The following is a 115,343-nucleotide window of genomic DNA, read 5'->3' on the forward strand; positions in this document are numbered from 1 at the left end:
ATCGGGCCATTAGGATCAACCCTGCTAGTAAAATTGGTTTGGGCGCCACCCTGCTTGAGGAATGTGCCTTCACTGACACCTACCAATTGGAGTGCTTTGGTGTCATAGCTTAAGTTGAGCGGTAAGCTATTGATTGACTGATCCGATTGCATCTGTAGTTGTAGTGTAAATATTTCACCTACTTTGGTTTGGGTTGGGCCTTGCCACGTTAATTTAGATCCACTTATTGGGTTGTTTTGTGTGCTGACAGGAATCGGATTATTGAGTACGTTGCCTATTCCCTGGTTTTGTCCATAATTACTCTGCCCTAGGCCAGCGTTAGGATTCGAACCCGAGCCATTATTGTTGTTGGTATTATGATTGTTAAGGCTGGTATTCTCGGTACTGGTCGAGCCATTTCCGGTTTGGGTCGTGACGATGGCTGAGCCGGAACCAGAATCAGGACGAGTTCGGAAACTACTATCGGTACCAGATCTAAATTCTGCTACTGCAGCGATTGGACGTTGGATATTGCGGATGATGTGTGGTGTGATGGATAAAACAATTTCATTTTTGGTGTTGTTGTCTGCATTGGTGGAGAACAAACGTCCTAAAATTGGTACTTCGCCTAGAAACGGAATTTTCGTGGCACTGCGTCTGTCTTCATCGTTAATCAATCCAGCTAATACTTGGTTTTCACCATCACGCAGACGTAAAACGGTGTTGGCTGAACGAGTCCCTATCGTATAGGCGCTTGAGCCATTTTTTGTTTGAAATTGGCTGACGATGCTGCTCACTTCCATCGATACTTTAATGGCGACATCGTTGTCTAAATACACGGTTGGCTCGACGTTTAAGGTAAGACCTACATCTAAATAAGCGATTGAATCCGATACGAAGGTACCTGAGGTTGTGGTGGTGACGTTGGGGACACGTTCACCGATCATGATTTTCGCTTTTTCATGATTGCGTGCACGAATTCTGGGGTTGGCGAGAAGATTGACATCCGAGTCTTGCTTTTTCGCGTTGACGGTGAGATTGCCAATGCCTGCGCTCACTGTGCCACTATTCACATTGTTTTTGAGATCTCGTAAAGTTAAGCTACCGCCTGCGATGCTCGGTAGTGGTATTAAATTGAGGCTGTCTGGCCACTTAATACCGAGTTCTTGCAAACGAGATCGTTTAATTTCTAAAATTTCGACTTCTAACATGACTTCAGGCTCTGGTACATCCTGCATAGCGATGATTTTTTCCGCTAATCGGATCGCATCGGGACTATCGCGTACGATCATCAAGTTCAGCTTCTCATCTACTACGATGTCACGTATTTTCAAAATCGTTTTGAGTGTGGTTGCCACCGATTTAGCTTCGGCGTTAGCGAGAAAAAATGTTTTGACCATCATCTCTTGATAGTCTTTAAGCTTGGCTGGCGTGTTTGGATAAATCAGTATCGTACTGGCATCGAGAATCTGTTGTTCTAATTGGTTAGTTAACAATGTGAAGTGCACAGCAGATTCAATCGTACTATTTTTAAGAAAAATCGATGTTTTTTGATCAGTTTTTACATCTTTATCAAATAAGAAATTAAGCCCTGAAGTGCGAGAAATTACTTCAAATACTTGCTTGAGTGCGACGTCTTTGAATTCGATCGTTATGGGTTTTTTGAACGAGGTAGCAAGTGCAGTTTCTAATGCCGGTCTAGCGATTTTTTCTTGCAAACTTTGTTGCATAGTACGTGCTTCGGCATTGTTGGGATTTTCTATCAGAAGTTCACGCAATTTGTTCGCCGCGAATGCAGTATCATTTTGATTCAATGCAGCTTTAACGTCTTGAATAGTGAGTGCGTGACGGTTTTGCATTGCGATTTTATCGAGTCCTGCCTTGGCTCTGTCGTTGGTCGGGTCAAATGTGAGAATGCGTTGATAGTTGTTACTAGCTGTTTCCAATTTATTTTGAGCAAAATCTGAGTCAGCTTGTGTCAGCAGCTTTAAGCTCACTCTTTCGCGAGTTTGCAAATAGGCTGATCGATATTCAGCATTGCGTTCGTCGTAAACGAGTGCCTCTTGCAATTTATTGAGGCCTTGCTCAACTTGCCCTGCCTCAACTAGGCTCTTTCCTTCCCGAAATGCCATTTGCGCCGCGCATCCCGCGAGTAAGATTGCGCAAAGTGGAAAGAGCGCAATTTTCAAGACGCTATTTTTTAGAAAATGTTTAGAGTACATATTTTGTATTGATCGAAAAAGGCTGATATGAGACATTAATCGCTGCTGCCGATGGTGAGAACCTGTATTTGATTGAGTGGTAGATAAGTTAGTGTCATTGTCGGTGGTTGAATACTTTCAATGCGATAGAGATCATCTAAAATTGTTTTTTCTCGAACGACATACGTTTGTTCATTACGACTTAAAAAGACCTCCCAGATACCGTCTTCCCATTTTTTCCCAAGAACGCTGTAAGGAATCGGTGGTGCAACCGGAGTTTGTGGGATTTGAGGCGCCATCTTTACCGGTGCCGCTGGTGTAGTCCAAGTTTGACTATTAAAAAAGCTATTAGCCTGTTTTTCTGAATGATCGTACTCGCCTAAAAGTGCTGCACGGTTAATTAGACTTGCGATTACGGGCTGAGCCTTATTCATTGATGCCAAGCCAGCACTCATATTGCGCTCGTGGGTCTCGTTCGTCAGGCTTGCCGTGCTCGATTTGTTGCCGACTTGGTTGGCAACTGTTTTTGGCTCCTTGCCTGGCATGGGGGCTGCAATGGTGGATGTGGGCGTTTTGTCGCCAAACAGCGCGAGCCATGCTGCAATCAGAAATAATCCACCTAACAGAAGATGCTTTGTTTTCATTCGAATACCCCTTCCGACGAAGAAACTACCTTGCTTCGGGAGTTTGGGGTCAGGTACAAGGTAAAGCGCAAGCGCGCTTCGAGCAAAGAGTTGCCAATCACTTCGCGTTTGAAGCTGATTTCATCAAGAGATGTGAAGGGGAGAGCGATCAAGGTGTCACGGCAAAATTGGCGTATTTGTAAGTAGGAGCCCTTTAGCGGCAGAGTGACTTGATAGCGTCGAAACTGGTCGTTAGTTTCTGTCGCAGGACGATATTCAGCGCTGCTAAGGGTGATGCCCGCTTTGTTAGCGGTATCGAAGATCACCTGAAGATATTGTTCGTTAGATTGATACTGACCTAAGTTGTTAGCGAAGCTGGCGATTCTTTGTTCATTCGTCGACATCGATACGATATTTTTTGAATCTGGCGCAGTCCTTATCGTGGGCTTCAACTGGGTTAATTCGTTGCTTTGTTTGATTAGTTGATGTTGCAGATTGGGTATGAAATGAAAATATCCGTAAATGTTCACCAGCATTAAGGTAAGTAGAGCCGAGCCCAAAATTTGATGGGCTGACATTTGAAGTTGAATGCGCAGGAAAAATTTCTTAAAATTAATTGTCTTCATTTTTCTACTTGCTCCCATTGAGCCAAAAACTGAAATCGCAAGGGCTTGTTAATATCCTGCTCCATGATTTCGTGCTTAAGTAAGATGACGTCAAGGAAAAATTTCTGTTGCTTCAATAATCTGATATACGCGATCATGTCTTCGCTATTTTTAGCCTCGGCTGTTCCCTTCATCAGATTTTTTTTTGCTTCTGGTTCGATCGCGAGCAAAGCAATATGCGAAGGCGTCGCGGATTCCAGCGTACCGAATAAGTCATTCCACGGTAGATTAAGTTGAAATGTCGCTTCATTGATAGCTTGTGCTTGCACATTCGTAATACTGATGCCTTCTTTTGCCATCTTATTTCTGGCGGCTTCGTTCATAAGACCTTGAGCGTGGCGTACATCAATCTGGCTTCTTTTAAGCAGCATATTGAGTCCTATCAGCTGCGTGCATGTCATTGTCGAAATGACGATGAGAATAATGAGGCAGAGCCACGTCAGGGCTTTAATTTCATGTACAAAGCGGACCAATGTTAGTGGAGCAAAATTAATTTTGACCGGATTCATTTTTTGCTCCAACTGTTTGCCAACCGCATTGCTTCGGATTGCGTGGTAATCGTTAATTGTGCGAAGCGTTTGTCTAGCTTGTCTAATGAATCGTAAGAAATGTTAGATGCCGCATTTGATTCTGTATCTAGCCAGAGCTTGGGCGGCTGCCCAGCGTAGAAAAATATCGTAGGAATCTCTGAATTGTGACGGAAAGCTTCACGTTGTATCGTGTCGTGCAACCAGTTTTTATCTTGTGTCTCTTTGTCTGAGTAAGTGCATTTATGTAGTCGAGAAATCCTGTTACCGCTGAACATGACAAGATCTAGATTGCCGTCGTTAAAAATTCCTAACCATGGATTACCTGACATTTTCCCGCGTAGACAATTGATATACGTAATGAGTTGTGGTTCTATTTTGAGCAATGACAAGTGGCGTTCATCGGCGACTCTCTTTAGTCCCGTCAGTAATGCGCGGGGAATTGCACACGCCAAAAATGGATGTTTAACTTGCCAGTCAGCCGAGATCTCCCAAGTGCTAATGGCTTCACCGAAAAGTGTGGAAAAACGAACTTCAGCCGCAGCTTGACAGTCTTGGAATCTGCTTGCATTGGACGGCGGTGTGACCATAAAAAAGCGTACCCAACTATTTGATAAGAAAATATTGGTTTTGAGCCTTTGGCATTGATTTTCAACTAGAAATAGACTCAAGTCAGATAGGCAATTTTCGACGGTGTCTTGTTTGAAAGTGTGTTCTTTAACGACGTGATTTTGCTTTTTTAGTAGGCCGCTTGAGTGAACTAAGGCGATATCAGATTGACTCAATCCTATATGTAGAGTGTCTGTGAAAATAGTGAATGGATTACGCATGTAAAGTCACTCGTTTGATTTCATCGAGAGTAGTCTCTCCACGTTTGACTAAGCCTAGAGCTGCTTCGCGCAGAGATCTCGTGCCATTTAAGCGCGCTGCTTCTTTAATTTGCCGGATTGGACGTTTTTCAATAATGAGCTCCCGAATTTCATCATTGAGTATCAAGATTTCTGCGATAGACCGACGACCTTTGTAGCCAGTGCCACGACAGTCGCCACAGCCTTCACCTTTTCTAAATTGGAATTCACTGATATGTTCCGGACTAAGATTGACTCTGTCTAATTCGCGTGTACTGGGGCTGTATGCTTGGGCGCAGTGCGGACAATTGATTCTGACTAATCGCTGCGCCCAAATGCCATTGAGCGCGGAAACAAATGCATAGGGATCGATTCCCATATGTGAAAAACGTCCGAACACATCGAACACATTATTGGCATGTACGGTGGTTAAGACGAGATGCCCCGTGAGCGCAGATTGAACTGCAATTTCTGCAGTCTCTCTGTCACGAATTTCGCCGACCATAATTTTGTCGGGATCATGTCGCAGAATAGAGCGTAATCCCTTGGCAAAACTTAGCCCCTTTTTCTCATTGACGGGTATTTGCAAAATACCTGCTAGTTGATATTCAACGGGGTCTTCAATGGTGATGATTTTGTCGCGTCCGTTATGTATTTCTGTTAATGCTGCGTACAGCGTTGTTGTTTTTCCAGAGCCGGTTGGACCGGTCACTAGTAGCATGCCATACGCTTCTTCCGCTAATTGACGCAAACTGCTTAAGGACGCAGCATCAAAACCTAAAGACTCTAAACTCAGTGAGCCATAGGCTTCTATCATGGCTCTTTTGTCGAGAATACGAATCACTGCATCTTCACCGTGTATGCTGGGCATAATTGAGACGCGTAAATCGATCTCACGTCCGGCGGCTTCTACTCGAAAGCTGCCATCTTGGGGAATGCGACGTTCGGCGATATCTAATTCGGCGAGCACTTTAAGGCGAGAAATGACATGTTCAGCGGTTTCTATTCCCGTTACTGAAGTGGCATGATCGAGTACGCCGTCAACCCGATATTTGACCGCCAATCCATTCGTTGTACTTTCTAAGTGGATATCGGAAGCACCAGCTTTGAGTGCATCATATAGCGTGGAGTTGACTAGCTTAATGGCGGGGCTGGCGGCGGCACTGACCGATGTGAAAGACAATATTTCAGTTGTTTTTCCATCTCGCCTTTCATCTACCTTTTCATCACTAGCTGACGCTAGACTATCTGTTGCCCGTACCGATTCTTCTTGTTTTGACAGGTAAGCTTGAATATCTGCTTGTAAAGCGAGGCAATATTGTATGGGGGATTTTGCCTGCGTTTCTAACCAGATTTGCAGGTCCGCATTAAATGGATCACTAATGACACCTATAAGTTGATCTTCTTGGTTACGCAATAGTACACAATGTTTTTGCATAGCTTTGCTTAATGGCAGCAATTCAAAAACAGCGGAATGCGATAACATTTCTGCTGTTTCGAGTACATTCAGACCAAATGGTTTTGCTAATTTCTTTACCAGTTCTCTCGGGCACAAGTTAGTGATTAATTCAAGTTCAGTCACTAGGTTACAATCATTGAGCAAGGCGTTTTGACGCGCTCTTTGCAATAGCTCATTACTGACCTCAATGGTTGACTCTTCGTTGATAGGCGGCGTCACGACAAACTCCCTGCAAGATCAAAAATAGGCATGTACAGGAGCACTACGATAGTTCCTACTATGAGTCCAATGGCAGCCATCAATAAGGGTTCAAACATGCGTGTAAATCTATCTATCCAACGGCTAATTTCTCCATCATAAAATTCGGCTGATTGCGTCAGCATTTGCCCCATCTCACCAGAGCGCTCACCGACCCTTAACATGCGCAAAGAAATCGAGGTTGTTAAATGATTGCGCTCAAACGCGGTTGATAACGGCGTACCGGATTGGATCTCTGATGTCGCTATGAGTAAGGCACGCTGGATATTGTTTGACACTATGCCTTGTACTGTATGCATAGCAGGAACAATGGCGATGCCGCCTTCTAACAACATTCCCAATGTTAGATAAAGTCGAGATAACTCATAGGTACGAATCCGCTCTCCAATGCCGGGCAAATTTTGAATACCGCGTGTGATCGCTCCCGTGTTAAGTAAGTGACGGATGACAATCGTCCCGATCAGTAAGCTGATGGCAATTGTTGAGATCATCGTGGAAGTATGGGAGGCGGCGAATTGTCCCCAATCGAGTAAGAGTTGTGACATCCAAGGCAAATTACGTCCCGCACCTTTATAGACTTGTGCGAAACGCGGGACGACATAAGCAATCAAGAACAAGGATACCGTGCCGCCGACAATAAACAAAATGATGGGGTAAATCGAAGCACTGATGATTTTGCTACGTACCGCATCAATGCGTTGTTGGTAGTTAATATAGCGTTCTAACGAACGTGGGAGATCGCTGGTTCCCTCTGCTGCTCTAATAATTCCCACATAGAGTGGGGGAAATAGATCTGCTTGTTCTCCAAGTACACTGGAAAAGCGTTTCCCTTCACGCAGACCGTCTAGCAGCCTGGAAATCACGGAGCGATTATTCGCATTCGATTCTTTCTCTATCAGTGCTTCCAGACATTCAACAATAGATAAACCAGCTCTTAATAGGGCGAGTAATTCTTGGCTAAACAAGACAACAGACAGTTGTTTTCCTTGCCCTTGTCTAGAATTAAAAGTATTCAGGAGTGCTGGTTTGGCTGGACTAATTGCGGTCGTATGTAATCCACATGCAGCCATTTTTCTACGTACGTCATCTTCATCAACGGCATCGACTCTATGCTCACTAATAAGGTTATCGGATGATAGTGTACGGACTTCGTAGAGCATGGAATAGATTCCAATTTTTGTACTACTGATTTAAATTTTTGTTCAAACTGGTGCGTCGCAAGTATATGTTAATTGGTGATATCTACATCTTCACCGGTACCACCTGGTTGCCCATCCTTGCCATAAGAAGTGATATCGAAATCTTTGTTGGTTCCTGGCGTACGATAAATATAGGGATTGCCCCAAGGATCCATCGGGATTTCTTTGTCCAGATAGGGCCCATTCCATTTGGTCGACTCGCCAGCCTTATTGAGTAAGGCAGCCAGACCTTCTTCTGAAGTCGGATATCGACCCACGTCTATCCTGTAGGTGTCCAGCGCTTTCTTAAAAGCACCAATTTGCGCTTTTGCGACTGTGATTTCAGACTTCCCTAATTGGGCAAAATATTTAGGGCCAACATAGGCAGCTAAGAGACCAATAATGACAATGACAACCAAAAGTTCCAATAATGTAAAGCCATTATTCTTGAAAGCGAGGTGCTTTGTTGTTTTGGAGGAGTTGAGCGACTTAGATGGATTTCTATCCATTTACTGTCCTTTTTGGTTGTATTAATTAGCTTCTCAATGAGTAAATTTTTTTTGAGTTGCAAATATTAACACTATATTGATTTTTTAAAAATATATTTGTATGAAGTACATCCAACTCAAATTATGCAAAACGGATTAGAAATAACAAGACACTAAGTGTGTGCGTTGGTGCACATCAAACTCGAAAGCGGTTGATGGCACCATGCGGCCTCAATGTTATTGATCGATCCGATGCCCAACAATGACAACGACGGTCGCCGTCATCGTATTCTGAAGATGTCGTTCAAGGTCCAGAATTGGTCGGACTATGACGCAGGATTACGGCGGCGTGGGAGTTTGACATTGTGGATGGAAGGTGCCACAGTCAATCGCTGGCCAAGTGTCGGGCGACAAGATCAGGCTCGTTATCGTGAAATCGCCATTGAGACGTGTTTGATGCTGCATTCAACATTCAAAATGACCCTGTGACAAATCGAAGGATTGACGGCTTCTGTGCTGATACTGATGAACCTGCAGGTCACGGCACCGGATCACACATAGTCAGTAGGCGGACGGTGGGGCTGACGGTAGCGAAGTCAATATACGCACCAAAGGGGCCGCTGCATGTGTCATTGGCAACACAGGTTTGCAAGTCTTTGGCGCGGGACAAAGGCTGGAGGATAAACATGGCGCGAAGTCGCGCCGCAGCCGACTCAAACTACATCTGACCGTCGATGCCGATACAGGCGTGATTGTCGCGCAGATCCTCAATGAACAGCATACGGATGAACCATCTCAAGTGGGGCCACTACTCGATCAGGTCGACGAAGAAATCGATAAAGTGATAGCCAATGGTGCCTATGATGGCGCGCCCACTTTTCAGACGATCGCGCAACATGGCGATAATATCAAGGTGCTTATCCCACCTCGAAAGACCGCCGTTTCTGTTGCAAAATAGAGTTCGCCAAATCAGCGTGATCACCATCTTAGCAAGATCACGACAGAGGGGGGCGTGGCAAAAAGCCACTGGTTATGGTCAACGCGCTCTGGTCGAAACCACGGTGGGTCGTTATAAATCGATCATCGGTCTTTGACTGCGTGTGCGCCGATTCGAAGCGCAACAAACCGCGGCCACCATAGGAGCTGTTGTGTAAATCGCATGCTCGCTGCCGGACGCCCGAGCTCCGTTCGTAGCCAGAAAGTTCCTGTGTAAATGATCCGAGCTTGGGGTGCTTTCGCCTTCAACTATTAAGTGCACCAACGCCTCAATGCATGGTAGTATTGTGATATGTCTCAATTGCAATATTAAATGTTATGAGGCGTCGCAAGAGACGTCAAATTCAAGGGGTCTGGGTTGTGAATAAACTATTGAACACTATCGTACATGGTATCTCTGCGTGTGCATTTTTATTGTGCGCTTCTGCTTCATCGCAAGCCCAAGTTGCGACACGTCCTGAAGTCACACTTGGTGCTCAATGGCTGGCATCACAAGTTAAAGTTGATGGCAGCCTAGCCAGCGAACCTCAATCTGTTGCCACCTCACTACAAGTTCGCACCGAAGTGGCTCAAACGCTAAAATTGTTTGGAGCAATACCAAGCCATTTGACCGACGCTATTAGTCTTGAGACAGAGGATAATACTGAATACCTATCCCGACAAATAATTGCGCTTGTCGCTGCAGGGCAGGGGGGCAGTACGCTCAACAATACTGTAAGCGCGCTGGTAGCGAAGCAGAACCTCAATGGAGGTTTTGGTGGCGCACTCGGTTATGCCAGCAATCCTTTGGATACTGCGTGGGCCTTGTTGGCATTTCATGCCAGCGGACAAACAACATCCGTTCCTACCGCACTAGATTTTCTGAAATCGACACAACTGGCGAATGGATCATTTTCGATAGCCAAAAATGCGGATCCCTATACTAGTGCCTATGTACTTGCGGCACTACAGCTTTATGCCAGTTCGTATCCACTGAATACGACAATTGAGTCGGTGACCAATTATCTGGTCTCGCAGCAAACAGCACCTGGCGTTTGGAATAACTCCCCATGGCTAACGGCTATAGTGTATTCCGCACTACATAATTTCATTGCTTTGGAGCCGACGGCATCGGCGGTCAAGAACTATCTGGTAGGGAGTCAGCAGATCAATGGCAGCTGGTCGGGCGATCCGTATGGAACAGCTCTGATCTTGCGGGCTTTGTCGCTGTCAGATATTGCACCGAACAACCCAACGCAAGCGACAATTCAAGGTAAGGCAGTCGATGCTCAGACCGGTCAACCTCTCGCTGGAGTGACCATCGCGTTGAGTGGCGCCATGACCGGTAGTACCAATACGGGAACGGATGGCGTCTTCATTTTCAGTAGCCTAACGCCGGGCACATATGGTTTCACAATTAGCATGCCCAGTTATGGCACGCTTACCACCAGCACTATTGTAAAAGCAGGTCAGACTCTGGATCTGGGGACGACCCAATTAAGCAAGATTCAGAATGCTACTACCGGCACAGTCCGGGGTAGCATTAAGGATGCAACGACGGGGCAACCTCTAGCAGGCGTTACGGTTACCGTGACTGGGCTGGGCGCTTCGAGTTTGACAGACGTAACAGGTATCTATCAAATCGCCAACGTGCCAGCCGGCCCTGTCGCTTTACAAGCGACTAAAACGGGTTTTGCGACAGCTTCTGCAAGTAACACTTTGAGTGCTGGCGGTATTTTAATATTTTCCCCTGCGCTTTCAGTGGTAAGTACTCCACTTACGTCCTCGACGGTACAAGGCACTATTATCGATGCCGTGACAGGCATGCCATTGGCTGGCGTTGCTGTAACGATAAGTGGGGCAAACAGTGGCAACACGGTGAGTAACGTTCAGGGTGTTTACAGCTTGGCCGGGCTTATGCCAGGCATGCAGACAATCGTGATGCAACTTGCTGGATATGACATGGTAACGGGATCCGGCATACTTGAAAAAAATAGCATTCTTACTTTTTCACCTAAGTTATATGCCACAGCTACTTCACCGCCTGACGCCAATAAATCTGGTGTAACCGGTATTGTCATTGATGCTGGTACCAATGCTCCTATAGCAAACGCGAGCATTACGCTTACTGTTGATGGGCAGGTTCAAAACTTCGCGAGCGGTACGGATGGTCGTTTCATTGTGAAGGGAATCACAGGCGCGAAAGCTACTATTGGTTACGTAATGCCGAGCTACCAAGGCGCGACTATTGAGGTTGTATTGCAACCGATGCAAATGCTCGATCTGGGTCAAGTTCGTCTACGTCTCGATAAAGTAGAGCAGCTCTCGCCTGATCTGACGGTTCGATCAGTTAGTAGAGCAAGCGCGGTTACTGATACACAGAACTTGCAGGTGTCAGGTAGTGTTAAAGCGAAGATTGCCAACATCGGCACAGCAGCAGGGAGTGCTGGCGTTGAGGTAATTGCATTTCTCGATGTGAACCGTAACGGGATATTTAATTCCGATGTCGACCAAATATTGGGGCGTTCTACTATGCCTATCCTTGACGTTAAGGCTGAGGTCGACGTGACGATTCCGGTGCGCGGCACACTGCCATTTCGCGATGCGCCAATTCATGTTTGGGTAGACAGTACTCAAAGTGTTATTGAGACGAACGAAAATAATAACACTAGTTCAACAGCTGTCGCTGCAGAGATTAAGCCGGATATTGGAACTTTTGAACCGGTTTTGAAATGGCATTGGAAGGGGAGTACTCTTTTCCCTACACACAACTCAGTCGAAATGGCGCCAGTCGTTATGCATACGCATGATAACAATGGCGATGGCAAAATCAATGCGAAGGACACCCCCAATATCGCCTTCATGACATTCAATTGGAATAATTGGAATGCTCCGGGTGTTTTTCGTATTATTGATGGGCGGAATGGCTCCGATCTGGTGGCAGTTCAAAATCCGAATGATATTGCATTGAGTGGATGGCCGAGCATTGCCGCAGCAGATTTGAACGGTGACGGTTTGGTGGATTTTCTAATACCTACGCAAGATGGTCGTCTCGTTTCACTCAACAACAACGGTCAATTTAATTGGGTTGCGAATTTACCGACCAACAACTCTATGTACTACACATTCGGTGGGCCGAATATAGTCGATCTTGATGGAGAGGGGCATCCTTCGATTTTGTTCGGCCCCTATGTACTAAACTCTGACGGCACACTCCGTTGGAAAGCACAAGGATCAAATGTAGGCGGGCAAAACAGCATCGATTACGGGACGATTGCTGCAGATTTAGATCTGGATGGATATCCAGAGGTAATTATCGGTGCACAAGCTTACGACCGAAATGGCACGCTGCTTTGGAATAACTCTATTGGTGACGGCCTTACTGCGGTAGGCAACTTCAATAGTGACCCCAATCCCGAAGTTGTGCTTGTAAGCAAAGGGCGCGTATATCTATTAGATCACCTTGGTAAAATTATTTGGGGGCCGGTGTATCTTCCGGGTGGCGGCAATGGTGGGCCGCCAACCATTGCCGACTTCAATGGTGATGGCAAGCCCGGGATTGGAGTTGCCGGTGCCGGCATGTACACGGTATTTCGAGCTGATGGCTCAATCCTTTGGTCGACACCTGTTCAAGATTATAGTAGTTCGCGTACAGGCTCTACGGTTTTTGATTTTGACGGTAACGGCACCGCAGAAGTGGTCTACAGCGATGAAACAAAACTCCATATCTTTAACGGCTCGACTGGTGCGACGGTATTCGAGCAACCCACAAAATCTTCTACTGCTGCTGAATATCCGGTCGTTGTAGACCTAGATAACGATCATCATGCTGATTTGATTGTTCCCGCAAGTTCGGGCACACACTCCGGAATAAGAGTATTCCGTGATGCGCATAATTCCTGGGTCAACACTAGATCTATTTGGAATCAATACGCCTATCACATTACAAACATCAACGATGACGGTACAGTGCCGCGTAAAGAGCTAAATAGCTGGAAAGCCAACAACACATATCGTTTGAATGCGCGACTTGGTGAGTCAGCGACAGCAGTACCGGATGTTACGACCTCCTTTATTCGTATAAGCGATCACGGTGGACAAACGCCCTCGTCCATTACCGTTCGCGTCGGCAATGCCAGTAGTCTCGTGCTCAATGCGGGTGTAAAAGTTGCTTTCTACAATGGACCACCCGCTTCTGCTGGCGCATTGATTGATACCATCGCCACAAGCCGCGACTTAGAGAGTGGAGAATTTGAGGATGTGACGCTCAGCTATGCAGGTTCACTCTCTGGTGTCAGCACGCTAACCATCGTCGCCGATGACGATGGTACCGGAAAGAACAGCCTCACCGACTTCGACCGTAGCAATAACACGGTCTCAAAACAATTGTCGGCATTGCCCGGTTCCTTTACTTTGGCCGTGAGCACGGACAAAACGAGTTATAGTGCCGGCACAGATGTTCAAATTATGGCGCCGGTGTCTAATCACGGCAGTTTTGATGGATCAGTGCGAGCACGCTTTGTGATCCAGTCCATAGATGGTGTGCAAGTGATGACTCTTCCTGTGCAAACCGTACAGGTTGCGCGTGGCGGACAACAGAGTGTGGTGCAAACGTGGAATACGGGTGCGATCTTTGCTGGACCCTATCAAGTCAAAGCACAACTGATCGATGATAACGATATACCTTATGCTGAAACGTCGAGCGCATTCTCGATTACTTCTGCCATTATCGCTTTGAACGCGAACCTGAGCAGTGACAAGCAGATATATCAGCCTTACGATACCGTTAAATTGACCGATCGTTTGATCAACATGACAAGCAATGTTTTACTTAACGACCTCCAAGTCACCACTTCGGTTAGAAATCCGGACGGCACGCAACGTTTCATCAAGACCGAATCGTTAATTCAGCTTGCGCAAGGTCACATAAAGGATTACGTCTACACTCTGCCATTGGTTATGGGCGCGTCTGGTGTTTACAGTGCGGAACTCACAGTTCATTCCATAAATGGTTCATTAATGGCACAAACGAGCACCTCGTTTAAAGTTGCATCGAGCGCAGATGCAGGCAGTGGCTTGAGCGGCGTCATAACTGTCGCGCAAAAGCAAGTATCGCAAGGCGATGCAGTCGTTTTCGACTTCAGTGCCACCAACAAAGGTAATAGTGCGCTTGTCGATTTGCCGCTTAAAGTCAGCATTGTTGATCCTGCAGCACAAAAGATTCTGGCTGAGTTCCCTTATACGCAGACATTAAGCGTAGGCGGGAATTACACAGCAGCATCGAATTGGGTGAGTACCGGCGCCAGTGGCGCAAAATATGTCGCCGTTCTTTCCGCAATGGTAGGCGGCAAGACGCTCACCTTGGCTCAAGATGGATTTGAACTTACTTCTGCGCGGGTCAAGCTAGACATCACGCAGCAAGCAAGTGCCTGGCAAAACTTGTTGGTGTACAGCGCATGTAAACGTGCTGCCGACGATGTACTTGGTCAATGCGGTGCCAAGACAATTCCGATCGAAAGTGCAGCTAGTCTTGCAAGCTGTGACAATACGCGGGCGACCGCCTTGAATACCTATTTAAATCGACTGAGTGTCGCCCATAAAGTGACAAGTTCTCCCGTTGAATTCTTGCAGAACCTACGTTCGGGTCTCTACAACAGTTACTGGATCAGTAATGGTGCGACTGCGATGCTTGAGCCAACGGTTTCCGAAGTAAGTGCGGCAGTGTATCGCGGACATGGGTTATTGATTGATGGATTAAGTGACAGCCGTAACCTACAGCTGACGCAATGTGCAGGCATTAATTACCAAGGGAAATATACCGTGGCAGATCAAATGTTGAACATCACAGGTGATTTATTGAATCCGAGTACGGGAAACTTCAGAATCACTGCACTTCCAGTGAAATTGAGTGCGATTAATGGCGCCACGGCACAAGCAAAATTAGGCACATCGCCCATGACCGATGGCATCATTAGTGGACTCTATGGTAGCGGCAAGACACTCACCTACAGTTTTGATCTCGCAGAGACTTTGCGCGCGCAAACGCAAGAAAGTCGCTGGTTAGCGCTTACACAAAAGAGCTTCGGCTATCTCGAACCTGCTATCACCAATAGCAATCAATATAGTGCAGGGCAAATTTTTACGGTCGTCAGCAAGATCAAAAACGAAGGGCAGGCGGCAGAACTACAATTGAGCCAAACCCTGCCAGTAGGCGCGCAAATCATTGCCACAGAACCAGCCGCCAACCAAGCTGGAACGACCGCCACTTGGCGTCTGAATTTGCTAGCCAATGTTGAGCAGGAATTTAAGCTAAGACTGCGAGCGCCAGACACGCCAGGTAATGCAAGCATTGTGACAACGACCAGTGTCATCAAAGACACCGTCGCCACGGTATTCAAAACTCAAAATTTTGACATCGTGGTCGAGAGTGCTGATCAATTACTCACCCAATTGATCAGTCGCGTCACTGATCTGAGTTTGACTACGCCAGAACAATTGGCAGCGCAGCGCACGATCTTAGCGGAACTGAATCGCACAAAACTCGCACTTGCAGCGACTCGTTTTGACGAAGCTTTGCGTCTCTTGCTAACAGTACAAAGCAGAATCAAATTGATTGATAGTGGTGGGATACAACCGAGCGCATTGGCGCACTTGATAGGTGCCGTTGAATGGCAGCGCGTGAAGTAAATAGATGCTCGCTTTTTTTGCGCCAGCCTTTCGTGCCAATGGCCGGAAGGCTAGCAACAGAAATAGATATTCAAAGAAATCGAACAAAGTCCGTCAACGTCGACAGCACACCAAGAAGGAAAGTCAGTCATGCAGCGCAAACAAGATAGACAGTCAAAAATGCACGCTCACAAAACACCAAATAAAGGCAAGCAAATGTTCAAGCAAGTCTGGCTTACGCTATGTGTCTGGGGTTCGCTCTCGGCTGCAGCTTACGCACAACAAATCGATCTGGGAGTGGCGGCACAATATTCTGGATTCTTCTTTGGCAACGTCAGTAAAATTCCCGACATTGAAGGACGCATGGCACTAGGCGGCGACCTCGATGTCGGGGGTGCCAGCATTGGTGGTCGAGTCCCCGCTGGATCGACCCAGGCGTCATTAGTAGTTGGTGGAAATTTGGTGTCCTTTACTGGTGGTACGATCTGGTCAAATGGCCACACCAATAGCTGGGGCGAGTATGTCGGCACGAAGAGTAACAACGTCGCCAAGTATCACGATCTCCGTAAAGTCAATGTCAGTCCAATTGACTTTGCTGCAGAGCGCACCTACCTGACAATCTTATCGCAGCAATTACGCGATACCCCACCCACTGGTACGGTGAGTCAACTCTATGCCGAAGTGACGTTAACGGGCAGTAATCGTGACATCGAATTCTTTAATCTCAAAGCCGAGCAAGTCAAAAGCACCCTCAATTTTGCCTTGAAAAATATCAAGCCGACGGCGTATGTCATTCTCAATGTGGCGGCGGACGAACAACGTAAATTAAGGCTGAGTATTAACATGAAAGCCTTTGCTGGGCGTAATCAACGCACCCTATTTAATCTGCACGATACCGATGTACTCAATATGCTTAACGTCAGGGTAGAAGGTAGTGTTCTGGCTCCCTATGCCTGCGTCAAAGATTCCAGTGGCCACTTAGAAGGCACTATCGTTGCCGCCAGTTGGGACAACAGCATGGAAATTGGCTATGGGCCGTTTTTGCCGACCAAATAAGCCGTTGTGGTAAGTCAATAAGAAATAGATTAGACCGAATTTAATAAGGGAACTCACCCATGCTCCGCCATCAAAAATTTCAAAAAATCGTCTCCAGTGTCGTCATCATGAGCTTTAGCTGCATGCTCAGCTATCCAATGACAGCTGCCGCGCGCGCCCACGATATTGCCGAAAAAGCGGGCTTACTCAATCAAGAAAAAGACGAAGGTGTGCTAGGCAATGCTCAACGCTACTTAGCTAAAATCGGTGGCGAAAAACAAACTAGCAGAACAATAGCGCTCACGTCAGAAGAACGCATGAGTCAACTCCTAAGTGAAATTCACGAAACGCTCAAAGCTACCAATCCGGAGGCGGCGCGACCGCTATCAGCATCAACACCAAGCCTAAATAAAGCGCAACTAGCCCGTAGCACCATGCCCGCTCTCAGTGACAATGCCATCAACCAGCACGTCAATGGATTGCGCAGTAAGCGTACGCAGATCAACGCCTTGGCTGGCGACATTGCGCAAAGCTTCAAAGACACAGAACAACATCTCAAAAACGCCAAGTTACCCAAAGAAATCCTCGCCCGTCACACAGCTGCTGTCGCCTTGTATCAAAGTCGTCAAGCCCAATTTAACCAACTCATGGACAAGCTCGAACAGGCCGATAATCCAGCGCAAAACAAAAACAAAAGCAGCGAACGTCAAACGGCTTTGACGAACCTCAGTAACTTCATGGCCCAGCACCAAAACGCCAAACCGCACCAATACACCGATCCGAATAAGCTTCCATTTGGCAGCCCCAGCAACAAGGTCAGAAAACCACACGACACCAAAGAACAATTCCAAGCCGGCTTGTTCCAAGCTAAAAAAGACAAAGGAATGCCAACCAGCGCCATTCCCAATAGCCTTACACTAGCACAAGCCGCCCCGCCAGCATTACCAGCAGCACAAGACACCGCAGAAACCGAAGACATTCAACTCACGCCCGCGGTCAAAGCACAAGCACTAGCCCTAAACAACAACCCCGTACAAATCTACAACTGGGTGCGCAACAACATCGCATTCATCCCCAGCTACGGCAGCATCCAAGGCAGTGAACTGACTTTACAAAATAAACGCGGCAACGCCTTTGATACGGCTAGCTTACTGATTGCCCTTTACCGCGCAGCAGGCATCCCCGCCAGATACGTTTACGGCACCATTGAAGTCCCCGCCGATAAGCTCATGAACTGGGTCGGTGGCGTCACCAAAATCGATGCGGCACAAAGTCTATTAGGCCAAGGCGGCATTCCTAATGTGGGAGTCATCACAGGCGGTAAAATTAACACGATCCGTATGGAACACGTCTGGGTAGAAGCTTATGTTGACTACACCCCAAGTCGTGGCGCGATGAATAGGACACCGAATACCTGGATACCCATGGATGCCAGCTATAAGCAATACACCTTCACGCAAGGCATGGACATCAAAGGCAAGGTCCCGCTCAACAGCCAAGACCTGCTCACCCAAATCCAGCAAGGTGCCACCGTCAATGAAGCAGGCGGCTACGTACAAAACCTCAATCAAAGCAATCTGCAAACACAGCTAGCAGCTTACCAAACGCAAGTCAAAACCTACATCGACAGCCAAAAAGCCAATGCCACAGTAGGCGATGTCTTAGGCACGCAAACGATTAAAACAGAAAACCACCGCACCCTCATGGGTAGCCTGCCCTACCGCATCGTCACCACCGCCAACAGCTTCCAGATCCTGCCAGAGAATCTACGCTGGAAATTCAAAACCAATCTCTACGCAGCAGACGGCATTAGCACCGGTGACGAAGCGATGATAGAACTCAAGCAAAGCACGGCCAAACTCGCAGGTAAAAAGATCACCTTGAGCTTCATCCCAGCGACCAAAGCAGACCAAGATCTGATTAACAGCTATCTACCGAAGGCGCATGCAGACGGCTCACCAATACAACCAAGTGAATTACCAACGTCCTTACCAGGCTACTTGCTGAACATGAAAGCCGAATTCAGGGTTGATGGACAAGTCATCGCCACAACCGCAGGCAGCTTCACCATGGGCAGCACGCTCAAACAACAAAACCAATACTTCAACCCCGGCACAGGCACATGGGAAGGTGGCGATGACAATGACATCACGGTGGGGGAATACAATGCGATTGGTTTGGATTTGCAGGGGATGGGTACTCAACAGCTTAAGGATCTGCAAGATAGGATGGCGGCGACCAAGGCTAAGTTAGAGCAGTTTCAGTTGAATCCTAGTGACCCAACGCGGATCAATGGTCTAACAAAAGAAGATTTGACTGGCGACATTGTGCAGAGTGGTATTTTGAGTTACTTTACTCAGGTTGATACAAGTGATGTTTTAATTGCACGCCAATCTGGAAATATTGTTTCATATCGACTGCCAAGCTATGGGCGATTCCTTTTATCCGCAGATACTCAATATTGGTTCGGAGTTGCGAGAAACGTCAGTTTCAGTAGTGTGGAAATGGATGTGGACTATTTAATGATGCACAATGAAGTCAAAAATGCAGATCAAAGTGTGCGTGTAAGCTATATTCGCCAAGCAGGTACGGCCGCCTCTGCTGCTGAACATCAGGTACCAGAACTAATATTTAAAGACCCCAATTTACCAGCGAGTAATCCAGCTCAACCACAAGCGGTTTCTGCTGTAAAAGCATTAGCGCAAGCCGCCTCTCAAGGGCAAAAAATCTATACATTAAATCTAAAAAATCAGACTTTGCATGATGGTATTGTGCAGAGTTTGCAGATTGATTCGCAGGTCAAATCAGAAATTGCTAATGCCTTAGCAACTGGCAAAGAAGTGGTCGTTCATGAAAAGGATGTCACTGTAGGAGGGTGGGTCGGTAGTGGTTACACAATTTTAGATCCTGACAGTGGTGCTGGCGCGTATAAGATTGCTGGCGGTGGAAATGGCGGGAAATTAACGGCGACAATCCTGGGAATTTTGCAGGGTGTATTAACCGGATTGGCACTAACGGCACTGATTGCAAGCATTACTGGTGGATTAGCGTTGGGTGCAATGGGATTCATCTTAATTGCGGTGCATTTGATGATATTAAATCTTATTTCGGCATTGATAATAAGTTACTTGGTGGATAAAGATGCGTATGGATGCTACGTTGGGTCATTTTCTTTAGGCCTTGGAATCGGCTTGTCGGGTGCCGCAATAACCACATTGATGTCAGCCATCATAGCTTTTTTTGGTTGGCTGGTGATTGATGCACCTCCAGGTCTAAGTTGCTTGAAAGACTAATCATGGAAATTCATATTTTTATTTGGTATTTGGGTTTCGCAACAGGGCTATTACATTTGCTGATTTGCCACCGTTTTAATGTTAGACCAAATATTGCGCTTATTTATATTCCTGGTATATCTTGGTTGCTCAATCAATTTATTCCAGATCATCAAGCATCAATTTTGGAAATTTGTGCCTGGATTTTAGCGAGTATTACAATGGTGTTTTTTGTGTGTTATTTACTTAGGAAAAAAGACAGCTAATAAGACGTCCACATAAAAACTGGGTCGGGAGCTTACTTGATTACGGTGGGCAATGGTGTGATAACTGGGGTCGGATTAAATTATGGGAGAACTACGGCACCATTGAAGTCCCCGCTGACAAGCTCATGAACTGGGTCGGCGGTGTCACCAAAATCGATGCAGCACAGAGTCTATTAGGCCAAGGCGGCATTCCCAATGTGGGAGTTATCACAGGCGGTAAAATGAACACCATCCGTATGGAACACGTCTGGGTAGAAGCCTATGTTGACTACACCCCAAGTCGTGGCGCGATCAATAAGACACCGAATACCTGGATACCCATGGATGCCAGCTATAAGCAATACACCTTCACGCAAGGCATGGACATCAAAGGCAAGGTCCCGCTCAACAGCCAAGACCTGCTCACCCAAATCCAGCAAGGTGCCACCGTCAATGAAGCAGGCGGCTACGTACAAAACCTCAATCAAAGCAATCTGCAAACACAGCTAGCAGCTTACCAAACGCAAGTCAAAACCTACATCGACAGCCAAAAAGCCAATGCCACAGTAGGCGATGTCTTAGGCACGCAAACGATTAAAACAGAAAACCACCGCACCCTCATGGGTAGCCTGCCCTACCGCATCGTCACCACCGCCAACAGCTTCCAGATCCTGCCAGAGAATCTACGCTGGAAATTCAAAACCAATCTCTACGCAGCGGACGGCATTAGCACCGGTGACGAAGCGATGATAGAACTCAAGCAAAGCACGGCCAAACTCGCAGGTAAAAAAATCACCTTGAGCTTCATCCCAGCGACCAAAGCAGACCAAGATCTGATTAACAGCTATCTACCGAAGGCGCATGCAGATGGCTCGCCAATTCAGCCTAGCGAATTACCAACGTCCTTACCCGGCTACCTGCTGAACATGAAGGCCGAATTCAGAGTCGATGGCCAAGTCGTCGCCACCACCGCGAGCAGTTTTACGATGGGCAGTACGGTCAAACAACAAAACCAATACTTCAACCCCGGTACAGCCACATGGGAAGGTGGCGATGACAATGACATCACGGTGGGGGAATACAATGCGATTGGTTTGGATTTGCAGGGGATGTCAGCATCACAACTGCAAGCGCTCAAAGATAGAATGGAATCGACCAAGACCAAGCTCGCCCAGTTTCAACAAAACCCAAGTGACACCAGCCCCATCCAGAATCTCACTAAAGAGAACCTCATAGGTGATTTCGTGCAAATCGGCATACTGGGCTATTTCGCCAAGGTCGATAGCAACGACGTTTTTATTGCCAGAACTGCAGGCAACATCACCACCTACCGGCTTCCTAGCTATGGCCGCTTTTTCACAGCAGCCCAGCCGCGTTATTTCTTTGGTGTTGTGAGAAGTGTTTCTTTTCCCGGTGTGGCGATGGATGTGGATTACTTGATGCAACACAGCGAAGCGAAAGATGCCAATCGCAATGCCCGCACAGGTTTCATGCGACAAGTTGGCGCAGCGGGGTCACTTGCAGAAAACCAGATACCCGAAGCGATGTTCAAGAGCCCCAACGTTGCCGATAATGACCCTAGCCAACCGCAAGGTGTCTCAGCAGTCAAGGCACTGGCTATAGCTGCAATGCAAGGACAGAAGATTTATACGTTTAATCAAACCAATCAAACACAGCACGCTAGCATCCTACAAAGCTTGCTGATAGATGCCGACACCAAAACCGAGATTGCCAATGCCTTGGCAGCGGGGAAGGAAGTGACGGTGCATGAGAAAGAGATCAGCGTGAATGGCTGGGCGGGATGTGGCTATACCTTGATTGATCCTGAGACGGGGGCGGGGGCTTATAAGATTGCGGGGGGAACGAATGGGGGATACTTTATGTTCATGGGTATAATAAACGGTGCTGGACTTCCGCTTGGATTTGCTTTGTTGGTCTTGTCAGTATTGACAGGATCGGGCGCTGCAGTTTTTTTCGGAATCATCATTGCGGTATTCGCGCTAACACAGATTCTGTTGAATATTTTACTAGCGGAAACGCAGTTATCAGACGATGACCGGGGATGTTTTAATTCGGGACTAATGTATGGCTTTGGTGCTGTTGCAGGCGCTATGGGATTAAGTGGAATTCTTGCCCAACTTATTCAAGCGCTTGGACTTGTGATCGCAACAAATACCGCTCAGTCTTGTAATTGAGTGTTTGGTTGGATTTGAGATTCTCTTTATTCATAAGAAACGAAATTAACGCAGACTGAGGGAGACTGTAATGATCGTGATTTGGTTATATTCGTCCATTGTAGTTCTTTGTTTGGGTTTGGTTCCTTCTTTGCTGCCAAAAATTTTTGGTGGGATATCGAAGAAATATAGAGACTATTACTCGAGGCTATTTTTATTTGTTTCTACGATTGGTTTGCTAAAAATGGCATTCGGTTTGTCTCTGGATGTATTTGGTTATTTGCTGTGGGGGACGGTTGTATTTTGTATCGGATTGACTTGGCGAGAGTCGAGAGGTTGTAGTCCTTTAAAGTGGATAGCTTGGCTGCAGATAACATTCGGTGTGATTGCGAATATTTCTTATTTCTCTAAGAGTACGTTTGCATTTTTGGCGCATTAAAAAGCTAGAGGGGGCGCGCGATTCAGACCACCCCTTGCGCGCAACGCTCTAAGGAAAAAATGTCAGGCTACGCCCGATTCCAAGCTCTACAACGCCTTTGATACGGCTAGCTTACTGATTGCCCTTTACCGCGCAGCAGGCATCCCCGCCAGATACGTTTACGGCACCATTGAAGTCCCCGCCGATAAGCTCATGAACTGGGTCGGTGGCGTCACCAAAATCGATGCAGCACAAAGTTTGTTAGGCCAAGGTGGCATTCCCAATGTGGGAGTCATCACAGGCGGTAAAATTAACACGATCCGTATGGAACACGTCTGGGTAGAAGCTTATGTTGACTACACCACAAGTCGTGGCGAGATCAATAAGATACCGAATACCTGGATACCCATGGATGCCAGCTATAAGCAATACATCTTCACGCAAGGTATGGTGTTGGCGCGCACCCAAATGTGCTGAGTACCACGCAAATACAAACTTGTCTCAATGGAGTGCCTTAAATGATTGAAATGAATCAGTATTTAGCCGTTATGGTGATTGGACTTGGATTCTCTAATTTTTTTAGAGTAACGCAGTTTGGTGAAAGTACCGCTATTGTTCCACGCCATTGGCATTTTTCAACTAATTTTTCTGGATGTAATTTTTCAATCTCAACCCTCACTATTCTGATTTTTGGGATGTTTTTTAGCGGTGCTTTTGATTTAATATTTTGTGCAATCTCACTTGTCGTTGAAGGACTCAATTTTAAGTGGCGGGATTTTCGTTCTTCGGCCTATGCAGTATTCGTTGGTGTAACTACATTGCTATTTAGGTTCTGGCATCCAAGTACAATAATTTTGATTCTGGTTTCAGCTTGTCTTGGATTGGGAATTGTTTTGTTTGTTCGGTGGATGTTTGGGAGAAAAATTACTGCCTAATAGTAGCCTTTCGCTCTAGATGATCCAGGACCATTGACTTGTTTTGGAGTAAGGGTGAAATCGAAAATCTAGCTTAGGGTGCATTTGAGATTGTAGTCGCTGCGCTAACGAAATCAATTTGGATGGTGCTTTATGCATGGATTTTAGGCTCCATCTGAAACATGTATATTTCATCTTTAGACGGAGTGAATCGGGATTATGAATATGCGTGATTATTTATTGATGATGTTATTCGTGCTGCCAGCTATTGTGATAGCGGTAAAATCTAAATCTGGCTGTAATGCTGGCTTTTATGTTTTTTATCTTTGGATGGCTGGAGCGTGTATTTATAGTTTATTGGGGTTGCTACATTTTGTCTTTGGGATAGCCATTTTTGCTTTGATTGCCTTTGTCTTCCGAGAGAAACTTGAGATAAATAAATGGTTGTCGAAAAAAATAGGTGGAAATTGAAAAGTAGTAATGGAATAACTTGATTTTCAGTAATATTTATTAAAACCAATGCTTGTAGACGAAAATTTAGACTTAATCCTGATCTCGATTTGGAATGTTTTGAATCATACAGGTTCGACCCAGATGAGCTGGATGAGTTTAAGTTGCGATGAAATTTGTTGTTAAATCATAAAATAAAATGAAATTGACAGCCGCGCTGCAAGTAGCCGTAAGTAGTCATCGCCTTTTGTATTTACACAGCTGGCGGCGGATATATGGAAGCTAGGGAAATACTATTCGTCATTTCAGCAATCTTGGCGATACTCTGTCATGGAATAGTTTTTCTTAAACATAAGAAATTTTCTGTAAGATCGATAGCAATATTAATTTCGATCGGATTTTTCTTCGCATTTATGTCGGGCATTTTTGGTCTTTTTTTTCGAAGCAATTAATGCGAAGACATACAATCCTTGGGTCATCTTGGGCAATGTGGATTTGAGATCGGCGAGGCGATTGGCTCTATTCTATGGATCGTATGAAGGAGGGGCAAATGAATTTAAATTTGTATTTCATACTCCTTCTTAGCCATGGTTTTGGAGCCGAATTATTGCGATTTTTATTTAAACTATCAAATAATGACACCGTCCAAACATGGCGATGGCGATATATTATTTTTGGATTACTTTTTCTGTTGCCTTATTTAATTCGGGGAGAGTTTGGTTACGTTATATCCCCGCAAATTTTAATTGTTGTAGCAGCTCTTTGTATTCTTTTGATTGGTTTGTTGATAGAACGCCATAGATATTGGTTATTCACAGCATGTGCCTTGATTATAGACACGGTCGCAAGTGTTTTCTTACTCAGTTATTTAGGTTTGATTGGAGTTCTCCTATTTGGATTGTCTATCCAATGTGTCGTCTGCTTTATTGCCAGACGCACTAACCCTTAGTCGGTGCAGAAGCCGTTTGAGGGGATATGGACAAAATATTCAAATGGTACTTGTATGTACTCATAGTGTGGATGCTGATTTGGTTAAACTCTGCTATGTTTAGATCAAAAAATACAGAGAGTGTTCGTAAGGGATTTTGGTTAGCTTTAACAATCTTTTTTGCAGTTTTTTTGATTAATGCTGCTTGGCAGATGTGGAAAAATTGAAGATAGGATCCTTTGTTCGTTCGACGTCCTTCGACTTTATGATCTCATTAAGTATGTGGTCGATGTTCGCTTAATTTGCAAGCCAATAAGAGGATTCTGAAAATGCATGAATTTTCAATTTGGGGAATATTTGTATCCTCGATCTTATTTGCGGTTCTGACTGCCACCATCGTTTGGGTATGTACTGATCGCCCTTGCAATTGCTATAGGGTAGTTGCGTTAGGTATGATGGGTGGAACGGTTGGAACGATCCAAGGACTGATATTGTTATCGTTATTGGCCGGCAATCAAGTTACTGAGACAGAATCGATCATTCCGGTGTTTTTATTGTCGGCGCTATTCGCAGCAATACTGCAGTTTCGTTATGCGACAGATGTCTAGTTATTAAAACTGAGCTATATATTTTTAAGCGATTTATCGTACTCTGTTACTACTGTTTTACTGATTACAGTCACAAGCTGACTTTTAAGCAAGATTAAAAACGAAGGTCAGGCGGCAGAACTACAATTGAGCCAAACCCTGCCATTGGGTGCGCAAATCATTGCCACAGAACCAGCCGCAGAAACTGTCGCCAATCAAGCTGGAACGACCGCCACTTGGCGTCTGAATTTGCTCGCCAATGTTGAGCAGGAATTTAAGCTAAGACTGCGAGCGCCAGACGCGCCGCGTAATGCCAGCATTGTGACAACGACCAGTGTCGTCAAAGACAAAGTCGCCTCGGTATTTAAAACCCAAAATTTTGACATCGTGGTCGAGAGCGCGGTTCAATTACTCACCCAATTGACTAGTCGCGTCACTGATCTGAGTTTGACTGCGCCAGAACAATTGGCAGCGCACGATCTTAGCGGAACTTAATCGCACAAAACTCACACAGGCGGCGACTCGTTTTGATGAAGCGTTGTGTCTCTTGCTAACAGTACAAAGCAGAAAATAGGTTGGAAAAACTAAAAAAAGAACATAACAAAAAGTGTACACCTTGAACAAGATTCGTGCTTTTAGATAAAAGGACATGATATGAAAAAAGATGGAAATATCCCTAGTAAAGAAGCATGGGGAGAAATACTGAAGGACGATCTGGATATGCAGGCCGCATACAATGACTTCTTTGGAAAGTCAAACCGCGATATGCGGGAGGCCTACGCAAACTATTCGATTGAAATGGTGGATAGCTTACGTTGGATGCCGCCAGTTCCCTTTCGCTATTACATAAAAGGATTCGCAGAGTTTCTACTCAGTGATGGTCTGCATAAAATTGATGCGTCTGATGCGGCAAGTTCTTTTTTGAGACTGATTGAAGAAAAACTTCGAAAGCAATCGAATTTATTAGCGCCCATAATCGATGATGTTCTCCCAGTTGTGCGGCATCTCGCCGAAAATCAGGAGGCGTTCGAGGTAGACGTCGAAATCTATGGTGATTTCAAAGAGAAGAGGGAAACCATAGAAAGCTTATGTGCAGCCTACGACGCGCAACGTTGATGAGAAACACGAAGCTGGATATTGCCTTTTGTGGAAATGTTTTCTGGAGTGAATCACTCATATTCAAGGTATAAGCACGCGGAGGATAGGTAGCAACGTTGATAAAATCTATCGCCAGCACAATAAGCCACACAAGATAGTGTATACAAACACTAAAAGTTCATCAGTATTTTGAGTACCCATTCGACCACACAAAAGCAGGTTTAGACCATCCCTATTGAACATTCAGCAAGTCACCCTGTAATCGCGGCCATCATGGCAGCGACGCTGTTTTACGAGCACGCTTTTGCATCGATCAGTCACGTCAGCCTCAACATCGCAATCGATGTGCCACCAACAAATCCATTACAACAGATCACCTTCGGTGATAAAGCAAAATCAAACGCCTTTACCTATACTCGCTTTTTGTTTGACTGTCTTTGAAATGAAGTGAAACATCCGGAAACGAAAAAACCGCGGAGAGCTGCGGTTTTAAAGGGGTCTTGACGACTATTTGATGTTTCGTGAAGTTTCGTGAAACATCACTTTTGGTTTAAACATTAAACAAGAAGTTCAACACGTCACCATCTTTCACTACATATTCTTTACCTTCAGCGCGCATTTTGCCCGCTTCTTTTGCACCAGCTTCGCCTTTGTGCGCAATGTAATCATCAAATGCGATGGTTTGTGCGCGGATGAAGCCGCGTTCGAAATCGGTATGAATGACGCCCGCAGCTTGTGGTGCGGTATCGCCGATATGGATCGTCCAAGCGCGTACTTCTTTGACACCAGCGGTGAAGTAAGTTTGCAAGCCTAAGAGTTTAAATGCGGCACGGATCAAGCGATCCAAGCCCGGTTCTTCCATACCCATGTCGGCTAAGAATTCGGTTTTGTCAGCGTCATCTAAGTCGGCAATTTCAGATTCGATAGAAGCGCAAATCGCCACGATAGGCGCGTTTTGCTTGGCTGCGAATTCTGTCAATTGATCAAGCAATGGGTTGTTGGTGAAGCCGTGGTCAGAGACGTTGGCGACATACATCGCAGGTTTGGCAGTAATCAGGCACATAGGCTTGATCAATGCCATTTCTTCCTTGTCTAAACCCATCGCACGAATTGGTTTTGCTTCGTTCAAGCCCGGCATGATTTTTTCGAGCAAGGTGACCAATTTCATCGCGTCTTTGTCGCCAGAGCGCGCTTTTTTGTTTTCGCGGTGTATGGCTTTCTCAACTGAACCCATATCAGCCAAGCACAATTCAGTTTGAATGACTTCGATGTCATCCAGTGGACTGACTTTGCCAGCAACGTGAATTACGTTGTCATCTTCGAAGCAACGCACTACGTTCACAATCGCATCTGTTTCACGAATGTGGGCTAAGAATTGATTGCCCAAACCCTCGCCTTTCGACGCACCTGCAACCAAGCCTGCGATATCGACGAATTCGACGATGGCGTTTTGTACGCGCTCAGGTTTGACGATGTCGGATAATTGTTTCAAGCGTGGATCTGGTACTTCGACCACGCCGACGTTTGGTTCAATCGTGCAGAATGGATAGTTTTCTGCTGGAATGCCTGCTTTAGTCAGGGCATTGAAGAGAGTGGATTTGCCGACATTAGGAAGGCCGACGATGCCGCATTGAAGACTCATGATGAACTTTGCTCAGAAATGGATGCGCAAGAAATTAATTGCGCAAATAGAAAGATTAGGGAATTTAATCCGCTATTTTACACCATGTGCTTTTAGGCTCAGCTTATTCCATCTTGGACAGGTGCGGATTGTAGTGTTTATTGTGGTGATTATTGTAGCGTTTATTCTGTGGAATTGAGGTGGTAGGCAATCCGCGTGCTTGATAGTCGGTGTAAAAAAGCGCCTAGCAAAATCGCAGCAACAGTTAAGCCTAATACTAAGCCTATCCAAAAGCCACTAGCTTCCATAGGCTTGGCTGGTGCCCATGGCATCCATGCTGGTGCTAAGCCTAATGTCAGACCAATAGGCAGAGCGAATCCATAAAATGCCATGATGTGAATAAACATCGGGATACGCGTTACCTTGTAGCCGCGTAGGGCACAGGAGAAAGTGACTTGCGCTGCATCTGATAATTGAAAAATCGCTGCAAGCAAAAGTAAATTGGCGGCGACTTCTTGCACTGCTGGGTCAGAAGTGTAGGCGGCTGCCACTTGATATCTCAGCAAAGTCATAAAGCTGGCTGAAATAACCGCGAATACCAAAGCAATGCCGACGCCGGTCCAAGACACAAAACGGGCACGTATGACATTCCCTTCGCCCAAAGTCTGACTAACGCGCGTAGTTAGCGCAATGCCCAGACTCATAGGCACCATAAAGATCAGGGAGGAGAAATTGAGGGCAATCTGATTGGCAGAAATAGCGACGACGCCGAATCTGGCTACCAGTAAGCCCACCGCGCAAAATGCGGAGACTTCGGCGAAATAAGTGACCCCGATCGGCAAGCCTATTTTTAGCATAGAGCGGATTTCACTCCATTTTGGTGCTTCTCGATGAGTAAATGGAAAGGTTTGTTGATAGACAGGGGCGCGGTGGGTCCACCATAGCATAGCTCCCAACATCAACCACATGGCGATGCCGGTCGCCAGTGCGCAGCCTGTAGAGCCTAATTGCGGCAGACCAAATTTGCCATAGATGAACAGATAATTGACGACGACATTAAACGCCAATCCTAAGATTGCGATCATCATCACGGGCTTGGTTTCATTCAGGCTGGTGGTGTAACTGTAAAGTGCGCGATACATCGCAAATGCAGGCATGCCTATGCTGATAACGCGTACAAACTGGGTCGCTTTTTGCTGAACTAAGGGTTCCAGTTGCAAATAATTGAAGATGCCCGTGGAAAAATTCAATAGGGCACAAGCGATCACGCCAATTCCGAAAGCCATCCACATCGATTGGCGCATGATGTGTGGAATTTTATCGAAAGCACCCGCGCCGACTTCATGCGCCACTACCGCATTAATGGCGATCATAATTCCCATGACCGTGACCAAAATGATGGACCACAAAGAAGCGCCAAGCGCCACGGCAGCTAGATCTTGCGCGCTGAGGTGACCTGTCATGGCAACGTCGGCAACCGACATTCCAACGGTGGCAAGCTGCCCTATGAGCACTGGCCATGCGATCTGCCAAAGCTTGCCTAGCTCAGTAAGTATTGTGGTTTTCATGGAGGGCGGATGGAATTCTTCTATAGCAGATCATCTTACCTGAACTGCTAATTGTGGTGGTTGTCATCGCTTGAAATTATTTTACTAATTCTCTTGACATTCGTTTCAAGTGATCCTAAAGTGATATCACTTTGATTTCAATTGTAAAACGATAAAGTGGCAAAACAAGTGCTCGTTATGGCTTTTTCACGGAGAATAAGATGGATGCAGAAAAACAGGTAGTCAGTAAAAAACTGATCAACAGAAAAGAAATTCAAGAGCGCCAACTGCAGTCTATGGACGGCTATGTCATGTTAATCGTCGGCATTATCTTGCATGCTGGGGGCGTCTATTTATTAATCAATAATGTGGATGCTAACTTGGTGGTCGTCTTGGCGAAGCTGGCGCTAAACGTCGTGGGTACGATGATCTTTGCTGGTTTGTATATGTTGCAGCCAAATGAGGCAGCAATGTTGTCCTTGTTCGGTGAATACAAAGGGACAGATCGTAGCGAAGGTTTGCGCTGGGCGAATTTTCTTCTCACTAAGCGCAAAATCAGTTTACGTGCCCGTACTTTGAACACGCCGCCTCTGAAGGTGAACGATAAGCGAGGCAATCCAGTCGAGATTGGTGCTGCGATTGTATGGCGCGTAGAAGAGACAGCCCTGGCAATCTATAACGTCGATGATTTCGAACGTTTTGTGCATGTGCAGGCAGAGGCTGCGATTCGACATCTGGCGGCGCAGTATGCCTATGACGATGGTGAAGACTTAGCCGAAGGCGAAACCACCTTGCGTGCTGGCATGGACGTGGTGGCAAATGCGATGCGCCAAGAGTTGCACAATCGTTTCGTCGCTGCAGGTATCGATGTCGAAGACGCCAAATTGACGCATTTGGCTTACGCTCAAGAGATCGCGCAAGTCATGCTGCGTCGCCAGCAAGCCGAAGCGATTATCAGTGCACGTAAGAAAATTGTACATGGCGCTGTCAGCATGGTGGAAGAAGCTTTGCTAGGTTTGTCCGAACGCAAAATCGTTGAGTTGGATGACGAAAGAAAAGCGGCGATGGTCAGTAATTTATTGGTTGTGCTGTGTTCTGATAAAGAAACGCAACCTGTCATTAATACCGGGACTCTGTATAACTAAGTCATCGTGCACTTAAGTCAGTGTCAGCAAATTTAATTGATATATAAGGAGCGAAAACATATGCAAGCAGTCTTAGTTATTATGATCATCGTGGTGTGCGGTGTGATTTCAGCGAAACAAAAATCCGCACGCAAACTCCTAGACCATACTCGTCAAGCTCAGCAAGCGCATAGCGTGAATGAACACTAAACAATCTCAAACTGTCGTCTTGTATCGTTCACGTCAATGGCTAGTCGTGTTGTGGATACTGTTGCCATTAAGTACTCTTGGCGTCGCGTTGTTTGGTGTCGATGCGCCGCCAGATCAAAAAGCAGCGATGATGTTCAAGGTTTTGATCTTGATGTCCTTAATTAATCTGATTGCTTTGTCGATGTTTGCGCATCTGACGATAGAACTCGATGCGCGTGCATTGCGCTGGAATTTCGGTTTGTTAGCTTGGCCGAAATGGGAATTGGATATTGCAAAAATCCACCACGTCGAAGTTTGCCAAACCAGATGGTACGAGGGCAAGGGGATACGTCTTACGAGAGAAGGAATGTTGTATAACGCAGCAGGTTCTGGTGCTGTGCGTATCTATAAACTAGATGGAAGTAAAATCCGCCTGGGCTCCGCTGAGCCTGAAATTCTGTGCGAAAAATTAAACGCACTACTTAATAAATGACCGTAAATCGCAATGGCTAGCCCCGGTAAAAAATCATTTCCGCTACGCATAGATCCCGTGCTGTGGGCCGAGATCGAGCGTATGGCTGCGCAGGAATTGCGTAGTGCGAATGCGCAAGTCGAGTACCTGCTGCGCCAAGCTTTGCAGGCGCGTGGTCGTAAGCTTTCAGCAAATGATGACAGCAAAACGCTTGAGTAAGTATCAGGTCATTTCACAAGCTAAACGCATCTGAATTTTGACCCTCCGACCTTTGTTGTACCTTTTGACTCAATCTCGCGGCGCACCTAACGCACACGCAGAGGTCTTATATAGGCCACAAATTTTCGAAGCTTGTAGTTTACTCACAGCCCTTACAGTAAATCTGATAGAGCCCAGTAGCTAAATTGTTGACTTTGATAAGTGGTATTAGTTTAAGGTCGTTGCCGGTACGATGCGCAAGCTAAATCTTGTGTTTATATACTTTTTTTGAAATTAAATTTTCAAAATTATCAATAATTTCTTGTTATTGATTTCGACGTAAGTTGTTAATTTTGCGTCAAAAACTCAAATAGTTCTAGATCTTGTGAGAAAACTTCTTGTATTATTGCAAGCTGCTTTACCTTAATAATGAAAATAATATTTCACAATTTATCTTTTTTGTATCAAAGTGTCGCGTACAAAAGGGTCGAATTAGTGCAAATTTTCAACAAACTCAAGAGAAAAACTATGAAACTCAAACAGATGACTAAAGCCTTGATGGCGGTTGGTGTGGTTCACACACTGGTTGCTGTCGCACCTGCTCTTGCACAAGAAGCAGAACCAAAAGTACAGAAGATTGAAATTACTGGTTCCAGTATCAAGCGTACTTCTGTGGAAACATCAGCATCCGTGCAGATCATGACGCGCGAAGACATCGAGCGTACTGGTGCTACTACTGTCTTGGGCATCCTCACGGATTCCGTCGCTGTTGGTACTAGCTTGAATGCAGCGTCTAACTCTTCAGGCAGCTTTGCGACCGGCGCTTCTGCTGTTGGTATGCGCGGCTTAGGTAAAGTTGCTACTTTGGTCTTGGTGAATGGCCGTCGTATCGCACCTTACGGTTTGTCTGACGGCGCTCAAGACAATTTCACCGATTTGAATGCAATTGCTGCAGATTCTATCGAACGTATCGAGATCTTGAAAGATGGCGCATCCGCTATCTATGGTTCCGACGCGATTGCAGGTGTTATCAATATCATTTTGCGTAAAAATTTCCAAGGCGCACAAATTAAAGCGGGTTACACGACCACAGAAAACTTATCTGACCGTCGTACCCGTAACGTTTCTGCGATTTATGGCTTCGGTGATGTGGCTAAGAATGGTTTCAATACCTACTTAACTATCGAAGGCAATAAACGTGATGGCTACACAACAGACAACATGCGTAATCTGTACCCAGATTGGCACCGTTTGACACCAGGTCGTTCTACTTGGGATGCGAAGAGTGATTACTCAGCAACGGGTAACTACTTCATCAGTAGCACCAATTTTGTGGCAGCACCTGGCTGCCCAGCAAGCGATATCGACCCAACTGACAAGCGATGCAAGTTTGATCCGCTGCCTTACGCTGGTCAGACAACCAATAGTGAACGCTATGCGTTGGCAAGTAACACACGTTTCAAAATCGGTTCAGACATCGATGCAAATTTTGAAGTAACTTACTCTAGTTCTTTCGACTCTTACATCTTGGCGCCACTCACTACCTTGGTATCAACTGGCAACGTTTGGTACAACGTGTACGGTAATAAAATGGTAGGTCCATTTTCCTATCCAAAATTGCCAGTAGGTCATCCAAGCAATCCATATAAGACACCAACAGAATATCGTGCGCGTTTGATGGATACAGGTAATGGCTTTAACTTCAATAAGACGAACTCAGATCAATATCGTGCGATGCTGGCTTTGGAAGGTTCTTTAGGTAATTACGATTGGAAGTCGGCTTTCGGTCATATGGAAGCCAGCGCTGATAAAGTAACTCGTGCAACTAGTGCAAAAGGCTATACCGACGCGATCGTCAACAAGACTTACGTTTTTGGTAAGGAAAATGACCGCGCTTTGTTAGAGTCTATGTTCCCAATTCGTACCACTAAAGGTAAATCTGCGGTGACTTTCCTGGATGCTACTTTGACTGGCGAATTGATGCAATTGCCAGCAGGTCCATTGTCATTCGCGTTGGGTGCTGATTTCCGTCACGAAGCTTATGAAATGAAGAGCTCTGACAATGTCTTGAACGGCGAATTGGTTGGCATTTTTGGTTTGCAAGTAAAAGATACACGCAATCAATACGCGATCTTCTCTGAAGCAACTATTCCAGTGGTTAAAAATGTAGAAGCAAGTGTGGCTCTGCGTGCTGATAAACAAGGTGATTTCGATGCTCACCTTTCACCAAAACTTGGCTTGCGTTACACAGTAACAGACAGTATATTGGTACGTGCTACGGCATCTGGTGGTTTCCGTGCACCAAATATCGTTGAATCAGGTAATGGTTTGGGTCGTAGTTCAGTATCCAACGGTAACAACGATTTGCGTCGTTGCCCTATCGCGAATGATCTGAACAATTTGATCCAAAATAACCCGGCAGCGACAACTGGCGACAAGGCATTGGGTAATGGCTATCGTGCGACGGATTGTTCCGCAAGCTTGCCAAGTTTTGTGTCTTCCAATCCAAATCTGAAGCCAGAAACTTCACGTTCATATACGATGGGCTTGGTGTTTGCACCATCTAAAACCTGGAATTTTGGTATCGACTACTACAATATCGAACGTAAAGACGAAATCGGTACGCGTTCTGTCGTTGATATTCTGAAAGGCGAAGCTAGTTTGCCAGCAGGCCAATTGTTGCGCGTTGATAATTCAGTGGCTGACAATGAGTTCTTGGCATTGGTGAAAAAATATGCCCCTGCAAATACCATCACTTTCCAAAACATCGGAAAATTGGGTTTGGTGTATAACCCGTACGTGAATAGTGGTAAAACACGCGCATCTGGTTTTGATTTCGACGTTAAAACAAGTTTCAAATTGGATGGCGTAGGCACTCTGCGTTTGAATCTCGATGGTAATTACGAGATGAATTACCAAACTTACAGTGTTGCTGATGGCAAATGGAATAAGAACGTTGTTGGTACTTATGATCGCGGTGGACAGTTAGGTGCGAAAGTAACAGCCGCTTTGAAAACAGGCAATTGGGATAATTCGGTAGTTGTTAGTTATGTTAGCGGCTACAGTGCTAACAGCTTGTCATCGCCAACTTATTGCGCAACACAAAAAGTAGCAGCTGAGTACTTGTCAACCTGCGAACGTATTGATGCAGGTATCACGACGAACTACAGCTTGACATACTCTGGTTTTAAAAATACTAAGCTTAATTTCTTCGTGGGCAATGTGTTCGGTGCAGAGAATCCAACTGATTGGCGTGGTGGCTGGGCGCCAAACTTCCGTACTTTCTATCTGAACGGTACTTACAAGTTCTAATTAAGTCGGTGTTTGAAATCTGAATAGAGTGCTAGCTCTGTTCAACATAAAAAACCCATCGCACATTTTGTGCGATGGGTTTTTTTACATCCAACTTTGCAGAAAATCCGGTAAAGATTCAGCGAAAAATTATTTCGTGATCGTATGCAATTTCGTCATTGCATCAGCAAACTCGCCCTTGATTAGCATAGGAATAATCTCCAAACCACGCGCAATTGATTCATCGATCAAAGGTTGTTCTTCCTTGCGTGGTCGATGTAAAACAAAATCTGCGACGCCTTGTTGTAAATTCAAAGTGCGGGGATGGCCGATGCCTATGCGCATGCGCCAATAGTCTTGGGTGCCGAGTGCTGCCGTGATGTCTTTGAGCCCGTTATGTCCGCCTGAAGATCCACCTTTTTTGAGTTTAGCGAGACCAGGGGCGATATCGAGTTCATCGTGTACGACCAAGACTTGTTCTGGCAAGATTTTGTAAAAACGGCAGAGCGCACCGACCGATTGCCCAGAACGATTCATAAAAGTCTGCGGTTGTAATAGCCAGACTTCTTCACCCGCGATGCGCGTCTTCGCAACCAAGGCATTGAAATTTTTATCGCGCTGCAAGCCGCTGCCAGCTAGTTGATCGACCAGCCAAAAACCCGCGTTGTGACGGGTTTGTTCATATTCAGGGCCGGGGTTGCCCAGGCCTACGATTAGTTTGATGCTCATAACAATTTGAATAAATTTTGATTTTGAAGCTCCCTTCTCCCGCGAGCTATAGGTATTTACATAAGTTGCAGCACTACTGATAGTTCCCTCCCCTTCAAGGGGAGGCTAGGGTGGGGATGGGTTTTGATTGTTTAGTATGCTTTCCCAACTAAAACCCATCCCCATCCCAACCTTCCCCTTGAAGGGGAAGGAGTATTCATCGTGCGCACAACTTGTGCAGATACTTATGCCCGCGAGCGGGAGAAGGAGCATTGGTTAGGTACTTTATGGTTTTACTTTTTCTTTAACAGTGGCAACAAATAATGTCCAGTCACACTGTGCTCATTCGCTGCCACATCTTCCGGCGTACCACTAGCAATAATGCGGCCACCGCCAGCACCGCCTTCTGGTCCCATATCGACGATCCAATCCGCCGTTTTGATTACGTCCAGATTGTGTTCAATAATCACCACGGTATTACCTTGATCGCGCAGACGGTGAATAACTTTCAAAAGCAAAGCGATATCATGGAAATGCAAACCTGTGGTTGGCTCATCCAAAATATACAAAGTACGACCGGTATCGCGCTTAGATAATTCCAAGGATAATTTCACGCGTTGTGCTTCACCACCAGATAGCGTAGTCGCGCTTTGACCTAGGCGGATATAGCCAAGACCCACATCCAACAGGGTTTGCAATTTACGAGCAATCAAAGGTACAGGTTTGAAGAATTCATGCGCATCTTCCACCGTCATCGCCAAGATCTCGTTGATGTTCTTACCCTTGTATTGCACTTCCAAAGTTTCGCGATTGTAGCGTTTGCCGTGACAGACATCGCAAGGTACATAAACGTCCGGCAAGAAATGCATTTCAACTTTAATCACGCCATCGCCTTGGCAAGCTTCGCAGCGTCCGCCTTTGACGTTGAAGGAGAAACGACCTGCGCTATAGCCACGTTCTTTGGCGACAGGAACAGTCGCAAATAAATCACGAATCGGTGTGAACAAGCCAGTGTAAGTCGCCGGATTGGAGCGTGGTGTACGACCAATGGGCGCTTGATCAACTGCGATGACTTTATCGAAATGCTCAAGACCGCTGATGCTTTCAAATGCGGCTGGTTCGGTTTGTGAGCCGTACAGATGACGTGAGGCAGCCAGATATAAAGTATCGTTGACCAAAGTTGATTTGCCGGAGCCAGAAACACCTGTCACGCAAGTCAGTAAACCGACGGGTAACTTCATCGTGACTTTTTTCAAGTTGTTGCCAGTCGCGCCAGCGATCACAAATTGTTTTTCTGGATTAAAGGCTGCACGTTTTTTCGGCACTTCAATTTCCAACGCGCCGGATAAATATTGTGCGGTCAAAGAGCGCTTGCTTTGCATGATGTCTTCGAGAGAACCTTGCGCGATGATTTCACCGCCATGCACGCCCGCACCCAAGCCCATGTCGACGATAAAGTCGGCACAACGGATCGCGTCTTCATCATGCTCAACGACTAAAACGCTATTGCCAATATCGCGCAAATGTTTGAGTGTGCCGATTAGGCGGTCATTATCGCGTTGATGCAAACCGATAGAGGGTTCATCCAAAACGTACATCACACCCGTCAAGCCTGAGCCGATTTGCGAAGCGAGACGAATCCGCTGCGCTTCGCCACCGGACAAGGTATCCGCACTACGATCTAGCGACAAATAATCGAGGCCGACATTGTTCAAAAACGTCAGGCGTGAGCTGATTTCTTTAATGATGCGATCCGCGATATCGCGCTTCGATCCCGTGAGTTTTAATTTACCAAAAAAATCCATGCCTTCACGTAAAGGCATCGCACTGATTTCATAAATCGCACGCTCTTGTTTGCCGGTGCCAACTTTCACGTAACGGGCTTCGACGCGCAAACGCGCACCGTGGCAAGACGGACATTCTTTCTCGTTGATGAACTTCGCTAGTTCTTCTTTGACTGCCATCGAATCGGTTTCGCGATAACGTCTTTGCAGATTGGTGACGACACCTTCGAACGTATGTTCTTTAACGACAGTACGTCCTTTTTCATTGATGTAGGTGAACGGGATGCTTTGTTTACCTGAGCCATACAAGACCACTTGTTGCGCGGCTTCAGGTAACTGTTCAAATGGGACATCCAAATCGAAATCATAAAAGGCCGCCAGGTTAGACAGCATTTGGAAATAGAACTGATTGCGTCTATCCCAGCCTTTGACCGCGCCGCTAGCTAAAGATAAATTCGGGAAAGCGACGATGCGTTTAGGATCAAAGAATTCGATATGACCGAGGCCGTCGCATTCAGGGCAAGCGCCCATAGGATTATTGAATGAGAACAGACGTGGTTCTAGTTCTTGCAAGCTATAGCCGCAAGTCGGACAGGCAAATTTATTTGAAAATAATTGTTCGTGTCCACTATCCATATCAACGACCAGCGCACGACCTTCTGCAATACGCAAACAGGTTTCAAATGATTCTGCCAGACGTTGCTTAATTTCGGCTTTGACTTTGACGCGATCGACGACCACATCAATGGTGTGTTTCTCAGTTTTCTTGAGTTTAGGCAAATCATCAACATCATAAATCTTCGCGGCATGCGTGCCGCTTTGCACGCGGAAGCGCACAAAGCCTTGTGCCTGCATTTGCTCGAATAAATCGACATGCTCACCTTTGCGATTCGATACCACAGGTGCCAAAATCATTAGCTTGCTGTCTTCCGGCATCGCTAATACGGCATCGACCATTTGTGAAACCGATTGTGCAGCTAAAGGGTTTTCTGGATGATCGGGGCAGTACGGTGTGCCGACACGGGCGTAGAGCAAACGCAGGTAATCGTGAATTTCTGTTACTGTGCCAACCGTTGAGCGCGGGTTGTGTGAGGTGGCTTTTTGCTCGATAGAAATCGCTGGCGACAAGCCTTCGATCAAATCGACATCGGGCTTTTCCATTAATTGCAAAAACTGGCGTGCATACGCAGACAGTGATTCCACATAGCGTCGCTGGCCTTCCGCATACAAGGTATCAAATGCCAGCGAGGATTTACCCGAGCCAGACAGCCCAGTAATCACGACCAGCTTATTGCGCGGCAGGTCTATGCTGATATTTTTCAGATTATGCGTACGTGCACCACGAACCCGGATCGCATCCTTTTTGGGGAGCGGCATGTCCACGAGATCGAATTCGATTTCTGCGGGCGCGGACTTCAGGGATTTCTTAGTTTTGCTAGTGGTCATGAAACAATTCCTGCTGGATTTCTGCTGATTAAAAAGATTCTAAATGCCATAAAGAAAAGAGTATTTATTCAATTCACGATATTTCCCATTTTTTGGAACAGGATTTAATCTCAGTCAACCGAACAAATGCAATTCTGGGTCGCATTTCGAAATGAAAGGCGAGCAACCTGATACTATAACGGGTTTTCAAAAATAAGCGCGGGTGTCATCATAAATTGTCCCGAGAATCATGGTCAGGGATGCAGACACTCAGCTTTTGCCTGAATTTTGCTATATTTTTTGCAGTATTAGTCTTATGAATAGCGCAACACCTATGAGCTCACAACCGCTCGCTTCCACATCAGCTTCAAATAAGATGTCGTCCTCCGAAATTCGTGCAGGCGCGTCCTTGGCGTCCATTTTTGCATTGCGCATGTTTGGCTTGTTTTTGCTTTTACCTATTTTTGCGATCCATGCCAAGACTTTACCGGACGGTGATAACACCGCCTTGGTTGGGATGGCGATGGGAATTTATGGTTTAACGCAAGCTTGTTTGCAAATTTTGTTCGGTATGGCTTCGGATAAATATGGCCGTAAGCCCGTGATTATTGTCGGCCTGATTCTATTTGCTGTGGGTGCTGTGATCGCGGCAATGTCGCATACCGTGATGGGCATTTTGATCGGGCGCGCAGTGCAGGGTGCTGGCGCAATTTCAGCTGCGATTACGGCCTTGTTGGCAGATACCACGCGGGAAGAACATCGCACCAAGGCGATGGCGATGGTTGGCGGGTCGATTGGCATCAGCTTTGCGTTGTCGCTAGTGTTAGCACCCGTTTTGTATCAACGCATAGGCATGGATGGGATTTTTATTCTGACTGCAATCATGGCGATTGCTGCGATAGGCGTGGTAACTTGGATTACGCCAGACGCACCATCAATGCCGACGGTTAAAGTGCCATTCATACAGGTGTTAAAAAATCCTGAATTGATGCGTTTGAATTTAGGCGTGTTCGTGCTGCACTTAAGTCAGGTTGCGATGTTTGTCGTTGTTCCGTCTGCCTTAGTGCAATATGCGCATTTGCCGCTGGATAAGCATTGGGAAGTGTATCTGCCAGTCGTATTTGGCTCCTTCTTCGTGATGTTATTAGCCATTATGCGTGGCGAACGTAGTGGGAAAATGAAGCAGGTTTTTGTGTGGTCGATTGCCTTATTGATGTTGGTGCAATTAGGTTTTTGGGGCTTCCTGGAAAACGCTACGATGCTGATAGCGATGCTGTTTGCCTTCTTCTTAGCATTTAATATTTTGGAGGCGAGTCAGCCGTCTTTGGTTTCGCGTCTCGCGCCACCTTCGGCCAAAGGCGCAGCGCTCGGCGTTTACAACACTTTGCAAGCATTAGGTTTAGCCTGTGGTGGCTTCGTTGGTGGCTGGATGAAGCAAAATATTAGTGCAAGTTCAGTTTTTATTTTTACAGCTGTGTTGTCCTTAATTTGGCTTATAATCGCAAGCCGGATGCCGGAACTGCCCAAGCGCGCCAGCAAACCGGATTCTGAAAATACGAGTGACATCGCCAACGCGGTCTAGCCAAGATTTTTAGAAACGCAGTAAGCAAATTTGTCCTCCTGTAAGGAAAGCATTTTTGATCTATTGAAACACGCGAGTTACGTTGATAAATTAAAGGTGGGCATTAAAGATTCAGAATTGAATTGATAATCTTGCCGATTTGAGAGTAGGAGACATATAAGATGGCATCACTCAATAAAGTGTTGATTATTGGTAATCTGGGACGTGATCCCGAAACCCGCTACATGCCTAGTGGCGATGCAATGACCACCATTGCAGTAGCAACCACAGAATCGTGGAAAGACAAACAAACTGGTGAAAAGAAAGAAGCGACCGAATGGCATCGCGTGACTTTCTTCGGCAAACTGGCAGAAATCGCTGGTCAATACCTGAAAAAAGGTTCACAGGTTTACATCGAAGGCAGCTTGCGCACGCGTAAGTACACCGATAAAGATGGCGTAGAAAAATACGCAACTGACATCCGTGCCGATGAAATGAAAATGCTAGGCAGTCGCCAAGGCATGGGCGGCGGTGGCGGTGCTCCTATGGATGATGATGGCTACGGCGGCGGTGCTTCAGCGCCACGTCAGCAACAGCAGGCTTACAGTGCGCCAGTGCAGCAACCACGTCAGGCACCACAACAACGTCCAGCACCGAATTTCTCGGATATGGATGATGATATTCCGTTCTAAGACCCACTGAGGCACCGAGGCTCAGTTCGCTTTCTGTAGTTCGCTAAGAATGTCGGTGTAGTGTGATTAAAACTGATGGATAAAAATCGCAGCCCCTAAAAAGGCTGCGATTTTTATTGCCCCGATGTATTTCATTTTGTATGTCATTTCGCATGTAATTTTGTATGTCATTGGTTCGTTAAGCTTCAACAAAGTGTGCAAACAGATTTTTGTGCGGTCGGTGTTACAGCATGCTGCCCTATGCAACAGTCCTTTTGACACTTAAATTGTTTCTTTATTTTAATAAAAGTTGTACGACATCGTATATCAAGGTATAGTTTGTTCCAATTTCTACGGCTTTTTATCTAGCTCAGTTCGCTCAGCTTGGCCAACTTGCTCTGGTGTCTTGCAATAGAGGCAATAGAGAATTCAGGTGCTTAGTAAAAGTAGCGTGCGCCATGCGCACCAGCGCTATTTGCTTGCATCCTTTGTTAAGGCGCCGGTGCGCACGGCGCACCCTGCTTGATCTGCTTACCTAGTACTCAACTCGTCACAAACTTTATGAACAGCAAATTGTCTTTCAATCAAAGTACATCGATGAATACCAAGATCGCTCCCACTCGTGTGCGCTGGAGCATTTTGCTAATCCTCTTCTTGGTGACCACGATTAACTATGCCGATCGGGCATCGATTTCGATTGCTGGTCCTGAATTGAGTAAAGCATTGGGATTGTCGACGATAGAGATGGGATACATTTTTTCTGCCTTCGCGTGGTCGTATGTATTGGCGCAGATTCCAGGTGGATGGTTGCTGGATCGTTTTGGTTCCAAAATCGTCTATTTTTTCAGTATTTTTTTGTGGTCGCTATTTACCTTGTTGATGGGATTTGTTGGATTCTTTTCTGGTGCATTAGCGATAGGATTGTTGTTTGCATTGCGTCTTTTGGTCGGTGCTGCGGAAGCACCTTCATTCCCTGGCAATAGCCGCATCACCTCGTCCTGGTTTCCTGTGCATGAGCGTGGTTTGGCTGCCGCTATTTTCAATTCTGCCCAATATTTTGCTACGGTATTATTTGCCCCACTGATGGGATGGCTGGTCCATAGTTGGGGATGGCAATCCGTGTTTTTTGTGATGGGCGCATTGGGTATTGTGATGGCGGTGGTTTGGCTATTGACGATCTATGGGCCGAACAAACATCCGCGCATCAATCAAGCTGAGCTTGATTATTTACAGGCTGGTGGAGCCTTGGTCGATTTAGAAAGTCGGTCGTCCTCAGGCACCGCTAAGGCAACAGAACAATCATTCGATACCTTGCTCATCGTCAAGCAATTGCTATCGAATCGCATGCTGTTGGGCGTTTATCTTGGGCAGTATTGCATTAACACCTTGACCTACTTTTTTCTGACGTGGTTTCCGGTTTATCTCGTCACAGAACGTCACATGAGCATACTTAAAGCGGGCTTTGTCGCCGCGATTCCTGCGATTGCTGGTTTTAGTGGCGGCATTCTCGGTGGTTTCATTTCTGATCGCATGATCAAGTCCGGTTATACCCTATCCATTGCCAGAAAGACGCCTATCGTCATAGGCTTGTGCATGGCCATGAGTATGATTTTCTGCAACTACATTTCTAGCGATACCTTGGTGGTTGCCCTGATGTCGCTGGCATTTTTTGGTAAAGGAATCGGCGCTTTGGGTTGGGCAGTGGTCGCAGATACTTCACCGAAAGAAGCGGGCGGCTTGAGTGGTGCCTTGTTTAATACGTTCGGCAATTTGGCGGGTATCACAACCCCGATCGTCATCGGTTACATTTTGCATGCAACCGGATCCTTTGCTGGCGCTCTCTTGTTTGTGGCGGGTAATGCCTGTGCCGCGATTGCATGTTATGTCTTGCTGGTCGGTGAGATCAGGCGGGTGCAGTTAAGGACTTAATCGGTGTATCAATCTGTCAAATTACTGATCAAATTTATTAGTTTTAACATTGAACACCGTATCGGGAATGCGCATTTGCGGTGCGATGGTATCTGGTGGTTCTTGCGGTGCAATCGTATTTAGCCATAAATCCATTTTGCTATTTGCCATCATGCCGCTGTCTGCTTGCAGTCTATCTTGATGCGCTTGCTCCGCTCTTTTTTCTAGACGGCGTAATTCCTCCGCAGCGGATACGGGGTTTGCTACGACTTGACGCGCGGTTGGGCTGTGATTTTTGAGTAGTCGTTCACGACGTTGCTTCTCGGCACTTTCTTTAAGCTCTCTTTGCTTACGTGCTTCGATTCGATCCATCGCAGCCTGAATTTCAGGTGTGCGTTTGATCGATGAACTGTCATCGTTAGATTTGCTATTGCCGAATAATTTTTTTAAGAAATTCACGTCGTGTCCTGATTCTAATTAGAGTCAAATGCATTGCTGAATTCGTTGTAGAGTTTGTCGAAAGCTGCGCAGCTTTGAAAATCGCGTAAATAACAACTACAGCAATAAATGTGCCTGTATTTTAGAAGTGAATAAACTGTTTATATTAAGCATATCGACGCAAATGCTGTCCAACTTTAGCTGCAATTGCGCTTCCTTACTTTGCCTTTACTATCTCTGTTTTGGATGGAGCGCAAAAAGAAGCACGCGGTGACACCTCTCTAAAGAGTCTTTATGTGACGCAATACTGATCGGCTTGAAGTGTCAGCGTGGACTTTACATTGGCATGTAAATAATTTCCTTGATGCTTACTTGATCTGAAATACGCTGTTCGCCAGCATTGCAAAAATATTTTGACACGACGATTTGTCATGCAAATTGTCTCCTCATAGTCAATAATTTCCACGTGGAAATTAAATGTGTACCTGAGGTTTTTTATATTTATTGAACTGTTGTAAATAGCGTCAATTTCATTTCTCTTTCCTCGCCAAATACGATTTAATGTCCGTTGGGCAATTTTTTTGAAGTGCGGGCGAGACACATAAGATTTCATCATTTCATTTGATTATGGATGCACCTGGCAATCTACTTATCGTTGACGACAATCCCAATAATCTGCAAATCTTGCATCGTATCTTGACGCAAGCTGGTTATAAGGTGCGGCCAGCGCTATCGGGTGAGATTGCACTGCGTGCGATTGAATTGTCGCGCCCAGATTTAATTTTGTTAGACGTCCGAATGGCAGGTTTAGATGGTTATGAAACTTGCGAGATCTTAAAGGCGAATCCCAAGACCGCTGCAATTCCCATTATTTTTATCAGCGCCTTGCAAGATGTACAGGACAAACTGCGAGGCTTTCAAGTGGGCGGTGTGGATTTTGTTTCTAAACCTTTTCAAGAAGAGGAAGTTTTAGCGCGTGTCCATACGCATTTTCAAATCCACCAATTGCAAAAAGAATTGGCGTATCAAAACGAACATCTGAATGAGTTAGTTGAGGCTAAAGCGCAAGCATTGGCTGCCGCTGAGCGCGAGTCGACCGAGCGTCTGAATCAAATCGCCCATTTAAATCGCAGTATTACCTCATCGATTTTCTCCTCTGCTATCGCGCATGATTTGCGTCAGCCCCTAGCTGCAATTTTGAGCAATGCGGAAGCAGCTGAATTATTCTTGGAGCAAGAACCATTACCTCTGCAAGAAATTAAGGAAATTTTAGCCGACATCCGGCGTGATGATCAACGAGCTTCACAGATCGTAAATGCCATGCGCCGCATGCTGAATAAAGGTGACAGTGAAATCGTTCAATATGATCTCAATCGCGCGGTGCGAGAGGTTTTTCAGTATTTGAACCATGAAGCAAAACAGCGCGAGATCCATTTGGAAATGTGCTTATGTGAAGCGCACTTGTGGGTGAATATCGACCTTATACAAATTCAGCAAGTGCTCGCGAATCTGGTGATCAATAGTATGGATGCCTTGCACACGAAATCATCAGAGCAGCGGCGTATTACTATCAGTACGATCAATCACGACGCCTATGCGGAAGCCAGGGTTGAAGACAATGGCCCGGGATTTGGTGAACACTTGAATCAGGCATTTGAATCTTTTTTTACTACGAAGGCGCATGGCATGGGTATGGGTTTGCCGATTTGTGCCAGCCTCGTGCATGTTCATCAGGGGACGATTTCTGTACAGGATAATCCGGATGGCGGCGCAGTTGTTTTCTTCAAGCTTCCCTTACAAGAAATCTTATCGCAATGAATGAAAACGCCTTAGTACATATTATTGAAGACGATCTATCCTTGAGCAAAGCATTAGCGCGTTTATTGGGCGCCGCTGGCTACAGGACTTGCGTGTATGGAGCGGCCGATGATTTCTTGAAGAATCTGACGACACTGGAATCTGGTTGCATTTTGCTCGATATGAATTTGCCGGGAATTAATGGGATGGAGTTACACGCCCAATTGCGCGCGCAAGCGAATCGTATGCCACTCATCTATTTGACTGGCGAAGGAAGTATTGCAATGAGCGTTCAGGCCATCAAGAATGGCGCTGAAGATTTCCTCACTAAACCGGTACAAAAAGAAGAATTACTCAATGCGATTGCGCGTGCATTTGACCGGTTTCAGATTGAAGATTTGCACCACCATCATCGCGAAGAACTCAGAAGTCGATTGGAATCTTTAACCGCACGGGAAAAAGAAGTTTTTGACTTACTGATTTTGGGATTGCTCAATAAGCAAATCGCCTATCAATTGGGAAATGCAGAACGTACAGTGAAGGCGCATCGCCATTGTGTGATGGAAAAAATGCGTGCCAATTCACTGGCTGAACTAGTCTTGATGGCAACCGAACTTGGCATGCTAGAGAAGACGGCATAGGTGCATTTGCTGAATGATGGGCGCTATTAATTCGAGCACTAACCCTCAGACATAGCACCAAAGTGCAGGTTACAAGCCCAAGACTACACGATATAGTTTCTATACTGGTACCGAACCAGTAGGATAAAACTATGCCCAGCGACAAACCCATCATTGCTATCGTTGAGAATGACCAGAGTCTTTTGAAAGCACTCGCCAGATTGATATCTGCTTTTGGATATCAGATTGAAATATATGCCTCGGCTGAGGAGTTTTTACACCGTAGTGAAATCACAAAATTAGCTTGTCTGGTGCTCGACATCAATCTTGATGGTATTTCCGGTCTAGCTTTGCAAAAACATTTACGCAACGAAGAAGTATCAACTTCAGCGGATACAACTTTGCCCGTGATCTTTATATCAGGGCGCGATGACGTCGCAACGATAGGTGAAGCGGTCGACTATGGGTGTGTCGCTTACTTACATAAGCCAGTTGATTCAAGCACTCTTCGCAGACTACTGAGTAATTTACTTGCTTAAGTTGGTCTCGAAAAATTGTCGAGTTCCGCGTCGCTGCATATTTCCCTCAATTTTCTTTATTGACAGTACATCTTTTTGGCACTAACGAAAAGGTCGTTCTAGTGCATCAAATGCAAAATTAAAAATATCTCTTAGATCATAAAATGTTGCCGTATAGCACTAAAGTGCAAGTTACATGGACAAGCTTTTTATTTATAGTCGAGTTCAATATCAATTTGTAGAGGCACATTATGACCGACAATTTAATTGAAATGAACGATATGAAACGCGCAAACAAAGAGATGGAAACTACGGCAGAAGTGAGTCAGTTTCTGGCTTTTACTTTAGGTGATGAAGAGTATGGATTGGCATTACTACAGGTGCAAGAACTGCGTGAATATGAAAAAGTGACACAAATTGCAAATGCGCCCGCCTTCTTGAAAGGTGTGATTAATCTGCGTGGGATTATTGTCCCGATTATGGATCTACGCATTAAATTAAATTTAGCGAATATCACTTATAACGAACTGACCGTTGTGATTATTCTGAATATACGTGGCCGTACCGTGGGAATGGTGGTCGATAGTGTTTCTGACGTGATTAGCCTAAATCTAAGGGATATGAAACCAGCTCCCGAAATGGGTACGACGGTTGGCACAGATTACCTGACTGGACTGGGAATTATCGACGAACGCATGATTATTCTTGTGGACATTGAACGGATGTTGTCTAGCAGTGAAATAGGCTTATTGGAACAGACGGCTGCTTGATGAACGGCAGCTTTAATGAGAACTCGTCCAGTATGAAAAATGAATAAGACTGGCTCGAAGTCTCTACTTTGAATGAATAAAATATTACAAGGGGTATCAAATGAACTTCTCTAATTTAAAAATTGGTTTCAGACTTGTTTTGAGTTTTTCTATCGTGTTGATATTAAGTATCGTGATAGGTACGTTTTCTATCAGTCGGTTAGCTAGCGTGAATAATTCTACTGCAGAAATCGCCACGAATTGGTTGGTAGCGACGCGCACTTTGGGTGACTATCGTACCTCCATTAATGTCATTCGTCGCTCAGAAGCTCAACATATTATGTCGATGACCGAAGCTGAATTTTTGCGATGGGAAAAACGTATTGAGGAGGCAAAAGCAAAAGCGGCAATCGCGTTTAAAGCCTATGCAGATACAGTTACGTCAGCTGACGAGAGAGCTTTGCTCGAGTCAATTAAAGTGGCAGAACAACGGTATTTTTCTGCACAAGTTGAATTGTTGAAAACTTCACGTGCCACGGATGGCGTCAATGATAGTTTACGATCGTTGTATAACGGCAGTTCATTGGAGAGCCTGACCAGTTTGCTTGATGCGATTTCAAAGTCAGTGGAATATCAAAGCAAGGGTGCAGATGCCGCTTATCAATCATCGCAAGACCTATATGCATCGGCCAGACTTTCCATTGTTGCATTATTGATTTGTTCAGTTGCAATTGGGGCAGTTTTGGCGCTGCTCATTACACGTTCTATCACCGGCCCAGTTGGTCGTGCCGTCGCATTGGCAGAAGCGGTGGCCGCTGGAGATCTGACGAATAACATTGTGAACGACAATCAAGATGAAATTGGTCAATTGCTCAGAGCCATGATGAAAATGAATAATGATCTGGCTTTAGTCGTCTCTAACGTGCGTACAGGTTCTGAGAGTGTTGCGACCGCCTCTGCCGAAATCGCGCAAGGTAATTTAGATTTGTCGTCTCGTACGGAAGAGCAGGCTAGTTCCTTAGAAGAGACCGCCGCATCAATGGAAGAGTTGAGTTCCACGGTTAGTCAGAATGCTGATAATTCACGTCAAGCTAATCAACTGGCACAGAGTGCCAGTGGCGTTGCTAAAAAGGGAGGCAGTGTGGTCGCGCAAGTTGTAGAAACGATGAAAGGGATCAATGATAGTTCGCGTAAGATTGTCGATATTATCAGCGTAATTGACGGGATCGCATTTCAAACAAATATTTTGGCACTAAATGCAGCAGTGGAAGCTGCGCGGGCGGGCGAGCAGGGACGTGGTTTTGCAGTAGTTGCCAGTGAAGTGCGTACTTTGGCTCAACGCTCAGCAGCTGCGGCAAAAGAAATTAAAGAACTGATAGGCGCCAGTGTAGACAGAGTTGAACAAGGAACTATCTTAGTTGATCAGGCTGGTGTGACGATGGCAGAGGTGGTACAGAGTATTGAGCAAGTTGCAAATATTATGCATGAAATCAGTGCAGCTAGTACTGAACAGAGTCAAGGAGTGTCACAAGTAGGCGAAGCTGTTACTCAAATGGATGAGGTTACTCAACAAAATGCAGCATTGGTTGAGGAAATGGCGGCAGCTGCCAATGGTCTGGAAAATCAAGCGAAAGATTTGGTGGCGTCAGTTGCGGTATTTAAGCTCCAAGTTAATCCTTCAGCACAGTCGGTCAACTTTGGCAACGTATCACGTATGAGCGACGCAAAGCGAGCTCCCACAACAAGTGAATATAAGAAATCTATGATTTCTTCGGTTAAACGAGTAAATCCAACACGTAAATTGGCATCAACTGCAATCTCGAAAAGTGATAATGACGATTGGGAAGCATTTTAGTTCTTCATTTGGGTGATCGAAAAGATGGGGCTGTCGGCCCCATTTTTTTATTGTATGGTTTGTGTATAGCACCAAAGGACAAGTTACAGATAAATCCTATTTGACTACAGTGATATAGATTTTAGTCTATTGAAATTGTCGGTAGTTCAAGTCGAGTACTAACTTTACAGAGGGAAATACCATGTTAAAAAATACGATGATCAAATCACGTTTGATCTTTGTGATCGGGTTCTTGTCCGCGCTGATGATTTTGATAGGCGTGCTCGGTTTGACTAGTTTATCCGCGGTCAATGATTCGCTGAAGACTGTGTATGAAGACAGACTGATTGCAGTTGGGCTGCTCGACAAAGTTATCCGTGGTGGCAATATCACACAGATTTCGATGGCGCGGACTTTGATAGATGATCCCGCCGAAATCGATAAAGAAATCGCTGCCGTAGAAGCTGCAAAAGCGAATTCAGACAAGGCATGGGCTGATTATTTAGCCACATATCTGACCTCGGATGAAAAGAAAATTGCCGAGAACGCTGACCGTGCGCGCAAGGCGTACTTTGAACAAGGCGTTAATAAAGCCTTGGTTGCAGTGCGCGCTCGTGATATGCCCTTAACGACGACTATTTTCAATGACAAGATGGATGTCTTGTTTGTTGATGTCAGAAAGTATGTTTCAGAACTGATTGCCTTACAGCTTGACGAAGGCAAGAAAGCCTATGAAGTAGCGCAAAGCGACTACGCTAAAGTTCGCATGATATCTATCGTCATGATCTTTTTAGGTCTAGTCGCAGGTGTGACGGTTGGTATCTGGTTAGTGCGTGGTATTTCTGGACCACTCAATTACGCCGTCGAAATCGCCCAAGGAATTGCCGCTGGCGACTTAACGCAATCGATTGAGATTGAATCGAGTAATGAAACTGGTCAGTTATTAGAAGCCTTAAAAGACATGAACCGCAGCTTGGTGCAAACGGTATCCGAAGTGCGCGTCAGTACCGATACCATCGCTACAGCTTCCAGTGAAATCGCTGCTGGCAATTTAGATTTATCTTCACGCACAGAAGAACAAGCGGCGAGTTTGGAAGAAACCGCATCATCGATGGAAGAACTCACCAGCACAGTAAGACAAAATGCCGACAATGCCAAGCAAGCGAATCAGATGGTGGTATCGGCTTCCGATTACGCAGTTAAAGGTGGTCAGGTTGTAGCGCAAGTGGTTGACACCATGGGATCGATCAAAGAGAGCTCACGCAAGATTGTCGACATCATCGGTGTGATTGATGGCATTGCTTTTCAGACGAATATTCTCGCCTTAAATGCCGCAGTGGAAGCAGCGCGCGCTGGTGAGCAAGGTCGTGGATTTGCAGTGGTTGCGTCTGAAGTGCGTAGCCTGGCGCAACGCTCTGCAGCTGCGGCTAAAGAGATCAAAGAATTGATTGGCGACTCAGTAGAAAAAGTAGATGCAGGTGGTCGCTTGGTAGATGAAACCGGGCAAACCATGAACCAAATTGTTACTGCAGTCAAGCAAGTGGCGGATATCATGAGTGAGATCGCTGCGGCCAGTGCTGAGCAAAGTTCTGGCATTGAACAAGTGAATATCGCTATTACACAAATGGATGAAGTCACGCAACAAAACGCTGCCTTGGTAGAAGAAGCGGCAGCGGCATCGGCGAGTATGCAAGATCAGGCGGCCAATTTAGCGGCGACAGTGTCGGTATTTAAGTTGGCACATGGCGCTCAGAATTTAGTCGCACCAAAACCGCAAGTCGCCGCAAAAAATAAACCAGCAAATCCCGTTGCGCGAAAAGCTTTGCCAAATACTAAGCCAGCTCGCCCGACTTCTCGCATTTCGTCAACATCGGCGAGCACAACAGGTGAGGATAAAGATTGGGAAGAATTCTAAATGCGTTATCAGTGAGTAAGCAAATGGGTGAATGAATGCGTGAGTGTGAGTAAGCAAGCAAGCAAGTAAGCAAGCAATAGCAGGCCTTCAGTAACGTAAATCATCAATTAATAAACTGCGCAAAAGTCCACTCAAAAGACCGCCAGAAAAACCGTGTAATAGAGCCCGATTTTGTGTTCGCACAAGTCGGGCTTTTTTCTATTTGCATCACATTTTTTCTTGCCAATATTGATTGCAAAAAATACGTAGTGTCGATGGTAAATAAGTCGATATAGCACTAAGGTGCAAGTTACAAGCCCACCATTATTGACTACAGTAATCTTATGTACCTACTTACTGGAGACGCGTCATGTCTGAACTAATCAATGAAGCCCCTTCACAGAAAAAAGATGGCAGCACACAGAAAGAAGCGCGGCAGTTTCTGGCGTTTACTTTAGGGCAAGAAGAATATGGTCTGGACTTATTGCAAGTGCAAGAATTGCGTGAATATGAAAAAGTCACTCAGATTGCGAATGCGCCAGCCTTCCTCAAAGGTGTCGTGAATTTGCGCGGCATTATTGTCCCCATCATGGATATGCGAATTAAATTGGGTTTCGATAATGTGATCTATAACGAACTGACAGTCGTGATCATTTTAAGTATTCGCGGACGCACTGTTGGGATGGTGGTCGATAGTGTGTCGGATGTGATTAATTTAAGCCCAGAAGATTTAAAACCCGCGCCTGAAATGGGCACTGCAGTTGGTACTGACTATCTGATCGGTTTGGGGACGATCGATGAACGTATGATTATTCTGGTGGACATTGACAGGATGATGTCGAGTAGCGAGATAGGTTTATTGACTCAGGCGGCGGCTTAATGTGATCGCAGCGGTTGATCGGTTGATAGCAATAATATCGAAGAATAAAAGACGAAACGCATTGAGGAGAACACCATGTTGAAAAATACGATGATTAAATCACGCCTGATTTTTGTGATTGGTTTTTTATCGCTGTTGATGATTTTGATTGGCGCTTTGGGGTTGACTAGCTTGGCTGGTGTGAATGACTCTTTAAGATCCGTGTACGAGGATCGCCTAGTCGCGGTAGGGCAGTTAGACGGTGTTATCCGTGGCATTAATCGCAATCAATTAGCGATCGCGAATGCGATTACTGATGACCAAGCTAAGATTGATACTGCCATGGCCGAAGTGGATACAAATAAAGCCCTCGTCAACAAATTGTGGGAGGAATACATGGCGACTTTTTTGACGCCGGAAGAAAAGAAAATCGCAAGTCGCTTTGGTGAAGCTAGGAAAAATTTTATTGAACAGGGTTTGAATAAAGCGCAAGCAGCTTTACGTGCAAAAGATATTCCTTTGGCGACAGATATTTTGCATGGAAAAATGGCGACTATGTATCAAGAAGTCCGTACCTCTGTATCAGAATTGATTAACCTTCAATTGAATGAAGGAAAGAGAGAGTATCTTGAATCTCAGGCGGACTACAATAAGGTGCGCATGATTTCTATCGTTATGATCTTAATAGGTTTAACTGCAGGCGTGACGGTCGGTATTTGGTTGGTTCGTGGTATTTCGGGGCCACTAAGTTATGCAGTAGAAATCGCCCAAGGAATTGCCGTTGGTGACTTGACACAAACGATAGAGATCGAATCGAGCAATGAAACCGGTCAATTATTAGAAGCCTTAAAAGACATGAACCGCAGTTTGGTGCAAACAGTGTCCGAAGTGCGCGTCAGTACCGACACCATTGCTACAGCTTCCAGTGAAATCGCCGCTGGCAATTTGGATTTATCTTCACGTACCGAAGAGCAAGCGGCAAGTTTGGAAGAAACCGCATCGTCGATGGAAGAACTCACCAGCACAGTAAGACAAAATGCCGACAATGCCAAGCAAGCGAATCAAATGGTGGTATCGGCTTCCGATTACGCAGTTAAAGGTGGTCAGGTTGTAGCGCAAGTGGTTGACACCATGGGATCGATTAAAGAGAGCTCACGCAAGATTGTCGACATCATCGGTGTGATTGATGGCATTGCTTTTCAGACGAATATTCTGGCTTTGAATGCCGCAGTGGAAGCAGCGCGCGCTGGTGAGCAAGGTCGTGGATTTGCAGTGGTTGCGTCTGAAGTGCGTAGCCTGGCGCAACGCTCTGCAGCTGCGGCTAAAGAGATCAAAGAATTGATTGGCGACTCAGTAGAAAAAGTGGATGCAGGTGGTCGCTTGGTAGATGAAACTGGGCAAACCATGAACCAAATTGTTACTGCGGTCAAACAAGTGGCGGATATCATGAGTGAGATCGCAGCAGCCAGTGCTGAGCAAAGTTCGGGCATTGAACAAGTGAATATCGCGATTACGCAAATGGATGAAGTCACGCAACAAAACGCTGCCTTGGTAGAAGAAGCGGCAGCGGCATCGGCGAGTATGCAAGATCAGGCGGCCAATTTAGCGGCGACAGTGTCGGTATTTAAGTTGGCACATGGCGCACATTCAGGTATGGTAGTCAGGCCGCAGCAGGCTGCGCAGCAAAGGGCTACCGTTAAGCCAGCACCAGCGCAGAAACCTTTGAAGGGGCAGGCGACGACACGTATTGGTTCAGTACAGAAATCTACAAATAAGGCTGCAAATTCAGCTGCAAAATCAGCTGCAAATTCCGCCACAAACCAAGACAATGACTGGGAAGAGTTTTAAACTGTTGTGTACGTCATTTATTTAACAAAAGCCAGATAAGACAACTTTACACATCTGTTTGGCTGTCATGAATGCGCTGGTAGGTTCTTGCCAGCGTTAGTTCATTGGAGAGATCATCAGATGAGCAAAACAACACTAGCCCCGAAAACGAGTCTGTATCGATTTTTTTGGTTGGCGAATGGTTTGTTTGCTGTCGTTTTGGCGGTCATGCTCTCAGTCAGTTATCAGCAGCATTTTGACGATGCGCGCGCACAAGCCAATAATGCCGCAGCAACACTTGAATCGAGTGTGATCGGTATTTTGAATCAAGTTGATTTATCTTTGGTATCGCTAGCGCACGCCCTAGAATCTAGTCACGATAATCCGCGTGAATTGACAGAGTCGATTGGAATTCTGATACAAGAAATATCTAAGAAGACGATTTCTTTTAGTCGCCTCGGATACTCAAATGCCCAAGGTAAGAGTGACACTTTGGCAGGCTACCCTAGTGGCTCATTGAATTACGATATTTCTGACCGCGATTATTTTAAACAATTAAAAGCAAATCCCGGATTAGGCTTAGTGCGCACAAATCCGGTAAAAGGTCGTGTGACAAACAAGGACGTCGTTATCTTTGCGCGTGCCTATCTCGATAAACAAGGAAAATTCGCAGGAGTTGTGTTCGCCAGCATCCAACTCGAACATTTTTCCAAATTGTTTGGAAGCGTTAATTTAGGAAAGAACGCTTCGATCGATCTGATTACTGCGACGAGCTATTTACGGCTTGCGCATTTTTCCACCGTCCCTTATTCCGTACCTATCGGTATTAAGATCGCGACACCCGATGTCATCGAAGAGCTCAATAAAGGCGGGCCTGTTCGTAACTTCGTTGCGATTGCTAAAGTCGATGGAAGAAAGCGACTGTGGACAGCACGCCTCTTAGCCGACTGGCCATATTGGTTGGGCGTGGGCATGAATACCGATGAAATTCTCTTAGTCTGGTACCGAGAATTAATTCTGGGCTTGTCCATCATGGGCGTATTTGCGCTTCTGACTTGGATTGCTTTGCATCAGTTGAAACTCGGGTGGGATAGCAGGGAGCGTGATTTATCCATTCTACAAAACACACTAGAAGCGACCGAAAATGGCATTTTGGTGACCAGTGAATTTGGCAAAGCGATTCACAGCAACCAGCGATTTTCTCAGATGTGGCAAATACCCGCGGAGATGGTCGCCACCGGCGATGAAAAGCGCATGCTTGCTCACGTCGTTCAGCAATTACAAGAGCCACAAGGGTTCATGCAGGGCGTTGAGGATATTTACAAAGCTCATGAAAACCAAGCATCTCACACTATCTATTTCAAGGATGGACGTGTATTTGAACGCTCGGTCAGGTCCATGTTAATTAATGGTAAGGCGAGTGGCCGTGTCTGGAGTTTCATGGATGTGAGTGAGCGTAAGCACATCGAGAATTTATTAAATTTTGTCGCGCAACGTGCCTGGATCGCACAGGGTAGAGAGTTCTTGCCAGCGTTGGCCGATTATCTGGGACGATTACTAAAAGCAGACTATGTGCTGATCGACAAACTGGGCGCTGACTTACACACCGCAGAAACCGTAGGTTTGTACGCAAGTGGATCATTGCAACCGAATTTTTCATATGACTTGAGAGGGACACCGTGCGAGTGCGTGGTTGGTAACGATCCCTGTATTTTTTCCAGCGGCATCCAAGAATTATTTCCCGACGATCAGTTATTAGTCGAGATGGAAGCGCAGAGTTATGTGGGAATTCCATTTTGGGATTCGCGTGGAGATCCTATTGGCATTATCGCGGTGCTGAATAAACTACCAATGCAAAATGCCGAGAGAATTAAGTCTTTATTGCAATTGGTTGCGGCGGCAGCAGGTGCAGAATTAGAGCGTTTGCGCGAGGAGAAAAACTTACGTCGCGAACGTGATCGCGCGCAGGGATATTTGGATACCGTAGAAGCGATGATCGTCGTACTCGATGTCAATGCCCGCATTTTGCAAGTGAATCGTAAGGGATGTCAGTTATTGGGTTGGGATGAATCGCAGATGCTGGGACAAAACTGGTTTGCCTTATGCGTGCCTCCATCGATAGCACAGGCATTAGCGATGGCGAATTTTTCACAAATGATGGCCGGCATTCTCGATAATCCGGGTTACTACGAAAGTCAGATTTTGACGAACGGTGGTGAAATGCGTGACATTGCCTGGCACGCCTCTCTGCTGCGCGATGAGCAAGGTCAAATCATCGGTTCTCTGAGTGCAGGCGAAGATATCACTGAGCGTAAGCGCCGAGATATTGAGATTGAAGGCTATCGTCATCGGTTGGAAGAGTTGGTGGAGGTGCGCACGAATCAATTGGGTAAAGCAAAAGAAGAGGCTGAAGCAGCGAATCGTGCCAAGAGTGTCTTCTTGGCGAACATGAGCCATGAACTACGCACGCCTTTGAACGCAATCCTGGGATTTGCCCGCTTGCTCGAACGCGATCCGGGAATCTCTTCAGAAAACAAACGCAATTTGCTGACAATTAATACCGCAGGTCAGCACTTATTAGTCTTGATCAATGATGTGCTAGAGATTTCAAGGATAGAAACTGGTTATTCGGATAGTAAATTAACCGTCTTCGATTTACGTGAAGTATTGCGCGAAATTGGCGACATGATACGACTCAAATCTGAGCAAAAAAGTCTGATTTTTGAAGAGAGCTTTGCGCTTTATTTACCACGCTATGTTAAAGGGGATGAACAACATCTGCGGCAGATTCTCTTGAACTTGTTGGGCAATGCGGTGAAGTACACGGATCATGGACGTATCAGTATTCGTGTACGCGTTTTTAATGAACAATTTTCGTTTGAGGTTAGTGATACCGGGCCGGGGATATCCAGTGAAGATCAGGCACGTTTGTTCCAGCCTTTCTATCAAACCGAAGTCGGTGTCCATAAAGGCGAAGGCACAGGTTTAGGTTTGGTGATCAGCCGTGAATGCGCTCGTTTGATGAATGGAGAATTGAGCGTCGTCAGTCACTTGGGCGAAGGAAGCTGTTTTACTTTAAGCATTCCCTTGTTAGCGGTTTCCACTCCAGTTTCCAACGCAAATCCACATCGGCCACAGGTGCTCGCTTTGGCGCAGGATGCTCATCACAGTGCAGAGTCTTTGCGTATTTTGGTGGTCGATGACAAAGAAGATAATCGTGAGCTGGTGCGGCAAATTTTGCGTTTATTGGGAATTGAGGCACACACGGTAGAGAACGGTTTGTTGGCGATTGATGAATTTGTGCACTGGCAACCGCATTTGATTTGGATGGATATGCGCATGCCGGTGATGGACGGTTATGAAGCGACCAGACAGATACGACAACTGGCTGGCGGCGACAAGGTGAAAATTGTTGCGATGACGGCGAGCGCTTTTGATGAAGACCGCGCCGCAATTTTGTCTGCGGGTTGTGATCAATTGCTGAGAAAACCTGTTGATCAAGAAGCGATGTTTGACATTATGGGCGACTTGCTTGGTTTGCGGTATGAATATGCCGATGCGATCCTGCCACCTATTCCAGAGGCAGTGCTTGATTTGTCTGATCTGGCGCCGGAGCTGTTGGTACAGCTACAACTCGCTTCCGAGCAACTTGATCTCGAATCTGCGCGTCATTTGATCGGGCAGATTCGTAGCCAGCACGGTGCACACATGGCGGATAGTTTGATGATGATTTTAGAAGAATACCGATTTGATCGTCTCGCCAAGTTATGTGAACAAGCTACTCGGAGTGGGTGATGGATACGCAGGGAAACATAGTCATCGTCGATGATAATCCAAATAATTTGCAAGTACTGAGCCAAATTCTGGAGTCTGCAGGATATAAGGTGCGCCCTGCATTGACGGCAGCAATTGCTTTGCGTTCGATTGAAAGTTTGCAGGCAGATTTGATCTTGCTCGATGTATGTATGCCCGAGATGGATGGCTTTGAAGCTTGCCGTCAACTCAAGAAGAATCCGAATTGTGTTGATCTGCCTGTCATTTTCGTGAGCGCACTCAATAACATCGAGGATAGATTGACTGCATTCCAAGTTGGTGGCGCTGATTATATTTTGAAGCCATTTCATGCCGATGAAGTTTTGGCGCGCGTCAAAGCGCACATCGGGCATTCACAGACGCGGCGGCAATTGACGGCTCTGCTGGCGCAACGTGAATTAGCTCTGCAAAAAAGTGAGGCACGGTATCGCGCACTATTAAACGAAAGCCCGCTGGCGGTGATGATGTATGACGCTAATACCTGGAGCGTCATTGAGGTTAATTCTGCCTACGCCACATTGGCAGCTTGTCCAGCACAGAGTTTGGCCGGAAAATCTTTAGAATTTGCATTGGGAAGCGCACAAGCGGCGCAGCTGTGTGATTTGACTGAGCAGCTTTTTCTGCGCAGAGCGAATGCGACAGCATTAGCAATGTCAGCGGAGACTTCTCAAGCCTCTGAGGAATTGTGTATGACGATGCGCATTAATCCTATTCATACTAATCAAGCGATAGAGTTCGACGCTCGCATCAAGGCAATTGATTATCCTTACACGCAAGTCTGTATGGTGACGCTACAGCCGCGACAAGATACTTAACCACGTTCGGTGCCAACTTGGCTCCACTTTAGTGTCAATGCCTTGTTTCAATGCTGAAATTGTGAAGTGATACATGTAGAGACCCCACGATGCCCAAGCCTGCATCAGCTCTTCAGTTATTTGCATCGTGTGTTTGAGCGAGGTCCGTGGCATAAATCCATCGAGACACTCTATGCCTTACTTGAGGTTCTGTAAGTCTGTAGGTGAATACTGGTTTCCGTGTTTTGTATCGCCTTAATCAGACGTATTCTTTCTAAGACTGAGGACAGTTCAGATAAATTGGTTGCGCGTAAACTCGCCAACAAATCCCAGCGACCATTTGTGTCGTGAATCTCTTCTATGCCCGGCTCGCCCAATAGAGCAACAATGACGGCACGGGTTTCATTGCCTTCCACCGCAATACTGATCCAGGCATGAATTTCGTTTTGCTGCGCGTCGGGGCGCAGACGCACGGTGTAGCCGACGATGATGCCATCGTCTTCCAGCTTAGTAATGCGGTTGGTAATGGTGCCGCGTGAGACTTTGAGCTTATGTGCCAATGTGGCAATACTCATGCGGGCATCTGTACGTAATAGGCTGATAAGTTGTTGGTCTAAGGCATCCATTTTGTGCATTCCGATAATTTATGCTGTCATTTTGTCAGAAATTTGTCGAATTTGGTACATTTTTGCTGATTCTGTTTAACATCGACATCCCGTAAGATACTCCCATCAAGATTTTTTAAAGAACTTACGCAAAATTGTTGCAGCGAGATTTACCCAAGGATTTGGACGCTGATTTGGGTAATAGTGCTTAGTTAGTTACTTACTTAGTTACTCTCAGCTGGTTGTAGAAATTTTACGCAAGTTCTCATTATTCGACCTAATATATAGATGGAGACTATTATGAGTACTAATCATTCAACAACTCATTCAGAACACACACACACAATTACGCCACGACGTGCGGTAACGCAATATTTGAGCGCCGAGCGCGTGGCTGAAATCATCAATAAGCGCGGCATCGGCGCTTGTATTACAGGCGTGGCTTCTTACATCAATCAAGACTTCTTGCGCTGGAATTCATTTGATAAATGCGCTCGTGTCGCGAATCATTCTGACGTTGGCGTAATCGAATTGATGCCGATCGCGGATGACAAATCGTATGCGTTTAAATATGTGAACGGACATCCAAGCAATTACCGTTTCAATTTGCCAACTGTCATGGCATTTGGCGTATTAGCCGATGTCGAAACAGGCGTGCCAGAATTAGTCAGCGAATTGACTTTGACTACGGCGATTCGCACTGCCGCGATGTCTGCAGTCGCAGCACGCGCTTTGGCGCGTGACAACTGCAAAACCATGGCGATCATCGGTAATGGCGCGCAAAGTGATTTCCAAGCTTTGGCTTTCCATCATTTACTCGGCGTAGAAACTTTCCATTTGTTTGATATCGATACGACGGCAACCGACAAATTAGAAGCTAATTTGCACAAAATGGGTTTGCAAACTAAGCGTTTCAATAGCACCAAAGAAGCAGTCAAAGGTGTCGATATCATCACGACGGTGACGGCAGATAAAACGAATGCGACCATCATTACTCCCGATATGATAGAGCCTGGCATGCACATCAACGGCGTTGGCGGTGATTGCCCAGGTAAGACTGAATTGCATGCAGATGTATTGCGTATGGGACCAGTGTTTTGCGAATTCGAGCCACAATCCCGAATTGAAGGCGATATGCAACAAATGCCAGCTGATTTCCCTGTGACAGAATTATGGACTGTTTTGTCAGGCAAAGTCGTTGGCCGCAGCGTTGCCGATCAAGTCACGATTTTTGATTCCGTGGGATTTGCTTTGGAAGACTATTCCGCTTTGCGTTTTATGCGCGATGTGGCGATAGAATTGGGTATGAGTGAGACTTTATCCTTGATCCCAGCAATGGAAAACCCTAAGAATTTGTTTGGTTTTATTGGCGATAATGCTAACCCAAGCGCGGCACCAGTTGTTGCTGCCAGAGCGACACCAGCTTTTGTAGGCTAATCTTACCTGCATAATAGAAATAAATTTTTACTATCAAAAAGCCCGAAAGTTCAATCTTTCGGGCTTTTTTTCTGATGACTTCGTGAGAAATTCCAAAAAATTCAAAATTTCTCAAAAAAACTCAGAATTTGTAAGTATTTGTGTCAACCGGACTTAAGCACGCCGCGTTTTTTCCCCTAACAGTAGCTTTGTCACACATGAAACGACAAAGACAAATAGGGGAGTTATCAAAATGATTTACGAAATTTTAGTCCGCCCGTCATACAATAAATTAATGACATCCGATCATTTGATCTGGATTGACAGCAATATGCCTACACGTTTCTTTGAACAATGGTTGCGTGACCATGCATTATTGGATGGCTCAGGACGCTCTCCTATCGTACGTTGGGGCATAGTACAAACACAACGTCCAGCACATTTCCAATTGGCGACGCAAGAAGGCGAGTTGACTGACCGCATCGCTGAACTGATGAGTGGCGCGACCCATTTGAGCGAATTACCGGTGTCTGCACGTAATGCTGTGCAAGCAAAGACACCCGTGTTCTTGGCAGCATAAATAAACTAATTGCTGGCTTGATCTGCGTGGCCGATTACAAGCAATTCAGTTCAAAATAGAAAATTGATTTAACTAAGTTATTTAGTTGATTGACTTAATTAATTTATCTAAATAAGTGACTTAATGAGGTGACTTAAATAAGAGCTCCGTCAACATGGTGACGGAGCTTTTTTATTGTCTTCGCAAAGCGTTCAAGCGATCAGATTTCGCCGAGTACAGGGCATAGTCTTTCTGCGTGGTACTGTTTGCTTTGGCGATATCCAATTCGCGCTGCGCTGCTTCAAGTTCACCCAGTCGAAAATGCGCTAAGCCCAGCCAAAAATGAAACTCGTGATAATCAGGCGCACGTTGTAGTTCTTTGTTAAACAGCATTTTTGCTTGCTGAAATTCATTCTTATCCATTGCCTTCACGCCTAAATTAAAAAAATGAAAGGGGGGATAGGGCTGCTTGCTCAATAAGTGTTCTTTCAAATTACGCGCCTCAGTACCGCGTCCCAGGCTTTCCAAAGTCTGCACCATATTCGAGATTGTCACCAAGCTGTCGGGGTCTATCCGCAGTGCTACTTCAAGTGCGCGGTAGGCATCTAGGTATTTCTTATGACGCATATAGATGACGCCAAGGGTGTTATAAGCATAAGAAAACTGAGGATCCGCCTTGATGGCTTCTTTGGTCCACCAATAGGCTAGATCGGTTTGATTTCTTACCATGGATTCCGCAGCTCGGTTGTTCATGTACATCGCGACGATGGTGTTTTCTTCCAGATCAATTGTGTGTTGGCCCGCGGTATCCTGAGGTGGTAAAAAATCGATGGTCATTTCAAGATTTTTATCTGGATGATTTTTCTCATCAAATCGCTTCTTGCCCAACACAATATTCACGTGCCCACTCGCAAAATACAGTTCGCCGCTGCGACTCCAATCCTCTTTTACTAAGACCTTTTGGTATTGCACCGATAATCCCATTTCCTTTGCGAGCGCCGCGGTCATGATGACCAAGGACAGGCAATTGCCTGAGCGAGCACTGAAGGCTTCGCTTGCAGTGCGCGTGTATGAAGAGTCGTATTCAAGTCTCAACTGTGCCCTGTTATAAAGGGCATTAAATAGCGCTCGTTGATGACTGGTTGAGCGAAGCTGACTGACGATCTCGGTGGCTATGAAGTCTTTCATGGCCTTATCCACGCTGAAAATGCTAGGCGGTGAAATGGGCTGCGGGCTAGCCGCAAATAAATCATCGTGAAATAGATCTTGCGGTATGGTGTGAACAACGTGTGGTGCAACGCAGGCACTCAATTCTGTAAGACAAATGAAGAGTATGAACCCCGTGCGCAGCAGGCGGTCTATGTAAGAATGTCGACGTTTTTGCATGGTAATTCCCCTTGCTTGCACTCAAACTTGGCGTTGAATTGACATCGAATTTTGCTAGAGCTTTTCGCGCGATCCAAGGCATATCAGAAGTGCAGAAAAGAAACTCAAAAAAGTGCTTAAGTTTGGGCGTCTAAACTTCAGGCACTTACACTTCAGACAGTCACACTTCAGAATAGTTTCTATCACTCATAGTTGCAAATTTCCAGGTAATAAATCTTGCATGCAGATTGCTGCTGCGCTCAGCCCTCAGCCTACCGGCGTTATCAGTGTTACCAGAGCATGTCATGCCCGAGTCATATTCTCCATTTACATTCCTGCACTTTAGCTGAATTTAATTTTTCAGTGATTCAATTCATGTAATTAGGGGAAAAAGATGCGACATAAGATGATGGCAGGTTTGACGATGCTGGCGACGGCAGGCGCTTTGGTGGCATGTGGCGGAAATGACAGGGTTGAACAAAAAGTGATTCCAAATCCCGTATCCGCCGTGTTTTTAGATGCCGCTGTGGAAGGTCTGGAATATTCGGCAAATGGCGCAGCGAAGCAAGCGACGAGTGCTAGCGGTGGTTTTACTTGCCTGAACGGTGAAACGCTTGCATTTACTATCGGCGGCATTAATTTGGGTTCCGGTTCGTGCGCAGCCGTTTTTACGCCATTGACCTTAGCCGGTAGCGATAAACTCAGAGACGATAAAGTGGTCAATCGCCTGTTGGCCTTACAGTTACTTGATGCTGATAATGACCCGTCCAACGGCATACAAATCACCTCGGCAGTGAAAACCGCATTAATATCGCAGAATCTGGATTTTGCTTTGGCACCTGCGGCTTTTAATGTTGCAATGAGTGGTGTATTGGCGAAATTACCCGCGACTTATCAAAGTCGTTCTGTCGACAATGACAGACGTACCTTGGTTGGCGAACATTTTGAAGATACTCTAGCCTCGAAGATGACAACGCCATTTGTAGAAACGATTACACAGACGAATACCTTAGGTAGCGTCAGCGCTAGTATTACGCGCTATCAGATCCAAGCTGCTGATAATTTTTATGTGCCTTACGAGGGCAATAGCGCGGCGATCAAAGCTGATTTTCCGAAAGGTTTCTTGCCTTCTTACGGCTCAGGTTTGACATTCAAAGGCAAGGCCGCGGATGGCAGCTTGGAGTTCTATGGCATTACCGATCGCGGCCCTAACGGCGATGGCCCCAAAGTGCCAAATGCCATGATGAGCGCTGGTGCCACCGGAACTAGCGACGGAAAATTTTTCCCGTCCCCTAGTTTCATACCGTCGATAGGCGTGATCTCTGTGGGTAAGACGGGTGCCGTATTGAAATCAAGTATGCCGATAAAATTCTCGGCGACGATCAATGCATCCGGTCTCGCCATCGCAGCGGGTAAAGTCGGCTCCTCCGGAGAAGTTCCATTAACTGATGCAGTGAAGTATGACGCTAGTAGTAAAACTGTATTTAGTGACTACGGCTTAGATACAGAATCTATCGTCCTTGATACTGCCCGTAATGCCCTATGGGTCTCGGATGAATATGGCCCTTTCATTTTGAAGATCGATATCACGAGTGGCATTATTCTTAAAAAATACCAACCAGGTACCGGCGTTGCTGATCTGCCAGCGGTGTTATTGAAGCGCCGTGCTAATCGCGGGATGGAAGGTTTGAGTTTGGAAATTGCCAGCGGTAAATTGCACGGTTTTATACAAAGTCCTTTAGATGATGGAAAAGCGAGCTACCTGGTACCTGGTGCGAGTGCTGCTAGCAGCGAAAGTATTAAAGACTACGCCAAGTTTAATCGATGGGTGGAATTCGATCCGACTACAGAAACGACCAAACTGTATGCCTATCCATTAGATGCGACGATGTATTCGGGAGGTAAGACTGGTGGTGCAAAATTAGGTGATTTGGTGTCATTAGGTAATGGCAAATTCATCGTCATTGAACAAGGTGCGGGTGTTGATGGAAAAGTCTTTAATCGTCTGATGCTGGTGCAGATTCCAAACAATGCCACTGACATTGCAGCGATCGGCACCGATCTGGAAAAAAGCAGTATGACTGGCGCTGCAGTGAACGCAGCAAATTACGCGAACATTGTGACGCTCAAGAAAACCTTGTTGTTCGATTTGAACGCAGCGGGCTGGCTGGCAGAAAAAGCCGAAGGTTTGGCGCTGGTGGATGAGAATACATTGGCCTTGGTCAATGACGATGATTTTGGCCTGAAAACCATCGTCCAAACTGCCGCTGGTGTGAATGTGGATGGTGCCGATATTACTAAATGCACGGTAGATATCGCAGGTGCTTTAACTACTAGCAGTTCGGCGACTGGCTGTACTGCAGGCAATACTGCGCGTGTTAGCCGTGGCGCAGATAGTGAACGACCAAATCGTCTGTGGTTAATTAAGTTTACGAAAAAATTGAATGAGTTCTTGGTGCCTTAGTGATCTTGGTATCAAGGCAAATTGAAAACGCTGCCATCATCATTTGGCAGCGTTTTTTTTCGACAAATTTTGAGCTTGTAAGCAACAACCAAGATGCCTTGGTGATGAATTTGCAGTGAATTAGTGCTGCAAGCGTCGATGGCGTATTGATGACCACAAAGACGCAGCGATAAACGCGACGCCGATTAAGCCGGTAAAGATTTCAGGAATATGATATTTGATACTGGCAAACATAATCAGCGCCAAAATACCGATGGCATAGTGCGCACCGTGTTCCAGAAATACATATTCTTCCAACGTTCCTTGGCGCACCAGATAGACTGTCATAGAGCGCACAAATAGGGCGCCGATAGCCAGTCCCAACATAATGATCACCACATCACTAGTGATCGCAAATGCACCGATCACACCATCAAATGAGAACGAGGCATCCAGCACTTCCAGGTATAGAAAACCACCAATCCCCCCGCTTTTCACCACTGCTGCAACATCGATGTCAGTAGCTTCTTCTTTCTCTAACAAGTCACTGATAAAGTCGACTCCGACATAGACGATAATGCCCCACACGCCAGATAAAAGTACCGCAAATTGCTGCGCAGCATCGACTAAACTAATGCTACCCACCACAGTACATAATGCCAACAAAACTGGAATAGAACCAATACGACCGAAGCCAGCAATTTTGGCTTCGACATTGCCTAACCAATGTGTTTCTTTTTCATTGTCGAGTAAGAAATTAAGAAACACTAATAACAAAAATACGCCGCCAAATGCTGCGACTTCGGCGTGATGATTGATTAAGTGTGTAGAAAATTCTTTAGGGTTATCCAGCGCCATATCCCATACCTCAACCATTTCTAGATCAGCAGCGAAGGCGACGATCACTAAGGGGAAAATCAAGCGCATACCAAACACCGCGATGATGATGCCGACACTCAAAAACAAGCCTTGCCAAAACGTATTCCAGTTCTTTAAGACCGAGGCATTCACTACCGCATTATCAAAAGACAGTGAGATTTCCAGCACCGCTAAAATAATGGCAATGCTTAATGCGCTGGCAGCAGCTCCCGCGCCACCATGCATAAAACCCCAATAGCCAGCGACGACTAAGCAAATAAGAGAGAGAAAAATAGAAAGTCGAAAATGCTGCATGTGTTCAGTCCAGAGTGTTGCTGCAAATAGTCTGCAGAGAATTGAACTGTGAGAGTGCCACACAACACATCAACGGCGCAAGCTGTTATCGTGTCTTGGCCGTGTAGTGGGTAAGCAAAATAAGAACCTCCCTGCGCCTCGACGTTGACGGTGTAGGGACAGAAATAATATGACTATTTATGTCATAGCGATCACAGCAGACTCGCGTACCATTTGTTTTAATTGCGGCACACAAGAGCCGCAATTGGTGCCACAGCGTAGAGATTGCTGCAAGCTGCACAAGCGTTGTTTCTCGTCACCCGCATGCAATGCCAGGTCTTGTTTAATTTGTTGTGCTTTGATATTGAAGCATGTACACACAACTTGGAGGTCTTTGGCGTTTTTTGGGGCGCTGCCAGCAGCCGGTTTGGATTGTGCCAATAATGCAGGCGTAATCGTCACTACTTCTTCATCCAATAGCAATTGCTTGAGCCAGTTTTCAGCCGCAATATCGCCCGCCAAAGCGAAGCCTGCAATGCGTTTCTGTGGTGATAAATCCGGATCATTTTCTATCAACAGTTGACGCGCAGTTCCGCGTTTCGCATCGCCATATTGCAAGACTTGTGCGCCATGCAGGTCGAGTAAGAGGCTAATCGCAGTGGTGATATCTGCGGACACGGCAACGGTATTGGCAGCACGAAATAGTAAGCCTTGGCGTTCGCGCCCGAATAGCACGCAACTAGCATAGGCGAAGTGTGGGTAATACTGACGTAAGCTTTGCTGTAATTCCAGAATATGTTCAGGCGCTATCCAAACACAGGCCACAAATTGCCAGGCGTAGGTGAGCTTGGTAATTTTGACTGCACTGTGCTTTAGCTCTGGTTGTTTAGAGATAGGATCGAAAGCGGGATTGCAGAGGCTATTCACGCCGAACAATGTTTGACCTTCTTGATGTTGGTCGCGCAAGCTGCCAGAGATAAATTCTTCCCCCCAATGCATCGCAATAAAACATTGTCCTGCTTTCAGTTGATCGCTCGCTTTAGCAATCAATACTTGAGTACCACGTTGATTACTGACTTCAACAAAATCACCATCTTGTATAAAGCGCCTTTGCATATCTTGTGCTGCCATTTCTATACACGGCTCAGGCGCATGCGCATACAGTTGCGCCACCAAACCAGTGCGACTCATGCCATGCCATTGATCGCGCAAGCGTCCTGTATTTAAGGCAAATGGATGACGTGGCGTGATTTTTTCCGTCGTTACGACGTAGGGACAATTGATAAAGCGAGCTTTGCCGTTGCTGGTGGCGAACTGATGGTTCTCGTAAAGACGTGGTTGTCCTACGGCGGCTCCAGCAGGGTAGGGCCATTGTTGTGGCCCTTTTTCTTCTAACAAAGAATACGACAATCCAGTAATGTCGAGATCGCGTCCAGCCGTGCTATCACGATGCTCATTCCAGATGGTCTCTGGATTCGTATAGGAAAAATCAGGCTGCGTTTTATTCAATTTCTTCGCTAGGGCTTGCGCGAATTTTGTCGCAATTTGCCAATCATGATGCGCTTCTCCCGGCGCCGGAATCGCCGCTCTTACGCGTGAAATTCTGCGTTCAGAATTAGTTACAGTGCCGGATTTTTCTGACCAGGTTGATGCAGGTAACAGGATATCGGCATACGCCACCGTTGCTGTGTTGCGATACGCTTCTTGCACGATCACCAGTTCGGCTTTTTCTAATGCTGCACGTATTACATTTTGATCCGGCATGGATTGCGCGGGGTTGGTACAAACGATCCAGATAATTTTGATTTCGCCAGTGCGCACCGCTTCAAATAATTCGACTGCGGTCTTGCCGGGTTGATCAGGCACGCTAGGAATATTCCATAGCGCAGCTACTTCAGCACGGTGTTCTGGATTGCTCAAGTCACGATGCGCCGATAACAGATTCGCCATACCGCCGACTTCGCGCCCGCCCATCGCATTCGGTTGCCCGGTTAAAGAGAAAGGTCCCGCGCCAGGTTTACCGATTTGCCCTGTCGCTAAATGCAGGTTGATCAGCGCACTGTTTTTTGCTGTGCCTGCACTTGATTGATTTAAACCCTGACAATACAGTGATAGCGCGGCTTTGCTCAGACCAAACCAACGTGCCGCCTGGATCAAATCTTTTTCGGCGATACCGCAAATTTGCGCAGTAAAGGCAGGCGTAAAATCACGTACGGTTTGTTTGAGTTCGGCAAAACCTTCGGTATGCGCAGCGATAAATTGGGTATCGATCAAATCTTCCCATAAACACAAATGCAGCATGCCATGAAATAGCGCGACATCGGTGCCGGGTAAAATCGCCAAATGCAAGTCAGCGTCCCGCGCCGTATCGGTGCGACGCGGATCTACGACGATGACTTTGAGATTGGGATTGTTCTCGCGTGCTTGCTCTATGCGGCGATACAAAATTGGATGGGCATACGCCGTATTTGAACCTGCAATAAAAATTAAATCCGCCAGTTCTATATCCTCATAACTACAAGGTGGTGCATCGGCACCCAGACTTTGCTTATAACCAGCGACGGCGCTCGACATGCATAGGCGTGAATTACTATCGATGTTATTCGTGCCGATTAAACCCTTAGCGAGTTTATTGAAGACATAATAATCCTCGGTCAGCAATTGCCCTGAAATGTAAAAGCCTACACTATCAGCACCATGCGTTTGTATGCACTTAGCAAATTTATCTGCCATGGTTTCCAGGCAGATATCCCAATCCACGCGTTCTCTGTTTTGATCTCGCGCAGTGCGTAGTTCCGGATACAAAGCACGTACTTGTTGTTGCAGCACAGGCTGCGCCGTCAGATGCAAATTACTGCCCTTGCTGCATAGCTTGCCGAAGTTGGCTGGATGCGCAGGATCGCCGCGTACGCCAGTGACTTGTGTGCCATCAGATTCAATGATGACGCCGCAGCCGACGCCGCAATAACAACAGGTAGATTTTGTTTCTTGCATAGTTTCTGACCTTGGCCCTTGGCTTTGAGTGAACTTAGGTTTCAATCGCTAAAGTCAGCAATTCGTGACTGCACAAGTACACTTGATCTGCTTCCACTTTGACACTGAATTTCTGTGTACAACCTTCATCCGGCGATACCGCACAGCCGGTCGGTAATTCTATGTTCCAGTTATGCAAAGGGCAGGCGACTTTTTCTCCAAAGACGATGCCTTGTGATAAGGGACCGCCTTTGTGCGGGCACTTATCTAAGAGTGCGAAAATTTTGTCTTCGGTATTTCTGAAAATTGCGACATCAGTTCTCGCTTGACGTTTCACGACACGTGCGCCGAGCAGTGGAATGTCGTCTACGCGACAGATGACTTGCCATTCTTGGGACATGGTTTTTCCTTTGTTTTAGGTTCCCTTCTCCCGCGAGCGGGAGAAGGGTTAGGGATGAGGGCAGTTGGAGTGCTGCAGACAAAATCGCAATTCAAATAAGAAATTTATGATCATGTATTGAATGATGTCTTAACTTTGCGGAATCACCCTCACCCCAACCCTCTCCCGCTTGCGGGAGAGGGAGCTTGTTATCGAAACTTACTTTTACAAAAAATCTGACGATTACTCGCCAATCCGCTCAAACTGCCGCGTATCCACTTGCGCCTTCTCAGGCTCATGCCAAGGATCAGCTTCACCTTCCAATGAGAACAACAAACGTTGATACAACTCTTCACGTCGTGCAGAATTTTCTAGAATTTGTTGTTTCACATAGTCGAGACCAACCCGGGCGAGGTAGTGCACGGTGCGTTCTAAGTACCAGCCTTCTTCACGATACAGTTGTAAGAATGCGCCCGTGTACTCCATCACTTCTTCATGCGTTTTGAGTTTGATTAAGAATTGCGCGACTTCGGTTTTAATCCCGCCATTGCCGCCGACATACACTTCCCAACCCGAATCCACCCCGATAACACCAACGTCTTTGATACCTGCTTCGGCGCAATTACGTGGGCAGCCGGAGACGGCGAGTTTGACTTTGTGAGGCGCATACATGCGGGCTAATTCGCGTTCTAATTGTTGCCCCATAAGCGTGGAATTTTGTGTGCCGAAACGACACCATTCACTACCTACGCAAGTTTTTACCGTGCGCAAACCTTTGGCATAGGCAAGGCCGGAAGGCATGCCTAGGTCTTGCCAAACTGCGCGTAAGTCTTCTTTCTTTACACCGAGCAAATCGATGCGTTGACCGCCGGTGACCTTGACGGTGGGGATATTAAATTTGTCGACCACGTCAGCAATTCTGCGCAGTTCTGAAGCATTGGTTTCGCCACCCCACATCCGTGGAATGACGGAGTAAGTGCCATCTTTTTGAATATTCGCATGGGAGCGTTCATTGATGTAACGCGATTGCGGATCATCCACCGCTTCTTTCGGCCAGGTCGAAATCAGGTAGTAGTTCAAAGCAGGGCGGCAACTTGCACAGCCATTTGGCGTGCGCCATTCCATGAATTGTTGAACCGCTGCCACGGTTAGTAAGTGATTGACTTTGATGGCTTCACGCACCGCATGATGGGAGTGATCTGTGCAGGAACACATAGCCTTGGCTTTGGGTGTTGCTGAGTAATCGCCACCCGCCGTGAACATGATGATTTGTTCGACCAAACCCGTACATGAGCCGCAAGAGGCTGAGGCTTTGGTGTGTTTGCGCACGTCTTCTAAAGTGAACAAGCCTTTTTCTTTAATTGCTTTGACTATTGTGCCTTTGCAAACACCATTGCAACCGCAGACTTCGGCGGTATCAGGCATCGCCGCTGCTTTGGTATGGCCTTCGTGACCGACATCGCCGGTATTCGATTCGCCAAACATCAGTGAGTCACGGATCTCAGCGATGTTTTTACCTTCGCGCAGTAGCTTGAAATACCAACTGCCATCGACCGTGTCACCATACAAGCAAGCACCGATCAGCTTGTCGTCTTTCAATACCAGTTTTTTGTAAACGCCACCGATAGGATCGGACAAGATGATTTCTTCGGTATCTTTACCGCCCGAAAAATCACCAGCAGAAAATAAGTCGATGCCGGTGACTTTGAGTTTGGTGGACGTGACGGAACCTTGATAACGACCGATACCAAAATTGGCCAAATGATTCGCGCAGACCTTTGCCATCTCAAACAAAGGAGCCACTAGGCCATACACCGTGCCCCGATGATTGACGCATTCACCGACCGCATATATGCGCGGGTCATAAGTTTGCATGGTGTCGTTGACGATCAAACCACGATTGCAGTACAAGCCTGCTGATTCCGCTAATGCCGTATTCGGACGAATGCCGACTGCCATCACGACGAGTTGCGTAGGGATTTCTAAACCATCAGAAAAACGGATGGCTTTGACATGACCATTTTCATCGCCTATCAACGCTGCAGTATTTTTTTCTAATAAGAAATTGAGTCCGCGATCTTCTAAAGATTTTTGCAGCATCTTGCCAGCCGTTAGGTCGAGCTGTCTGTCCATCAACCACGCAGGCAAATGCACGACAGAGACGTTCATGCCGCGCATCTTCAAACCATTTGCGGCTTCTAATCCGAGCAAGCCACCACCGATCACCACGGCGTGCGTGTGTTCTTCTGCCGCCGCGATCATGGCATTGGTGTCGTGGATGTCGCGGTAGGCAATCACACCCTGCAAATCTTTGCCAGGCACAGGCAACATGAAAGGCGAGGAACCTGTTGCGATCAGCAATCTATCGTAGTCGGTTTCCGTGCCGTCTTCGGCGATCACGACGCGCTTATAGCGATCAATCTTGACGATCTTTTTTCCTAAATGCAGGGTAATATTGTTGTCGGCATACCAGTCAACATCATTGAGCATGATGTCTTGGATCGTTTGTTCGCCAGCTAAAACTGGCGACAATAAAATTCGATTGTAATTAGCATACGGTTCAGCGCCAAAGACCGTGATGTCGTACAAATCCGGCGCGATTTTTAGCAATTCTTCCAAAGTACGAACGCCTGCCATGCCATTGCCAACCATGACGAGTTTGAGTTTTTTCATGATGAAAATCCTTAATGTTTTTTTGTGCTCTAGGCGACTTCTTTGCTTGGATGCGATTGGCGGTGATATAAAAATTCCAGCACCGCGCTGCGATATTTGGCGTATTGCGCATCGTTGGCTAAAGCGACCCGTTCACGTGGCCGAGCTAATTCCACGGATAAGACTTCGCCGATCGTTGCGGCTGGACCATTGGTCAGCATGACGATTTTGTCGGACAGGAGTACCGCTTCATCCACATCATGCGTGACCATCACCACCGTCGATTGCGTCTTCGCGACGATCTTGAGTAACTCGTCTTGTAAGTGCGCACGGGTCAATGCATCGAGTGCACCGAAGGGTTCATCCATCAATAAAACTTTGGGCTCGATGGCTAAAGCGCGGGCGATACCGACGCGTTGTTTCATACCACCAGAGATTTCATGTGGACGTTTTTTATCAGCGGCGGTCAAGCCTACCAAGGCCAAAACATTGCGAGTGCGATTGATAAGCTCGCTCTTACTTTCGGTCGCAGCAAAGACGCGCTCTACCGCCAGATAGACGTTTTCAAAACAAGTCAGCCACGGCAATAGCGAGTGATTTTGAAACACCACACCACGCTCAGGTGAAGGCCCGGCGATTTCGCGATTCGCACACAGTAATGCACCGGAGGTGGCAGTGGTTAATCCTGCGATCAAATTTAATAGTGTCGATTTGCCGCAACCAGAATGACCAATCAGTGTAATGAATTCACCTTTGGCGATGCGCAGATTGATCTCGCGTAAAGCATGGAAGCTGCCTTTCTTGGTATCGAAGCGCATTTCCACATTTTGGATTTCTATGTATTTTTTATCGTTGGTGTCCATCGCATTTGTCTTATCCATGATTAGGCTCCTGTTTCTTCATAGGTGACCGCACGCGCCATCGCTACTAGTGCTTGTTCTAATAACAGCCCAACTAAACCAATCACCACAATCGCGATAATGATGTGCGGCACGTTCAAGTTGTTCCATTCATCCCACACCCAGAAGCCAATACCCACGCCACCCGTCAACATCTCTGCGGCGACGATTACCAGCCACGCGGTGCCAATTGCCAAACGTACGCCAGTTAACATATACGGCAACACGCTAGGCAATAAAATGCGGGTTAAGATTTTCCATTCGGAGAGGTTTAATACGCGCGCCACATTCATATAATCTTGCGGCACACGTTGCACACCGATCGCGGTGTTGATCACCATAGGCCAAATTGAGCAGATAAAGATAGACCAGATTGCCGCTGGATGGGCAGCTTTGAAAACTAATAGACCGATGGGCAACCAAGCCAATGGCGAAACCGGTTTGAGCAAACTGATAATCGGATTAAACATGCCCGCCATAAAGCTGAAGCGGCCTATCATGAAGCCGAGTGGGATGCCGATTACAGCTGCTAGACCAAAACCGACCGCCACCCGTTTGAGAGATGCATAAATATTCCAACCTATACCTTGATCATTCGGGCCATTTTGGTAGAAGGGATCAGAGAAAAGTTTGATTGCTTCTAGCAAGGTAAGCCATGGTGATGGTAGTGCGGAATTTTTCTCGGCGATGATGGTCCACAGTAACACCAACATCGCCAGCCCCAGAAATTGCGGCAAGAGTTTGAACCCGATCGCTTTGAGCTTCATCGCAAGGGTAGAGTATGCAGAAGGCTTAGCCATCGTGATTTCTTTCTTTGGTGGTGGCGCGGCCGCAACTGTTGCAGATGCCACTGTTTTGCATGCTTCGCTAGTTTCGCTGGCCTTGCTTGAACTGGCGACAGTATTAGCGGAATAAGTTGAGAGCAAAGTAGTCATTGCTATTCCTTAAGCTTTGATCTTAAAAGCGGCCGCATAGGCAGCTGGATTTTGACCATCCCATACCGTGCCATCGATTAGTTTGCTCTTACGCATGAGGTCTTTCGGCACACTGACTTTCGCCAACGCTGCGCCTTCTTTATAGATGTCGATACGATTTACAGCCTTTGCCACACCTAGATAATCAGGATCGGTTTTCAATAAACCCCAACGTTTATGCTGTGTCAGGAACCACATGCCGTCGGACAGGTAAGGGAAATTCACTGCGCCGTCGTTGAAGAATTTCATGTAGTAAGGATCATCCCAAGTCTTACCTAAGCCATTTTGATAGCGCCCCATAATGCGTTGATTAATGACATCGACCGAGGTGTTGACATAGGATTTTTCGGCGATGATTTCTGCCATCTTTTGCTTGTTCATCAGTGAGGCATCAATCCAGCGACTGGCATCGAGAATCGCGGCGATTAAAGCGCGTGCCGTGTTAGGATATTTTTGTGAAAATTCTGCAGTGCAGCCCAAGACTTTTTCAGGATGATCGCGCCAGATATCTTGTGTCGTCGCCGCAGTAATGCCTATGCCATCAGCGACCGCGCGGTGATTCCACGGTTCACCGACGCAGTAGCCATCCATATTATCGACACGCATATTCGCCACCATTTGTGGTGGTGGTACGGTAATGACTTTCGCGTCCCTCATAGGATTGATACCATGCGCCGCCAGCCAGTAATACAACCACATGGCATGGGTGCCGGTAGGGAAGGTTTGCGCAAAGGTATATTCACGCTTTTCACGCGCCATTAATTTAGCGAGACCAGCACCATCGACCGCGCCTTTGTCGGCGAGTTTCTTAGAGAGTGTGATTGCTTGCCCATTATTATTTAGCGTCATCAGGATATTCATATCCTTCTTCGGTCCACCGATGCCGAGTTGTACCCCATACACCAAGCCGTACAACACATGCGCGGCATCCAGTTCACCATTCACTAACTTGTCGCGCACGCTGGCCCAAGACGATTCTTTGCTAGGCACAATTTTGATGCCGTATTTTTTATCAAAGCCCATCACCGCCGCGATCACTACCGATGCGCAATCGGTCAGCGGGATGAAACCGATTTTGACTTCTTCTTTTTCAGGCTTATCTGATCCGGCCGCCCACGCTGTGCTAGCAGCACTCATGGCTCCTAGGCCTAACATGCTGCTCGCTCCAAGACCGACCATGCTGCTGGCACTTTGCATAAATTCGCGGCGAGTTTGATTTTTGCCTGACAAACTGGTGTTGAGTTCTGTAGTAGCGTTTTCATTGTTAGCACCTGTTTCATTGGTTTTGGTGATGGACTTCATTTGCTTATGCATGGTCAGACTCCAGCGTGATGGTTTTCAAATTGCATGGTCAAAACGAAAAAAAGCGTCTTACTACCATGCTCATTTGAGCAGGTAGGAAGACGCCTTTGTCTTGTGAAAATTGCCGCCGTTAGCAAATTTTCTGGGTGTACCAGCTTTGGTACTTAGCTTTATCTTTGCAAGTAGCGTGCCAAGTAAGGTGCCAAGTAAGCTGCCAACTGGTTCTATGCCACATTGTGTGGACTTAGGGGGAGTTTTGTAGATGATTTGCTAAAGCTTTGCACCGCTTTGGACGCCAACTTGGTGCAATGCACCAAACCGTGGCGGGGATTAGCCAAGTAAATCTGCAACGTCCAATATTCTTTGCGCTAGTTCAACCAGCTTCAGATTCTTTTCCATCGCTTGCTTACGCAGGCGTTGATAAGCCTCGTTTTCGCTGAGTTGATGGCGCGCCATTAATAGGCCTTTGGCGCGCTCTATGGTCTTGCGTTCTGCTAGTTTGTTCTTGGTATCGTGCAGTTCAGTGCGTAATTTTTGATCAGCCTGAAACCGTGCTACTGCTACTTCTAATACTGGTTTGACGCGCTCTACTTGCAGACCTGCTACCACATAGGCTGACACGCCCACCGCCATGGCAGACGCTAATTGTGAGGGATTATCTTCTTCCGTGAACAAGACGATAGGGCGCGGCGCGTCACGACTGACTAGTACCAATTCTTCCAGCACATCACGTGCATCCGATTCAGCGTCAATGATGATCATGTCCGGTTGCAACTGGGTGAGCCTGTCCACCAGATACATATCGCCAGGGATAGACGCGATGATGTTGTAGCCAGCCTGCAGCAAGCCTATGCGCAAGTTGCGCGAGCGTTCAAGTTGTCGCTGTACTGTCACATCATCGAGATCGTGTGGATCTGTGGGATTGGTGACGGTATTGATCACAACAATTTTTAGACTAGTGGCATGCAGCTCAGACAAAATCATGCTCCGTGGTAGACCTGCGTAAGTATTTCAATGAATTCGATGAATCAAGAATGAGAATTTTTGATGATTCTTAGATACTGGTATGCAATATTCGCGCCAGTGCGCTTGGCTGTAGCTTAGTTGTAGCTTAGTTGTCGGTCTGATCATTGAGGAAACACACTTTCAGCACATCATCTCTTCACAGATTGTTGATACGCTGGCTTTCTGTTCAATCTTGGAGAAATGGCATGTCAATTAAAGTATTGTTGATCAATCTCCCTCAATTTGAATTGGGGCAGCGTCTATCTTGTGTTGGATCTGAATCCAAATCACGAGCTGTTTTGTGGAGGAAATCGGATGAATTACGAAATGAGGGCTTTGAAGTAGAAATAGTGGATGCAGAATCTCGGGCATTGAATTTTTTTACGATCGTTCGCGCAATACGACGACGCGCACCGGAGTATGTTCTCTTTTATCAAGCATCTACCTGCAGCGGGAGTTTGCCTTCATCCAGCAAGAGCTTTGTTGGCGTGCTTTGCCGTCATGTGCATGAGCGCATGCCAGGATTACGTCTTGACCTTTTGATCGAATAAGAAGCTGCGTAAGAGGGAGAACAAACAAGTGCTTGCCTGTTCCGCCTCTTACCAATAGGCTTATTTACTGTTTAAACTTTTGCGTCCTCGGTTTATTATTTCTGAAGTTCTTGCTACTGCTAATCAATACTAATCAATATTAATTAATGCTGAGCTTAGTGGCGACCGTAACAGCATCAACGGCCTCTACTTTGGCGAGCATACCGCGCCATTGACCTTCTGCAATTAGCCAGGAATAGCTGGTGATGTACTTGCCATTTTCCGTGTCTATGTGTTTCATTTTGCACGACTTGAAGGTACCAGCTGGAACGGTCACCGATTCTGTGCCTAAGAAGGTCAAGGATTCTGTCGTCGTATGAACAGGCAGGCTCGTAGGATTACCTGCCATTTCTTGGCTAACCGTATAAGTTTGTTGGTACGCTTGATTCACTGGCAACGAGATTGGCGTGCGCACAGGCGGGGTCATGCTGGAGGTGACCACGTAGTTGGTTGTGGTATTCACTTTCACATTTAAGACGTTTCCATAGATGAAAATTTCATCGTTAGTCACGACGATATAGGACTTCATTTGGCTGGTCGCGCCCGTTCCGATGCCGGTTAATGAAAGCGTATCTGCCACCAATTCTTGAGCTGTAATTCCCTTAAACGTCGTATTGCCATTCATTGTGTAAGTAACGGCATATGTTTCAGTGCTACTGGTATTGTTACTGGTGTAGGTCGAACTCATTTCTGTCCGGTATACGGTACCTGCTTTATACAAATTCGCATTGAAGCAATCTCTGGAATTGCCTGTGCCGGATCCAGTGGGTGCTGTCATTAATAAATTGAAATTAGTATCGGTGACATTAATCAGTGTTTTTGCCGCGGCGGTGTTATTCGAGGTGACTAGTGCTGCGATAGCGATACCTTTGCTAATCGCGTCATTCGGATTGACATAACCAAGACCCTGTTCAATCGCAAAATAAGAGCCAACAGCGATTTTATTGTCCAACAATTGCGGTACCCAGCCCCAAGTCGCGTCGCCAACAAAACTGTGGGCAGAATTGAGCATAGTGGTTACCAGCGTGCCCTTGCTGGCTTTTCCAGAAGCCAGTTCACCCGCCCAATAATTGACATCGGCATCCGGTGGTGCCGTGCTACCACTGCGGCCCAACACATTTTTGTAAATGATTTTCACAAATTCAGCATTCGTCATCGTGCTGGAATATCCGGTCAGCGTTGTATATTGCACTGCCGCCGCGTAGAAATTATTTGCTAGTTGATCGACGGTCATCCCCGCCTTCATTTGCTGTATCCAATAGCCGAGACCATCAGCTTCGGGAACACGATTAAAGAAGGCGATATACAGTTCTATCAAAGTGCGCAAATTCGTCGCTGACAAAGTCTTGGATTGCTCTCCTATCATTAAATTTACGGTCATATCAGAAAACACCAGACTCGCGTTGGCTGCGACCTGCACATTCGCTGTAATACCGATTAAGTCTCGCACTTCAAAACCGGTGGCGGTGCGGGTAATCAAATAATTATTGCGTGCATTCGGGAAGCTGGTCGGCGTACTAGGTGCTGCCGCCATAGGTGCGGCTTGCAAGCCGAGCGTGGCGTCGTGCTGATTGGATTCACCACCGCAGGCACTTAAGAGAATTGCCAAGCTTGATGCGATGAGGGAACTGGGAATGGTGCGATGGCGAAGAGACATAATCGTTATTCTTTCTAGCGTGTGTGGTCAATAGGTGCTTACGAATTAGAAGGAGTTCAGAAATACTGAACTTGCCTAACTTGCAATTAAAGGCGACATTGTAATGTAAAGATGTTTTGAGATCATGTTTTTGATTTAATTAAAGTTTAAGTGGCTGAATTCATCCGATGTCCGGTAAACCAAGTGACAAAGTTCGGGCGCGCGAATCGCACCTCGCTACTCTTTTCACTTTCCACTACAATGACCCTAATTTTTTAAGCTGCATAAACTACTATGGCAAGACTCCCACGCTTGGTAATTCCACATCAGGCTCATCACATTACGCAAGCCGGTATTGATGGCAAAACCATCTTTGTTGATAACGCCGATTACAGCGCATTCTTAGACTGGCTGAAAGCGGGTGCGAAACAATTTAAGGTGCAAATTCACGCGTATGCGATTTTGCCAGATCGTCTGCATTTACTCGCTACGCCGGATGATGAGCTGGCGCTCGGCAAGTTGATGCAATGGCTGGGGCGCTACTACGTGCCTTACTACAACGCCAAATACAAGCGTAGTGGATTATTGTGGCAGGGCAGATTTAAAGCGACCGTGATTGAGGCCGCGAATTACTTTCTACCGTGTTGCGTGATGATAGAAGAAATGCCTGTGCGTCAGCATTTGGTCACTAGTGGTGATGCCTATTCTTGGTCGAGTTGTCAGCATCATTTGGGTATGCGAGCTGACCCTTTGGTGGCGGATCACGCGATGTACTGGGGCTTGGGAAATACGCCGTTTCAGCGTGAAGCTGCGTATCGTGAACTCTTGGAAAAAGGGCTGTCTTCAGCGCATTTTAAAGCGATCAACGATGCGACCAATAAAGCCTGGTTATTGGGATCGGAAGCGTACAAAGCGGATATGTCGAAACTGACGGAGCGCAGAGTGGAGCCAGTAGCACGTGGTCGGCCACGTAAGAAGTTACCCGTGCCTATTTGATATTACCTGATGCTGGTTTGTGATTGACTGCTAGCGGTTCAGTAATTCAGGCTAGCAAATTCGTTCAGCAACTGAGCTTGGCAACTTAGCTCACCAACATAGTCCACCAAGTCGCTTAAATTGACATCACTAAAACAAGTACAAGCCGCATGCATCATGACTACCAAATGGCTAAGTAGACGAATGACGCGGCTTGTACCGATTCTAAGTAAAGATGCAGGAGCCGTGCATCAAGCGAAAATCAACAAGCTCAAATCATCAAGTTCAAACTTAAGACTCCCCAATCAAGCTTTCAAAGTGCGGGATTAATTCAGGTTAGTCACCAACTAATTGAACCGCATCAATCACTTTGTAACCACGCTCCATATTATTCGCGATGCTGATTTTGACTGCTTTCACTTTGTACGAAGTGCGGTCAAAACTGCGTACGAACCAAGTGCGATTACCACGTTGGTCGCGCTTTTGATCACTGATGCCATCCCACACCGTATTCCATTTGCCGTCCGTGCTTTGTATCGAGATTTTATTGATTGCTTCGACTCCGGCACCGTTTTCAAAGACGACGCGTACATCTGTTGCTGATACCGGCTTTTCATAAGTCGTTTCCAACCAATCAAATCCTATATCTTGATTGTTATTCGTCCAGGTTTTGCCATCGACGCCACCTTTGACATTTGCCACTGCATTGACTGAAGAAGGGCCAGAGCTGTTGTCATCGCCAAAAGTCGTGCTGGCTTTCGCGCCATTCGCCCATTGTCCTTTGCTGTCGTTGATGTAGCGGTCTTCCATGGTGGCGTATTCCATCAAGGCTTTTTTCTTTGCCAGCTCTGCTTGCTGCTCAGTCGGTTCTGCAGACGAAGCAGAATCTGCCGCGCTGGCTTTGGCACTTTCATTGGACTTCGCAGTGCTTGTCGTGGCAGTGCTAGCAGCTTGTTCGGTCGCGGCAGCCGCAGAAGCTGAAGCCGATGCTTCTGATCCCTTTTTATGACAAGCGACCAGTACCACACAACTGATAGCCAACAAGATACGGTAAGCGTTTTTCATATTGAACTCATTTAAAAAAAGAAATTGAAATGGAAATAAAAGTGGAAACAAAAATCGAGACAAAAATCGAGACAAAAATCGAGACAAAAATCGAGACAAAAAATAAGTCTGAAAATCATGCAGAACTGACATGATGTGAGAATCGCATTCTATGCGAAATTATCATCGTTGTGCAGCTGGCATTTTGGCGCTAGTATCAATTGTCGATTGGTATCGCATGCCTCATCGTGTGTATCTCAGTCAAAACTCAAGTCATTCATTTCCATGGAGCACTATGAAAACTTTCTTGTTCTCTTCGACCTTATTGCTAGCAATATCATCCAGCGCCATGGCACAAAAGCCGGCTGCCGATTTGATTATTCATCACGCTAAAATCTGGACAGTCGACTCAAGCAAAGCGCAGGCGCAGGCGGTAGCGGTGTTGGGAGACAAGATCGTGGCAGTTGGTACAAATCAACAAGTAGCGCTGTGGCGCGGCTCGCGCACCAAGATGATTGATGCTCATGGCAAGCGTGTATTACCAGGCTTTAATGACGCTCACGTACATTTTGCGGATGGCGGAAATTCGCTCTCGGAAGTGGAACTGAAAGACTCCAGCTCATTGCAAGAGTTCGCTCGTCGTATCGCCGCCCATGGCGCATCCTTGCCTGGTGGTGAGTGGGTGCTGGGTGGGAATTGGGATGATCAGGCTTTTACCGCGCCTGGCCTGCCAACGCGTCAAATCATTGATGCCGTCGTGCCTGAGCGCCCCGTATTTGTCACCCGTTACGACGGTCATATGGCAGTTGCCAATTCTTTAGTGTTGAAGCTGGCTGGTATAGACAAACAAACGCCAGAATTACCCGGCGGCGAGATTGTGCGGGATCAAGATGGTAATCCCACCGGATTGTTGAAAGATGCTGCCATGGATTATGTGTTCAAAGTGATGCCAGAACCGAGTCCAGAAAAACGCCTGAGAACGATACGCGCCGGCTTGCAATTGGCGGCGCAGTTGGGCGTCACCAGCTTGCAGGATATGAATCCGCCTTACGCCGATATCGCTGCGTATGCTGAATTGGCGGAACGCGGTGAACTGAGTTCCAGAATGTATGTAGCGCCCATGCTGTTGCAAGCGGAAGACATTCGCAAGTTGGGAATCCGGCACGCTTTCGGTAGTGATTTTTTACGCATGGGGGCAGTGAAAACCTACGCGGACGGATCATTGGGATCGAGCACCGCCTATTTTCACGAACCTTATTTGGATGCGCCGCAGACCCGTGGTTTGCTTGCAGGCGAAATGCAGCCGATTGAGGGTATGCGCGAGCGTATGATATTGGCGGATAAAGCGGGCTTGCAGTTATGCGTACATGCGATTGGGGATGACGCAATTTCCGCAATTTTGGATTTGTTTGAAGACGTGGTTAAAGCAAATGGTGAACGTGATCGACGTTTTCGAATCGAGCATGCGCAGCATATGGCGGAGCAAGATTTCGCGCGCTTTGCCAAGCTGGGCGTCATCGCTTCGGTACAGCCATATCATGCGATTGACGATGGTCGTTTTGTCGATAAACGCATAGGACATGCGCGCGCCAGCCGCACTTACGCGTTCCGTAGCTTCTTAAAGCATGGCGTAAAGCTTGCCATCGGCACAGACTGGACGGTCGCACCGCTTGATCCCATGAGTGCGATCCACGCGGCAGTCACACGCGCCACCTTGGATGGTCAATATCCACAAGGATGGTATCCAGAACAAAAACTCACCGTCGCCGAAGTGGTGCAGGCGTACACCATGGGGTCGGCGTATGCAGAATTTCAAGAACATCTGAAAGGCAGTATTACACCTGGAAAATTAGCCGATATCGTGATCTTGTCACAGGATATTTTTAAGATCGCGCCAGATCAAATTAAGCATGTGAAAGTAGAGAAAACCTTGGTAGGTGGTAAGTTGGTGTTTGAACGCAAGGATTAATATTGCGTGCTATCACTGACATTCCGACTCACCCCAACTAAGACGCACTTCACCACAAAATAGTAGAAAAGCTATAGTCGATTGCATACACTCCGCCTTGTTCGAATTTTTTATTAATGCCCTGAACATGGATTAAGGACAATCACGATGCAAGACCAGCTAATTTCTCATCCCACGCTCAGTGTTCAGGCTCCATCGGCCAGCGGTCATGATACGAGTCTAGGTGCAACTCATTCTGCAACTAATTTTGCGATTCATTCTGCAACTCATGCTACAACTCAGAGACGCCATGATTTGGAACTGCTCCGTATTGTGGCTTTGTTTCTTTTGATTTTTTACCACACCGGCATGCTGTATATCCAAGGCTGGGATTTTCATTATAAGAGTGACTATCAAAGTGAAACACTAGCAAATTGGATGATGTTGGTGAACCCGTGGCGTATGTCTTTGTTGTGGTTTATCTCTGGCGTTGCATTGCACTATGCTCTGCAAAAATATGGCAGTTGGTACAGCGTGCGTCAACGCAGTTTGCGCTTACTATTGCCTCTCTTGTTTGGAGTTTTGGTAGTAGTGCCGCCGCAGTTATATATAGAAATGGCTGGCAAGGGACAATTGCCGGCGGGTTTTACTTATCTGGATTTTTATCAAGCTTTCTGGCAGCTCAAGCACCCCTTGTTTGCTAATTATAAGAGCGGTATTTTGCCGCACATGGATGTCAATCATTTGTGGTATTTGCGAGAGCTGTGGAAATTTTCTCTAGTGCTGATTCTTGTCATCGCTTTCACAAAACTGGTGTGGAAAATTTTAGTTCAACAATTTCCTTCGGCGACGAATAGTTTCAAAAATCTCAGTAACTTTAACGTACATGGTGGCAGTGTCAGTGTTCTGCTAATACTCGCACTGATCGCGCTAGATGTGTTCCATCTCGATGACAGGAACAACACAGGATTGTTGTTTTTACTGGCCGGTTATGCATTGGCGATGCTGAACGCATTTTGGCGGCACATTGTGCAATATCGCCGTCGTTACCTGATTGCGGCTGTCGTTTTATTTATTGCTTTGCTCGCGGTTTACAATTTTTTGTGGATGGTGCCAGAGCGGAAAGCTTTACCGTGGGTAGATGGTTTCGCTGCGATTGTTTATCGTTCGTATGCTGGTTGTTGCATCATGGCGGCGCTTGCGTATGCGCAAAGTTTTGGTGCACACTTTCAGCAGTTTTCTCAACGTTGGAGTGAAGCCGTTTTGCCTATTTATGTCGTGCATCAAAGTCTCATTCTGATTGCCGCATATATCTTGAAACCGTATGCGCTCGGCGCCTGCTTAGAGCCCGTCTTTGTGCTTGTTTTTACTTTTGCTGGTAGTTACTTGATCTATCGTGTGATCAAACAATTTAATGTGCTCCGTGTGTGTTTTGGCTTGGCATGGGAAACGCCGACAAATTCGGTGGACGCCACATCGGCAGCGCATGCATCTGCGAAGTTTGGACGACTTCTGCGTCAAGGTTTGGCGTACTTGGTATTGCTACCGCTGGCGTTGAAATTACTTGCTTGATCCGTGGCTGATAGCCTGCCAAATCCGCCTCGTCTCATTTTTTGTATTTTTCGAAAAAATGAAAGCCCTACAATGACGGTGGCAACCCGCCTCCGTCATTGGGTCATTTATTGAGCCATTTGCACATAACATGAAATCACAGCTTCAACACGCCGCGAAAGCCGCGTGCGCTGTAGTAAGACTGCGCGCCGTTGTGATACACAAATACATGGTCATAGCGACGATCACAAAAGAGTGCGCCGCCTAATGCGCGAATTGCGGCAGGCGTTTGTATCCAACTCGAAGTTTTTTTGTCAAATTCACCTAGGCTTTGTAGCGCACGGTATTGTTCTTCACTGAGTAGCGTGACGCCGATGGCATTGGCCATATCGACCGCACTATCGGCGGGTTGATGTTCTTTTCTCGACTCTAAGCCAGCGCGGTCGTAGCAAACGCTGCGACGGCCACTAGGACTTTCCGCAGCACAGTCGCAAAAAAAGATTTCCTTGTTATTCCCTGCGCCCAATTCAAAATCGACGACGTCGGGCTCGCCACCTGATTGTTCCATGGACATTAACACAGCTAGACAAGTCGAGTTTTTGGCGAGCTTTTTTTCTACATCGGCCCAAGTGACATGTTGATGGTGCGCTTTGTTTTTTTCAAAGCGCGTTTTGAGCGTGCTTAGCAGGTCGGCGTAATCGGTTTTTGGCATTTTTTTGCATCCTTCTTTTTTTGTCCGGTTATTGTCGGCAGTGTGGGGCGGCTTGAACAAATAAAATGCCGCAATGGCATCATACTTTTAGCCGCGTGGCAGAGCAAATTAATTGTGTTACCCGACTTCGTGCTTGTCGCTTAGCTTGTTAATGCGCCTCGGCACCTAGACGCCAGGATGGTATTGTGAATGCTAGCCCACGCGATTTTGTTGTAAAAAGTACGATTCATTGTCATGCTGCTTATAGCTAACGACATGCATGTAGGAAAGATGTTGACAGCGCAGATGGCTGTTGGCAAAGTGGATTATCCCTAGTTTATCCCCTAACCGGGTTTGTGCAGATGCGGCCAATCATTCGCTTAATTTGCCTCATGTTTAGCCTTCATAACTTGTTGAGCTTACGCAAAAACGCGCTGGCCAAGGGAGGAGTCGAAGACAGTAGCTCAGCTAACAATTCTCAGGTGATTCTCTTTGCATAGTCTGCTAAAAAATAGTTGGAGAAGCGTCGTCTTTGCTGTACTTGCTACATCGATGGGCTTGGTGCTGAGCTTCGCCTGCACATTTGCATTTGCTGCTTCGACCTCTGAATTGCGCTTTCAAAGACTTCCTTCGCTGGGAGCCGATCAGCTTTCCACTTTGTCGCTGATTCAAGATCGGCAAGGATTTATTTGGATAGGTACAAATAACGCTGGTTTGTATCGCTTCAATGGCTATCACAGCGAGAAATACCAAAGTCAGGCGACAGATGCTTCCAGCCTGCCGCATGACAGAATTTCTGCCCTGTATGAAGACAAAGAAGGGCGCATCTGGGTAGGTACGCAAAACGGCCTAGCGCGCTTTAATTCCGATAAGAATAACTTCACGCGGTTTGCTCCTGCGTCTGGCGTCGCCAATCAACGCATTATCAAATCCATCGTGCCAGACGGTAAGGCGGGTTTTTGGCTGGCAACCTGGGGCGGCTTGCAGCATTTTGACCCTGCGAGCGGAGAGTTCACTTTGTACTCGCATGACGCTGCCAAACCAGATAGCCTAGCGACGAACGATTTGAACGCAATTGCGGTTGATCAGCGTGGCGGCGTTTGGGCGGGCACCTGGCCAGCTGGGATCGACTATCTGGCACCGGGCGCTACAGGGTTTCAGCATTTTCGTATCGATGATGAGAAAGCGCCGGATTCAAAATTGAATATCGTACGATCACTCTATCTCGACGTACAAAGTGTTTTATGGATAGGTACCGAAAATGGCGTGGTGCAATGGAATACCGCAGATGATTGGTCCAAACGTCGACGTATCGATACCCCGAATAGTCGAGTGAATGCAATTTATGCCGATCACCATGGTGTGATATGGGCGGCGACGCTATCTGCGGGCTTACTTAAATGGGATGCCGCAGCAGGGCAATTCAGGCAATTTGTCAAACAGGCGATTGATCCCTACAGTCTGCCATCGGATGACGTGCGTGCCATTTTGCATGACCGTGGCGGCATGTTGTGGGTTGGAACTTTGACAGATGGAATCGCTCTTACCAATCTGAATAGCACAGGATTCAGGCGCATTATTCCCTTTGATGCTGATGCGCAGAATCCACGACCGAATAATGCCATCGGACGAATCGCGGGCACACCCGATGGGCGCTTGTGGTTGGCAAATAATAATGGCGTCGCCTTATTCGATCCGGTCAATGGCAATGTGCTGAAACAATTTCGTGCTGACAAAACGCGTAAAGGCGCCTTGAGTAATGACTTGGTGTACAGCTTGCACCTATCGCGCAATGGACCATTGTGGGTTGGTACCTCCGTAGGTTTGAATCGACTCGATACAGATGATGGCGTGTTTACGGTGTTTCATTTTGATAGCATTGCAGATGACTATATCAATACGATAGCGCCGGGTGATGAGGGTATTCTATGGTTGGGCACGGGAAATAGTTTGATTCGTTTTGATACGCAAGCAAAAACACACACCAAATTTATCTCAGACCCAAGTGATCCTGACAGCCGCAGCGCCAAGGGCACGACGACCATATTGCAAGATAGTAGTGGTCGTTTGTGGGCTGGCGCAGAATGGGTCGGTGGTGGACTCGACTTGCTCGACAAAAAGACGGGCAAGTTCAGGCATTTTCGACATGATCCCAAAGAGCAAACAAGCATTAGTGCGGACAATATCTCTTCATTACATCAAGATTCGCAAGGACGAATTTGGGCTGGCGCAGTGAATGGATTAAACCAAATTATGACTGAAAAAGATGGTCGTATCTGGTTTCGCCATTACGATGCAAAAGATCAAATCGGGTCGGCAAAAATCGTTGCGATAGAAAGTGATTTGCAGGGGCGACTCTGGCTCAGTACCGTGGATGGCTTGATACGATTCGATCCGAATCTCGGTACGGTTGAACGTTATGTGGCGAGCGATGGCTTATCAGATAATTTCGCTGGTGCTTCTTATCGCGCTCAAGACGGTGTTTTGTATTTTGGTGGCACCAAAGGGATGACAGCGGTGTATCCGAATGCAGTTAGCCGTCATTCCTCCGCGCCACAAATTGCTATCACCGATATCAGTGTATTTAATCGCTCTCTAAAATTTGGCGACCTGCCTGCTGGCATCCGACTAAGAGGATCGGTGACAGCACCACAGGCGTTGAGCATCGCTGAGCAAGAATCGGTGTTCTCCTTAGAATTCGCCGCATTGCACTTTACCAATCCGGCGCAAAATCGCTATGCCTATCGACTCGAAGGCTTTGATCGGGAATGGGTAGAAGTCGATGCCGATCATAGAAATGCGACCTACACCAACTTAAATCCTGGTGACTATGTGTTTCAAGTGAAAGCGGCGAATGATCGCGGCATGTGGAGCGAGCAAGTCGCCAGTTTGCCTATCGAAATCCCACCGCGTTACTGGCAAACCGTGTGGTTTCGCTGGCTGATGTTCTTTTTGATCGTAGGAGGCTTGGCGGGGATTTATCGGCGACGCGTAGGTCGCCTGACGCGCGATCAAGCGAGATTAGAGTCTCTGGTCGCGGTGCGTCTACAGGAACTCACGGCGCAGCAACAGCTCAATCGCGATAGCGCAGAACGGATGCAAGCCATATTGCAAAACGCCGCCGATGCGATTCTGACTGCGGATAGCAAGTGGATGGTGGAGACATGTAATCGCGCAGGCCTACAGCTCTTCGGTTGGAGTCCGGAGCAAATCAAAGGTATGCCATTTTCCAAATTATGTAGCGAAGATTTGACTGCAGTTTTGATGGAGCATGTCAGCAGCCCAGAATTCTTGCAGACCGGCTACAGTGAAATGGAACTGCAACAAGTTCGCGCTGACGGTAGTGGTTTTTTAGCGGAGCTATCGCTGAGTGGATTTGCCGATGCGGGACAACGTAAGTTTATTTTAATCGTGCGCGACATTACTGAGCAAAGGCGAGTCGAGCGGATGAAGACGCAATTTGTGTCCACCGTGAGCCATGAATTGCGTACACCCTTGACCGCAATTCGCGGTGGCCTCGGTCTGATGGTGTCGGGTGTGACCGGTGATTTACCACCTGCGGCAGCGAAACTAGGGCAGATCGCATTAAACAACGCTGAGCGTCTGGCTCGCTTGATTAATGATTTACTCGATATGCAGAAAATTGAAGCGAACATGATGGACTTCAATTTTCAACGTCTGCCTTTGTATGTTTTGGTCGCTGACATACTCGAATCAAATCAAGATTTTGCGAAACGCTTGGGTGTTGCTTTGGTGCTCGATAGTGATATTCCCGCCTACGCACTCAGGGTTGATCCAGATCGCTTCGCACAAGTGATGGCGAATCTGCTGTCAAATGCCTGCAAGTATTCGCCCAAGGGCGAGCAAGTGAAATTGCGTTTGCTGCTCAATGACAATGGCGTAATCAGAATAGAAGTATTGGATCGCGGACCTGGAATTCCAGCTGGATTTAGCGAACGTATCTTCCAGAAATTCACACAAGCTGACGCATCCGATACTCGCGCCAAAGATGGCACTGGTCTTGGCTTGACTATTGCCAAAGAAATGGTTGAACGGATGGATGGACGAATCGGTTTTTATACCAACCCGCTGGGCGGTACGATATTTTTTGTGGAGTTTCCATTGTTTGCGTTGGAAGCGTGAGCAAGCAGGGCACGCATTCCAAAGCGTGCATTGCAACACAGCATTGCAACATCTGATTCCCAACATCCGCGTCGTATTACGCTAGTATCACTCCTAGAATTTTCAAAGAAAATGCGTCGATAGTTTTGAGCTTATCGGCGCCTATGGCAATTGACTAGAACTGAAATTATCATAGATCCCGTATGCATTTTTGTGCTTGAGGTCGCACTTAAGAAGTGTGCTTGAAAATTGCGGTTTAGCCGTAGCAAAAATTTCCCGGACAGAAAATTCGAAAAAAAAGTTCAATTTTTAATTTTCAAAAATTGTTGAACTAGCATTTTTAATTGCAGTCGAACCTTGCACAAATCAAGAGAGCTTGCGCCATTTTCTTGGCACAGATCTATTTTTGTCGCATATCCTTTGTGCGCCTTCACTCCTACACAATACGCTTGTCGATCACAGGCGCAGTCTCGCATTTGAATGCAGCGACTACGTCTATTTCTGCACGCCTGTTGTAGGTGAAATGCGCTGCAAGATAGGCGTTAAGAAATTTAGCACGCAAGGCAATAAGCACAACAAACACAGCAACAAACAAATAAGAAAATAAGGAAGACTATGAATTACTTCACACATTTACCGACTAGATTCAAGAAAAAAATTCAACAGTGGCAGACGCAAGTCTATCCTCACCAATTCAAGAAATCGCCTTGCAGCGCCTTGTTGTTGAGCAGTAGTTTGGTATGTCTATTGGCCAGCGGCGCGGCGCAAGCGGCAGATACACTGACCATCCCACGCGCCAACAAACCTCCGGTTTTGGCAGACTATGTGGCGGGTTTGCCGTCTGAGCATGGCGTAGAGATCAACACGTTCAGACAATACAGACCCGGCAATGGCACGCCTGCATCGCAAGACAGTAAAGCGTATTTGTCGTATGACGATAAGCACTTCTACGCGATCTTTGTGGTCAAGGCCGATCCCAAATCGGTACGCGCCAATATTGCTAAGCGTGAAAATATTATTGGTGATGACGAAGTCGTGCTGGAGTTGGATACCTTCAATGATAAACAACGTTCTTTCGTATTTCATGCCAATCCCTATGGCGTGCAATTTGACGGCAAACGCACTGAAGGCATAGGACTCGATTTTAATTTTGATACGCAATGGCAGTCCGAAGGGCAACTGACGCAAGATGGTTTTGTGGTCAGCATGGCGATCCCGTTCAAGAGTTTGCGCTTTAATGCATCCGAAGTGCAAAACTGGGGAATTGCCGTTGGGCGTATCGTTGGTGGTATTAATGAATGGTCGTTTTGGCCTTACATCACGGATAAAGACGCTAGCTTTGTCGGACAAATGGCGCAGATACAAATCCCTGCCAAGCTAGTGCCGGGGCGTAATCTGCAAATTAATCCTTCTCTCTTTACAGGTCAGAAAAAACTTCTGAATAGCAGCAATCCAAGCGCAGCATTGTGGCAACAAGAAAATAAGTCGCGTCCTGGCCTAGACGCGAAATGGGTCGTGAGTGAAGCGATGGCTTTGGATTTGACGCTTAATCCTGATTTTAGTGAAGTCGAATCGGATGAGCCTCAGGCCTTGGTGAACAAACGCTATGAAGTTTTATTTCCAGAAAAACGGCCATTCTTTTTAGAAAATGCCAGCATGTTTCAGACGCCGCAAAATCTATTTTTCTCGCGTCGCATTATTGAACCCAAAGCAGGTGCACGTTTGACTGGACGTGAAGGCAATTGGTCATTCGGTGGCTTGGTCATTGACGATGCCGCGGTAGGCAAGTTTTTACCTGTGCAGCATGCAAGCTATGGTGACAAGGCGAACATAGTCGTTGCCCGGGTTCAGAATGATTTCTCGAATGGTTCGAATTTGGGTGCAATGTTGACCGAGCGTAGACTGGGCAATATTAGTAATTCAGTCGTGAGTGCGGATATGCGCTATCAACTCGATAAGAATTGGAATATCAATGCGCAATTTGCACATAGTCAAACCAAAGACGGCGCGACCACGAAGCTGCAAGACGATTTGGGTTTTCTCGAAGTGAAACATACTGGGCGTAATTTTTTGTGGACTAGCCAGTACCTCGACATCGGTGAAAATTTTGATCGCAAACTCGCCTATTTGCCACGCAATGACATCCGTCAATTTACGCAACAAATTCGCTACATCTGGGACTTCACCGAACCGAAGATTTTCAATCAGGCGGGACCACAATTAAAGGCCATCGTATCGCGTGATCATCAGAATTTGGTGCAGGACTGGAGTTTGGAGACCGATTTAATTTTGCGCACCAAATTTGCCACGGACATTACTGTAGTGAACGTCAATTCCTATGAGTTATATGAAGGTCGTGGATTTCAAAAATATGGTAATGGTATCGGTGTGGTGTCAGAGCTGCTCGATTGGCTGAGTATTAATTTTGTCACCGGCACCGATAAATTGATCAACTATGTGCCGGCTGCTGGGCAAGATCCTAGTTTGAATCAAGCGCGAGATTTTTCTTTGACTCTGGGCTTCAAACCACATTCACAATTACGCATCGATGAGACTTTGCTGTATAACGATTTACATACGATGAAGGCTATCGCCAGTTTGCCGGTGGATAGTGCGATTTATCGTGACTTAGTATTCCGTAGCAAAATCGCGTACCAGCACAACCGCTATTTAGGTGTCAGGTTAGTGTTGGATTATCATAATCTGCAAGCCAATCCGCTATTAAGCGGGATCAAATCAGGTAAGCAGTTAAACAAAGATCTGCAATTAAGCTATGTATTGGGGCCAGGTACGACCATCTATGCTGGCTACGCAGATCGCCAAGAAAATCTGGCAACGGTCAGCAATCCGCAACGTGTCGTGCAGACTGATAAATTGGATTTAATTACTGGTCGTAGTGTGTTTGTAAAACTCAATTATTTGTTTCAGCTGTAAATCTCGCGCGATCTTTTTTGCGTGTAAGTAAATTTAATATCCTTCACGTAATCGGAGAGTGCAGCGTTGAGATTCTGCATTCTCTTGTTCTAAAATTTACAGGAGAACTTCATGAAAACCAAAAATCTCGCGATGGGTTTGTGGCTTGCTTGCGCTTTGTGCTTGAGCTCAGTCGCTGCTTTCGCGCAAGACGCAACAGCAGCACGTACAGAAGATGTTTCTAGCCTCGATGGCTTGATGCGTGCGTATTACGACGTGGTATCGGGCGGACCGAATGTGGCGCGTGATGTGCAGCGGGATCTGTCTTTGCATCACCCAGATGCTGCGCTATTCATTCAAAGCCGCAATGCCAAGAAAGAGTCTGTTCTCAAGCACTTCACGGTGCAGGAATACCATGCCAATTCCAAAGCTTTCTTTGATAGCGGATTTTTTGAAAACGAAATCAAGCGGGAAGTAAAACAGTTTGGCCATTCGATTCAAGTCTGGAGTACCTATGAAATGCGCAAGACACTAGATGGTCCCGTCATTGGGCGTGGCATCAATAATCTCATGCTGAGCTTCGACGGCAAGCGCTATTGGATATTGGCAGAAACTTGGGACAATGAAACAAAAGACCATCCTATTCCTTGATGCGAATATGCCGCTCCACAATCCGCTCCACAAATGGAATTAATTGTGGAGCGGTGTAGCGCATCTGGCTTTTGTTTAATTGCTTTGTGTAGTGTCCGCTGTGGCGGTTGCAGCAGGTGTTGTGGCTGCAGTAGCTGTAGTTTCATCTGATTTAACTATGTCATTGCTAGCGACTGTCGTCTCCAACGTCGCTGCATGATTTTTACGGAAAATCAGAAAGCATATCGCGCCGATAGGGAGCGAGATGGCGACAGTCCAGGGACCATAAATTGGTGCCACAGCGGATGCACTAAACAGTCGTACTGATACCGGAATGAATTGCACGACGCCGCTGGTCCAGTTGATCGCTAATGTTCCAAAACCCGCCAATATAAACAACACCCAAGGCCATTTTCGACCGCGCATTTTCATCCGCACGCATATCACTAATGCCAGCAGCGTTATCAGCGGAAAAATAATCGCGAGAGTCAAAATCAGATAATGCAATGCGGATTTTCCAGATAATGAAAATTGATTGATGACTTCGATGGAGTTGGGCTGGGGCGTCACGCTAAACCCAATAATGCTCATCGTATCAGCACTCTTCTTGATGTTGACATTGGCCAAAATCCATTTGTCTGCATAGCCATATTCATAGGTTAGATTCAAGCTGGTATAGCCGTCAGAAATTTGACGATGCGCTCCAATGAGAGTAACGACGGTCGGTTCACCCGTCGGTAGCAGGTCCGCCATTTGTTGCAAAATATTGCGCAAATTTTGGTCTTGAATACTGGGATCAACAGCTCTCTCTATTGCCTCAAATTCTCTTAGCTGCAAATGCCGTATGTATTGTTTGGCGAAGACTTGCTCCTCGGGCGAAGCAAATTTTTGAAGCAACTCGTCTTTGTTACATGCGGTAAGCGACAGCACAAATGCAGAGAGTAGTAGGGGAAAGATCAAGCGTTGAAAAATGTTTTTCATGGCGTCTGCGTGCGTTTTTTTGGGCGACTGCGAATAAGTTATGTCAACTGGCTCTAGTCAAACTCAGGACGTGCGGAACGCATCCAGGTATAGGTTAAGCCCAATAAGAGTGAGGGTGCAGTCTGACGTTTCACTAATGGACTGTGTTCGTTGACGGCACCTGCCACACTGTCTAATCGCAGGCCGCCGAACACGCGGAAATTATTACTGTAGCTATGTGAAATGAAAGCCGATAGGCGCCAGGCAAGCAAGCCTTGCTTTGGCTGATACGCTGGGCGTTCTGCTAAAGCCTGATCAGGACGCACTTGATAAAAGGTTTCTGCCATCTGGCGGTTACCCCACACGGTCGAGAATCCTGTGCTATAGCGCCAGCCACCAAATGCGCGACGTTCAAATTCTATTTCTGGTTCTATCGTATATCCACGATGCTTGAATTGATTACTCAAGTCAAATACGGCACGTACTGGCAATTCAAATCGCCAGCGACCGTTTGCTTCCGGGTCACTGATATTCCACTTCAGGCGCGGTCCAAATTCAATCAGGGTGCCGAGTTTCTCCATTCCGCGTCGGGCTGTGATTTTGTCAGAACTTGATCCGAATGCGCCGGCAAATCCCACATCAAATTCAAAGCGCGGTGTCTTGATTGCGCGATAACCGGTATTGCCACGGTCTATTCGAAAGTGTTCGCCACGATACAAGAAATAAGGTACCGCTAACACGCGATTGACATAGGTATTTGATCCTGGATACGCTTGCTGACTGAGCGCAAAAGCTGATACGCCAAGTTCCCACAAGGGCAAAGGTTCACTGTCTTTTACCAACAGCGGTTTCTCGGTCGGTGATTCTATCGCTGGCGTTGTCACGATTTCTTGCGCATGTGCAGACAGCGCGACGGCACCGCAGGCAAATGAGGATAACAATGAAATAGCTTGGACAAACGAGCGGAATAAGCCGAATTTTTTATTTTGCATGAGTAGCTTTGTAGAATTATTGGTGACAGTGAAGCGTAAGAATAACGCGACTGCGCAGTGTAACTCAGCCGGATAATGGATGGCTGCAGTTGTACGAAAAATGTTGTGGCTGGGTTTGCGCTTAGCTTGGAGAATAGTTTTGAAAACTTGGGATTTAAGTCGGGTCGACTTGTCCCGCTAAACGACTTTGCTGCGAGCTAGCGCGCTGGCATGCTGGGAAAGTGGCTAGCCGCCATTAGGAGAAAGAGCTGCGCTCATCCTATTTTGATTCTGATTATATTAATTGCGAACTTTCAAATAAATCCCAGTAGTTTTTTTTGAACGTTTTTGTTGGTACATCGCCCGATCAGATTTTTCTATCAGGTCTTCTATAGTTTTGCCATCTTCGGGGAAAATGGCAAGCCCTATGCTGGCGTCTATCGTTAGCGAATTGGATTCAAATTCAAACGGCGCGTGGATTTTGTCAAACAGTCGATGTATATGTTTTTCGGCGCCCGCGCGATCTCCCACTTTGTTTAGTAAGATCATAAATTCATCACCACCAAATCTGGCGACGGTGTCGGTTTCTCTGACGATGGATTCTATACGACGGGCAAACTCCTTAATGGCAGCGTCGCCAGCTCGATGACCAAATAGATCGTTGATCGACTTAAGCCCATCCATATCCAAATTGAGAATCGCTATAGACTCATTGTGGCGAATTGAGCGCGCCATGCTGACCCGTAAGCGGTCAAAAAATAACGAGCGGTTTGCAAGCCCCGTCATGGCATCGTGTGTGGCATGGAAATACAGTTCATTGGTTTCAAAGCGTGCCGCATGAAACATCGACGCGGCGACTAATTCGGACATCATTTTCAAGATAAATTGATTGTTCGTATCAAAGGCATCAACCTGCTTTGAAAGAACTTTAAGAACGCCAACTACGTCATCTCTATACATCAGAGGAACCACAATCATCGACAATAAGCCAACTGCCTCACATGCTCTTCTATCGACTCTGTCATCTGTGCGTGCATCGGCACAATACATGATGCTGGCTTCCGCAACACAACGTCCAGATAGACTGCCAGTCCGTGAAATGCGCAAACCTAACTGTGGATTCGCAATCCCAGAAGTGGCGCGATACACCATCTCATCGCCTTCACAAATTTCGATTACTGCCCCATCCGCGTGAGTTAGTTTTTGTGAATGCTCAGTAATTAATGCCATGACTGCACCCAAGTCCATACCCGCTTTGACTATTTCAGTCTGGATCCTAATGATTTCCAGTAGCGTCTGGTCATTAGGTAACTGGGTGCTCATAAAAACTCCTGATGGGGATACGCGGGGGGCGATTAATTTTTTTTGATCAAGGTGCTGCAAAAGCACTGAACTGATTCTAACATTTCAGCACCACTCTACCAATTGTCAAGGACTGATTCCAAGCGCGAGCAAGAAGTTGTGCAAAACAGGCAGTGTAATGTTATCTCGCCGTAATTTGTATATTTCTTGCCATGATTGACGAAGTTTGGGGCTAACTTGTTGCATTTGGATTTTTTTGCATTCTATTTTGCTACTTAGCTACAAACGCATTTTGGCGACATCGAAAATCGAATGGATAGTCGCTTTACAGTCGCTCTTTGATTTGAAAGGCGCATATAAAAAGGAGAAGAAAAAAGGAGAAGAAGAAATTCACTTTCTTCCCCTCCCTAGTTTTACCGACTAATTATTCAAGAAACTTTACTGCGATGCAGTGATGTTAATGGTATCAAGATTGAACTGATAAACCCCAAAATAACTTGCCGGTAGGTAGATGTCTTTGTTCACGACGCTGAGATTTCCATTCCAACTGATAACTGGGAAATAGGCACGAATCTTAGGTGTCTTGATCTGACTGATATCGTATAAGAACAAACCATACCAATCTAATACCATCAATCTGCCCGGACGTAAGATCGCTGAATTTGCGCCGCTTTCTAGTGGGGTAGTGGATTGCAGGGCGAAATCTTTGACTGGTACGGCATAGATATCCATCCTGTTTTGGTAATTACTGCTGTCCATACTAGTCAGCACCACAGCATTGCTATCTGCCAGAAGTCCGGTTGGATATTTACCGCTCAAATTCACGGTCGCTTGCAAATAAGCGAGATTATTTTGCACGATGAGCATGTGCAAACTAGGTTCTATATTGCGTCCGACCGTGGAATATTCCAAGCAATAAAACTGATCACCGACTATCGCCATAAGTTGGCCAGGAATATTGATTTCTTTACCCAATCGTGGATTCGCTGGTGCCGTGAGATTGAGTTCTTTCACAAAATATTTGCTTTGCAGTTCACCGTTAGGGCCAAGCTGCTGTTGGGCTTTTTGGTAATTGACCCACAGACTGCTACCATTTTGAATCACATCGACATTTTCTTCGTCCTTCGCCATACTGATTTTGGGCAGTAAGACGGGGTGATTGACGTCTTCTAAATTAAGCACCTGAAAATTCTGATTGCTCCAATAACGAGTGATGGTTTTGCCATCGGCAGATAAATCATTTTGCAGCGTGCGACTAACAAAGACTAATGCCTTCCCGACAGTCAATACTTGCGTCGATGCGTAGCCGCCACAACTCATGCAGATATCTGCGAGTGGATTGGAAAAATTATTGGCTCCCAAGATCTCGTCGCTGACAAAATTACTGGTGAGGCGAGGCGCAGTTGGAATGCTTAAGTCGTAAGTCTTAATCGTGGTGCGCATCAGGTTTCCAACCATCTCACTGGTGACTACACTCAGGTGATTGCCGACGTTGAATATCTTTGAGCTAGCGGGAACGACAACGCTCGCGATCGGAGTATCGCCATCGACATTATTGAGTGCGACTACTTCGACCGCATCAGTACGTTTTGCGGCGCTGTTGCTACCCCACCACCCGAAATCACTCGCCCGATAGCGCACACCAACATTCGACAAGGCGACAAATTGAGAATAATTCGTTGATAACTCCAAGCTCGATTTCTTGACGGGTGCATTGGGATTGGCAATGCCAAATAGAGAAAGTTCATTGACAGAGAGATTGGCCGCAATATTTTGACTGCTATCTCCCATAAAACTACGTCGCACTTGAGAGTCTTGCTGCATGCTGCCACGACGGGTGAGGGTGGTCGCTGAAAAGCTAAAAATCTGCACTCCCGTTTTATAGACATAGTTGCCGCTATCCCATCCCGTGTAAGGCAATAAGACTAAGCCTGTCTCCAAGGTCTTGCCATCGTCCGCCAAGACATTGGTTGCGTTATCGAGGACAGTGAAAGCGCGATCATCCCAATTGGCCTCAGAAAATGAATAGGCCAGATCCACTTCAGCGCGAGCGACTAAGGGCTGCGTATTTTTTAAATTCGTGATGTCATACAAACTGATCGCCAAGGCGCGGCGATTGTTGGCATCGTTATGCCCGACGCCTATCATGCGACTGTTCGCTTGCACTGGTACAAAGAAATCATTCCAGCCAGAGACGATAAATTCGTTTTCTTCTTGCATCACACCATCGGGCGTAATCGAGAACGCGTGGAAGGGATCTCTTCGCAGATAGGTCACGAAAAAGGCTCGGTCCGGTAAGAAGGTCGTGCCATACAATTGTTGTTCTGCGCCGAAAGTATCGTGATCGACGGCAACTGGTTTCGCTATGTCCGCGATGTTGAAAGTCTCAACATGGTTGGTGTTGAGAGAGCTAGTTTGAATTGTGGTGAGGACAAGCGGAGCAGTGGTCGTGGTACCTGTTGCTGTACCATTGACGGTGACGGTTGTCGGCGTAATGGTGGTGTTATCTAGATTGGTAAAGACAACCGGATCGGAGGTACGCAACATGCCACTACTGTCTAAGATAACAATGCCGCCCGTTACTGACGAAGAAACGATACGCATGATATTGCCTTGGATATGCATATTGTTCTTTTGTTTGACCACACCTGATACGGCAACGTCCGCACCCTTGATCATGACACCATCGGGGCTGGAAATATCGATCACGCTGATCCGTGAGCGCCAGTTATTTGCTGATGCCGATGCAGCATCAAAGCTGGCGACCATCAAGCGATCATTCATTGCCTGAATCGCTTGCACATAGTTTCCCAAACCGATGCTAGATTTGGCTTGCACATTTCCTTGCGCATCAATCGCCAAGCTTTTTACAGAAGAGTCGATAACACCAGCTTTATATTGTTGCACGGTAAAATACAATGCACTCTTGCCACCGCCGCTACTCATACGCGATGCGCCAATATAGCCATCGACGGTCGTGCTATTGAGAATTTTTGGTTGGTTGCGATTTGAAATATCGACCGTGATGACGGCTGCACCATGAAACCGATCTAAAACTTCAGCGCCATCTTTTTGCACAACCCGATATTGCGACCACGAATTCATCAAAACGTATACCCGATCGCCAATTCGATACATCTCAGTCGGTGTGCCCGTTATCGCTACTCTGCCCAAGATTTTGGGTGCAACAGGATTGCTCAAGTCTATGATTTGCAATCCACGATAGGGATTTAGATTGAGCAAAGTTTTGCCAGCGTCTAATACGCGGTAAATGTCGCCTTCAGTGATCGTGCGGGTGTCAGACGTGACATTTGAGCCTGTAGCAACATCCATCGCGCTTTCAAGAGCACCTCCAGGCCTGTAGATGCTGCCGTAATTTCTAGCGTTACCAATTAAAGGTGAGGCAGTTGGTGATGCAAAACTGGTGCGGCCACTAAGAGATACCCCCTCTGGCGCACCTATTTTTCCAGACCCACCGCCGCATGCGCTTAGTAGTGCACAAACTAATATGCCACCGGTAAGCTGGAGAGCTCGACTGGAGGCAAGTGTTGGGGGCAATGACGCAAAAAATGCACTACGAAACCTGAAAATGGACATACTGACTCCGCACAAAAATAGATGACGATAAAAAACAGAGTACGCATTATGACTTTTTTTGCATTTTGATTTGTCATTCAATTGCATATACTTTGTATAGAACATGAATTCTCCGAATAAGTTTGCTATTTAAGAATAGTGACTACCTTTCCCACTATGTGATCTGCTGGCAAAAATCCCCAATAGCGCGAATCGCGACTATTGTCTCGATTGTCGCCCATCATAAAATAATGGTCTTTCGGAACGGTGCAAACAAATCCTGTAGCGTCAAATTGGCAGCGCTCGTTGTACATAAATTCTCTTGGATAGGACACGACGATGGGCGGTAGTTCACGGTCTATCATCACGTGATAGCTGCCTGATTCCATCTGCTCTTCATAGATATCGATCTGTGCTGAGTTGTCGACATCATTGAAACCAACATCTTCTTCAGTTTTACGTGTCACTATGGCTAGGCCGTTGATTGTCAATCGCTTGTTACGGTACTCGACACGATCATCGGGTAGGCCAATCAATCTTTTCACGTAATTTGTCTTTATTTCATCGGGAACTTCAAAAACGAGTATGTCGCCGCGTTGTAGTGGAGAAGAGATAGCGGCGCGAGATAAAGTAACACCAAAGGAAGCATAATTTCCATACCCCCATTTCTGTACGAGCAGGAAAGATTTTGGTGGAATGGTCGGACTCATGGATGCTGACGGGGCTTTGAATGGCTCAAACGTGAAAGCCCGAATCAGAAATGCCATGGCGACGAATACAAAAAACACCGATACTAAATAGTACCAACGACTATACGAAGGACGAATTTTCTCATCCGGAAAGTGCTTCGCAATTTTGTACGCGTGGGTAATTCCAACGACCAAGTAGAGCAACTTCGCTAGTGATGCCGCAAGTTCGCTTCCAAGATAAAAGAATAATCCGAAAGCAATCACCAGTAGAAGTACAAAATAAAGCAAGGCGTAACGTAGTTTCCCCAAATACATCATCGCGAGCGGTGTCGCGAAAAATGCGATGAGAACCGCGATCCAGGGTTTTGGTTTATTGTGCATGTAACTAAGCTGCTTTCATTGAAAATGTTTTAGCCCTTGTGTTCTGAAATGGAGGGGAGATGAAATGGCAATTCAACAAATCAGGGACGGTCATAAATACGCATATCCAATTGGTGAATGAGGTAGTGACAATAATTTGAGTTTTCGTCACCAAGATTGATATGGCTGTGTCCATGCTCAGAAATAAATGAGAGCGAGTCATTGTGCTTAATGTGATGCGATTGCAAAACGGTTTCAAACTTTGAAAGATTTGATGTAAGAATGCAGATGATTTTGTGGTCATCGACGAAAATTTCTTCATGTTTTTCTGTGTCGTACCAAGCGAAACCAAAGCCAATCATGCCATCATGAATCAAGGTTTTTAGGTGGGTCTGAATCACTTTGTTGATGGAAGTTCTTGGCGTGAACGCACTCAGGTAAGTGTCGACTCGATCACCAAACCAGTGGCCACTCAATATTACATAATGATGTTCCGGCAAGCAATTTGTGCTCAAATTTTGTATGAGTAGTTCTAAATTGTCGACTGAACAGGCGACTCGAATAATATGACTCCACTTTTGCCCAGATACTTCTTGAACTGCGTATCCGGCTTGTGGTGAAAAGGCTCTACCTGAATCGCCGTCAATCGTTCGGATTCCGGCTGGCAATTGAAATTGATCTTGCATAAGTTAATGGCTTCTTACCCATTTGAGGCGAAGTGCGCTTGCTCCGTCACCGATGTGACACAGATTTTGGTCGCTGCGAAACGACTTGTTCTGATAGTGTATAGGCAAGCTCGTCAATGTCATTGAATCCGCTACTGTCTACAAACCTCATTTGAAAAGGCAGACCATCTTCACCTATCAGAAATCTTAGTTTGATCTCGGCTGGTTGTTTATGATCATTTACAATCAAGAATTGATCGCCGAGTTTGCAAACGCATGGTGTTGAATAAACGCGCAATTGATTGTGCTTTTATTGCTTATTTTTTTGGGGCGAGATTCAACGTGAACTAGCTGTTGGTCGCGAGTCCCAGTTGTAGGCGCTTTCCACTCGGTCCACCACTTGATTAATCAGTGACATGCCACTGTCACTATTGGTCATCACCACTAAGCCGTAGCCTTTTCGGATGTGCCCAATTGCCCACGCGCGGTAACCCCAGTTGGCTCCGCTATGGGAAAAATACCAGCCGTTGTTGCGTTGGCTGATAGACCAGCCTATGCCAAAACGACCCACACTCACCGGTGTGATCATCTCGCGAGCCGACTGCTGTGTAAGTAGATTCTCATCTTTTCCTAGCAGTGCATTTTGCATGGCGATGATAACCTTTGCCAAGTCACTCGGTGTCGTCCACAAGCCTGATGTCGCGAGTTCGGGATAAACATGCCATGGCGCCGCAAATCGTTGTCCTGCTTCATCATGCGCAAGTGCCGCATTTGGATTGCCTTCCAAATTTTTCGCTTGCACAAAACTGCTATCGTGCATGGCTAGTGGCTGTAGTACGCTTGTTCGCATCAAATCGGCGAAAGGGCGCCCACTGATATCACGCATCGCCAATTGCATAAACATCACTCCGCCGCCGGAATATTTCGAAACTTGAAATGGGGCTTCCGTGAAGAGGATTTTTCCCACATTGGACGGTAGTTTGCCTTCGAGAATTTCTTCGGTAGTCGGCAATGTCGCATCTGGTTCATACCCTGGAAAACCAAAACCATCTGCGGCACCCGATGTGTGGCTAAACAGTGAACGCGGCGTAATCGCTTGATTGGGAAAGGCGGGATTGGCAGGTATGCGCAAGGATTTGAAATACGTATTCACATCCGTATCGAGATTAAGCCGACCGTCTTGAACCATACGCATGGCCGCCATCGCGGTGATCGGTTTACTAATGGAAGCGGCTTGAAAGCGTGTTTGTAAATTCAATGCTTTGCCACTTTGTGCATCGATCACGCCATAGGTTTTCGCCCAATGTAGTTTGAAATCTTTGATCACCGCGATACTCATGCCTGGCACGCGCAGTTTCTCCATCAACTGTTCTAAGCTAAGTTTATCAAGCTCGCTTTCACCGTTCTTTAGGGGGGATTCTATCGTGCTGATCATCGTCTTTACGTCGACCTGTGCTGAGGCTGGAACACTTTGTAAAGCGAGAGTGAAAACAAAGCTCAAAGATAGAATTTTTTGTGTGGACTTGGAGGTTGATGTTAACAACAGCATGGAAATATTCCTATTGATTTTCGAAGAGCAGAGGATAAGTATAAATCGAAAGCGAAAATTAACTTGAATTTGTACAAAAACGAAATGGTGGTAGCTTCCCGTTACGGCAGTTTGTACACAAGTTCTTTGTCTTCAAATGTGTAGAGCTTAGACGCTACTCTACTCGACCTTCGAATTGCAGGTTGGTGATGTCGACTATTTTTGAATCGGCGAAACGCCTGCAGGTGCCGAGGTGAGCTCGGATAGCGTGTTATGCAAATTAGCTCCACCACATGTGTTAATGATGTAATCGCGAAATTAGATTTCTTAGAAAAAACATGGCATAAGCTTTTGCCCTGGCAAATCTATGGCAAATCTATGGCAAATTTATCTTTGAGGTCGATAGGCAGTTGAGCTGCTCATGCCATCTCTCTTCTGATAAAAATTGCTTCGATTGCTTGCGCCCATGTAGCTTGCTTCCTTCCTGATCTCTTCGATGTCGATGGTACTGTGATCAAAGAAATTCTTGATCACAGTGGGCATTGCAAAGTCAACACTGTGTGCTTGGTAGCTTTATTCAAGATCTTATACCATTTCGCCATGTTTTTGATTCGGGCTCTACGGGAACAAATTGAGATATCTGTACCCGATACGCATTATCTGGGGCTTACTGCGTTTGCTGCAGGCCAGTTTGTGTCACCTAGACGCTTGAGTTCCATCTCAAAGAAACGAATCGGTGCTTGATTTGGTGTAATTCGGTCACCCACTTCTTTCCAAGTGCCATCTTTGATTACTGCGGTATATCGGATAGTCATAGGACCCGCTGGAATTTCCCAAATAAATCCATCTGAGGTTGGCGTCAACACATAATCACCGACAAAGCCCTGCGCATAAGAATGCATGGTGTAGCTGTTGGTACTCTGGCTAAAAGAGATCGTGCCAAAAGCGTTAAAAACAGTTTTCCCGTCGGCATCATATCCGCGTCCCTCAATGACTTTGACCCCGCCTTCTAGAAACGGGCCGACTCGTTCTGTTTGCGTAATTTGATGTTTCTCACCATTTGGCAGAACAGTTGACGCAGTACCGCGCCATTCGCCATCCATAAACGACAATTTCTGCATTGCCTGCTGTTGCGCCGCTATTAATTTTGCGGAATCAGGTCGCCCTTGTGCAAAGCTATTTGATGCGACGACGAAGCTCATCAAACATGCCATTGCTATTGATTCTATTTTCATATCGTTCTCCAGTAATAGGACTTACGCAAAACAGACGTTGGCGTTGTTGTGTTCGCATCGCCGTGCAAATGCACTGTCTTCGACTCCACGCCCCCGACTCAAGCATTCGAGGGCAGGCTCTAGTCAGCGCAATTTTGCGTAAGTCCTAAGTAACAAAAAAGTAGATTGCTGATCATTATTTGCAAAATGACCGCACCTTTATTTTGCTTGAACTTCAATGGAGAGAACAGTAGCCCTTATCACGATTCTTTCGTGACAAATGTCACTAGCCCTAATCAAAAATAAAGATTGCGGGTCGAGTACTTTGTCGACGCGACGGTCAGGAATCATCGAGTGCCACAATGAGTCGTTCATTTAAGTGCTTGTTTATTGGTGCCAGTTAGAGTCCGCCTTGATATTGATACGTGTTTAGTTTCATTTTTTGTTGTGATCCATATTTTCTTTGAATGAAAATAGAAAACGAAAACATGAAACATCTTCTCAGCGTGCTGAGGTTGGAATGTGCAGCGTCATAGGAGGTAACGTAGTGCGCCCTACGTTTTCATTTGCTGCCACCTAGGACTTGGTTCTTTAATGAGATTGACACTTTTTGCGCAAGGTCAGGATACTAGACTGTGACAGTTTGACGCCGCGTCCGTAGGCTCCATGCCTGTGCATGGTCGCATTTTCAACATCACTGTAATGTCGCCCTTAGGATTACGAGTCGAGTCCAAAGACGCGTAGTTCCTGGTCGCAGCGACAGGCCTTGGCAATACGCGCGGCCCAAGTAATGGCTTCGTCACGTGATGCTAATTCCAGCACCGTAAAACCGCCATTTAGCGCAGGCGCCCAAGGATAGCCACCCGACGTGAACGTGCCGTCGGCAGCAACCAGTACAGGAGAAACGCTTTCGTCAATACCGCCAGCGAAAACATAAACACCAGCCGCTTTCGCCTCTTCAATGACAGCGTGTGCGTTATGGCCAACTTCTGCCAATTCGTGATCTGGCACAAGCATTGCTGCGCTAGGAAAAGAAATGAGGTATTTTGCCACGGTGTTTTTCCAGAGTGCTGAGCTTATCTATAGTGTTAATAGCTTGAGGAATTGAGCTTGAGGTATTGAGCTCGGCGTCACCATTGTACTTCTGTTTCGCAGCGAAGTGTCCTTCGAAGTAGGCATTGGGTTTTGGTCTATCTCGGCTACAGTCCTTAAAATATAACCCTAACAAGCAAAACGAAGAGCGCTGGATTGTCACTCGAATATCGAGTACTGAACGTAGACTCCTTAACTCTGCGGTTATGCCGCATGTCATTTGACGTTGGTCAAGGCGTCCATAAGAGTGATTATCTCGTTGACTTGGTAAACCGTATTGATGTCGATATGTTTGCTAACAATGGCGATGCTAATAGCTGACGAAGGGCTTTTCTCTAAATAATGACGCTCAATGCGCATTAGCATGTCAGTGTGAAGATTGAAAAGAAGTGAGTAACTGTCTCTAACGCTTTGGGATGGAAATTTTCTAACGACGAGAAAGTCTAGGTTTAAATAATAAGCTAATGCTGGTTCGTTGAGGTTCTAAGCGCCACCAGTAATTGCAATTATTGTTTTAGGTGTTGATCCCAATATTTTTTACTATTCTTCAGCTTTGGGTGAATTAGTGCTGATCACGTTTTCAGTGGTAGCCTACATTTGCAAGACCTGTTGAATGCAAGAATCAAGGGCATCAAGGTCACAAACGCAGGCTCGGTGCGATTGAAGCTTCAAATTTTGCATCGCGAAAATTATCGCTAGCTATAACGACTGCATCGTATTTATCTGACTCCACGATTTAATACAAATGCACGACTAATATAGACGAGTGAGCAGATGATTAAAGCTCCAAAAAGTAGGAAAAAATTGGTGTAAGTTGAGAGTGGATCACCTCCTACAATCGTACCGCGCAAGGCCTGTACAAATAGATTCACTGGCATATGATCTAAGACTTTCGTTAAATTACCGCTGCCTTCGATGGGGATAAATAAATTGCCTAATAAGATTAACGGGAAATAGATCAGGTTACAGATAATATTTGCCCAATCTGATGTTTTCACTCTGGCAGCAACCACCAAAGCGAGTGCGAGAAACCCCAATACGCCCATCACTAGTACCAGAAAGCCATTGCCATAGCGCGCTAATTCTGCGGGTAAACCTAGCTTGTAAGCGAGTATAGCAAATAAAAAAAGTAGTATACCGCTGCCGAGAATGACAATAAATTTTGAAATAGCCAGCGCTAGTACCACGGCAATTTTTGACACAGGAATCAGTTCAAAAATTCGAAAGTGACCGTTTTGACGAGAGCTTACCAGTGGCATCACGAAGCCCATCAGAGACGTTGAAATGACTACCATACACAACAAGCCTGTTACCAAATAGGCGGCGTAGTTATTATTACTGTTCACAGATTTTTTGGCTTTCTGTAAATCAGATACCACCGAAATTCCACGGTATTCATATAACTGACGCAAAACAAAATCATCTGCCACCGAAGATAAAATTTTCTCTGCAATTTCACCCGCGATCCCAGGCGCGGCATGTCCTGCCAATTGCAAAACTGTACCTTGATGTGCTTCTAGCCTCTGTTTAAACCCTTTTGGAATAGAGAGTGTCAGCGTTTCATTCGCGTCTTTATCAAACACCACCTCGATAGATTTTTGTTGTTTAAAAACAAACCGTACATGTTCGATAAAGGCTTGTGATACAGCACTTTGATCTTGATCATCAAAACGTATCGTGACATTTCCTAGCCCAGTGGAGCTGCCAAAGCTTCCCATAAAAATAATCAGCAATAGAAGTGGGAATGCAAATGTCCAGAAAGCCGCTGTTTTGTTTCGGACAAAATTTAATAGATCGACTTTAAGATAAGTGAAGAAAAAAGCGATGCTGTTATTGTTGTTATTCATGCGTGTCCTTCTGAATTTTTGTCATATTGCTGGCAACGGCATATAAGTCGGATAACTCGCTTTGTCTTACCTGATAATTATTGATTTTATCGATTGCTACACTTTGTTGAAAACGCTCTAAAAATGCATGATCACCTAAGGCAATCACTGCGTCAGTGCGTTTGATGATGAGATGTGCATGCATCGCTTGCAGCTTGTGTTCAAAAGCATCTACATCGTGCAGATGAGTCACTTCAACACGATATTGAGACAAGTACTTTTCAGCCAGTTCACTTGCACTGCCTACCGCTGGCATACGTCCTTGTGATAAAACGCCAATCCGATGACACATAGAGAGAACTTGCTGATTGTGGCTGACGACAATAATCGCAGCACCTTGTTTGGTCTTCGTTGCCATCAACGAAAACAAGCGAGCGCTATATTCATCATCTAATCCCAAGGTTGGTTCATCTAAAAATAGTAGATCCGCTCCTTGGTGAAAAGCAAAGTACAAGTCTAATCGTTGCCGCTGCCCGGTGGACAGCCATGCATATCTTTTATTCAGTAAGGAACCAATAGAAAACAGCTTATAGACTTCGGTATCATCACTGCCGAAACTGGCTCGCGCCAATAAAACAATATCAGAAACACGGTAGGAAGTATCAAAACCTAAGCGATGCAATTTTGCGCCAATCTTGCGGCGATTTGCCAGTCGTTTATTCCAGGCGGCATAGTCCTGACCAAAGACTTGATGTGAGCGGGCATCAAATTGATTTAAACCTAAACAGCACTCTAGTAGCAGTGATTTACCTGCACCATTGGCACCGATTAGGCCAAAAATCTCACCTGCACGCACATGCATACTGTCAATCTCTATGGAGAAATCTGTATTTCGTTCAAAGGATAATCCCTGTATGTCAAATAAAATGGGGGCATCTTCTGCGATGCGAGGTGGTTCTGAAGTGAGGATAGAAGTTTGTATCGCGGTTGTGGATGAGGTCTCATGGGCAGGCGCTGACGTATCCAATAGCAAGGGACTTTGCCCAAAATTTTTCTGATAAATACTAATTGCAATTGTCCGGTATTCATCTGTTCGTTTGGCAATTTGTAGCAGGATATTCATCCCTGCATCAGGATCGCCCCCATATTGAATTGGGGTATGGATCAATAAGTGTGCACGTGTGAGCAGTGCGTCAGCAGTATCAGCGCGCATGGCAATTGCCGCATCTACCAACTTATTCGCCTTCGCAGCAAGCGTCGCACGGTCAAAGAAATTTTGGGCGTCGATGAGCTTAATCAAACTATACCGCGCCAATAACTCTACGCTATACAAATCTGGCGTGCCCTTATTGAGAGAGTTGACGAGTTTATCGATACTTTTTTCTAACTTGTCACCGATATCTCCACTAAATTTGTGACTTAACTCCCTGGTCGAAATATAGGCGTCAAGCAAGATGGGTTGTATTCCTGTATTAGCGCTGAGCTTGCCATTGGTACTAACAGTCAATGCATAAATCTGTTCGGTCATTTGTGACAGCGTCTTGACATCGCAAGCGGCTCTGGTGATCAAAACGTCCTTGCGGGTCTTTTGCAGGTCCAAGGTTTCAGTTTTCTCATCATCGTCTTGCTGCTTACTGACAATTTGTGACAGTAGATGAAATTGATCGCCAGCAGCCTGTTTGACTAAACTTAGCGATTGTTCTGGTGTTTCTCGTATCTGTTGAAATAGTCGTGCTAAACCATCAGTGCCAATCACATTCACGATGGCATCAATTACCAATGCCGCTTTGGGATAAAGCGCTTCTCGCTCTAAGACGTTCGAGACTCTATCTTCAAAACCTAAAGTACTGGTAAATCCAGTCGCAAGTAATTCTGACAAAGTAAATTGCTCATGTTTGTCTGATTTGGCAATTAGGGTATGTGCTATGTGAGCGTCGAATTGTGCATTCGAGCGACTTAACTCGACCCAAGTGGCGAAACCTTCATCTAAAAATCGTATGCCACAGCGTAAAAAGCAATGCCCAATTTCATGCCAAAGCAATCGATCTAAATCATCTTGATGAAGTAGGTTCTGCGGAATCTGAATGAGGGCAAGTGACGGTGTGTCGAAAGAAACATAGGTTGGCGCCGCAAAATCATCTTTCAGATAAATCGTAATCGTTGGTAATGGCAGATCGAAGTGACTCTTGCACCAAGTGATTGCGGCATGCAAAATTGCATCGATTCGTTCTATTGCTACAGACGTTGCTTGCGCAGGAATCAGATAGTAACGTCCTTTACAAACGTGTGCATCTAGTTCACGACGAAGCAAGCGATCTACAGGAGCAATAAAACTAGAGCGTACCAACATGGCTTCTAGGACGGAACGACCAGCCTTCGCACCATCCCAGTTTTCGGTCGCGGCATCACACAATACGGTTGAAATAATACGACTTAAGTCGTAAGGATTGCCTGAGATATAGGATTGCATAAGGTTCTACGCCTTGCCAACAACAAATGAAGTAATGACGGATTCGTTGACGCCATCGATACCTAATAAATTTTCAGCTTCGTCATCAAAAAACGAACTCCAAAACAAACTATTTAAACCTAAAGATGTGGCTACCAATTGTAGCGTTTGCCCAGCACAACCGGCTTCTATCATTGCAAATTTGTAGCCCTTGTTGCCGTATTTATTGGTTGAGCGTTGGAATACGCCGCTCATGAATATAATCGCACTAGGTTCTTCACCTGCCGCGAAAGGCAAAGTCATTACGGCGTTAACCTCTTCTTTGTTGATTTCACGAATGATCTTTAGTTGATTGTTAATCCAGTCGAAATGGGCTACACAGGCAGGCAAACCGATGACATCGACAATGACGACATAAAACTCCACCGGATAGAGCCCGCCTCCTGATGCAAAGGGTTTTCGGTACATCACTTCGTCAGGTGCAAAACTGGGAATAGTTTTGTAGTTTGTCGCTAAAGAGAGCTTCAATAAGCTAGATAACTCTTCAGCACTGATAGGTTTGCCAAAGGCTGGTTTAGAACGCCGCTGCGCTAAGGCAGCGGTTAGGGGCAATTGCGGTGCGTCTGGCGGCTCCGGTAATTCCAATGTTTTAAACGAACCATAATTTTTTACACCAGAAATATGGAGTTTAATCGTGCTTGGATTAGTCAGAAAATTGGCGATGCGCATGCCGATGCCGGTCATGGTTGCGCGATAATATTTCGAATTCTCATTGAAAATTTCATACAGGCAATCAATGTCATAGTTCGCATATTCATACGATGGTTTGACTAGTTCTTCATTGTTGGTATTTTTTTTCACCTTAGGCTGCTTACTTCTTTGCATGATTGTCCTCGTTCTATTTTTTATTAATTTTTATTGAATTTATTTCCTGATTAATGACGGCTCTACGATGTCATTTATTGTGTCGCTCTCGCGAATCGCGAAAATTTTGGCATATCTGAGCTGTGTGCATAATTGGGATTTATTTTTATGGGAATGGGTGGGGCGAAGCATTAAATTCTGTAGGAAATTCAATGTTCCAAAAGCGAGCTAACTCTCGTAAGCGTCTTTCGTCAAGGTTGGCATAGCAATCAGCATTGCCGAAATACAGTGGCTGCATTTTTGATACAAATACTTTCACAACATGCAAACCAACGGAGGCTACATCGGTCGTTGTCATCTCAATCCAAGAGACGCTACGGCCAGATTCTTTGATACGTTGTAAGACGCTTTCAAAACTGGTTTCATCAATCTGTTGCTCTAGTGAGGTAGCAGAAATGCTCTGTTTGCTTTCTAAAAGAAAGGCAATTTCTTCTCGCTTATCCGGTGCGAGATAATAAGACACGTGATCTTTTGAATCGCCACTAACACCATAAGTACTTAATTTGTCGTTGGCATTATTCACCGTTTCAAGCGGAAATCGAATCGACCAGGTCCAGGTATGACAAGCTTCAACGATCGCTTTTTCACAAGCAGCAGCCAAGGAGAAATGCGTGGCCGCACCAAATCCAAGACGGTAACTATGTACCCCTTCTACACAAGCCAATACCGTGACAGCGCCAAACTCATCTGGCAGATACCATACTTTTATTTTGCAACAAGAGCTGTCCAAAAATGAACGCACACCTGGGGATAATTGAGGAAGAAATTCCGCATCCATGAGGACTTCGACAGGTGAATATTTGAGTAGCCACATCGCAGTAAATACGTCGCGTTCGAGAATTTCTCGCAGGCCGGAAGTGATGGCATTGTTCAACGTTGCGCCGCATGCCAGACCAGTGCTGACAGTTTGTGTCAATACTTCTTTATTGCTCACTTGCAATCCAAAATACACCAGTTGTGCTGGTAAATGGACAGGTTCACCATCAAATAAATTGTGTCCACTCACCCAGGAAAATTGACTAATGTCTTCGATACGCTGAAATGGGAATGAGGGATTTTGATATTGACTATCGGCATATAAGATCAAGTCATGCAGCGGATAAACTTGCCCAGTTAAGGCATCAATTGGCGAGACATAAATCGACTTTCTGTCATATACACCGCCACAGTATCTCTCTGCCGCCTCCCCTAAGGTAGACCATAGACATTGTGTTCTATCGATACCTGCGCCAGCAGCTCCCAAAGGCACATTGACTACCGGCGGCTTGTTTTCACAGAAATAAGCCGAATTAGAGAGGACGGCTGCAGCGATATGTAATTGCGGAAACTCTGGTGTACGACATGATTCCACCACCATCTTAATCAAGCCATAGTTTGGATTTACCAATTTCTCATAGGTATCAGCCAAACTTGGTGGTGTCATTGTTTTCGCCATTTCTGGTAATTGATAGAGAGCGTTTGTCATATTTTTGCTTGATTTTTCTTGATTAGAAAGAGCTGCCAATACGTAATGTGACGGCTTCAGAGGAGGGGAGGTAAGCGAATTCAGTATGCTTTGCAGTCGAAAAATGACTCAGTGCCAGCATCACGTAGCTGGTTTTATTGAGTTCTTTTCGAAGAGACACAAAACTACCTATGCTGCGATCATTCAATCCTAGCTTTTGTCCAATCGAATATCCAATATCGGCGACCGTACCCTGTACTTGAACATAGGCGTAATCTCGGCGAGTGCCTTGCTGATTAATTGTTTTTAAGTCCCACAGTAGATTACCGTCGCGAAAGCTTTTAGGAATTTCGGTTTGGTGCGCTTTCTGATGATAGGTTACCAGCTCTTGCCAGCGCTGCCACTGTGCTCGATTTAAGCCGTTATCGTTATGTGAGAATTCCACAGTGAAAATAGGAAAGTCACGGGGAGTCCAGGTGAAGCCCAATAGGGCTTGGGTTGAAAAGCTATTTTTTGCATAAGGTAGATAAGGATCTGCCCGCCAAAATTGCGCGGCAGAGTCAACTAATCCACGGTGCAATAACTGCGTACTACCGTGATGTGCATACAACGATCCATGCAGCTCTAGTTCGTCTCCGATGGTGGTTGATACTGTAGTACCGAAACCATAACCCCCATTCTTTACCTGACGGGCGATCACAGCATACGATGTTTGACCTCGATAACCCGACAGGCGTAAGGCCGCTTGGCGTAATCCCCGATTATTTACCATGGATGATTCATCGAAATCGTCGCTATACACCACGTCGACCGCATGCTGTTTTCCCACGCTGCACGAGAACATGGCTAAAGGTAAACCTTCACTATTTCCTGCGGTGTCGACCAAATCTGTTAATACCGTTTGTGTTTGGAAAAAACCCACGGGTTGTGCCAAGTAGCCAACATCCCATGCCAAAATCCGTTTGCCAGCAGAAATGACACATCGATCCGAAACTGTCCAGACCTTGTTTAATTCTTTAATTCGAAATTCTTTACCATTTGTGTGTACATCATCCCGGCTAAAAAGCGCTCTGGCACGCCAGCTAATACCTGCAAAGTCGCCATCTGCACTCATGCTCAGGTTATGCGTTTGTGATGCAAATCGATTCGCTGCGCTCACCGGAAACTCCGATGCATTAAGTTTGCTCAGGCCATTACTGAAAACAATCGAATAATTAATCGATGAAGCATCATCGTTCGTTTGTGCATGCAAAGCCCCAGAGCAGATGGCCGCAATCCCAATGAGCAAATTCAATGTTCGCTTTGTATTGATTTTCAAGGCTAACTTCATGTTCACTTTAGCGACCAACTTCCAGAGCATGCAAGGTAAATTGTTCGCTAGAAACCTTGATGTTATTAATGGAGGTGATGTTGAACAAGGTCTCTTTATTCGCTTTGCTATCTAAGGCATTGCTAATTCTTAACTGTGTGATCAATTTCTTGCCGTTAATAGTGCTAGGTTCTGAAAAGTACACGGTCTTCAAGAGTTTGCCGCCAAAGGTGTATAAATCCGCCTTGACTGGTTCCCATTTCGTTTCATTGATATACAGATCGACTCGCGCATAGGAGGCGTTTTCTTGCGCGGCTTCTAGTCGCATCGCTTTGCATTTCTGTTCGTTCACGATCACGGTGTCAGTTGATACTGATTTGATTGTGTACTCTGTGCTCCAGCGAACATGCAAAACATCGCCGACACTCGCATTGCCATGCAGTTGCTGCATAGGTGTCAGGCGTATAGGTCTACGCGTCTTGGGAAAGTATACCCAAACACCTTGATCGGTATTGAGAACTTTTTGGCCGCGCTTTTCTTTATTCAACATGAATAACAGCGCATTACCTATACCATCAGATTTGATCGAATAACTATCCGCGTCAATTTCTTTGCCATTTTGTAGTGTACTAATGGTGGCAAATAGCTCCAGTGTGCCGGAGGGCTGACGTAATAAATCAATTTTTTGTAAGACTTCTTTCGCCGCTTCTATGCTCAATTCCGTGGCGTTGACGATCGGTATTAAACTAAATAATGCCAAACCGGCTAAGTTCTTTAAAAAACCTCTACGCATATGATCTCTTTGAATTTTCATTTTTTTAATTGGTATTGATCGCATCAACGACATTGAGCTTAGACACATATCGACTGGCAAACCATGCAGCCAAGATACCGACCATGCTCAAGATCACGCCACAGTAAAGTGCAAATTCAGATGACCAGAGTAATTGCAAAGGATAGCCTTTGGTGCTACCTGGTGGTGCAGGCATTAAAATGACAAACTTGGTTGAGATGACACTAAATAATTTTGCGAGTGCTGCACCAAGTAAGGCTCCTAAAGCACAAATATAAATACTTTCAAAGACAAATCCCAACCGTATCTTCAAGGGATCGATCCCCATCGCTCGCAAAGTACCGATTTCTCGACTACGTTCCATGACACTCATGATGATGGTGTTGAGGATAGACAGGAAAGCGACCAACAATAAAATTGTGCCGAGTACGATGAATTGACCCTTATACAAAGTAACTAGTTGATCATAAATGGGATTTAGTTCGCGCCAGGTTTTTAGCTTAAATTCTTCTGGTAGTTTGTGTAGAAAGTCTTGTGTCTCAGCTTCAGTCAAATCGGGCGTTTTCATTAGTACAGTGGTTCGCGAAATTTTAGAAGTTCGGATTAGCTCCTGCGCACCTTTTAATGGCATCGCCAGGAAATAGCTATCTTTCACAGCGATGCCGGTCGAGACTATGCCTTTTAGAGTGACATCGAGTGCATTCATTTGTCCAGTTGCAGCAGCGGAGAGTAAAGTCAAATTATCTCCAACCTTCGCATGCAGACGTTCAGCCAATTGCTTACCCAATAGGATAGATAATTGTTCGCTCTCATCGTCCTCCAAATAATCGCCTTCAATAATATTGAAATTTTTCCCAAAAGCTTGCCATTCCAATTTGGGAACTAAGCCTTCGCCGGTAAATGTGCGCGTGTTTTCACCATTCGAAATCAGGCCTTGAAAAGTCAAACGCGGCAATACTTTTTTTATATTCGGATTTGTCGCTAGCATCGCTCCTAATGCGGTCACTTCTTCTTTGCTACTGCCAAATTCAACAGGTTTGCTTTCGGCATTTTTGAATTCTTCTGTTCGTGCTAACTGAAAATGACCAGCGCCGCCTTGTACGATAGAAAATTTCACTCCCTCAAATGAGGCCAAAATGAAGCCTAGCGCCGTCAACAATGCAGCAGACGCAACCGCAACAATACTCATCGTCAGGAGCGAGCGTCGGAAATTACGCAAGACATTGCGCCATGCCAAAGAGGCCCATAAAACTACATCAGACATTGACCGTCCTCCATCTTTACGACACGCTGCATATAACTTAAGACAAGGGGATCATGTGTGGCAATCACTAGTGTGGTTCCACACGATTGATTCAGACTAACCAAAGTATCGAGGAAAATCGTGGCATTTTTGCGATCGAGATTAGCAGTTGGTTCATCTGCCAAAATAATGTCAGGTTGGTGTACTAAAGCTCGTGCAATCGCCACCCGTTGTTGTTCACCGCCTGAGAGCAATGCCGCACGCACTTGCATTCGGTGCGATAGACCCACTCGCGCGAGCCACTCTGCAGCACTTTGTTTGCGTTGCTTCGTACTCATCCCTGAGGGAATTAAAGCAATTTCTACGTTTTCTAGGGCGGTGAGAACAGGAATTAAATTAAATCGTTGAAAAATGATGCCTATATGATTCCATCGAAATTGTTCCATTTTTCTGTCGACCAAACTACCGAGGTTGACTTGATCAACAGTGACGGTACCTTCTTCAGGATGTAGTAAGCCGCCCAGCATGGACAACACCGTACTCT

83 protein-coding genes and 1 pseudogene (2 of these 84 cut by a window edge) are annotated in these 115,343 nt (G+C 46.1%); 41 read left to right on the plus strand and 43 right to left on the minus strand.

The features are described from left to right. The 8 genes from H8K55_RS09015 to gspG form a co-directional block, all read right to left on the minus strand. Positions 1-2,201, minus strand: partial view of a cohesin domain-containing protein gene (locus H8K55_RS09015; RefSeq protein ID WP_222612417.1) — the 5' portion only. The gene continues 193 nt to the left of window position 1, outside the view; the window shows 2,201 of its 2,394 coding nt (coding positions 1-2,201); its start codon is at positions 2,199-2,201; its stop codon lies off the left edge, out of view. 35 nt (positions 2,202-2,236) lie between these two features. Beyond that, complete coding sequence (locus H8K55_RS09020) at positions 2,237-2,824, minus strand: hypothetical protein (protein WP_186941763.1); 588 nt, start codon at positions 2,822-2,824, stop codon at positions 2,237-2,239. Beyond that, complete coding sequence (locus H8K55_RS09025) at positions 2,821-3,429, minus strand: type IV pilus inner membrane component PilO (protein WP_186941764.1); 609 nt, start codon at positions 3,427-3,429, stop codon at positions 2,821-2,823. The genes H8K55_RS09020 and H8K55_RS09025 overlap by 4 nt, the downstream gene beginning before the upstream one ends. Further along, entirely contained in the window at positions 3,426-3,839 is a 414-nt protein-coding gene (locus H8K55_RS09030) for a hypothetical protein (protein WP_186941765.1), read from the minus strand. The genes H8K55_RS09025 and H8K55_RS09030 overlap by 4 nt, the downstream gene beginning before the upstream one ends. 134 nt (positions 3,840-3,973) lie before the next feature. Continuing rightward, positions 3,974-4,825, minus strand: coding sequence for a hypothetical protein (locus H8K55_RS09035; protein ID WP_186941766.1), 852 nt, complete (start codon positions 4,823-4,825; stop codon positions 3,974-3,976). Continuing rightward, complete coding sequence (locus H8K55_RS09040; protein ID WP_408057960.1) at positions 4,818-6,521, minus strand: GspE/PulE family protein; 1,704 nt, start codon at positions 6,519-6,521, stop codon at positions 4,818-4,820. The genes H8K55_RS09035 and H8K55_RS09040 overlap by 8 nt, the downstream gene beginning before the upstream one ends. Continuing rightward, complete coding sequence (locus H8K55_RS09045) at positions 6,518-7,720, minus strand: type II secretion system F family protein (protein ID WP_186941767.1); 1,203 nt, start codon at positions 7,718-7,720, stop codon at positions 6,518-6,520. The genes H8K55_RS09040 and H8K55_RS09045 overlap by 4 nt, the downstream gene beginning before the upstream one ends. Before the next feature lie 68 nt (positions 7,721-7,788). Next, positions 7,789-8,247, minus strand: coding sequence for a type II secretion system major pseudopilin GspG (gene gspG / locus H8K55_RS09050; protein ID WP_186941768.1), 459 nt, complete (start codon positions 8,245-8,247; stop codon positions 7,789-7,791). Positions 8,248-8,523: 276 nt separating this feature from the next. Here gspG and H8K55_RS09055 point away from each other — a divergent pair. The 13 genes and pseudogenes from H8K55_RS09055 to H8K55_RS09120 all read left to right on the plus strand — a co-directional run bounded on the left by H8K55_RS09055 (position 8,524) and on the right by H8K55_RS09120 (position 27,429). Further along, positions 8,524-9,439 (plus strand): annotated as a pseudogene (locus H8K55_RS09055) (IS5 family transposase). Between the two features lie 143 nt (positions 9,440-9,582). Then, the gene (locus H8K55_RS09060) at positions 9,583-15,888 is read left to right on the plus strand and encodes a carboxypeptidase regulatory-like domain-containing protein (protein WP_186941769.1); all 6,306 of its coding nucleotides are present in this window, start codon (positions 9,583-9,585) and stop codon (positions 15,886-15,888) included. Positions 15,889-16,017: 129 nt separating this feature from the next. Then, positions 16,018-16,923 carry a choice-of-anchor A family protein gene (locus H8K55_RS09065; protein WP_186941770.1) on the plus strand — a complete coding sequence of 302 codons (906 nt, stop codon included), beginning with the start codon at positions 16,018-16,020 and terminating at the stop codon, positions 16,921-16,923. Positions 16,924-16,982: 59 nt separating this feature from the next. After that, a complete protein-coding gene (locus H8K55_RS09070; RefSeq protein WP_186941771.1) occupies positions 16,983-20,195 on the plus strand; it encodes a transglutaminase-like domain-containing protein in 3,213 nt (1,070 codons plus the stop codon). A 2-nt stretch (positions 20,196-20,197) separates the two neighbouring features. Then, positions 20,198-20,440, plus strand: coding sequence for a hypothetical protein (locus tag H8K55_RS09075; RefSeq protein ID WP_186941772.1), 243 nt, complete (start codon positions 20,198-20,200; stop codon positions 20,438-20,440). Positions 20,441-20,565: 125 nt separating this feature from the next. After that, positions 20,566-22,614 carry a hypothetical protein gene (locus tag H8K55_RS09080; RefSeq protein WP_186941773.1) on the plus strand — a complete coding sequence of 683 codons (2,049 nt, stop codon included), beginning with the start codon at positions 20,566-20,568 and terminating at the stop codon, positions 22,612-22,614. Positions 22,615-23,173: 559 nt separating this feature from the next. Further along, positions 23,174-23,488, plus strand: coding sequence for a transglutaminase-like domain-containing protein (locus tag H8K55_RS09085; protein ID WP_408057962.1), 315 nt, complete (start codon positions 23,174-23,176; stop codon positions 23,486-23,488). A 41-nt stretch (positions 23,489-23,529) separates the two neighbouring features. Next, the gene (locus tag H8K55_RS09090; protein ID WP_186941774.1) at positions 23,530-23,946 is read left to right on the plus strand and encodes a hypothetical protein; all 417 of its coding nucleotides are present in this window, start codon (positions 23,530-23,532) and stop codon (positions 23,944-23,946) included. Between the two features lie 204 nt (positions 23,947-24,150). Beyond that, positions 24,151-24,396: a hypothetical protein gene (locus tag H8K55_RS09095; RefSeq protein WP_186941775.1), complete on the plus strand. Its 246-nt coding sequence runs from the start codon at positions 24,151-24,153 to the stop codon at positions 24,394-24,396. A gap of 529 nt (positions 24,397-24,925) precedes the next feature. After that, positions 24,926-25,324, plus strand: a complete 399-nt coding sequence (locus H8K55_RS09100) for a hypothetical protein (RefSeq protein WP_186941776.1) — start codon at positions 24,926-24,928, stop codon at positions 25,322-25,324. Between the two features lie 713 nt (positions 25,325-26,037). Continuing rightward, the gene (locus tag H8K55_RS09110; protein WP_186941778.1) at positions 26,038-26,385 is read left to right on the plus strand and encodes a hypothetical protein; all 348 of its coding nucleotides are present in this window, start codon (positions 26,038-26,040) and stop codon (positions 26,383-26,385) included. 159 nt (positions 26,386-26,544) lie between these two features. After that, positions 26,545-27,006 carry a hypothetical protein gene (locus H8K55_RS09115; protein ID WP_186941779.1) on the plus strand — a complete coding sequence of 154 codons (462 nt, stop codon included), beginning with the start codon at positions 26,545-26,547 and terminating at the stop codon, positions 27,004-27,006. Positions 27,007-27,261: 255 nt separating this feature from the next. Then, positions 27,262-27,429, plus strand: a complete 168-nt coding sequence (locus H8K55_RS09120) for a hypothetical protein (protein WP_186941780.1) — start codon at positions 27,262-27,264, stop codon at positions 27,427-27,429. A gap of 109 nt (positions 27,430-27,538) precedes the next feature. On the opposite strand, the gene ychF is transcribed toward H8K55_RS09120, so the two are convergent. Both ychF and H8K55_RS09130 read right to left on the minus strand, forming a co-directional pair. Continuing rightward, positions 27,539-28,630: a redox-regulated ATPase YchF gene (gene ychF / locus H8K55_RS09125; RefSeq protein ID WP_186941781.1), complete on the minus strand. Its 1,092-nt coding sequence runs from the start codon at positions 28,628-28,630 to the stop codon at positions 27,539-27,541. A 161-nt stretch (positions 28,631-28,791) separates the two neighbouring features. Further along, on the minus strand, positions 28,792-30,177 hold the full coding sequence (locus H8K55_RS09130) for an MATE family efflux transporter (protein ID WP_186941782.1): 1,386 nt from the start codon (positions 30,175-30,177) through the stop codon (positions 28,792-28,794). A gap of 200 nt (positions 30,178-30,377) precedes the next feature. On the opposite strand from H8K55_RS09130, the gene H8K55_RS09135 reads away from it, so the two are divergent. From H8K55_RS09135 to H8K55_RS09150, 5 genes are all read left to right on the plus strand, one after another. Beyond that, entirely contained in the window at positions 30,378-31,301 is a 924-nt protein-coding gene (locus H8K55_RS09135) for an SPFH domain-containing protein (protein ID WP_186941783.1), read from the plus strand. Between the two features lie 60 nt (positions 31,302-31,361). Beyond that, positions 31,362-31,490: a hypothetical protein gene (locus H8K55_RS22030; RefSeq protein WP_268977996.1), complete on the plus strand. Its 129-nt coding sequence runs from the start codon at positions 31,362-31,364 to the stop codon at positions 31,488-31,490. Continuing rightward, on the plus strand, positions 31,480-31,962 hold the full coding sequence (locus H8K55_RS09140; RefSeq protein WP_186941784.1) for a hypothetical protein: 483 nt from the start codon (positions 31,480-31,482) through the stop codon (positions 31,960-31,962). Before H8K55_RS22030 ends, H8K55_RS09140 begins: the two co-directional genes overlap by 11 nt. A gap of 12 nt (positions 31,963-31,974) precedes the next feature. Beyond that, positions 31,975-32,160, plus strand: a complete 186-nt coding sequence (locus tag H8K55_RS09145; protein WP_186941785.1) for a type II toxin-antitoxin system antitoxin — start codon at positions 31,975-31,977, stop codon at positions 32,158-32,160. A gap of 507 nt (positions 32,161-32,667) precedes the next feature. Then, entirely contained in the window at positions 32,668-35,451 is a 2,784-nt protein-coding gene (locus tag H8K55_RS09150) for a TonB-dependent receptor plug domain-containing protein (RefSeq protein ID WP_230408544.1), read from the plus strand. 129 nt (positions 35,452-35,580) lie between these two features. On the opposite strand, the gene pth is transcribed toward H8K55_RS09150, so the two are convergent. Together pth and uvrA are read right to left on the minus strand one after the other, a co-directional pair. Beyond that, positions 35,581-36,159: an aminoacyl-tRNA hydrolase gene (gene pth / locus H8K55_RS09155; RefSeq protein ID WP_186941786.1), complete on the minus strand. Its 579-nt coding sequence runs from the start codon at positions 36,157-36,159 to the stop codon at positions 35,581-35,583. A gap of 272 nt (positions 36,160-36,431) precedes the next feature. After that, positions 36,432-39,299, minus strand: a complete 2,868-nt coding sequence (gene uvrA / locus H8K55_RS09160) for an excinuclease ABC subunit UvrA (protein ID WP_186941850.1) — start codon at positions 39,297-39,299, stop codon at positions 36,432-36,434. 382 nt (positions 39,300-39,681) lie between these two features. On the opposite strand from uvrA, the gene H8K55_RS09165 reads away from it, so the two are divergent. From H8K55_RS09165 to H8K55_RS09175, 3 genes are all read left to right on the plus strand, one after another. Further along, the gene (locus tag H8K55_RS09165; RefSeq protein WP_230408545.1) at positions 39,682-40,929 is read left to right on the plus strand and encodes an MFS transporter; all 1,248 of its coding nucleotides are present in this window, start codon (positions 39,682-39,684) and stop codon (positions 40,927-40,929) included. A gap of 161 nt (positions 40,930-41,090) precedes the next feature. Then, the gene (gene ssb, locus H8K55_RS09170) at positions 41,091-41,600 is read left to right on the plus strand and encodes a single-stranded DNA-binding protein (RefSeq protein WP_186941787.1); all 510 of its coding nucleotides are present in this window, start codon (positions 41,091-41,093) and stop codon (positions 41,598-41,600) included. A 576-nt stretch (positions 41,601-42,176) separates the two neighbouring features. Continuing rightward, positions 42,177-43,508, plus strand: coding sequence for an MFS transporter (locus H8K55_RS09175; RefSeq protein WP_186941788.1), 1,332 nt, complete (start codon positions 42,177-42,179; stop codon positions 43,506-43,508). 21 nt (positions 43,509-43,529) lie between these two features. Here H8K55_RS09175 and H8K55_RS09180 read toward each other — a convergent pair whose 3' ends face one another. Then, positions 43,530-43,946, minus strand: coding sequence for a hypothetical protein (locus tag H8K55_RS09180; protein WP_186941789.1), 417 nt, complete (start codon positions 43,944-43,946; stop codon positions 43,530-43,532). Between the two features lie 606 nt (positions 43,947-44,552). On the opposite strand from H8K55_RS09180, the gene H8K55_RS09185 reads away from it, so the two are divergent. The 10 genes from H8K55_RS09185 to H8K55_RS09230 all read left to right on the plus strand — a co-directional run bounded on the left by H8K55_RS09185 (position 44,553) and on the right by H8K55_RS09230 (position 58,651). Further along, complete coding sequence (locus H8K55_RS09185) at positions 44,553-45,743, plus strand: sensor histidine kinase (protein ID WP_186941790.1); 1,191 nt, start codon at positions 44,553-44,555, stop codon at positions 45,741-45,743. Beyond that, positions 45,740-46,363 (plus strand): response regulator transcription factor, encoded by a 624-nt coding sequence (locus H8K55_RS09190; RefSeq protein WP_186941791.1) that lies wholly within the window; start codon positions 45,740-45,742, stop codon positions 46,361-46,363. The genes H8K55_RS09185 and H8K55_RS09190 overlap by 4 nt, the downstream gene beginning before the upstream one ends. A 131-nt stretch (positions 46,364-46,494) precedes the next feature. Beyond that, a complete protein-coding gene (locus H8K55_RS09195) occupies positions 46,495-46,881 on the plus strand; it encodes a response regulator transcription factor (RefSeq protein ID WP_186941792.1) in 387 nt (128 codons plus the stop codon). Between the two features lie 260 nt (positions 46,882-47,141). Beyond that, complete coding sequence (locus H8K55_RS09200) at positions 47,142-47,630, plus strand: chemotaxis protein CheW (protein WP_408057963.1); 489 nt, start codon at positions 47,142-47,144, stop codon at positions 47,628-47,630. Positions 47,631-47,730: 100 nt separating this feature from the next. After that, positions 47,731-49,464, plus strand: coding sequence for a methyl-accepting chemotaxis protein (locus tag H8K55_RS09205; RefSeq protein WP_186941793.1), 1,734 nt, complete (start codon positions 47,731-47,733; stop codon positions 49,462-49,464). Between the two features lie 181 nt (positions 49,465-49,645). Continuing rightward, positions 49,646-51,358: a methyl-accepting chemotaxis protein gene (locus H8K55_RS09210; RefSeq protein WP_186941794.1), complete on the plus strand. Its 1,713-nt coding sequence runs from the start codon at positions 49,646-49,648 to the stop codon at positions 51,356-51,358. A 349-nt stretch (positions 51,359-51,707) separates the two neighbouring features. Next, positions 51,708-52,217: a chemotaxis protein CheW gene (locus tag H8K55_RS09215; RefSeq protein WP_186941795.1), complete on the plus strand. Its 510-nt coding sequence runs from the start codon at positions 51,708-51,710 to the stop codon at positions 52,215-52,217. A 75-nt stretch (positions 52,218-52,292) separates the two neighbouring features. Continuing rightward, positions 52,293-54,044 (plus strand): methyl-accepting chemotaxis protein, encoded by a 1,752-nt coding sequence (locus H8K55_RS22035; protein ID WP_186941796.1) that lies wholly within the window; start codon positions 52,293-52,295, stop codon positions 54,042-54,044. A 120-nt stretch (positions 54,045-54,164) separates the two neighbouring features. Beyond that, positions 54,165-57,818, plus strand: a complete 3,654-nt coding sequence (locus H8K55_RS09225; RefSeq protein ID WP_186941797.1) for an ATP-binding protein — start codon at positions 54,165-54,167, stop codon at positions 57,816-57,818. Further along, entirely contained in the window at positions 57,818-58,651 is an 834-nt protein-coding gene (locus H8K55_RS09230; RefSeq protein ID WP_186941798.1) for a response regulator, read from the plus strand. The genes H8K55_RS09225 and H8K55_RS09230 overlap by 1 nt, the downstream gene beginning before the upstream one ends. Before the next feature lie 170 nt (positions 58,652-58,821). Here the strand turns inward: H8K55_RS09230 and H8K55_RS09235 are convergent, their stop codons facing one another. Beyond that, positions 58,822-59,256: an Lrp/AsnC family transcriptional regulator gene (locus H8K55_RS09235; RefSeq protein WP_186941799.1), complete on the minus strand. Its 435-nt coding sequence runs from the start codon at positions 59,254-59,256 to the stop codon at positions 58,822-58,824. A gap of 279 nt (positions 59,257-59,535) precedes the next feature. Here H8K55_RS09235 and H8K55_RS09240 point away from each other — a divergent pair, with 279 nt between their 5' ends. Next, the gene (locus tag H8K55_RS09240; RefSeq protein ID WP_186941800.1) at positions 59,536-60,672 is read left to right on the plus strand and encodes an ornithine cyclodeaminase; all 1,137 of its coding nucleotides are present in this window, start codon (positions 59,536-59,538) and stop codon (positions 60,670-60,672) included. A 232-nt stretch (positions 60,673-60,904) separates the two neighbouring features. Beyond that, positions 60,905-61,231: a hypothetical protein gene (locus H8K55_RS09245; protein ID WP_186941801.1), complete on the plus strand. Its 327-nt coding sequence runs from the start codon at positions 60,905-60,907 to the stop codon at positions 61,229-61,231. A gap of 171 nt (positions 61,232-61,402) precedes the next feature. Here H8K55_RS09245 and H8K55_RS09250 read toward each other — a convergent pair whose 3' ends face one another. Continuing rightward, on the minus strand, positions 61,403-62,596 hold the full coding sequence (locus tag H8K55_RS09250) for a tetratricopeptide repeat protein (RefSeq protein ID WP_186941802.1): 1,194 nt from the start codon (positions 62,594-62,596) through the stop codon (positions 61,403-61,405). Between the two features lie 373 nt (positions 62,597-62,969). Between H8K55_RS09250 and H8K55_RS09255 the strand changes: the two genes are divergently transcribed. Next, positions 62,970-65,039 carry an esterase-like activity of phytase family protein gene (locus H8K55_RS09255; protein ID WP_186941803.1) on the plus strand — a complete coding sequence of 690 codons (2,070 nt, stop codon included), beginning with the start codon at positions 62,970-62,972 and terminating at the stop codon, positions 65,037-65,039. A gap of 120 nt (positions 65,040-65,159) precedes the next feature. Here the strand turns inward: H8K55_RS09255 and H8K55_RS09260 are convergent, their stop codons facing one another. The 8 genes from H8K55_RS09260 to H8K55_RS09295 all read right to left on the minus strand — a co-directional run bounded on the left by H8K55_RS09260 (position 65,160) and on the right by H8K55_RS09295 (position 76,318). Further along, positions 65,160-66,191: a DUF475 domain-containing protein gene (locus H8K55_RS09260; RefSeq protein ID WP_186941804.1), complete on the minus strand. Its 1,032-nt coding sequence runs from the start codon at positions 66,189-66,191 to the stop codon at positions 65,160-65,162. Positions 66,192-66,368: 177 nt separating this feature from the next. Then, entirely contained in the window at positions 66,369-69,164 is a 2,796-nt protein-coding gene (locus H8K55_RS09265; RefSeq protein ID WP_186941805.1) for a nitrate reductase, read from the minus strand. 34 nt (positions 69,165-69,198) lie between these two features. Next, positions 69,199-69,543 (minus strand): nitrite reductase small subunit NirD, encoded by a 345-nt coding sequence (gene nirD, locus H8K55_RS09270; protein ID WP_186941806.1) that lies wholly within the window; start codon positions 69,541-69,543, stop codon positions 69,199-69,201. A gap of 222 nt (positions 69,544-69,765) precedes the next feature. Beyond that, positions 69,766-72,195, minus strand: a complete 2,430-nt coding sequence (gene nirB / locus H8K55_RS09275; protein ID WP_186941807.1) for a nitrite reductase large subunit NirB — start codon at positions 72,193-72,195, stop codon at positions 69,766-69,768. A 29-nt stretch (positions 72,196-72,224) separates the two neighbouring features. Next, positions 72,225-73,055, minus strand: a complete 831-nt coding sequence (locus tag H8K55_RS09280; RefSeq protein ID WP_408057961.1) for an ABC transporter ATP-binding protein — start codon at positions 73,053-73,055, stop codon at positions 72,225-72,227. Positions 73,056-73,057: 2 nt separating this feature from the next. Beyond that, a complete protein-coding gene (gene ntrB, locus H8K55_RS09285; protein ID WP_230408551.1) occupies positions 73,058-73,840 on the minus strand; it encodes a nitrate ABC transporter permease in 783 nt (260 codons plus the stop codon). Positions 73,841-74,017: 177 nt separating this feature from the next. After that, entirely contained in the window at positions 74,018-75,244 is a 1,227-nt protein-coding gene (locus tag H8K55_RS09290; RefSeq protein ID WP_186941855.1) for a CmpA/NrtA family ABC transporter substrate-binding protein, read from the minus strand. A 435-nt stretch (positions 75,245-75,679) separates the two neighbouring features. Beyond that, positions 75,680-76,318: an ANTAR domain-containing response regulator gene (locus H8K55_RS09295; RefSeq protein WP_230408553.1), complete on the minus strand. Its 639-nt coding sequence runs from the start codon at positions 76,316-76,318 to the stop codon at positions 75,680-75,682. A 242-nt stretch (positions 76,319-76,560) separates the two neighbouring features. Here H8K55_RS09295 and H8K55_RS09300 point away from each other — a divergent pair, with 242 nt between their 5' ends. Continuing rightward, positions 76,561-76,905 (plus strand): hypothetical protein, encoded by a 345-nt coding sequence (locus H8K55_RS09300; RefSeq protein WP_186941809.1) that lies wholly within the window; start codon positions 76,561-76,563, stop codon positions 76,903-76,905. Positions 76,906-77,044: 139 nt separating this feature from the next. Here the strand turns inward: H8K55_RS09300 and H8K55_RS09305 are convergent, their stop codons facing one another. Then, positions 77,045-78,601 (minus strand): DUF4214 domain-containing protein, encoded by a 1,557-nt coding sequence (locus H8K55_RS09305; protein WP_186941810.1) that lies wholly within the window; start codon positions 78,599-78,601, stop codon positions 77,045-77,047. 273 nt (positions 78,602-78,874) lie between these two features. Here H8K55_RS09305 and H8K55_RS09310 point away from each other — a divergent pair, with 273 nt between their 5' ends. Then, positions 78,875-79,576 (plus strand): transposase, encoded by a 702-nt coding sequence (locus tag H8K55_RS09310; protein WP_186941811.1) that lies wholly within the window; start codon positions 78,875-78,877, stop codon positions 79,574-79,576. Positions 79,577-79,891: 315 nt separating this feature from the next. On the opposite strand, the gene H8K55_RS09315 is transcribed toward H8K55_RS09310, so the two are convergent. Next, positions 79,892-80,620 (minus strand): hypothetical protein, encoded by a 729-nt coding sequence (locus H8K55_RS09315; RefSeq protein WP_186941812.1) that lies wholly within the window; start codon positions 80,618-80,620, stop codon positions 79,892-79,894. Positions 80,621-80,894: 274 nt separating this feature from the next. Here H8K55_RS09315 and H8K55_RS09320 point away from each other — a divergent pair, with 274 nt between their 5' ends. Further along, positions 80,895-82,568 (plus strand): amidohydrolase, encoded by a 1,674-nt coding sequence (locus tag H8K55_RS09320; RefSeq protein ID WP_222612418.1) that lies wholly within the window; start codon positions 80,895-80,897, stop codon positions 82,566-82,568. Positions 82,569-82,715: 147 nt separating this feature from the next. Continuing rightward, positions 82,716-84,119, plus strand: a complete 1,404-nt coding sequence (locus H8K55_RS09325) for an acyltransferase family protein (protein ID WP_186941813.1) — start codon at positions 82,716-82,718, stop codon at positions 84,117-84,119. 136 nt (positions 84,120-84,255) lie between these two features. Here the strand turns inward: H8K55_RS09325 and H8K55_RS09330 are convergent, their stop codons facing one another. Then, a complete protein-coding gene (locus H8K55_RS09330) occupies positions 84,256-84,810 on the minus strand; it encodes a DUF4256 domain-containing protein (RefSeq protein WP_186941814.1) in 555 nt (184 codons plus the stop codon). 471 nt (positions 84,811-85,281) lie between these two features. On the opposite strand from H8K55_RS09330, the gene H8K55_RS09335 reads away from it, so the two are divergent. From H8K55_RS09335 to H8K55_RS09345, 3 genes are all read left to right on the plus strand, one after another. Next, complete coding sequence (locus tag H8K55_RS09335) at positions 85,282-88,932, plus strand: two-component regulator propeller domain-containing protein (RefSeq protein ID WP_186941815.1); 3,651 nt, start codon at positions 85,282-85,284, stop codon at positions 88,930-88,932. Between the two features lie 594 nt (positions 88,933-89,526). Further along, complete coding sequence (locus H8K55_RS09340; RefSeq protein ID WP_186941816.1) at positions 89,527-91,845, plus strand: carbohydrate binding family 9 domain-containing protein; 2,319 nt, start codon at positions 89,527-89,529, stop codon at positions 91,843-91,845. A gap of 111 nt (positions 91,846-91,956) precedes the next feature. Further along, on the plus strand, positions 91,957-92,475 hold the full coding sequence (locus tag H8K55_RS09345) for a nuclear transport factor 2 family protein (protein WP_186941817.1): 519 nt from the start codon (positions 91,957-91,959) through the stop codon (positions 92,473-92,475). A 75-nt stretch (positions 92,476-92,550) separates the two neighbouring features. Here the strand turns inward: H8K55_RS09345 and H8K55_RS09350 are convergent, their stop codons facing one another. The 17 genes from H8K55_RS09350 to H8K55_RS09430 all read right to left on the minus strand — a co-directional run. After that, positions 92,551-93,435 (minus strand): hypothetical protein, encoded by an 885-nt coding sequence (locus H8K55_RS09350; RefSeq protein WP_186941818.1) that lies wholly within the window; start codon positions 93,433-93,435, stop codon positions 92,551-92,553. A 53-nt stretch (positions 93,436-93,488) separates the two neighbouring features. After that, positions 93,489-94,406, minus strand: coding sequence for a MipA/OmpV family protein (locus H8K55_RS09355; RefSeq protein ID WP_186941819.1), 918 nt, complete (start codon positions 94,404-94,406; stop codon positions 93,489-93,491). Positions 94,407-94,685: 279 nt separating this feature from the next. Continuing rightward, positions 94,686-95,708: a sensor domain-containing diguanylate cyclase gene (locus tag H8K55_RS09360; protein WP_186941820.1), complete on the minus strand. Its 1,023-nt coding sequence runs from the start codon at positions 95,706-95,708 to the stop codon at positions 94,686-94,688. Between the two features lie 417 nt (positions 95,709-96,125). Further along, on the minus strand, positions 96,126-99,284 hold the full coding sequence (locus tag H8K55_RS09365; protein WP_186941821.1) for a beta-propeller domain-containing protein: 3,159 nt from the start codon (positions 99,282-99,284) through the stop codon (positions 96,126-96,128). Between the two features lie 125 nt (positions 99,285-99,409). After that, positions 99,410-100,333 carry a signal peptidase I gene (lepB, locus tag H8K55_RS09370; protein ID WP_186941822.1) on the minus strand — a complete coding sequence of 308 codons (924 nt, stop codon included), beginning with the start codon at positions 100,331-100,333 and terminating at the stop codon, positions 99,410-99,412. Positions 100,334-100,413: 80 nt separating this feature from the next. After that, entirely contained in the window at positions 100,414-100,998 is a 585-nt protein-coding gene (locus tag H8K55_RS09375; protein ID WP_186941823.1) for a hypothetical protein, read from the minus strand. Between the two features lie 316 nt (positions 100,999-101,314). Next, positions 101,315-102,526 carry a serine hydrolase domain-containing protein gene (locus H8K55_RS09380; RefSeq protein ID WP_186941824.1) on the minus strand — a complete coding sequence of 404 codons (1,212 nt, stop codon included), beginning with the start codon at positions 102,524-102,526 and terminating at the stop codon, positions 101,315-101,317. Positions 102,527-103,161: 635 nt separating this feature from the next. Beyond that, entirely contained in the window at positions 103,162-103,740 is a 579-nt protein-coding gene (locus H8K55_RS09385) for a DUF1579 domain-containing protein (RefSeq protein WP_222612419.1), read from the minus strand. Positions 103,741-104,436: 696 nt separating this feature from the next. Beyond that, entirely contained in the window at positions 104,437-104,772 is a 336-nt protein-coding gene (locus H8K55_RS09390; RefSeq protein WP_186941825.1) for a YciI family protein, read from the minus strand. A 758-nt stretch (positions 104,773-105,530) separates the two neighbouring features. Next, positions 105,531-106,658, minus strand: coding sequence for an ABC transporter permease (locus H8K55_RS09395; protein WP_186941826.1), 1,128 nt, complete (start codon positions 106,656-106,658; stop codon positions 105,531-105,533). Then, positions 106,651-109,107 carry an ATP-binding cassette domain-containing protein gene (locus tag H8K55_RS09400; RefSeq protein ID WP_186941827.1) on the minus strand — a complete coding sequence of 819 codons (2,457 nt, stop codon included), beginning with the start codon at positions 109,105-109,107 and terminating at the stop codon, positions 106,651-106,653. Before H8K55_RS09400 ends, H8K55_RS09395 begins: the two co-directional genes overlap by 8 nt. A gap of 6 nt (positions 109,108-109,113) precedes the next feature. Next, the gene (locus tag H8K55_RS09405) at positions 109,114-109,971 is read right to left on the minus strand and encodes a SagB/ThcOx family dehydrogenase (protein ID WP_186941828.1); all 858 of its coding nucleotides are present in this window, start codon (positions 109,969-109,971) and stop codon (positions 109,114-109,116) included. Between the two features lie 145 nt (positions 109,972-110,116). Further along, a complete protein-coding gene (locus tag H8K55_RS09410; protein WP_186941829.1) occupies positions 110,117-111,475 on the minus strand; it encodes a YcaO-like family protein in 1,359 nt (452 codons plus the stop codon). A 22-nt stretch (positions 111,476-111,497) separates the two neighbouring features. Beyond that, on the minus strand, positions 111,498-112,814 hold the full coding sequence (locus H8K55_RS09415) for a hypothetical protein (RefSeq protein WP_222612420.1): 1,317 nt from the start codon (positions 112,812-112,814) through the stop codon (positions 111,498-111,500). Next, a complete protein-coding gene (locus H8K55_RS09420) occupies positions 112,792-113,556 on the minus strand; it encodes an outer membrane lipoprotein-sorting protein (RefSeq protein ID WP_186941831.1) in 765 nt (254 codons plus the stop codon). The genes H8K55_RS09415 and H8K55_RS09420 overlap by 23 nt, the downstream gene beginning before the upstream one ends. A 25-nt stretch (positions 113,557-113,581) precedes the next feature. After that, complete coding sequence (locus tag H8K55_RS09425) at positions 113,582-114,820, minus strand: ABC transporter permease (protein WP_186941832.1); 1,239 nt, start codon at positions 114,818-114,820, stop codon at positions 113,582-113,584. Further along, a protein-coding gene (locus tag H8K55_RS09430) for an ABC transporter ATP-binding protein (RefSeq protein ID WP_186941833.1) crosses the window boundary here: on the minus strand, positions 114,808-115,343 show its 3' portion. It continues 130 nt past the right edge of the window; the window shows 536 of its 666 coding nt (coding positions 131-666); the start codon falls outside the window, past its right edge — the gene reads right to left on this strand; it ends in the stop codon at positions 114,808-114,810. Before H8K55_RS09430 ends, H8K55_RS09425 begins: the two co-directional genes overlap by 13 nt.

Source organism: Affinundibacterium flavidum, from assembly GCF_014284175.1.
GTDB lineage: Bacteria > Pseudomonadota > Gammaproteobacteria > Burkholderiales > Burkholderiaceae_D > Undibacterium > Undibacterium flavidum.

Coding starts and splice junctions, on each gene's coding strand:
- H8K55_RS09255 (WP_186941803.1), top strand. CDS start 62,970: ATGCGACATAAGATGATGGCAGGTTTGACGATGCTGGCGACGGCAGGC.
- nirD (WP_186941806.1), bottom strand. CDS start 69,543: ATGTCCCAAGAATGGCAAGTCATCTGTCGCGTAGACGACATTCCACTG.
- H8K55_RS09325 (WP_186941813.1), top strand. CDS start 82,716: ATGCAAGACCAGCTAATTTCTCATCCCACGCTCAGTGTTCAGGCTCCA.
- nirB (WP_186941807.1), bottom strand. CDS start 72,195: ATGAAAAAACTCAAACTCGTCATGGTTGGCAATGGCATGGCAGGCGTT.
- H8K55_RS09195 (WP_186941792.1), top strand. CDS start 46,495: ATGCCCAGCGACAAACCCATCATTGCTATCGTTGAGAATGACCAGAGT.
- H8K55_RS09115 (WP_186941779.1), top strand. CDS start 26,545: ATGAAAAAAGATGGAAATATCCCTAGTAAAGAAGCATGGGGAGAAATA.
- H8K55_RS09320 (WP_222612418.1), top strand. CDS start 80,895: ATGAAAACTTTCTTGTTCTCTTCGACCTTATTGCTAGCAATATCATCC.
- ntrB (WP_230408551.1), bottom strand. CDS start 73,840: ATGAAGCTCAAAGCGATCGGGTTCAAACTCTTGCCGCAATTTCTGGGG.
- H8K55_RS09120 (WP_186941780.1), top strand. CDS start 27,262: ATGGCAGCGACGCTGTTTTACGAGCACGCTTTTGCATCGATCAGTCAC.
- H8K55_RS09310 (WP_186941811.1), top strand. CDS start 78,875: ATGGCAAGACTCCCACGCTTGGTAATTCCACATCAGGCTCATCACATT.
- ychF (WP_186941781.1), bottom strand. CDS start 28,630: ATGAGTCTTCAATGCGGCATCGTCGGCCTTCCTAATGTCGGCAAATCC.
- H8K55_RS09130 (WP_186941782.1), bottom strand. CDS start 30,177: ATGAAAACCACAATACTTACTGAGCTAGGCAAGCTTTGGCAGATCGCA.
- ssb (WP_186941787.1), top strand. CDS start 41,091: ATGGCATCACTCAATAAAGTGTTGATTATTGGTAATCTGGGACGTGAT.
- H8K55_RS09100 (WP_186941776.1), top strand. CDS start 24,926: ATGAATTTAAATTTGTATTTCATACTCCTTCTTAGCCATGGTTTTGGA.
- gspG (WP_186941768.1), bottom strand. CDS start 8,247: ATGGATAGAAATCCATCTAAGTCGCTCAACTCCTCCAAAACAACAAAG.
- H8K55_RS22035 (WP_186941796.1), top strand. CDS start 52,293: ATGTTGAAAAATACGATGATTAAATCACGCCTGATTTTTGTGATTGGT.
- H8K55_RS09395 (WP_186941826.1), bottom strand. CDS start 106,658: ATGAATAACAACAATAACAGCATCGCTTTTTTCTTCACTTATCTTAAA.
- H8K55_RS09365 (WP_186941821.1), bottom strand. CDS start 99,284: ATGTCCATTTTCAGGTTTCGTAGTGCATTTTTTGCGTCATTGCCCCCA.
- H8K55_RS09410 (WP_186941829.1), bottom strand. CDS start 111,475: ATGACAAACGCTCTCTATCAATTACCAGAAATGGCGAAAACAATGACA.
- H8K55_RS09340 (WP_186941816.1), top strand. CDS start 89,527: ATGAATTACTTCACACATTTACCGACTAGATTCAAGAAAAAAATTCAA.
- H8K55_RS09315 (WP_186941812.1), bottom strand. CDS start 80,620: ATGAAAAACGCTTACCGTATCTTGTTGGCTATCAGTTGTGTGGTACTG.
- H8K55_RS09045 (WP_186941767.1), bottom strand. CDS start 7,720: ATGCTCTACGAAGTCCGTACACTATCATCCGATAACCTTATTAGTGAG.
- H8K55_RS09215 (WP_186941795.1), top strand. CDS start 51,708: ATGTCTGAACTAATCAATGAAGCCCCTTCACAGAAAAAAGATGGCAGC.
- H8K55_RS09140 (WP_186941784.1), top strand. CDS start 31,480: ATGAACACTAAACAATCTCAAACTGTCGTCTTGTATCGTTCACGTCAA.
- H8K55_RS09380 (WP_186941824.1), bottom strand. CDS start 102,526: ATGCTGTTGTTAACATCAACCTCCAAGTCCACACAAAAAATTCTATCT.
- H8K55_RS09415 (WP_222612420.1), bottom strand. CDS start 112,814: ATGCTCTGGAAGTTGGTCGCTAAAGTGAACATGAAGTTAGCCTTGAAA.
- pth (WP_186941786.1), bottom strand. CDS start 36,159: ATGAGCATCAAACTAATCGTAGGCCTGGGCAACCCCGGCCCTGAATAT.
- H8K55_RS09090 (WP_186941774.1), top strand. CDS start 23,530: ATGATTGAAATGAATCAGTATTTAGCCGTTATGGTGATTGGACTTGGA.
- H8K55_RS09030 (WP_186941765.1), bottom strand. CDS start 3,839: ATGCTGCTTAAAAGAAGCCAGATTGATGTACGCCACGCTCAAGGTCTT.
- H8K55_RS09345 (WP_186941817.1), top strand. CDS start 91,957: ATGAAAACCAAAAATCTCGCGATGGGTTTGTGGCTTGCTTGCGCTTTG.
- H8K55_RS09305 (WP_186941810.1), bottom strand. CDS start 78,601: ATGTCTCTTCGCCATCGCACCATTCCCAGTTCCCTCATCGCATCAAGC.
- H8K55_RS09165 (WP_230408545.1), top strand. CDS start 39,682: ATGAGCTCACAACCGCTCGCTTCCACATCAGCTTCAAATAAGATGTCG.
- H8K55_RS09355 (WP_186941819.1), bottom strand. CDS start 94,406: ATGCAAAATAAAAAATTCGGCTTATTCCGCTCGTTTGTCCAAGCTATT.
- H8K55_RS09080 (WP_186941773.1), top strand. CDS start 20,566: ATGAACTGGGTCGGCGGTGTCACCAAAATCGATGCAGCACAGAGTCTA.
- H8K55_RS09405 (WP_186941828.1), bottom strand. CDS start 109,971: ATGCAAAGAAGTAAGCAGCCTAAGGTGAAAAAAAATACCAACAATGAA.
- uvrA (WP_186941850.1), bottom strand. CDS start 39,299: ATGCCGCTCCCCAAAAAGGATGCGATCCGGGTTCGTGGTGCACGTACG.
- H8K55_RS09290 (WP_186941855.1), bottom strand. CDS start 75,244: ATGCAAAGTGCCAGCAGCATGGTCGGTCTTGGAGCGAGCAGCATGTTA.
- H8K55_RS09035 (WP_186941766.1), bottom strand. CDS start 4,825: ATGCGTAATCCATTCACTATTTTCACAGACACTCTACATATAGGATTG.
- H8K55_RS09425 (WP_186941832.1), bottom strand. CDS start 114,820: ATGTCTGATGTAGTTTTATGGGCCTCTTTGGCATGGCGCAATGTCTTG.
- H8K55_RS09210 (WP_186941794.1), top strand. CDS start 49,646: ATGTTAAAAAATACGATGATCAAATCACGTTTGATCTTTGTGATCGGG.
- H8K55_RS09020 (WP_186941763.1), bottom strand. CDS start 2,824: ATGAAAACAAAGCATCTTCTGTTAGGTGGATTATTTCTGATTGCAGCA.
- H8K55_RS09070 (WP_186941771.1), top strand. CDS start 16,983: ATGCTCCGCCATCAAAAATTTCAAAAAATCGTCTCCAGTGTCGTCATC.
- H8K55_RS09065 (WP_186941770.1), top strand. CDS start 16,018: ATGCAGCGCAAACAAGATAGACAGTCAAAAATGCACGCTCACAAAACA.
- H8K55_RS09260 (WP_186941804.1), bottom strand. CDS start 66,191: ATGCAGCATTTTCGACTTTCTATTTTTCTCTCTCTTATTTGCTTAGTC.
- H8K55_RS09240 (WP_186941800.1), top strand. CDS start 59,536: ATGAGTACTAATCATTCAACAACTCATTCAGAACACACACACACAATT.
- H8K55_RS09250 (WP_186941802.1), bottom strand. CDS start 62,596: ATGCAAAAACGTCGACATTCTTACATAGACCGCCTGCTGCGCACGGGG.
- H8K55_RS09385 (WP_222612419.1), bottom strand. CDS start 103,740: ATGAAAATAGAATCAATAGCAATGGCATGTTTGATGAGCTTCGTCGTC.
- H8K55_RS09225 (WP_186941797.1), top strand. CDS start 54,165: ATGAGCAAAACAACACTAGCCCCGAAAACGAGTCTGTATCGATTTTTT.
- H8K55_RS09280 (WP_408057961.1), bottom strand. CDS start 73,055: ATGGATAAGACAAATGCGATGGACACCAACGATAAAAAATACATAGAA.
- lepB (WP_186941822.1), bottom strand. CDS start 100,333: ATGCACAATAAACCAAAACCCTGGATCGCGGTTCTCATCGCATTTTTC.
- H8K55_RS09095 (WP_186941775.1), top strand. CDS start 24,151: ATGCGTGATTATTTATTGATGATGTTATTCGTGCTGCCAGCTATTGTG.
- H8K55_RS09190 (WP_186941791.1), top strand. CDS start 45,740: ATGAATGAAAACGCCTTAGTACATATTATTGAAGACGATCTATCCTTG.
- H8K55_RS09135 (WP_186941783.1), top strand. CDS start 30,378: ATGGATGCAGAAAAACAGGTAGTCAGTAAAAAACTGATCAACAGAAAA.
- H8K55_RS09360 (WP_186941820.1), bottom strand. CDS start 95,708: ATGAGCACCCAGTTACCTAATGACCAGACGCTACTGGAAATCATTAGG.
- H8K55_RS09175 (WP_186941788.1), top strand. CDS start 42,177: ATGAATACCAAGATCGCTCCCACTCGTGTGCGCTGGAGCATTTTGCTA.
- H8K55_RS09400 (WP_186941827.1), bottom strand. CDS start 109,107: ATGCAATCCTATATCTCAGGCAATCCTTACGACTTAAGTCGTATTATT.
- H8K55_RS09265 (WP_186941805.1), bottom strand. CDS start 69,164: ATGCAAGAAACAAAATCTACCTGTTGTTATTGCGGCGTCGGCTGCGGC.
- H8K55_RS09145 (WP_186941785.1), top strand. CDS start 31,975: ATGGCTAGCCCCGGTAAAAAATCATTTCCGCTACGCATAGATCCCGTG.
- H8K55_RS09025 (WP_186941764.1), bottom strand. CDS start 3,429: ATGAAGACAATTAATTTTAAGAAATTTTTCCTGCGCATTCAACTTCAA.
- H8K55_RS09420 (WP_186941831.1), bottom strand. CDS start 113,556: ATGCGTAGAGGTTTTTTAAAGAACTTAGCCGGTTTGGCATTATTTAGT.
- H8K55_RS09230 (WP_186941798.1), top strand. CDS start 57,818: ATGGATACGCAGGGAAACATAGTCATCGTCGATGATAATCCAAATAAT.
- H8K55_RS09235 (WP_186941799.1), bottom strand. CDS start 59,256: ATGGATGCCTTAGACCAACAACTTATCAGCCTATTACGTACAGATGCC.
- H8K55_RS09330 (WP_186941814.1), bottom strand. CDS start 84,810: ATGCCAAAAACCGATTACGCCGACCTGCTAAGCACGCTCAAAACGCGC.
- H8K55_RS09205 (WP_186941793.1), top strand. CDS start 47,731: ATGAACTTCTCTAATTTAAAAATTGGTTTCAGACTTGTTTTGAGTTTT.
- H8K55_RS09075 (WP_186941772.1), top strand. CDS start 20,198: ATGGAAATTCATATTTTTATTTGGTATTTGGGTTTCGCAACAGGGCTA.
- H8K55_RS22030 (WP_268977996.1), top strand. CDS start 31,362: ATGCAAGCAGTCTTAGTTATTATGATCATCGTGGTGTGCGGTGTGATT.
- H8K55_RS09185 (WP_186941790.1), top strand. CDS start 44,553: ATGGATGCACCTGGCAATCTACTTATCGTTGACGACAATCCCAATAAT.
- H8K55_RS09150 (WP_230408544.1), top strand. CDS start 32,668: ATGAAACTCAAACAGATGACTAAAGCCTTGATGGCGGTTGGTGTGGTT.
- H8K55_RS09375 (WP_186941823.1), bottom strand. CDS start 100,998: ATGCAAGATCAATTTCAATTGCCAGCCGGAATCCGAACGATTGACGGC.
- H8K55_RS09350 (WP_186941818.1), bottom strand. CDS start 93,435: ATGAAAAACATTTTTCAACGCTTGATCTTTCCCCTACTACTCTCTGCA.
- H8K55_RS09200 (WP_408057963.1), top strand. CDS start 47,142: ATGAAACGCGCAAACAAAGAGATGGAAACTACGGCAGAAGTGAGTCAG.
- H8K55_RS09245 (WP_186941801.1), top strand. CDS start 60,905: ATGATTTACGAAATTTTAGTCCGCCCGTCATACAATAAATTAATGACA.
- H8K55_RS09300 (WP_186941809.1), top strand. CDS start 76,561: ATGTCAATTAAAGTATTGTTGATCAATCTCCCTCAATTTGAATTGGGG.